109 protein-coding genes (1 of these 109 only partly in view) are annotated in these 113070 nt (G+C 62.4%); 75 read left to right on the plus strand and 34 right to left on the minus strand.

Annotated elements, in window-relative coordinates:
• Nucleotides 1–128 precede the first annotated feature (128 nt).
• From ACGYKA_RS07000 to ACGYKA_RS07015, 4 genes are all read left to right on the plus strand, one after another.
• Entirely contained in the window at nt 129–851 is a 723-nt protein-coding gene (locus ACGYKA_RS07000) for a TniB family NTP-binding protein (protein ID WP_394411176.1), read from the plus strand.
• Nucleotides 848–2398, plus strand: coding sequence for a TniQ family protein (locus ACGYKA_RS07005; RefSeq protein ID WP_394411173.1), 1551 nt, complete (start codon nt 848–850; stop codon nt 2396–2398). Before ACGYKA_RS07000 ends, ACGYKA_RS07005 begins: the two co-directional genes overlap by 4 nt.
• 547 nt (nt 2399–2945) lie before the next feature.
• Nucleotides 2946–3092 (plus strand): hypothetical protein, encoded by a 147-nt coding sequence (locus ACGYKA_RS07010; protein WP_394411170.1) that lies wholly within the window; start codon nt 2946–2948, stop codon nt 3090–3092.
• Nucleotides 3092–4126: a calcium-binding protein gene (locus tag ACGYKA_RS07015; RefSeq protein ID WP_394438346.1), complete on the plus strand. Its 1035-nt coding sequence runs from the start codon at nt 3092–3094 to the stop codon at nt 4124–4126. The genes ACGYKA_RS07010 and ACGYKA_RS07015 overlap by 1 nt, the downstream gene beginning before the upstream one ends.
• A 20-nt stretch (nt 4127–4146) precedes the next feature.
• On the opposite strand, the gene ACGYKA_RS07020 is transcribed toward ACGYKA_RS07015, so the two are convergent.
• Nucleotides 4147–4371, minus strand: coding sequence for a hypothetical protein (locus tag ACGYKA_RS07020; RefSeq protein ID WP_394418763.1), 225 nt, complete (start codon nt 4369–4371; stop codon nt 4147–4149).
• A gap of 270 nt (nt 4372–4641) precedes the next feature.
• Between ACGYKA_RS07020 and ACGYKA_RS07025 the strand changes: the two genes are divergently transcribed.
• Nucleotides 4642–5496, plus strand: a complete 855-nt coding sequence (locus tag ACGYKA_RS07025; protein WP_394411161.1) for an SDR family oxidoreductase — start codon at nt 4642–4644, stop codon at nt 5494–5496.
• 98 nt (nt 5497–5594) lie between these two features.
• On the opposite strand, the gene ACGYKA_RS07030 is transcribed toward ACGYKA_RS07025, so the two are convergent.
• A complete protein-coding gene (locus ACGYKA_RS07030) occupies nt 5595–6611 on the minus strand; it encodes a cation transporter (RefSeq protein ID WP_394411158.1) in 1017 nt (338 codons plus the stop codon).
• On the minus strand, nt 6608–7363 hold the full coding sequence (locus ACGYKA_RS07035; RefSeq protein WP_394438350.1) for a substrate-binding periplasmic protein: 756 nt from the start codon (nt 7361–7363) through the stop codon (nt 6608–6610). The genes ACGYKA_RS07030 and ACGYKA_RS07035 overlap by 4 nt, the downstream gene beginning before the upstream one ends.
• Nucleotides 7364–7569: 206 nt before the next feature.
• On the opposite strand from ACGYKA_RS07035, the gene ACGYKA_RS07040 reads away from it, so the two are divergent.
• The 11 genes from ACGYKA_RS07040 (at nt 7570) to ACGYKA_RS07090 (ending at nt 16449) form a co-directional block, all read left to right on the plus strand.
• Nucleotides 7570–8265: an SRPBCC family protein gene (locus tag ACGYKA_RS07040; RefSeq protein WP_394411152.1), complete on the plus strand. Its 696-nt coding sequence runs from the start codon at nt 7570–7572 to the stop codon at nt 8263–8265.
• 10 nt (nt 8266–8275) lie between these two features.
• Nucleotides 8276–9463, plus strand: a complete 1188-nt coding sequence (locus ACGYKA_RS07045; RefSeq protein ID WP_271689205.1) for a zinc-dependent alcohol dehydrogenase — start codon at nt 8276–8278, stop codon at nt 9461–9463.
• A gap of 17 nt (nt 9464–9480) precedes the next feature.
• Nucleotides 9481–9627, plus strand: a complete 147-nt coding sequence (locus ACGYKA_RS07050; RefSeq protein WP_156505615.1) for a hypothetical protein — start codon at nt 9481–9483, stop codon at nt 9625–9627.
• A 135-nt stretch (nt 9628–9762) separates the two neighbouring features.
• Nucleotides 9763–10185 carry a hypothetical protein gene (locus tag ACGYKA_RS07055; RefSeq protein WP_394438354.1) on the plus strand — a complete coding sequence of 141 codons (423 nt, stop codon included), beginning with the start codon at nt 9763–9765 and terminating at the stop codon, nt 10183–10185.
• Complete coding sequence (locus ACGYKA_RS07060) at nt 10182–10475, plus strand: hypothetical protein (RefSeq protein ID WP_394411147.1); 294 nt, start codon at nt 10182–10184, stop codon at nt 10473–10475. The genes ACGYKA_RS07055 and ACGYKA_RS07060 overlap by 4 nt, the downstream gene beginning before the upstream one ends.
• A 17-nt stretch (nt 10476–10492) precedes the next feature.
• Nucleotides 10493–11461: a Gfo/Idh/MocA family protein gene (locus ACGYKA_RS07065; RefSeq protein WP_394411144.1), complete on the plus strand. Its 969-nt coding sequence runs from the start codon at nt 10493–10495 to the stop codon at nt 11459–11461.
• A gap of 88 nt (nt 11462–11549) precedes the next feature.
• Nucleotides 11550–13154, plus strand: a complete 1605-nt coding sequence (locus ACGYKA_RS07070) for a flavin monoamine oxidase family protein (RefSeq protein WP_394411141.1) — start codon at nt 11550–11552, stop codon at nt 13152–13154.
• Between the two features lie 3 nt (nt 13155–13157).
• On the plus strand, nt 13158–13592 hold the full coding sequence (locus ACGYKA_RS07075; RefSeq protein ID WP_394417796.1) for a c-type cytochrome: 435 nt from the start codon (nt 13158–13160) through the stop codon (nt 13590–13592).
• Nucleotides 13593–13595: 3 nt separating this feature from the next.
• A complete protein-coding gene (locus tag ACGYKA_RS07080) occupies nt 13596–14291 on the plus strand; it encodes a c-type cytochrome (RefSeq protein WP_394411136.1) in 696 nt (231 codons plus the stop codon).
• Between the two features lie 36 nt (nt 14292–14327).
• Entirely contained in the window at nt 14328–15797 is a 1470-nt protein-coding gene (locus ACGYKA_RS07085; protein WP_394411134.1) for a TrkH family potassium uptake protein, read from the plus strand.
• Nucleotides 15798–15807: 10 nt separating this feature from the next.
• A complete protein-coding gene (locus ACGYKA_RS07090) occupies nt 15808–16449 on the plus strand; it encodes a potassium channel family protein (RefSeq protein WP_394411131.1) in 642 nt (213 codons plus the stop codon).
• A 5-nt stretch (nt 16450–16454) separates the two neighbouring features.
• Here ACGYKA_RS07090 and ACGYKA_RS07095 read toward each other — a convergent pair whose 3' ends face one another.
• The 8 genes from ACGYKA_RS07095 to ACGYKA_RS07130 are packed head-to-tail and all read right to left on the minus strand — an operon-like array spanning nt 16455 to nt 24733.
• Nucleotides 16455–17171 (minus strand): cytochrome c oxidase assembly protein, encoded by a 717-nt coding sequence (locus ACGYKA_RS07095; RefSeq protein ID WP_394411129.1) that lies wholly within the window; start codon nt 17169–17171, stop codon nt 16455–16457.
• 18 nt (nt 17172–17189) lie between these two features.
• Nucleotides 17190–17519, minus strand: coding sequence for a hypothetical protein (locus ACGYKA_RS07100; RefSeq protein WP_394411126.1), 330 nt, complete (start codon nt 17517–17519; stop codon nt 17190–17192).
• Nucleotides 17516–20053, minus strand: coding sequence for a cytochrome c oxidase subunit I (gene ctaD, locus ACGYKA_RS07105; protein WP_394411123.1), 2538 nt, complete (start codon nt 20051–20053; stop codon nt 17516–17518). Before ctaD ends, ACGYKA_RS07100 begins: the two co-directional genes overlap by 4 nt.
• Entirely contained in the window at nt 20050–20991 is a 942-nt protein-coding gene (gene coxB / locus ACGYKA_RS07110) for a cytochrome c oxidase subunit II (protein ID WP_394411120.1), read from the minus strand. Before coxB ends, ctaD begins: the two co-directional genes overlap by 4 nt.
• Complete coding sequence (locus ACGYKA_RS07115) at nt 20988–21488, minus strand: c-type cytochrome (RefSeq protein WP_394411117.1); 501 nt, start codon at nt 21486–21488, stop codon at nt 20988–20990. The genes coxB and ACGYKA_RS07115 overlap by 4 nt, the downstream gene beginning before the upstream one ends.
• Before the next feature lie 8 nt (nt 21489–21496).
• Entirely contained in the window at nt 21497–22315 is an 819-nt protein-coding gene (locus ACGYKA_RS07120; RefSeq protein ID WP_394411115.1) for a c-type cytochrome, read from the minus strand.
• A 22-nt stretch (nt 22316–22337) separates the two neighbouring features.
• Nucleotides 22338–24122, minus strand: coding sequence for a GMC family oxidoreductase (locus ACGYKA_RS07125; protein WP_394411112.1), 1785 nt, complete (start codon nt 24120–24122; stop codon nt 22338–22340).
• Nucleotides 24122–24733, minus strand: a complete 612-nt coding sequence (locus ACGYKA_RS07130; RefSeq protein WP_394411109.1) for a gluconate 2-dehydrogenase subunit 3 family protein — start codon at nt 24731–24733, stop codon at nt 24122–24124. The genes ACGYKA_RS07125 and ACGYKA_RS07130 overlap by 1 nt, the downstream gene beginning before the upstream one ends.
• 205 nt (nt 24734–24938) lie before the next feature.
• Between ACGYKA_RS07130 and ACGYKA_RS07135 the strand changes: the two genes are divergently transcribed.
• The 9 genes from ACGYKA_RS07135 (at nt 24939) to ACGYKA_RS07175 (ending at nt 36704) form a co-directional block, all read left to right on the plus strand.
• The gene (locus ACGYKA_RS07135; RefSeq protein ID WP_271689219.1) at nt 24939–25955 is read left to right on the plus strand and encodes a sodium:calcium antiporter; all 1017 of its coding nucleotides are present in this window, start codon (nt 24939–24941) and stop codon (nt 25953–25955) included.
• Nucleotides 25956–26047: 92 nt separating this feature from the next.
• Nucleotides 26048–26815, plus strand: coding sequence for a PRC-barrel domain-containing protein (locus tag ACGYKA_RS07140; protein WP_271689220.1), 768 nt, complete (start codon nt 26048–26050; stop codon nt 26813–26815).
• A 60-nt stretch (nt 26816–26875) separates the two neighbouring features.
• The gene (locus tag ACGYKA_RS07145; RefSeq protein WP_271689221.1) at nt 26876–28477 is read left to right on the plus strand and encodes a sodium:solute symporter; all 1602 of its coding nucleotides are present in this window, start codon (nt 26876–26878) and stop codon (nt 28475–28477) included.
• 3 nt (nt 28478–28480) lie between these two features.
• Nucleotides 28481–29608 (plus strand): mechanosensitive ion channel family protein, encoded by a 1128-nt coding sequence (locus tag ACGYKA_RS07150; protein ID WP_394411101.1) that lies wholly within the window; start codon nt 28481–28483, stop codon nt 29606–29608.
• Between the two features lie 46 nt (nt 29609–29654).
• Nucleotides 29655–31265 (plus strand): BCCT family transporter, encoded by a 1611-nt coding sequence (locus ACGYKA_RS07155; protein ID WP_209217566.1) that lies wholly within the window; start codon nt 29655–29657, stop codon nt 31263–31265.
• Between the two features lie 371 nt (nt 31266–31636).
• A complete protein-coding gene (locus ACGYKA_RS07160; protein WP_394411098.1) occupies nt 31637–33208 on the plus strand; it encodes an ABC transporter substrate-binding protein in 1572 nt (523 codons plus the stop codon).
• 82 nt (nt 33209–33290) lie between these two features.
• Nucleotides 33291–34247 (plus strand): ABC transporter permease, encoded by a 957-nt coding sequence (locus ACGYKA_RS07165; protein ID WP_394411095.1) that lies wholly within the window; start codon nt 33291–33293, stop codon nt 34245–34247.
• A gap of 2 nt (nt 34248–34249) precedes the next feature.
• Nucleotides 34250–35068 (plus strand): ABC transporter permease, encoded by an 819-nt coding sequence (locus ACGYKA_RS07170; protein ID WP_082852164.1) that lies wholly within the window; start codon nt 34250–34252, stop codon nt 35066–35068.
• A gap of 19 nt (nt 35069–35087) precedes the next feature.
• The gene (locus ACGYKA_RS07175; protein ID WP_394411092.1) at nt 35088–36704 is read left to right on the plus strand and encodes an ABC transporter ATP-binding protein; all 1617 of its coding nucleotides are present in this window, start codon (nt 35088–35090) and stop codon (nt 36702–36704) included.
• 10 nt (nt 36705–36714) lie between these two features.
• Here the strand turns inward: ACGYKA_RS07175 and ACGYKA_RS07180 are convergent, their stop codons facing one another.
• From ACGYKA_RS07180 to ACGYKA_RS07200, 5 genes are read right to left on the minus strand one after another with little or no spacing between them, the layout of a single operon-like run.
• Complete coding sequence (locus tag ACGYKA_RS07180) at nt 36715–38046, minus strand: aspartate aminotransferase family protein (RefSeq protein ID WP_394411090.1); 1332 nt, start codon at nt 38044–38046, stop codon at nt 36715–36717.
• A gap of 3 nt (nt 38047–38049) precedes the next feature.
• A complete protein-coding gene (locus ACGYKA_RS07185) occupies nt 38050–39162 on the minus strand; it encodes a phosphotransferase (protein WP_394411087.1) in 1113 nt (370 codons plus the stop codon).
• Nucleotides 39159–40448 carry an ArgE/DapE family deacylase gene (locus tag ACGYKA_RS07190; RefSeq protein ID WP_394411084.1) on the minus strand — a complete coding sequence of 430 codons (1290 nt, stop codon included), beginning with the start codon at nt 40446–40448 and terminating at the stop codon, nt 39159–39161. Before ACGYKA_RS07190 ends, ACGYKA_RS07185 begins: the two co-directional genes overlap by 4 nt.
• A 17-nt stretch (nt 40449–40465) precedes the next feature.
• Nucleotides 40466–42028, minus strand: a complete 1563-nt coding sequence (locus ACGYKA_RS07195) for an acetolactate synthase large subunit (RefSeq protein WP_394438375.1) — start codon at nt 42026–42028, stop codon at nt 40466–40468.
• Nucleotides 42025–43053, minus strand: coding sequence for a histone deacetylase family protein (locus ACGYKA_RS07200; protein WP_394411078.1), 1029 nt, complete (start codon nt 43051–43053; stop codon nt 42025–42027). Before ACGYKA_RS07200 ends, ACGYKA_RS07195 begins: the two co-directional genes overlap by 4 nt.
• Here ACGYKA_RS07200 and ACGYKA_RS07205 point away from each other — a divergent pair.
• The 16 genes from ACGYKA_RS07205 to ACGYKA_RS07280 all read left to right on the plus strand — a co-directional run bounded on the left by ACGYKA_RS07205 (nt 43018) and on the right by ACGYKA_RS07280 (nt 62647).
• Nucleotides 43018–43836, plus strand: coding sequence for a GntR family transcriptional regulator (locus ACGYKA_RS07205; protein ID WP_394411075.1), 819 nt, complete (start codon nt 43018–43020; stop codon nt 43834–43836). The two genes, ACGYKA_RS07200 and ACGYKA_RS07205, sit on opposite strands and share 36 nt — an antisense overlap.
• Nucleotides 43837–43935: 99 nt before the next feature.
• A complete protein-coding gene (locus ACGYKA_RS07210; protein ID WP_394411072.1) occupies nt 43936–45510 on the plus strand; it encodes an ABC transporter substrate-binding protein in 1575 nt (524 codons plus the stop codon).
• 75 nt (nt 45511–45585) lie between these two features.
• Nucleotides 45586–46557, plus strand: a complete 972-nt coding sequence (locus ACGYKA_RS07215) for an ABC transporter permease (RefSeq protein WP_271689234.1) — start codon at nt 45586–45588, stop codon at nt 46555–46557.
• Complete coding sequence (locus tag ACGYKA_RS07220) at nt 46554–47393, plus strand: ABC transporter permease (RefSeq protein ID WP_394438380.1); 840 nt, start codon at nt 46554–46556, stop codon at nt 47391–47393. The genes ACGYKA_RS07215 and ACGYKA_RS07220 overlap by 4 nt, the downstream gene beginning before the upstream one ends.
• A complete protein-coding gene (locus tag ACGYKA_RS07225) occupies nt 47390–49012 on the plus strand; it encodes an ABC transporter ATP-binding protein (protein WP_394411069.1) in 1623 nt (540 codons plus the stop codon). The genes ACGYKA_RS07220 and ACGYKA_RS07225 overlap by 4 nt, the downstream gene beginning before the upstream one ends.
• A gap of 39 nt (nt 49013–49051) precedes the next feature.
• Nucleotides 49052–49798 (plus strand): SDR family NAD(P)-dependent oxidoreductase, encoded by a 747-nt coding sequence (locus tag ACGYKA_RS07230; protein ID WP_394411065.1) that lies wholly within the window; start codon nt 49052–49054, stop codon nt 49796–49798.
• A gap of 149 nt (nt 49799–49947) precedes the next feature.
• The gene (locus ACGYKA_RS07235; RefSeq protein WP_394411062.1) at nt 49948–50418 is read left to right on the plus strand and encodes a (2Fe-2S)-binding protein; all 471 of its coding nucleotides are present in this window, start codon (nt 49948–49950) and stop codon (nt 50416–50418) included.
• A 4-nt stretch (nt 50419–50422) separates the two neighbouring features.
• Nucleotides 50423–52723 carry a molybdopterin cofactor-binding domain-containing protein gene (locus tag ACGYKA_RS07240; protein WP_394411059.1) on the plus strand — a complete coding sequence of 767 codons (2301 nt, stop codon included), beginning with the start codon at nt 50423–50425 and terminating at the stop codon, nt 52721–52723.
• A gap of 244 nt (nt 52724–52967) precedes the next feature.
• Nucleotides 52968–53303, plus strand: a complete 336-nt coding sequence (locus tag ACGYKA_RS07245; RefSeq protein WP_394411056.1) for an Hpt domain-containing protein — start codon at nt 52968–52970, stop codon at nt 53301–53303.
• Between the two features lie 12 nt (nt 53304–53315).
• Nucleotides 53316–55259 carry a hypothetical protein gene (locus tag ACGYKA_RS07250; RefSeq protein WP_394411053.1) on the plus strand — a complete coding sequence of 648 codons (1944 nt, stop codon included), beginning with the start codon at nt 53316–53318 and terminating at the stop codon, nt 55257–55259.
• Nucleotides 55260–55265: 6 nt separating this feature from the next.
• The gene (locus tag ACGYKA_RS07255) at nt 55266–57158 is read left to right on the plus strand and encodes a glycosyltransferase family 2 protein (protein WP_271689241.1); all 1893 of its coding nucleotides are present in this window, start codon (nt 55266–55268) and stop codon (nt 57156–57158) included.
• On the plus strand, nt 57155–58570 hold the full coding sequence (locus ACGYKA_RS07260) for a hypothetical protein (protein ID WP_394411050.1): 1416 nt from the start codon (nt 57155–57157) through the stop codon (nt 58568–58570). The genes ACGYKA_RS07255 and ACGYKA_RS07260 overlap by 4 nt, the downstream gene beginning before the upstream one ends.
• A gap of 4 nt (nt 58571–58574) precedes the next feature.
• Complete coding sequence (locus ACGYKA_RS07265; RefSeq protein ID WP_394411048.1) at nt 58575–59540, plus strand: PleD family two-component system response regulator; 966 nt, start codon at nt 58575–58577, stop codon at nt 59538–59540.
• Entirely contained in the window at nt 59527–61530 is a 2004-nt protein-coding gene (locus ACGYKA_RS07270; RefSeq protein WP_394411045.1) for an ATP-binding protein, read from the plus strand. Before ACGYKA_RS07265 ends, ACGYKA_RS07270 begins: the two co-directional genes overlap by 14 nt.
• A complete protein-coding gene (locus tag ACGYKA_RS07275) occupies nt 61527–61886 on the plus strand; it encodes a response regulator (protein ID WP_394438388.1) in 360 nt (119 codons plus the stop codon). The genes ACGYKA_RS07270 and ACGYKA_RS07275 overlap by 4 nt, the downstream gene beginning before the upstream one ends.
• Before the next feature lie 47 nt (nt 61887–61933).
• Nucleotides 61934–62647, plus strand: coding sequence for a hypothetical protein (locus tag ACGYKA_RS07280; RefSeq protein ID WP_394438391.1), 714 nt, complete (start codon nt 61934–61936; stop codon nt 62645–62647).
• 16 nt (nt 62648–62663) lie between these two features.
• Here the strand turns inward: ACGYKA_RS07280 and ACGYKA_RS07285 are convergent, their stop codons facing one another.
• Complete coding sequence (locus ACGYKA_RS07285) at nt 62664–63569, minus strand: LysR family transcriptional regulator (protein ID WP_271692085.1); 906 nt, start codon at nt 63567–63569, stop codon at nt 62664–62666.
• 157 nt (nt 63570–63726) lie between these two features.
• Between ACGYKA_RS07285 and ACGYKA_RS07290 the strand changes: the two genes are divergently transcribed.
• The 11 genes from ACGYKA_RS07290 (at nt 63727) to ACGYKA_RS07340 (ending at nt 78164) form a co-directional block, all read left to right on the plus strand.
• Nucleotides 63727–64713, plus strand: coding sequence for a zinc-dependent alcohol dehydrogenase family protein (locus ACGYKA_RS07290; RefSeq protein ID WP_394438394.1), 987 nt, complete (start codon nt 63727–63729; stop codon nt 64711–64713).
• A gap of 287 nt (nt 64714–65000) precedes the next feature.
• Nucleotides 65001–65981: a TAXI family TRAP transporter solute-binding subunit gene (locus ACGYKA_RS07295; RefSeq protein ID WP_394411033.1), complete on the plus strand. Its 981-nt coding sequence runs from the start codon at nt 65001–65003 to the stop codon at nt 65979–65981.
• A 111-nt stretch (nt 65982–66092) separates the two neighbouring features.
• On the plus strand, nt 66093–68336 hold the full coding sequence (locus ACGYKA_RS07300) for a TRAP transporter permease (protein ID WP_394411030.1): 2244 nt from the start codon (nt 66093–66095) through the stop codon (nt 68334–68336).
• A 120-nt stretch (nt 68337–68456) separates the two neighbouring features.
• On the plus strand, nt 68457–69368 hold the full coding sequence (locus ACGYKA_RS07305) for an AEC family transporter (RefSeq protein WP_067268057.1): 912 nt from the start codon (nt 68457–68459) through the stop codon (nt 69366–69368).
• A gap of 120 nt (nt 69369–69488) precedes the next feature.
• Nucleotides 69489–70079, plus strand: coding sequence for a TetR/AcrR family transcriptional regulator (locus ACGYKA_RS07310; protein ID WP_394411027.1), 591 nt, complete (start codon nt 69489–69491; stop codon nt 70077–70079).
• A 2-nt stretch (nt 70080–70081) separates the two neighbouring features.
• Nucleotides 70082–71161, plus strand: a complete 1080-nt coding sequence (locus ACGYKA_RS07315; RefSeq protein ID WP_394411025.1) for an efflux RND transporter periplasmic adaptor subunit — start codon at nt 70082–70084, stop codon at nt 71159–71161.
• A gap of 4 nt (nt 71162–71165) precedes the next feature.
• Nucleotides 71166–74216, plus strand: a complete 3051-nt coding sequence (locus ACGYKA_RS07320; RefSeq protein WP_394438399.1) for an efflux RND transporter permease subunit — start codon at nt 71166–71168, stop codon at nt 74214–74216.
• A 186-nt stretch (nt 74217–74402) separates the two neighbouring features.
• Nucleotides 74403–75317, plus strand: a complete 915-nt coding sequence (locus ACGYKA_RS07325) for an ABC transporter substrate-binding protein (RefSeq protein WP_394411019.1) — start codon at nt 74403–74405, stop codon at nt 75315–75317.
• Between the two features lie 98 nt (nt 75318–75415).
• The gene (locus ACGYKA_RS07330; RefSeq protein WP_394438618.1) at nt 75416–76501 is read left to right on the plus strand and encodes an ABC transporter permease; all 1086 of its coding nucleotides are present in this window, start codon (nt 75416–75418) and stop codon (nt 76499–76501) included.
• Entirely contained in the window at nt 76498–77433 is a 936-nt protein-coding gene (locus ACGYKA_RS07335) for an ABC transporter ATP-binding protein (RefSeq protein WP_394411016.1), read from the plus strand. The genes ACGYKA_RS07330 and ACGYKA_RS07335 overlap by 4 nt, the downstream gene beginning before the upstream one ends.
• Entirely contained in the window at nt 77430–78164 is a 735-nt protein-coding gene (locus ACGYKA_RS07340; protein ID WP_394411013.1) for an ABC transporter permease, read from the plus strand. Before ACGYKA_RS07335 ends, ACGYKA_RS07340 begins: the two co-directional genes overlap by 4 nt.
• A 3-nt stretch (nt 78165–78167) precedes the next feature.
• Here ACGYKA_RS07340 and ACGYKA_RS07345 read toward each other — a convergent pair whose 3' ends face one another.
• The 3 genes from ACGYKA_RS07345 to ACGYKA_RS07355 form a co-directional block, all read right to left on the minus strand.
• Nucleotides 78168–78863: a haloacid dehalogenase type II gene (locus tag ACGYKA_RS07345; protein WP_394411010.1), complete on the minus strand. Its 696-nt coding sequence runs from the start codon at nt 78861–78863 to the stop codon at nt 78168–78170.
• Between the two features lie 72 nt (nt 78864–78935).
• Nucleotides 78936–80240 carry an NAD(P)/FAD-dependent oxidoreductase gene (locus ACGYKA_RS07350; RefSeq protein ID WP_394411007.1) on the minus strand — a complete coding sequence of 435 codons (1305 nt, stop codon included), beginning with the start codon at nt 80238–80240 and terminating at the stop codon, nt 78936–78938.
• Nucleotides 80240–81589, minus strand: a complete 1350-nt coding sequence (locus ACGYKA_RS07355) for a glutamine synthetase family protein (protein ID WP_394411004.1) — start codon at nt 81587–81589, stop codon at nt 80240–80242. The genes ACGYKA_RS07350 and ACGYKA_RS07355 overlap by 1 nt, the downstream gene beginning before the upstream one ends.
• A gap of 124 nt (nt 81590–81713) precedes the next feature.
• On the opposite strand from ACGYKA_RS07355, the gene ACGYKA_RS07360 reads away from it, so the two are divergent.
• The 3 genes from ACGYKA_RS07360 (at nt 81714) to ACGYKA_RS07370 (ending at nt 84627) form a co-directional block, all read left to right on the plus strand.
• Complete coding sequence (locus tag ACGYKA_RS07360; protein WP_394411001.1) at nt 81714–82415, plus strand: GntR family transcriptional regulator; 702 nt, start codon at nt 81714–81716, stop codon at nt 82413–82415.
• 121 nt (nt 82416–82536) lie between these two features.
• Nucleotides 82537–83619, plus strand: a complete 1083-nt coding sequence (locus ACGYKA_RS07365) for an alpha/beta hydrolase (RefSeq protein ID WP_394410998.1) — start codon at nt 82537–82539, stop codon at nt 83617–83619.
• A 90-nt stretch (nt 83620–83709) separates the two neighbouring features.
• Nucleotides 83710–84627 (plus strand): MYG1 family protein, encoded by a 918-nt coding sequence (locus ACGYKA_RS07370; RefSeq protein ID WP_394410995.1) that lies wholly within the window; start codon nt 83710–83712, stop codon nt 84625–84627.
• 30 nt (nt 84628–84657) lie between these two features.
• Here ACGYKA_RS07370 and ACGYKA_RS07375 read toward each other — a convergent pair whose 3' ends face one another.
• The 4 genes from ACGYKA_RS07375 to motA all read right to left on the minus strand — a co-directional run bounded on the left by ACGYKA_RS07375 (nt 84658) and on the right by motA (nt 86721).
• A complete protein-coding gene (locus ACGYKA_RS07375) occupies nt 84658–84996 on the minus strand; it encodes a peptidoglycan-binding protein (RefSeq protein ID WP_067262423.1) in 339 nt (112 codons plus the stop codon).
• Between the two features lie 182 nt (nt 84997–85178).
• On the minus strand, nt 85179–85604 hold the full coding sequence (locus ACGYKA_RS07380) for a hypothetical protein (protein WP_394410992.1): 426 nt from the start codon (nt 85602–85604) through the stop codon (nt 85179–85181).
• The gene (locus ACGYKA_RS07385; protein ID WP_394417767.1) at nt 85601–85858 is read right to left on the minus strand and encodes a hypothetical protein; all 258 of its coding nucleotides are present in this window, start codon (nt 85856–85858) and stop codon (nt 85601–85603) included. The genes ACGYKA_RS07380 and ACGYKA_RS07385 overlap by 4 nt, the downstream gene beginning before the upstream one ends.
• Nucleotides 85855–86721, minus strand: coding sequence for a flagellar motor stator protein MotA (gene motA, locus ACGYKA_RS07390; protein WP_067262415.1), 867 nt, complete (start codon nt 86719–86721; stop codon nt 85855–85857). The genes ACGYKA_RS07385 and motA overlap by 4 nt, the downstream gene beginning before the upstream one ends.
• A 93-nt stretch (nt 86722–86814) precedes the next feature.
• On the opposite strand from motA, the gene ACGYKA_RS07395 reads away from it, so the two are divergent.
• The 6 genes from ACGYKA_RS07395 to ACGYKA_RS07420 all read left to right on the plus strand — a co-directional run bounded on the left by ACGYKA_RS07395 (nt 86815) and on the right by ACGYKA_RS07420 (nt 92528).
• Nucleotides 86815–87915 (plus strand): hypothetical protein, encoded by a 1101-nt coding sequence (locus ACGYKA_RS07395; protein WP_271692065.1) that lies wholly within the window; start codon nt 86815–86817, stop codon nt 87913–87915.
• A gap of 186 nt (nt 87916–88101) precedes the next feature.
• A complete protein-coding gene (locus ACGYKA_RS07400) occupies nt 88102–88572 on the plus strand; it encodes a MucR family transcriptional regulator (RefSeq protein ID WP_394410984.1) in 471 nt (156 codons plus the stop codon).
• Between the two features lie 43 nt (nt 88573–88615).
• Nucleotides 88616–89545: a flagellar motor protein MotB gene (locus ACGYKA_RS07405; RefSeq protein WP_394410981.1), complete on the plus strand. Its 930-nt coding sequence runs from the start codon at nt 88616–88618 to the stop codon at nt 89543–89545.
• A gap of 276 nt (nt 89546–89821) precedes the next feature.
• Complete coding sequence (locus ACGYKA_RS07410) at nt 89822–90451, plus strand: hypothetical protein (protein ID WP_394410978.1); 630 nt, start codon at nt 89822–89824, stop codon at nt 90449–90451.
• A gap of 53 nt (nt 90452–90504) precedes the next feature.
• The gene (locus tag ACGYKA_RS07415; protein ID WP_394417764.1) at nt 90505–91848 is read left to right on the plus strand and encodes a flagellar hook-length control protein FliK; all 1344 of its coding nucleotides are present in this window, start codon (nt 90505–90507) and stop codon (nt 91846–91848) included.
• 11 nt (nt 91849–91859) lie between these two features.
• Complete coding sequence (locus tag ACGYKA_RS07420; protein ID WP_394417762.1) at nt 91860–92528, plus strand: flagellar hook assembly protein FlgD; 669 nt, start codon at nt 91860–91862, stop codon at nt 92526–92528.
• Nucleotides 92529–92547: 19 nt separating this feature from the next.
• Here the strand turns inward: ACGYKA_RS07420 and ACGYKA_RS07425 are convergent, their stop codons facing one another.
• The 5 genes from ACGYKA_RS07425 to flgF form a co-directional block, all read right to left on the minus strand.
• Nucleotides 92548–93126 carry a hypothetical protein gene (locus tag ACGYKA_RS07425; RefSeq protein ID WP_394417759.1) on the minus strand — a complete coding sequence of 193 codons (579 nt, stop codon included), beginning with the start codon at nt 93124–93126 and terminating at the stop codon, nt 92548–92550.
• A gap of 80 nt (nt 93127–93206) precedes the next feature.
• Nucleotides 93207–93977: a flagellar basal body L-ring protein FlgH gene (locus ACGYKA_RS07430; protein ID WP_394417756.1), complete on the minus strand. Its 771-nt coding sequence runs from the start codon at nt 93975–93977 to the stop codon at nt 93207–93209.
• Complete coding sequence (gene flgA / locus ACGYKA_RS07435) at nt 93974–94633, minus strand: flagellar basal body P-ring formation chaperone FlgA (protein WP_394417753.1); 660 nt, start codon at nt 94631–94633, stop codon at nt 93974–93976. Before flgA ends, ACGYKA_RS07430 begins: the two co-directional genes overlap by 4 nt.
• On the minus strand, nt 94633–95418 hold the full coding sequence (gene flgG / locus ACGYKA_RS07440) for a flagellar basal-body rod protein FlgG (protein ID WP_067262392.1): 786 nt from the start codon (nt 95416–95418) through the stop codon (nt 94633–94635). Before flgG ends, flgA begins: the two co-directional genes overlap by 1 nt.
• Before the next feature lie 32 nt (nt 95419–95450).
• Complete coding sequence (gene flgF / locus ACGYKA_RS07445; RefSeq protein ID WP_394410973.1) at nt 95451–96194, minus strand: flagellar basal-body rod protein FlgF; 744 nt, start codon at nt 96192–96194, stop codon at nt 95451–95453.
• A gap of 98 nt (nt 96195–96292) precedes the next feature.
• Between flgF and ACGYKA_RS07450 the strand changes: the two genes are divergently transcribed.
• The 11 genes from ACGYKA_RS07450 to ACGYKA_RS07500 all read left to right on the plus strand — a co-directional run bounded on the left by ACGYKA_RS07450 (nt 96293) and on the right by ACGYKA_RS07500 (nt 106542).
• The gene (locus ACGYKA_RS07450) at nt 96293–98053 is read left to right on the plus strand and encodes a hypothetical protein (RefSeq protein WP_394438414.1); all 1761 of its coding nucleotides are present in this window, start codon (nt 96293–96295) and stop codon (nt 98051–98053) included.
• A 98-nt stretch (nt 98054–98151) separates the two neighbouring features.
• A complete protein-coding gene (locus tag ACGYKA_RS07455) occupies nt 98152–99420 on the plus strand; it encodes a flagellar hook protein FlgE (RefSeq protein ID WP_394410967.1) in 1269 nt (422 codons plus the stop codon).
• A gap of 12 nt (nt 99421–99432) precedes the next feature.
• Complete coding sequence (gene flgK / locus ACGYKA_RS07460) at nt 99433–100848, plus strand: flagellar hook-associated protein FlgK (RefSeq protein ID WP_394410964.1); 1416 nt, start codon at nt 99433–99435, stop codon at nt 100846–100848.
• 7 nt (nt 100849–100855) lie between these two features.
• Nucleotides 100856–101917, plus strand: a complete 1062-nt coding sequence (locus tag ACGYKA_RS07465; RefSeq protein ID WP_394410961.1) for a flagellin — start codon at nt 100856–100858, stop codon at nt 101915–101917.
• 13 nt (nt 101918–101930) lie between these two features.
• A complete protein-coding gene (locus ACGYKA_RS07470) occupies nt 101931–103031 on the plus strand; it encodes a flagellar basal body P-ring protein FlgI (protein ID WP_394410958.1) in 1101 nt (366 codons plus the stop codon).
• Nucleotides 103032–103040: 9 nt separating this feature from the next.
• Nucleotides 103041–103343: a rod-binding protein gene (locus ACGYKA_RS07475; RefSeq protein WP_271689281.1), complete on the plus strand. Its 303-nt coding sequence runs from the start codon at nt 103041–103043 to the stop codon at nt 103341–103343.
• Nucleotides 103340–103717, plus strand: coding sequence for a hypothetical protein (locus tag ACGYKA_RS07480; RefSeq protein ID WP_209217508.1), 378 nt, complete (start codon nt 103340–103342; stop codon nt 103715–103717). Before ACGYKA_RS07475 ends, ACGYKA_RS07480 begins: the two co-directional genes overlap by 4 nt.
• 107 nt (nt 103718–103824) lie before the next feature.
• Nucleotides 103825–104775 carry a flagellin gene (locus ACGYKA_RS07485; RefSeq protein ID WP_394410955.1) on the plus strand — a complete coding sequence of 317 codons (951 nt, stop codon included), beginning with the start codon at nt 103825–103827 and terminating at the stop codon, nt 104773–104775.
• A gap of 105 nt (nt 104776–104880) precedes the next feature.
• Complete coding sequence (gene flaF, locus ACGYKA_RS07490; RefSeq protein WP_067262368.1) at nt 104881–105285, plus strand: flagellar biosynthesis regulator FlaF; 405 nt, start codon at nt 104881–104883, stop codon at nt 105283–105285.
• 1 nt (nt 105286) lies between these two features.
• Nucleotides 105287–105712 (plus strand): flagellar biosynthesis repressor FlbT, encoded by a 426-nt coding sequence (locus ACGYKA_RS07495; protein ID WP_322329176.1) that lies wholly within the window; start codon nt 105287–105289, stop codon nt 105710–105712.
• A complete protein-coding gene (locus ACGYKA_RS07500) occupies nt 105709–106542 on the plus strand; it encodes a DUF1217 domain-containing protein (RefSeq protein WP_394410952.1) in 834 nt (277 codons plus the stop codon). The genes ACGYKA_RS07495 and ACGYKA_RS07500 overlap by 4 nt, the downstream gene beginning before the upstream one ends.
• 6 nt (nt 106543–106548) lie before the next feature.
• On the opposite strand, the gene ACGYKA_RS07505 is transcribed toward ACGYKA_RS07500, so the two are convergent.
• The 5 genes from ACGYKA_RS07505 to fliF are packed head-to-tail and all read right to left on the minus strand — an operon-like array spanning nt 106549 to nt 111242.
• Nucleotides 106549–107598 (minus strand): flagellar motor switch protein FliG, encoded by a 1050-nt coding sequence (locus tag ACGYKA_RS07505; protein ID WP_394410949.1) that lies wholly within the window; start codon nt 107596–107598, stop codon nt 106549–106551.
• A 22-nt stretch (nt 107599–107620) separates the two neighbouring features.
• Entirely contained in the window at nt 107621–108457 is an 837-nt protein-coding gene (gene fliP / locus ACGYKA_RS07510; protein WP_394410946.1) for a flagellar type III secretion system pore protein FliP, read from the minus strand.
• Nucleotides 108444–108893, minus strand: coding sequence for a FliM/FliN family flagellar motor switch protein (locus ACGYKA_RS07515; RefSeq protein ID WP_394410943.1), 450 nt, complete (start codon nt 108891–108893; stop codon nt 108444–108446). The genes fliP and ACGYKA_RS07515 overlap by 14 nt, the downstream gene beginning before the upstream one ends.
• Entirely contained in the window at nt 108880–109542 is a 663-nt protein-coding gene (locus tag ACGYKA_RS07520; protein ID WP_394410940.1) for a FliH/SctL family protein, read from the minus strand. Before ACGYKA_RS07520 ends, ACGYKA_RS07515 begins: the two co-directional genes overlap by 14 nt.
• Complete coding sequence (fliF, locus tag ACGYKA_RS07525; protein WP_394410937.1) at nt 109539–111242, minus strand: flagellar basal-body MS-ring/collar protein FliF; 1704 nt, start codon at nt 111240–111242, stop codon at nt 109539–109541. The genes ACGYKA_RS07520 and fliF overlap by 4 nt, the downstream gene beginning before the upstream one ends.
• 182 nt (nt 111243–111424) lie before the next feature.
• Here fliF and fliL point away from each other — a divergent pair, with 182 nt between their 5' ends.
• The 3 genes in view from fliL to ACGYKA_RS07540 are tightly spaced (each overlapping or abutting the next) and all read left to right on the plus strand, a layout consistent with a single transcriptional unit that may run on beyond the window.
• Nucleotides 111425–111958 carry a flagellar basal body-associated protein FliL gene (gene fliL / locus ACGYKA_RS07530; RefSeq protein WP_394410934.1) on the plus strand — a complete coding sequence of 178 codons (534 nt, stop codon included), beginning with the start codon at nt 111425–111427 and terminating at the stop codon, nt 111956–111958.
• On the plus strand, nt 111955–112902 hold the full coding sequence (locus ACGYKA_RS07535) for a FliM/FliN family flagellar motor switch protein (RefSeq protein WP_168612849.1): 948 nt from the start codon (nt 111955–111957) through the stop codon (nt 112900–112902). The genes fliL and ACGYKA_RS07535 overlap by 4 nt, the downstream gene beginning before the upstream one ends.
• Nucleotides 112883–113070: the beginning of a flagellar motor switch protein gene (locus ACGYKA_RS07540; protein WP_394422435.1), read on the plus strand. It continues 214 nt past the right edge of the window; the window shows 188 of its 402 coding nt (coding positions 1–188); its start codon is at nt 112883–112885; its stop codon lies beyond the right edge, outside the window. Before ACGYKA_RS07535 ends, ACGYKA_RS07540 begins: the two co-directional genes overlap by 20 nt.

Raw genomic sequence — 113070 nt, forward strand, 5'->3', positions numbered from 1 at the left:
GGGAAGTGTGTTCACATGGGTCAATTCTCAGTGACAATTTATGGGGCTACCGGGTCAGTTCTCAGTGACAATCAACACCCGGGAGCGGTAAATCCCATCTCGTCAATCGCACGCTCGATAAATTGCCGATGTTGCGGCCGCAAGAAGATGGCACTCCGCGGTACATTGGTTGCGTGGTGCCCAGTCCCGCGACCTTCAAGAGTATGATGGGCGAGTTGCTGAAGGTGTCTGGGTACCCTGTGCAGAGTAAACGGCAGGAGGCCTGGTCGCTGTTCCAGGATTTGCGCTATCGCTTGGCCGAGCTAGAGATCAGCGTGATCTGGATCGACGAGGCTCAGGACTTGTTCTGTGCTGATCGCAACCTGATCCTGCGGGCACTGAAATCGCTGATGCAGGGTGAACATGCCATCACGATCATCTTGTCCGGCACGAAAGACCTCGCGACCGTGATCCGAAGTGACCAGCAGGTAAAGCGTCGCTTTACGTCCATTGTCCTACCCGAACTCACCGAACAATCCGACGGCGAGAATTTTTGCCAGATCATGGAACATTATTGCCAGCGTGTCGAAGTTCACGCTCCGATGGAGACCGACTTGGTCGGACGGGTGTTCCACGGTGCCCGGTATTGTTTTGGGCGGGCGCTAGAGCTGCTGTTGCTGGCGCTCGAGTTCGCGATCGAGAACGAAGATAGTCATCTCGAAATCGGGCATTTCGCCTCGGCCTACGCGATGCAGGAATCCTGTTCGGCATCGGAGAACGTCTTCTTTGTCGAGCACTACTGGTTGATCGAGACGGACCCGGAAGAGGACGAGAAGCCGCGTCGAACCTCCCGCAACCGGAGAGCCACATGAGCAAGTTGTTTCCTCACATCCCCTTCATCGCTGATGAAACGCCGCTGTCTTGGGCAGCGCGCCAAGCGGCCTTCCATACGGGAGGCCGCTTGGTCCCGTTTCTAAATGACCTGCGGATCCCCGCCGTTGATTTTGCGCGTGGATTGCCTGAGGCCGTCATGCGCCTCTGTGAGATGGCAGGGCAGGACCCTGCACCGGTGTTTCACAATACCATCACGGCGATTGGCGCGCGTCGTTTTACGCTGCGCGGACATGAATTCTCGGCTGAGTTCACGACGGGCGTCGAAACCCGCATCTGTCCTTTCTGTTTGGCTGAGGATCAGGCGGGCCGTGACCGCACCGATGTCGCACTTCGTCATCGTCTGGCGTGGAGCTTGGCTGCGGTGCGGACCTGCGCCACTCATGGGGTGCCGCTTCGGGATATTCGACTGGGCAAATGGGATGACCAATTGCACGAGCTGCAAGGTATGGGTGCTGCGATCGAAGCGGAGCTGGTTTCCCCACCCGATACTGAGCCTAAGGCTCCTTCCGATTTGCAAGTTTATATTGAACGCCGTCTTGAGGGGCAGACGGGCCCGGAGTGGCTTGATGGCCAGGACATCGATCAAGCGTCGCGTGCGACAGAAATGCTCGGTGGTTTGCTGGCTTTTGGACCAAAACAGCAGGCCGCTACGATGACATTGCCCATGTGGGACGAAGCCGGACGGGCGGGGTGGAAACTGGTTTCAGAAGGTGAGGGGGCCGTGTCACAATTTCTCTTGGATACTCTGGATACCAGCACCCGTCAGGAGGCGCAGCCGCGGCCTAAGAAGGCCTTTGGGATGCTCTACAGCTGGTTGTCCGCAAGCCGTTTGTCAAAAGATCCGGGGCCGATCCGGCTGCTGTTGCGTAACGTAATCTTGGAGAACGTCCCACTGGTCGCCGGCCAGAACCTGCTGGGTGAACCTGTGACAGAGCCGCGCTTGAGCAGTATTAACGCCATCGCCAAAACCGAATTTATTCACCCGTCCACTTTACGCAACATCCTGCAGGTTGCGGGGCTGGTCGAGGACCGGAACGGTTCCCAAAATGCGGGCCATACTGTCGTTGATTATGCGCGGGCACGTGATCTTGTCAGTGAGGTAAAATATGCTGTTCCGGTCACGCAAGTGCCCAGCATTCTTACCACATCCCGGCCTGTCGTCGCCATTCTTATCGAACTCGGAATCCTGACCCGGATACAGGACCATGGAGAATTGAAGAGTAAAGTTGGAAAGGCAATCGACGGTCGCAGTATCAAGAAACTCTTGGCTGATTTACGAGAGCAATTCTTGGAAATTGAAGGCCCTCTTGAAGGCTGCGTACCCCTTGCGAAATCAGCGGAACGAACTCGGGTGAGCCTCAAGGTGATCTTGGAACTTTTGTTTGGCCGTCACCTTGACCGAGTGTTTCGACTTTCTGGCCATGAAGGGTTCGGTGCAATCGCTGTCGACGTTGCCGAGATCAAGCGCGTTCTCGAATCCCCGCCGCCGGGCTTGTCGGAGGACGCATATTTCAGGATCCCTTGATCGACGATCTGCCGGGTCTCCGACCAATATTTGAAATGCCGCCTTCGGGCGGCATTTTTTTCGAACTTTCGATGGTCATTTGAAATGGGTGGAATGGACAAAACGGCCGCCCCAGCGTGTTTTGCTCAAAAATTTGCTCAATAAAATCAATGATTAGATTATACTTGAAGTCAAATAGTGGACATTTATTGGTGGGTCCCACATGTGTGTTCTGAACACCAATAAATAGCCATTGGCCGGGTTGAAATGTCCATTTCGCAAGCAAAATAAGTCAATCGGGCGGAAACGCCCGATTTTTGCGTTCTGGGCCCCCTTATGTGAAAAATGGAGGGCCGCCCCTGTTGATTGTCACTGAGAACTGATGGGGTGGATACCCCCTCCCGACGGCATCGCAATGTGCCAAGGTGATGTGGGTCACATCACTGATAGGAGGAAGCATCCATGGATCAACTTGGACCTGCATATCACCGAATAGAACATACGCACGCGGGACTATGATGAGGTCGGCATAAGGTCCGCCTCGACCCTTCAGGAACAGCTTGAAAACATGCTGGAAACAGGGGTCGACCGCGCCTTTTTCTGGCCCGTTCAGCACAATACCGACAGCGACCTTGCGGGCGGCCCCAAGGAAAGCCCGGTTCTCGATCCCGATGGGCGGCTGACCAACTCGGTCAGGGGGGCATCTTTGATTTGATGAGCGAGAGCCTGCCCGGGCTTGAACTGGTCGCGACCGAGTTCGAGGGCGACGATGGCAGTTTCAAGATCAACGCCTATCAGTCCGAAGATAAGACCGTGATCTATGTCTCCTCCCGGTCGATGGAGGTTTTGAACCTTGATGTCGATTTCGCCGGATTGGTGCCCGAGGGGGCGACCGCAACCGGCATTCAAATCGGCATGGATCAATCCGCGCAAAGTTCCGACGGGTTCCATTGGCGCAGCGATAGCGGCCATACCCCTTCGGCCTCTGTTCAGGTGGATGGGCGGGCCTATTTCTACGATGAACATGACGTGCGCGCGCAATTCACCGACAGCCGCTTTGACAGCCCGCAGGTCGAGCTGCGGTTGAAACCTTTCGAAGTGATCGAGATCACCTTCGACGCCGGGCCGACAGCGGACGGGGAAAAGATCGACGGCAGCGGCGCGGCGGACGATCTGACCGGCACGGATGGAAATGACACGATCGGCGGCTTTGGTCAGGACGACACACTGCACGGCGGGGATGGCGACGACGTGATCAATGGCCTTGGCGGTGACGACAGTCTCACTGGCGGGCGCGGTGACGGCGACCTGCGCGGCGCACCGGGGGAGGACACGCTCCACGGCTGGGGCGGAGACGACACCCTGCGCGGCTTCGACGATGATGACCTATTGATCGGCCAGCAGGGGGATGACCATCTGCTGGGCAACCGGGGCGACGATCAGCTTTCCGGCAGGGAGGGGCTAGACCAGCTAAACGGCGGCATCGGGCATGACACGGTCGTCGGCGGGGCGGGGGACGTTTTCGGCTTTTCCGAGGGCGAGGTGGCAACGGGCGATATCATCACCGACTTCACCCCCGGCGTCGATGTGATCCAGCTCTCGCTCTCCGGCATCAGGGGGCTCGATGATCTTGAGATCACGGCGCGAGAGGGCGGTGTTGCAGTCGGCCTTGGCGCACATGGGGTGATCTTCTTGCAAGGCGACCTGACGGAAAGCGCGGTGGCTCAGGATCGGAACTTCGTATTCTAACCGGCCACGCGCAGCCGCCATCAATAGGTCGCGGGCGGATCGCTGGCGGGGAAGGACTCGTCGACCGCCTCATCCACGATATTCCATTTGCGGGGTGGGTCGATCATCTCGCGCGGGCCCGCGACGCGAACGTGGTCTTGCGCTCGGTCATACGCCACCGCCCTTTGGGCGCGGGACTGGCGGTTCATCAGATAGGCGAGGCTCGCGGCACCGGCGCCGAAAATCAGCAATGCGCTCATTCGCATGGGATATACTCCTTCTCAAGGTTAACTTAAAAACCATGGGGTTGATGGTTGGTTCCTTGGCCCGCCGGTGATTGGCGGGGGCTTGCCACCGCTGGAAGGGGGTGACCCTGGAAGCCGCCCGGGCCCTGAGCGCAACACTCGTAATGCGCGAAATTTCTCTCATCCCGCTGCCGCGCTGAAACCAGACCGGCAACGCGATCATTGCCCCTTTGTAACCCTAGTTTTTTGAACGCCCCGCCCGCGCGGGGCCACAACAGATAGGAATGCACCATGACAGGTCAGAATTTTGATGCCCTCGACAGCCCGCAAAGCCAGCCCGGGCGGGAGCATAAGATGGACCCCGCGCCCGATTACACCCCGCGCTACCCCGGTTCCGACCGGCTCAAGGATAAGGTGGCGCTGATCACCGGGGGCGACAGCGGGATCGGCCGCGCCACGGCGTTGCTCTATGCGCGTGAGGGGGCGGATGTCGCTATCGTCTATCGCAACGAAAGTCGCGACGCGGAAGAGACCAAGCGATTGGTCGAGGCCGAGGGCCGTCGGGCGCTGTTGCTGGAAGGCGATGTCGGTGAGAAAGCCTTTTGTAAAGATGCCGTAAGCCGCACGATGGAGAGCTTTGGCAAGATTGACATTCTTGTCAATGACGCGGGCGAACAGCACGCGCAGGAAAGCCTCGAAGACATTGAAGAAGCGCAGATCGAACGCACGTTCCGCACCAATATCATCGGCATGATCCTGATGACGCAGGCAACGCTGCCGCATTTGAAAAAGGGCGCGCGGATCATCTGTGTCACGTCCATCACCGCCTATAAGGGTCAGAACCTACTGCTTGACTATGCGTCGACCAAAGAGGCGATCCTGTCCTTCCTGCGGGCCATGGCGAGCAAGCTGGCACCCAAGGGGATTTTGGTGAACGGTGTGGCCCCGGGGCCGATCTGGACGCCGCTTATCCCGGCCTCCTTCCCGGCGGATAAGGTTGAGGAATTTGGCGAAAACACCCCCCTTGGCCGCCCCGGTCAGCCGAATGAGGTGGCCCCGTCGCTGCTGTTCCTCGCCTGCGAGGACTCATCTTACATGAGCGGGCAGGTGCTGCATCCGAACGGCGGCACGTTGGTCGGCGGATAAGCCAGATGAATGTTGCCCCGCGTGCGATGGCGCGGGGCAAAGTCGATGCGGGGGCGTGTCTGTAGGTCAGTTTTAAATTGGACGCGATGCGCCCCCAGTCACCCGACCGGACGCCGCCGGGCGCCGGACCGCAGTGGCAGAGTGCCGTCATCCGCCCCTTCAATCGTGACCGACTCTGCAATTTCGGTCCGTGGCATGATCGAGATGTCGTGAATGCGCCAATGCAGGTCGAGCAGTTCGGCCTCCGCCGCCTCGACCCTCTCTGGCGTAGCGCCGTTTTCATGCGCCACGACATAGATCGTGCCGGTCAAAAAACGCCCTTCTTCGCGCAGGCGCAGGCGGCTTTCGCAGACCCATGGCAGCGCGTTGAAAGTATTCTGCACCTCTTCGATCAGCGGGTCGAACTTTTTATCCTCTATCGTGCGCGGCATCTCATCGCTGAGGTCCCGGATCGCCGCGCCGGTGTGTTTGAAGCCGTCATGCAGCACGTCCAAGGCGATCACGATGGCCGCGACCGCATCGGCCCACCACCAGCCCATCCCGATCCCGACGATGCCCACGATACCGGCAAGCCCTGTCATCCAATCTGCCTTGTTCATCATGGCATCGGCATAGAGCGTCTTGTCATGGAGCATCTTGGCGGGTTTCATTTTCAGATGGCCGAAAATGACCGGCATCACGACGCTATAGGCCAGCGCCGCGATCATCACCCAGCCGAACCAAATGGTGCTGCCGAAAAGCTCGACACTGCCGATGGTGGGGTGCTCCTGTTTGATGAGCGCGATGGACGAGTCGACGATAAGAAAAATCCCGACCCCGCCGAGCGACACGGCGCTGATCAGATAAGCGATTGATGTGACACGGATATAGCCCAGTGGGAAACGGCGGTTGGGCTTCCACCCTTCGATCCACGAGCCAACGAGAAAGGCAATGGGCGGCACGAAGCTGAGCAGGTCTTCGATCCAAGCGGTTTTCATCGCTTGGCTGCTGCCCACTGCAAAATAGATCGCCGCCACGATCGACGCCAAGACCGCAATCCAAATGACCTCAAGCCAGCGCGCGCGGTGCAGCGCTTTTTTCTGCGCTTCGGGCATGGTGCGGATGGAGCGGGTCATGGGGCAGATGCGCGTAAACGCGCCCCTATGGTTCCGGCCTCATCTCGAAGAAAGCCTTCGATCTCCATCAGCCAAGCGTTTTCGCCCTGCTGCACGGCAACGACATGCTGCGCCCGCTGTAGCGTGGTTTCGGTGGCGGTAAGGTCTTTCTCATCAAGTTGCCAATGGGGGACGGCGGCGAGGTTGAGACCTTCCGCCCATTGATCCACCGGAATGCCACCTTCCTTTTCAACCAGCGCGGCAAGCGGCAGGTGGGGCGGTACGAAAACGCGTTGCCCTTCGATGCTATCGGGCAAGGCGTCTGGCCCCCGGCTGGCGATGACAAAGGACTCCTCGAAATAGGCGTAACTCGGCGCGGCACCTTTTACTGGGGTCACGTCCTTGCGGCTGAAACCCCCGATGGCGAGGTCGATGTCACCCTTCTCCAACCCCTCCAACGCTGCGAAGACGCCAAGGTGTTTCCACTCGATGGCCACCCCCAAGGCGTCGGCGAAGGCGCGGGTCAGTTCGGCTTCGACCCCCTGCGGCGGCTGGCCGTCTGCCAGCACGACCCATGGTGGGTTTTCCGATACCGCCACGGTCATTTTCTGGTCAGAAAGAACGGTTTCGAGGGTGTCTTCCACATCCCGAGGGAACCGCAGGTCATCGCAAGCGGCGAGCAAGCTCAGGGCCGCGAGGGGGATTAAAATTCTCAAACCAATTGAATTGTCCACGCCTTTGGCACCATGTGGCGTAGTTTCGCGGGGCGTCATTACATTATTCCTTTGGGCCGGATCGCAGGGGACCAACGGGCGGTTTCCCGAAAGGTTCCTGTTAGGGGCAGCCCGACCCCCGCGCGCGATCGGTCGATTTCCGCCGGAGCCGCGCTTTGGAGCCACTTCTTCGGAACACCTGCCGCGACCCTCGCGTTCCAGTTGAAACACTCGGTCTGCCATATTCAGCAACAGGAGGTTTCTTGATGACATCTTATCCTTACGACCAACGCAGTGCCGCTGAGGGCGCGCGGGACGCGCTGACAGAGCGGCAAAGCTCGCTGTTCTGGGGGCTTGGCGTCGGCGCGCTTGCCGGGGCCTCTGCCTATGCGCTATACGCCGCGCGGCGGGATCGTGACGGGCTGAGCCATCGGCCCGCAGATTCCGCGCCCGGGCGCAGTGCGAAACAGGCGCGTTTCGGGGATTATGCCGTTGTCGGACGCACGGTGACGATCGACCGTCCGCGTGACGAACTCTACCGCCACTGGCGCGACTTCACAAAGCTCTCAGAGTTCATGGAGAACGTGAAGGCGGTCGAGCCCATCGACGCCGCGAAGGGTCAGTTCTGTTGGATGATCGCAGGCCCGGCGGGGACAGACCTGCGGGTCGAGACCGAGGTGGTCAGTGACAAACCGGGAAAAGAGATCGCGTGGCGCGCCCTCGACAGTTCGCAGATCGATACCGAGGGCAAAGTCTCGTTCCGCGACGCGCCGGGCAACCGGGGCACCGAGGTGGAGGCGATCATCGCCTATAACCCGCCCGCCGGGGAGCTGGGGCGCTGGATCGCCAAGCTGTTTCAGGCCGAACCCGCGCTTCAGGGGCGGCGGGATTTGAAGCGGTTCAAAATGCTGATGGAGACCGGCGAGATCGCCACCTCCGCCAATCGCAAATCGGACAAGTGAGGAGAGAGACATGCGCGCATTGACATGGCAAGGCAAGCACGACGTGCGGGTCGATACGGTCCCCGACCCGGAAATCGTCAACCCCCGCGACGCCATTATCGAGGTCACCTCGACCGCGATCTGTGGCTCTGACCTGCACCTTTATGATGGCGTGATCCCCGGCGTCATGGCGGGCGATATTCTGGGCCATGAGTTCATGGGCCGGGTGGTCGAGACCGGCCCCAAGAGCACCCTTAAGAAAGACCAGCGGGTGGTGGTGCCTTTCACCATTTCCTGCGGCTCCTGTTTTCACTGTAAAAAGACCCAGTATTCGGCCTGCGACAACTCCAACCCGGCGGACAAACAGGATTTGACCGAAAAGCAATTCGGCCACGCGGTCGGCGGGTTGTTTGGCTATTCTCATCTGACCGGCGGCTATCCCGGCGGACAGGCAGAATATGTGCGGGTGCCCTTCTCTGACGTGGGCCCGATAGTCATTCCCGAAGGGTTCGACGATGACGATGTGCTATTCCTGTCGGATATTCTCCCGACCGGCTGGATGGCCGCCGAAAACGCCGACATCGAAGAGGGCGACACCGTCGCCGTTTGGGGCTGCGGCCCGGTGGGGCTTTTCGCCGTGCAAAGCGCGCTCAAGATGGGGGCCGCGCAGGTCATCGCGATCGACCACTACCCGAACCGGCTGAACCTCGCACGGCAGATGGGGGCCAAGGTCATCGACTACACCCAGACCCATGTGCTGGAGGCGCTGATGGAGATGTCAGGCGGTCACGGCCCTGATGCGGTGATTGATGCGGTCGGCATGGAAAGCCATGGTTTCGCGCCCGATACGATGATGGACAACGTCAAACAGGCGGTCGGCGTCGGTGCTGACGGAGGCCATGTGCTGCGCGAAGCGATCATGGCTTGCCGCAAGGGCGGTCGCGTCTCGGTCCCCGGTGTCTATGGCGGCTTCCTCGACAAGTTCCCCTTGGGGGCGATGATGGAGAAAGGTCTGCAAATCCGCACCGGCCAGACCCATGTGCAGCGCTACACCAAAGAGCTGTTGCACCGCATCGCCGAGGGCGAGATCGACACCCGCTTCATGATCAGCCACCGCCTGCCGCTGGAGCAGGCCGCCAAGGGCTATCACAACTTCCGCTTCGATCAGAACGACTGGACCAAAGTGGTCCTCAAACCCGGCATGCAGGCCGCTGCATAGCAAAAAAGGAGAGTGACATGCCAAACGAGCCAGATCACGCCAAAGAGAAACGCCCGCCCCATCGTGAGCGCCACAATGCGCAGGACGACCACGAGGGCGCGGCGCACCGCCCCGAGGAGTTCGACCCAAAGAACCCGCAAAAGGTGGTGAAGCAAGAGAAGTGAACGGCAAAGCAGCGCGAGAAAATTGCGCTGCTTTTTCGTATCGCCCGGGCATTTTCCGGGCGCCATCTCACGCACGCAGAAGGGGCAGATTAGACCCCGCGAATATTAACCGATTTCATAGAAAGGCAGAAAAGGATGCCACAGTTTCACAAAACCCTATCGCTCATATGCCTTCTGGCCCCCGCTGGGGCCTTGGCGCAAACGGTGGATCAGACAACCACCACAGCCCCGGAGATGGAGCGGAACACCTCCGCCTCGGATTGGAGCCTAGAGGTGGGCGTTACGCCGAAATTCTTTTACCGTCTCAACGATGGCCCCGGTGCCGCCGAAAGCGCGGAGATCGAGGCTTTTGCGGAGGTCGCCTATGGCCCGGCCTATTTCCACGCCCTCGTTCTATCGCTGGACGACCCAAGGGATGACGCGCAATTCGAACTGACGCTGGGCCACCGTGGCGATCTCACGGAGAAACTGGCCTATGACGCCTATTACACCCGCTTTCTGCGCGATGAGACGGGCGATGTGCGGGCGAGTTGCATGGCAAATTCGATTATAGCGTGAGCGAAGAGTGGCGGGCCACCGTTGATCTGGGGGTCGAGCCGGAGCGGGGCGATTGGGTCTATAAGCTTGAAGGCGGCTATACGTTCAACGACCGCGTTGATGCCTATGCCTTTGTCGAGCGGGACGATATTCTGGATTATACGGGCTATGAGGTCGGGGTGAACTACGATCTCGACGAGGGCAATGCGCCGCTCGATACGTCATTGCTCAGCTATGTGAACCACATCGAAGGCGGCGACACTGTTTTCGCGGTTCAGATCACGCTGTCACGTTTTCTGTTGGGCGATTGATGCGGGGGGAAACAGTTATGGCGACTGACAAGAATTTGGTTCTGCTCGGCGGGGCGCATGTGCATCTGTCCGACCATCTGGCGCATATCGAACAGCGCGGCTGGCGCGTCTCGCAGGTTTTCGACCGGGATGAGGCCCGCCAAGAGGCGCTTTGTGGCCAGCTCAAGGCCAGTCGGGTGGCCTTGTCTGACCTTGCCCGATTGGATGTGCGCGGCGCGATTGTGTGCAGCGAAACGGTGTTTCATGAGGAGGAAATCACCGCCGCCCTGAACGCCGGTCTGCCGGTTTTTGTCGAAAAGCCGTTGGCGGGCAGCGCCGAAGCGGCGCGCCGCTGCGCTGACTTGGCCTGCGAGAAGGGCTTGGTCTTAGCGACGGGGTATTTCCTGCGCAGATCCGCGGCGCTCAACCACCTGCGCGAGAGTATCGCGCGGGACGCGTTGGGCAGGGTGCTAGAGGCCCGCGGACGCTTTTCCCATGACGGCGGCTATGCCGATTGGCTCGACCTCGATTGCTGGATGACCGACCCGGCGCGTGCCTGCTATGGCGGGTTCGTGGATGAGGCGGTGCATGTCATCGACCTTTTGCAATGGCTCGTCGGCCCCATCGCCTCGGGCCATGCGGTCACGGGCAACGCGCTTGGCTGGCCGGTGGATGACCACGGCGCGGCCCTCATCGAATTCGCGGCCCCGCCCGCCACCGGCGTGGTCGAGGCGGGCTGGACGGATAGCGAAATGCGCCTTGAGTTGGACATCGTGGGCGAGGCCGGTTGGGCGCGCCTGCGGGCGGGTGTGCTGGACCTCGGTCTTAGAGGGCAACAGAAACCGGTCGAGAGCATAGAGCTTCCCCCGCTTGATGCGGGCGAGGGGGTGGAGCCGTTTTTGGACACCTTGGAAGGCAAGGATGCGACCGGCCTCGTGCCGCCGCAGGACGCCGCGCAGGTCAATGTCCTGCTTGATGCAATGAAACTCAAGCGCGGCGGATCGTGATTTTTCCGACCTTCTTGGAACAATGACCAACGGCGGGCGTTCTTTCGTTAATTGGTCAAAAAATTTACCTGAAATAGGAGCGGTCTTTATGTCCCACCCCTCCAACGTCCGGCCCCCATCACGGCGCGATCTTTTGAAAATGATCGGTCTGGCCGCTGGTTCCTCCACCATGCTGCACGCCATGTCCTCCCTCGGGCATGCTAGGCAAAGCCCTTACAAAGGCCCCATCGAACTTTCCGGCGCGCCTCAAGGGCGCAAGGTTGTGGTGCTGGGGGCGGGTCTTGCGGGAATGTGCGCCGCGCTGGAACTGCGCAACGTGGGCTACGAGGTCAGCATCCTAGAGTATCAAAAGCGTGCCGGGGGCCGCTGTTGGACCCTCAAAGGCGGCGACGAATTCGAAGAATTGGGCGGCTATAAGCAAAAGGTCGAATTCTCCAAAGGGCAATATATCAACATCGGCCCATGGCGCATTCCGCATCACCATCTGGCGCTCTTGGACTATTGCCACCGGTTGAACGTCCCGCTGGAAGTATTCGTTCAGGAAAACCAAAACGCCTATCTCCATTCGCAAACGGCATTCGACGGCAAACCAATTCGCTATGGCCATGCCTGGGCGGATTACGTGGGCCAGATCACGGAATTGCTGGCCAAATCGGTCGATAAAGGGCGGCTTGATAGCGCGCTGACCAAAGAGGACACAGAGATCCTTTTGGAGTCCCTGAAATCCTTCGGCATCCTGAACAATGATTACAGCTATGAGGCCAGTCTCGATACCGCTGAATACCGCGGCTATCCTGAGAATGGCGCGCCGGGCGGGGGGCTTTACAACGCCGCGCCCGAACCTTCCGAGCCGATTGCCTTGGAAGACCTGCTGAAATCCCGCTTTTGGGAAAAGATGCGCAACCACACGACCTACCGCCACCATGCGCCGATGTTCCAGCCCGTGGGCGGCATGGAAGAGATCGCCCACGCCTTTGCCCGCGAGGTGGAGGATACGATCACCTATAACGCCAAGGTTGACCGGATCCGGCAGACCGAAAGCGGGGTCGAGGTGGAGTATTCCAGCGCCGACGGCGAAGGCAGCGGCGGGGTTGAAACGGCGGATTACTGTATCTGCACCATCCCCTTTACCGTGCTCAGCCAGCTTGATGTCGATGTCTCTGCCGACATGCGCCGCGTCATGCGGGCGCTGCATTACCATGAGGCGGTGAAAGCCGGGCTTGAGATGAAACGCCGCTTTTGGGAACGGGATGAGCAGATTTACGGCGGCATCACCCTAACCGACCTGCCCATTGCCGAGATCAGCTATCCTTCGGCTGAGATGCATTCCGATGGTCCGGGTGTGCTGCTGGGCTGCTATGCCTATGGGCCGCATGCCTATGCCTTCAACTCGATGTCGCCCGAAGAGCGGCTCGAAACCGTGCTGGAACAAGGCGCGCGGATCCACCCGCAGTACCGCGATGAGTTTAGCAGCGGTGTGGTGCTGAGCTGGCACCGGGTGCCGTGGATGCTGGGCTGTTATTCCGATTGGGATGACCGGGGTCGCGATTATGAGATCGCCGCGACCATGGACAACCGTTTCGTCTGCGCGGGGGAGCATATCAGCTATCTGCCGGGCTGGCAGGAAGGCTCTCTGCTCTCGGCGCTGGATGCGGTGCGACAGGTCCATGACCGCGCGGTGAAGGAGGGTTGAACCATGCGTTATCTGATCTTTCCCCTGCTCATGGCGCTCGCCACGCCGAGCCTTGCGCAGGAGGACAATTCTCAGGTCGATGCCGGCCGGCGTGATCTGGGCTCCACCACCGAGAAATTCACCGATAGCGAGGGGTCCGATCTTTACCGCCGCGCCTGTTCGGGCTGTCACGGGCCAGAGGGCGAGGGGGCATATGGGGCCGGGAAATACCCCGCTTTGGCCGCCAACCCACGGCTGGGTCACAAGCGCTATCCGGTCAACCTGATCCTCGAAGGCAATGGCGCCATGCCGGCCTTTGCCGATTGGCTGGACGATGAACAGGTCGCCGCCATCGTGTCCTACATCCAGACCAACTTGGGCAATGACTACGAAGGCGATATCACCGCCGAAGAGGTCAAGCGTATGCGCGCCGAGTTCGCCGATCTGGAGGAGGGGTAGACCATGCGACTTCTAATTCTTGTTCCCTTTGCCACCTTCATCGCCTGTGCTGCCGCGGCGCAGTCTCCGCCACCGCTCTTCCACGACGCCGATGATGGCGGCGTGGAACGTGCCCCCGATACCGCTTTGGGCCGCACCGTCGCCTCGGGTGGCGCGCAGCAGGGCGGTGTCGGCATGAAATGCATGGCCTGCCACGGGCTGGATGACGCAGGCGCGGGCTTGGGCGAGATGCCCGGTCTCGCCGGGTTGCCCGCCGATTATATCGAAGCGCAGCTTCAGGCCTTCATGGCGGGTGAACGGTTTTCCCCGATCATGGTGCCCATCGCCACCCAGTTGACTGAAGAAGAGCGTTTGGCCGTGGCGGATTACTACGCCTCCGTCGCGCCGAAACTGTCCAAGTTCGATCACGGTGCCCCGACGGATGTGGTGCAACAGGGCGGCGCGCTTGCGGCCTCTGGCAGTGACAGCGTGCCAGCCTGCAACCAATGCCACGGTGGCAGCGACACAAGCGGCGCGGCGATCCCGCGTTTGGCAGGGCAATCGGCGCAGTATATCGCCGATCAACTGGTGGCTTGGCAGAACGGCGACCGGGCAAATGGGCCGCTCAACGTCATGGAAGACATCGCAAAATCGCTTAGCGATGAGGAAATCCGTGCGGTTGCCCTATACTACCAACAGACGCCGCCTGATGCGGAATAATGCTACACCACCACGGATACAGATGGCCCTAAGCTGATGGCAATTCGCCCGGCCTCTTTCTTCCGGTCGGGATCCTCGACCGTGATGACCGTCGCGCGGCCGCGTGTGATTGCTCTGACCCTCGGCAAACACGCGCCGATTTTTGGCGCGCTGTGCCTGCCGCCCGGCGCTTGGGCCTTGGCCGAGGGAGATTTACTGCTGGCACTGGTCCTGCTCGCCCCGGTGGCTCTCTCGGGCGCGGTGCATGTCGCGGTGCGGTCCCGCCCCTTGCCTGATGATCTGCGCGGGATGGAGGCGATGATGACCGTGGCCTTGGTCTTTCTCATCGCCGCGCTGTTGACCACACCCGCTTTCGTCATCCTTGGCATGCCCCCCATAGATGCTTTTTTCGAGGCGGTGAGCGGCATCACCACCACCGGCCTTACGGTCGCGCAAGAGGCGGAAAGCTGGCCTTTCGCGGGGCACGTCCTGCGCGGCTGGATGCAATGGTGCGGAGGTCTGGTGATCGCTACGGCGGTGCTGGCCCTACTGCTGCCGCGGGGGCGACCTGCGCGGCGTTTGGGGCGGGTCGATATCCAGCAGGGGGATCGAATTTCATCGACCCGAGAGCAGGCGCGGCAGCTTCTGACCGTCTATAGCGCGCTGACCTTGGTCATGGTGCTGCTGACCATGCTGGTGATCCCTGATTGGCGCGAGGCTCTGGTGCTGACCCTCGCCGCCATCTCGACCGCAGGATTTTCGCCGCGCGCCGACAGTCTGGCGAGCTATTCTCCGCTGGGGCAGGGTATGGTTATCCTGTCCTGCGTCTTGGGCGCGATATCGCTGCTGGTCTTTGTCTTTGTCGGCCAGGGGCGGCACCGTGAGGCTTGGAAGCTCGGCTCGGTCCAGCGGGTGCTGGTGGCGATTGCACTGGCGTTGGTCATTTACCTTGCTGCGGTGCTGACCACCTCCCAAGATCGCGAGCTCAGCCTCTACGCCCATGCGCTGAACCTGATTTCGGGGCTGACGACGGCGGGGTTTTCCACGGGGCCGGTCTATGATGCCGGTCCGGCCTTGCTTATCCTGTTGCTGGCGATGCTTTGGGGCGGCGATGCCGGATCGACGGCGGGGGGGCTCAAGCTCAGCCGTCTGCATGTCTGTATTGGCGCAGTGGTCCATGCGGTGCAGCATGTGCGGCTGACCGAACATGCCATCGCCCCCCTGCGCCACAGTGGCCGGCCCGTCTCGACCGAAGCGGTTGTGTCGCTTTTGGCGCTGGTGCTCATCTATTTTAGCTTTGCGGGGCTCTTGTGGTTTCACTTCGTGGCCCATGGCTACCCCCCGTTGCCCGCTTTGTTCGACACGATTTCAGCGCTTTCGACTGTGGGCCTCTCGACCGGGGCGGTGGGGGCGGACATGCCCGGCGATCTGAAACTCTCGGTCGCCTTTGCCATGTGGCTGGGCCGGTTGGAATTCATCGCGGTGCTGGCGCTTTTGCTGCCACGCAGTTGGACCCGCCCAAGTTAGGAGATCACCCATGCGTATCGTCATCATCGGCGCGTCGAGCTTTGGCCTCGCCATTGCGGAGGAGTTGATCGAAACCGACCGCGAGGTCGTGTTGATCGACAAGTCGCGCGAGTTGTTGGAGCAGGCGGCAGAGCGGATCGACTGCGGCATGATAGAGGGTGACGGCAGCAACCCAGACGTGCTGCGCGAAGCCTTTCGCGACGAAGACGACGTGTGCATCGCCGTAACCAACGCCTCCGAGATAAACATTCTGGCGGCGCTCATTGGCCGCTCTATCGGCTATGGCCGGGTGATCCCGCAGATCACCTCGAATGCGCTGCTGCGGGTCTGTTGCGAATTGGGTTTGGACGATGTGATCAACCCCCATGCCAAAGTCGCCGAAGACATCGTGGATATGCTGACCGGCGATGACGACGCGATGAAAGAGCCGCTGCTACAGGACGATCTGCTGCTGACCCGTGTCACCGTGCCCGAGCGTTTGGCCGGGGAGCGGTTGGACCTGCCGGGCCAAGGCCGGCTTGTCGCGCTGATCCGCGACGGGGAAGAGCAGTTGCCGGGGCGGGATGTCACCTTGCAAGAGGGCGACGTTCTGATCGTGGTGCTGCCGCGTGACAGGCAGGAAGACCTGACCGAAGCCTTCGCGGCAGGCTGACCCGCTCAGCCCGCGCTTTGGGCCAAGCTGTCATGCCGCAGCAGTTGCCGAACCTGAAGCGCCACCAGCACCATGAATAGCCCGCCGCCTGCGACCCACATCAGCGCGCCCGCGAGTTGTTGGTCAGCCAAGGCGGAAAGCCCATAGGGCAGGGCGGTCAGCTCGTGCCAGCCATGCCACACCGTGGGGGCAAGGGTGAGGGTCACCGCAAAAGCGGTCAACTGTGCTGCGGTAAAGACCGCAGGCACCGCCGCCTGCGCCCCGGCACCGCGAAACCCCATGAAGAGCGCAATCGCGCAGCCTGTCAGCGACAGATGCATCGCCCAATAGACAAGGTCGGACTGCAAGGTCGCCGCATAGGGCGTCGGGCTGTGCCACCCCCAAAACAGCAAGGCAAAGACCAAGGCGAGGGGCCAGAGCGGCAGCCGTACCTTCGGCAGCGCCGCCGCGATCATCGGTGCGGCAATCAGCGTGAGCAGAATATGCTGCCCCACCCGGGCCGAGAACAGCGCCATCGAGGCCGCGCAGAGCGGGGAGATGAACAAGAACGCCACCAGCGCCGCACCGCTCAGCGCTTGGCCCCGCCGCTCGGCCCGCGTCCAGAGCAGGGCCGCGAATGCCAGCAGCCCGACCAGCAGAAAGGGGTTGAGGGTCCAGCGGGTCAAAAGCTCTCCGGGGAGGGGCGGTGTGCCGCAGAATGGGGTATAGGCGTCCTGTTGCATGAGGGGTCTCCTCTCTCTCTATCCGTGGCAGCCGGGCAGGATCAGCACCGGGGTTAGATTGGCCAGCGTGGCGATGAGCGAGATCAGCCCGGTCCACCATCCCGCGCGCAGAAGGGCGGTCTCATCCCGGTTCAGGTCCGACCGCCGACCGCTATGTGCGCCCCGCCACATCCAAAAGATTTGCACCATCGCCATGGCAAGCGTCAGCACGACGGCGATGATCAGCAAGTGGTCCTGCCCCAGCAGTGCGCGCGGCGCGCAGGCGGCTGAGATCAGCGCGTAGATCAGCGTGAAGTGCAGCGCCCAGAGCAGGGCCGGTTTCGCGATACCTTTGGTCAGACCTTTCATATCGCGCCTCCTGCCAGCAGATAGGCCGCCGCCGTGACCCCGCCCATGATGGCCACCACCTTGGCGAATGTGGCGATGAGCAGGTTGGGCAGCATCTGCCCCGGCTGGACCGCGCCCACGGCTTTGCGCAGCGCATTGATCAGCGACCAGTAGAGCACCACGGCAAGGTATCCCGCCACGAAGGCGAAGAGCGCCCAGCCCACGGCGGCATAGGCTGACCCATAGGGATCGACCTCTTGGATCGACAGGAACAACAGCGCGCCCAAGGCGATGGCCCCCACGGCCAGTCCCAGATCGACGGCGATGACTGAATTGACCTTGGCCCCATAGGCCGCCCGGCGGCTGGCCCAGCTGAACAGCAGCAGGCCCAGAGCGGCGAGGGCTGCCAGACCCGCCATGAGCGGATCAGCGGCGGGTGTCGTCTCGGCCCAATGGGGCTGGGTGTTCCACAGGTAAAGCCCGGCAAAGAGCAAGGAGGCAAAGAGCGCGGCGGAGATCAGCATCGTGCCCACCACCGCCAAATGCAGGTGGCTGCGCGGATCGACGATATTCACCGGCAGGCGCAGTTTGCCCAAGCCGCTGTCGCGCAGCACGCCGCTGTCCGACGGCTCCCAAATCCACGCGGTGATCCCCGCCAGCGCGATGGCGAAACCAACCGCCACCAGCCAATAGGCCGAAGCCAGCGTCGCGCCAAAGCCAAGCGCCAGACCGAAGGCCGTGATCAGCGGCACCCATGTCGGATGCGGCAGGCGCACGATCTGCATCGGCGCGCCGGTCACGGGGTCATTGCCCATGGTCTCGCGCCGGTGGTCGGTGGTGGGGCGCAGCGCCCCTTCGACCTTATGCGCCGGGCGGTCAAGCAACTCGGGCTGATCCCAGAGCGGCTCACGCGAGCGGACGGTGGGAATGGCGTGGAAGTTGAACCCCGGCGGGATTGGCGGAGAGAGCCATTCGAGCGTGCCCGCGCCCCAGGGGTTGCGCCGCGCGCGCAGCCCGTGACGCTGGTGCCAAAAGAAGTCGAAGACAAAGAGCAACACGCCCGCGGCGAGAATGTAAGAGCCGATCGACGACAGCATGTTAAGCCGGTCCCAGCCCAGCCCCTCGGGGTAGCTGGCGATCCGCCGCGGCATGCCGCGCATGCCCGTGAGATGCATCATGAAGAAGGTTACGTTAAACCCGATGAACATCAGCCAAAAGACCCAGCGGCCCAGCGTGTCCGACATCATCCGCCCGGTGAAATGCGGCATCCAGTAGTAAAGCGCGCCGAACATCGGGAAGACGAAGCCGCCGATCAGCACGTAGTGCAGATGCGCCACCACGAAGTAGCTGTCATGGGCCTGAAGGTTGAAGGGCACGGCGGCCACCATCACGCCGGTGAGGCCCCCCAGCACGAAGATGAACAGGAACCCGAGGATGAAGAGCATCGGCACCTCCATCCGCGGCTTTCCCTGTGCCAGCGTGGCGAGGAAACAGAAGATCTGCACCCCCGTCGGGATCGCCACCATCGTAGAGGCGGCGGAGAACAGCGTCAGCGACATCACCGGCAGGCCCGTGGCGAACATGTGGTGCGCCCAGAGGCCGAAGCTGAGAAAGCCCATCGTCACCACCGCCGCCACGGCAAACCCGTAGCCGAAAAGCGGCTTGCCCACGAAGGTCGGCAGCATCGTCGCCACCATGCCCGCGGCGGGCAGGAAGATGATGTAGACCTCAGGGTGACCGAAAAGCCAGAACAGGTGCTGCCAGAGCAGGGGATCGCCGCCAAGCGCGATGTCGAAGAAGGGCAGACCCAAAAGGCGCTCGGCCTCCAGCAGGATCGAGCCGATGATCAGCGGCGGGAAGCCCACGGCAATCATGAAGGCGGTGATCAGCAGATACCACATCAGGATCGGCATCTTGGTGAGGCTCATCCCCGGCGCGCGGGTGCAGAGGATCGCGGCGATGATCTCCACCGCCGCGGTCACGCTGGCGATCTCAGCGAAGGTGATGCCGATGAGCCAGAAATCCGCCGAGAGGTCTTGCGTATAGGCGCTGGTCGAGAGCGGCACATACATGAACCAGCCCCCCGCGGGGGCGGCGTCGAAGACGAAGGACGACAGCACGATGATGCCGCCAAACAGGTAGCAGTAATAGCCAAATGCCCCGAGCCGCGGAAACACGAGGTCGCGCGCGCCCACCATGAGCGGGATGAGATGCACCGCGAACCCTTCAAGCATGGGGATCGCGAAGAGAAACATCATGATCGTGCCATGCATCGTGAAGACCTGATTGTAGGTCTCGGAATCGAGGAAGGTGTTGTCCGGCACGATGAGCTGGGTGCGTACCAGCAGGGCGAGGAAACCAGCGATCAGGAAAAAGACGAAGCCGGTGACGAGGAAGCGTTTGCCCACCACCCGGTGGCTGACCGAGGATAGATAGCGGATGCCCGGCGGGTAATCCCAAATCTGCTCGAACCCCTTGTCAGGCGCGCCCTTGGCGCTGCCGGAATAGGTCTGATCCTCGGGCAGATCCACGACATATGCTTTACGGTCCGTCATTTAAGGCTCGCCAGATAGGCCGAGAGCGCGCGCAGGTCGGGCCCCGGCAGATGGTTGTAAGAAGGCATTTTGGCCCCCGGTTTCATCGCGGTCGGGTCCGCGATCCAACCCGCGAGCGTGCCTTGGTTCATGCGGTACATCCCCGCGCCAAGACTGCCGCGCGCGCCCACGCGGGTCAGGTCGGGCCCAAGCGTTCCGGTCTCAGCCACGCCGCGGATGGTATGGCAGGCGGGGCATCCCGCCTCGACAAAGACATCGCGCCCGCGGGTCAACTCCGTGGTGGCCGCGTCTCGCGCCTCGCCACTGCTGCGCTGCATCCAAGCGTCGAAGTCTTCGGGCTCCATCACGACGACCTCAAAGGCCATCTTGGGGTGCGACAGCCCGCAAAACTCAGCGCATTGCCCGCGGAAACGCCCTGTTTCGGTCGCCATGACCGGCAAGCTGTTCACCCGGCCCGGAATCATATCCATCTTGCCGGTAAGCTTGGGCACCCAGAAGGAATGGATCACGTCGCTCGATTTCAGCCGAAGGGTTACCGGGCGGCCTTTGGGAATGACGATCTCATTGGCGCCGCGCATGGCCCAGCCTTCGGGGTCATAGACCACGTCCCACCAGAATTGCTTGCCGGTCACTTCAATGACCAGCGCTTCTGGGTCTTCCAAGGTGATGCGTTGCAGAATGACGGTGGAAAAGCCCATCAGGATCAGAACCGAGACGAGCGGCAGGGCAATGCCCCCCGCCCAGATCCACCATTTGCGCGGCGCGAGCTTACCGGCGAGGACGCCCCAGACGAAGAGCAGCAGCAGCACGAAGACCACGGCGAAAGCGACCGTCATGCCGATAGTCAGCCCGTTGATCGCCGTGGCGCCGACCCCCTCTGGCGCGAGGGCGGATTGCACGCCGTATTCGCCAAGCGTGGACTGTGCGGTCTCGCTCATTCGCGCACCTCCGATCCCAGAAGATAGGCGGCAATGTCGCGCGCTTCGTCACGTTTCAGGCCAAGGTTCGGCATGGCGGTCTCAGGGCTATGGGCGGGCGGGTTCATCAACCAACGGGTCAGATCGCCGGGGCGGTTCGGCAGAACGCCCGCGACATAGGATTGTCGGGCGAAATCATGCAGGTCGGGGCCAACGGTGCCTTGGGCATCGCGCAGCCCCGGCACGCGGTGGCAAGCGCCGCAGCCATGAAGCCGGATTAGGGCAACCCCGCGCTGCGGGTCGGCATCCAGAAACCGACGCGAGGCGGCTTCGTAATCCGGGGTCTTTTCCACCAGTTCTTGGCGAATGTTGATCCGGGCCCAGTCCGACACCTGCCGCGAGGCTTCTCGGATCGGTCCTGACACAGCGGCGGCAAGGCTGCTTTGCGGCGGCAGGGCCGACCAGACCATCGCGAGGCCGGTCAGCAGCAGAACCGATATGACGGTGAAGACGCGCATGCCTCAGCTCACTGCGTCGGCGCCGTTGAAGGCTCCAACAGAGGTGAGGTTTCGGGCGGCAGCGGCTGCGTCGGGCGGACACGGTTGTAATAGGCGCTGACGGCTTCGATGTCTTTCTGGGTCATCTTCTTGGCGATGGCGGACATCACGTTGTCCACGTCGTTGTCGCGCTTGCCCTCTTTCCACATCTGCAATTGATGCGCCATGTAGCTGGCATATTGCCCGGCAAGGTACGGGACCGAGGGCGGGTTGCCGAGGCCGCTTGGCCCGTGACAATTTACACAAGCGGGCACGCCCCGCTCAGCCGAGCCGACAGCGCCAAGCTGGCCGCCCCATTGCAGGGTCATGCCGTCCACATCGCCCAAAGGCGGGGTATAAGGGGCCGAGATCGTCGCGTAATAGGCCGAAACGGCCTCCATCTCTCCTTCGGTCAACTTCTTGGCGATGCCCGACATGACGCGGTTCTGCCGGTCGCCCGAGGCATAGTCCTTGAGCTGCTTATAGGTGTACCACCCGGCCTGACCGGCCAGCCGTGGAAAGGCGCCCGAACCGTCGCCTGCGCCATCGCCGCCGTGGCAGGTGATGCAGGCCATGCCGCTGTCGCCCGCCTCTGACCCGCCCATCGCGACCAGCCGCCCCAGCTCCAGCACATCGTCGTCGACCTCGGTGTTCACCGTCGCGTTGAAGCGCAGAACGTCGTCTTGCAAACGTTGCTCCATCGCCGAAATGCCGGGGGCGGCCTCGTAATTCTGGGCGCGGATGAAACCGGCGGAAATGCCGAGAACGGCGATCGCGCTACAGGTCGTCAGAACGGTACGGAATGTCATGGGGCGGTCCTTTCGATCTGTCTTAGGCATCCATCAAGGGGCCGGGGTTCGGCAGGTAGTCGCGTTTCATGTGTTCAAGCGTCCAATAGGCGAGGCCCATCAGCGGCCCTGTGGGGTTGTAGCCAAGGTTCTGCGGGAACAGGCAGGCACCGAAAACAAAGACGTTGTGATGGTCCCACATCTGGCCATAGCGGTTGACCACGCTGGTTTCGGGGTCGGTGCCGATCACCGCGCCGCCGACGTTATGGGTGGTCTGATAGGGGACGATGTCATAGTGGCTGTCGATCGCCGCGTTGTTGCTGCCGCTGACGGAAGTCACATTGTCCATCTCGCGGGCGACCTCCATCGCGCGCTGCATCACATAGTCCGACATCTTGCGGTCATTCTCGGGGAAATCGAAGGTCATGCGCAGCAGCGGGCGGCCGTAGGCATCGGTCCATGTCGGATCGAGGTCGAGGTAATTCTCGGGCGTCGAGACCGAAGAGCCATGCACCACCAAATCGGCGTGATGGTTGTAGTTTTCGCGCACCGCGCGTTTCCACTCCGCGCCCCATTTCGGCGTGCCCTCGGGCACCGGCTGATAGCCGATGGGCCGGCCATGGTATTGTTTGCAGGCGATATAGCCGCCGCCGACGAAGCCCAGATCGCTATGGTCGAAATTGTCGCCGTTGTAATCGTCGATCACCACGCCGAGCGCGCCCGCGCCCATATAGGGGTCGGTTTTCACGCTGTCGTCGAAGAAGGCATCGACCCCGGCCACGGTTTGATAGCTGTAGTTGCGCCCAACGACGCCGGTGCGGGTCTCAGGGTCATAGGGTTTGCCAAGGCCGGAGACGAGCATCAGATGCACGTTCCACAGGGCATAGGCATTCATGCAGATCGTATCGGCAGGCTGGAAGATCTCTTCGCCGTTCTCATCAAGATAGATCGCCCCGGTGGCGGTCTTGCCGTCTTCGCTTTTCTCGATCCGCAGCACCTGCGCGTTCAGGCGGATTTCGAAATTCTCGTGGTCCTTGATCCGGTCATAGACGCAGATGATCGGGTCGGCCTTGGCGTAGTAGCCGCAGCCGAAACGCTCGCAAAAGCCGCAATAGGTGCAAGGGTGCAGCTGCGCGCCATAGGGGTTCACATAGGCTTTGGTCACATTGGCCGAAGGCATGGGGAACGGGTTCAACCCCATCCGCTCAGCCGCCTTGCCAAAAAGCGTGTTGGAGATGGGCTGGCGCATTGGCGGGTTGGGGTAATCCGCGCTGCGCGGCCCCTCAAAAACGTTCCCCCCGGCAAGCGCCTCGCCGTTTAGATTGCCAGCCTGCCCGGCGGCTCCGCAAATCCGTTCGAAGAAATCGAGATGGGGTTCAAGCTCGTCATAGGTGACGCCCCAGTCCTGAATGCTAAGCTCGGGGCCGACGAAATCCTTGCCGTAGCGTTCCTCGTAGTGGCTGCGCATCTCAAGGTCAGAGGGCAGGGGCCGCCATAGCTGGCCGTTCCAATGGATGCCCGCGCCGCCAAGGCCCGATCCGGGCAGGAACGACCCCAGCCGCCGCATCGGCAGTGCCTGCTGGTCACGGTTATTGCGAAAGGTCAGCGTCTCTTTCTTGACGTCGACCATATGCTCGTAACGGTGGGCGTATTTAAGCTCGTCATGCTCCTCGGGCGCGCCGAAAGATGTGGCGGTATGGCGTTGTTTGCCGCGTTCCAGCACGACGCAGCGCTGTCCGGCATGGGCCAACTCGTAGGCGGCAGTCAGGCCGGTCCAGCCACCGCCGATGATCAACACATCTGTTTTGGGAAGTTTTCTGGGTGCCATTACTCAGAACCTCCGCCAATCGCACGCGGCGGGTAGGGGGAGCCGCCGCGATCATGGGCAATGCCACGCGGCGGCGGCGTGACCGAGCGTTCGTGTTCATCCACCCGCTCAGTGTAATAGGCATGCGCCCCCGGGAACCCGACCATGCGCCAGCCAGCGTAATCATGATTGCCCAGATAGATTGGATCGGCGAAATACCCCTGCCGTGTCAGCTTCCACAATTCGGCGATCAGAGTGCCTATAAAATCATCCCGGTTCGATAGTTGTTCGACATGATCGGCGCGGGCAGTGGCATCCATCGTGGCAAAATCCCCCAATTGGCGCGCCTGTTCTATCCCCTGGCGGAGAAGTTGGGCCGGTGTGAATTCAAGCTGATATCCCTGTTCGGCCACGGCCCCATCTGGAAAAGGTGGCTCAAGGTAGAGCCCTTTCCCCGCGCCATAGGCCGTGGCCATCTGGTAATCGATAAAGTCGACGACACCGGCTTGCGAGGCCGAGGGAAACTCATCTTGGGGAATGAAAACATCGACCACGGCGGCCATCCACCGCGCTTCGTCATTTGTGAAAAACGCCCAAGGCCGATCATCGCGGGCGGCAAAGGCGTGTTGCACCGGCAATCCGACTGTCGCGGCACCTGTACCAAGTGCGATTTGGGCTAAAATAGCTCGCCGTGAAAAGAGCTTTGCCATAAATTGCGGCTCCGCTTGAAATTTTGGTCTGCATCACATCAACGGTAAACTTCCCGTGGGGTTCCGGAACTTTGTGAACTTTTTCACTAATTCGCGAACGGATCGCCCCCTCGCGCGTTGACCGGGCATGTTTGCAAGCCTTTCCACCCCGATCCTCTTCGCTCTTGGCGGCCTCGCCGGGCTTATCATTCTCGTGACCGGCTACCGTATGACGGGGCTCAGCGACCAGATCGCGGACCGGACCGGCTGGGGGGAGGCGCTGGTTGGCGCGGCTTTGCTCGGCGCGGCCACTTCCATGTCTGGCACCGTCGTCTCACTGACCTCGGCGCTGGACGGGCGGGCCTCATTGGCCTTTTCGAACGGCATCGGGGGGATCGCGGCGCAGACGGCCTTTCTGGCCTTAGCGGATATGATTTACCGTAGGGCCAACCTCGAACATGCGGCAGCTGATCTGGCGAATGTCTTTCAAGCGGGGCTGCTGCTGCTTCTGCTGACGGTGCCGCTGATGGCCTTCACCGCGCCGGAGGTGGCGTTCTGGGGTGTCCATCCCGCCAGTGTCGCGCTGTTCGCGCTCTACGCCTATGGCATGCGGGCCACCGCCCGGCTGCGGGAAGAGCCGATGTGGCATCCGGTATCCACCTCGGACACCCGCGCGGATGAGCCGGAGGACGACGAAGAGGCCGAGAAACCCGTGGGCGCATTGGTCGTGCCCTTTCTGATTTTGCTGGTGCTCATGGGTCTTTCCGGCTTCGCCGTGGCGCGGATTGCGGCGGAAATCTCGGACCGGTTCGACCTGTCGGATACCGTGGTGGGGGCCACGATGACGGCGGTGCTCACCTCTCTGCCCGAGCTTGTCACCACCCTCGTCGCAGTGCGGCGCGGGGCGCTGCAATTGGCCGTGGGCGGGATCATCGGCGGCAATACGTTCGACACGCTGTTCCTGACCCTGTCGGACATCGGGTATCGGGACGGCTCGCTCTATCACGCGATCACGGCGGATGACCTGTTCTGGCTCACCGTGGCGATGATGATGACGGCGGTTCTGATCCTTGGCCTGATCTTTCGCCAGCGCAAGGGGATCGGTTGGGAGAGCATCGGCTTGTTGGTGATCTACGCAGGCGCGCTGGCGGTGCAGGTCTTGTAAATTCACGTAACAAGGGAACTATCTCATCAAGTTACCGTTATCCCCATGATGCTACCGGCCTCGCCCGCCCGAATTTTCAGCAGGAGATAGTCATGAGAAATGCGCCGCTTCTAGCAATTACGCTGATTGGCAGCCTCGCCGCGACGGCACTGCGATCCGAGACTGAGACACCGCAATTCATTCCCCAAGACACGATGATCGCCCTGTCGAGCCTGAATGGCCACAAGATGTTTCTGCCCGCCAAGGATGCGCCGCTGGCCGATATCGACCTCGAAGAATTGAAAGAGCCGATGGAAGGCTGGACCATGGCCGGGCAGGTGTCCGAAGTGGTCATCACCCGCGACGGAACACTGCGCGGCATCATCGTCGATGCGGGCGGATTTCTGGGCAAAGGGGCGACGCGGGTGTTGTCCCTTGATGATCTGCGTTTCCTGCCGGACGCGGATGAAGAGAACGAGTTCTTTCTGCTCTATACCGGCCAGAAAGAAGATCTGAAAGCCGCCCCTGAATACAACGAAGACGACGTGCGCCTGCGCGCTGCCGATATGCGTGAGGGCGGTGAGAAGATCGAGATCGTTAAATTGAGCGATCTGGATTCCGAAGAATTCCTCGGGCTCGCGGTCTTTGGCCAGAACGACAATTGGATCGGTGAAATTTCGCAGGTCACTTTTAGCGAAGATGGCCAGATCAAAATGGTGATCCTCGACATCGGCGGCTTCCTTGGCTTGGGCGAAACGCAGGTCGCTGTGCCGCTGGATATGATCGAGTTGCGCCGTTTGGGCGGGGACGATCTGCGGGCCTATGTCTCGGCGACCGAGAAGCAATTGCAGGAAATGGAGCCTTGGGAAGAGGACAACTGAGCCACTGGCCGCGCGGGCCAACCTCGGAATTAGGCGCAAAGAATATTTTAGGAGAGCATGATGGAGAGCGCGAAATTTGATCTACACCTGATCGACTATGCGATTGTGGTGGCTTATTTTATCGGTGTCGTCGCCCATGGCATTTACGTTTCGCGCAAACAATCCGGCGGGTCCGAGGATTATTTCCTCGCCGGTCGGTCGCTGCCTTGGTATCTGATCGGTTTCTCGCTTTTTGCCTCCAACATGTCCGGCTCCAGCTTTGTGGGGCTAATGGGCGGGGCCTATGCGAATGGCGTCGTGATCTTCAACTACGAATGGACTGCGGCGCTGGTCTTGATCCTATTCGCGATCTTCATTCTGCCGTCTTACCTGCGGGCCAAGATCTCGACCGTGCCGGGATTTCTGGAAGAGCGCTATGACGTCCGCTCACGTCGGGCGTTTTCGCTTTTCACCATCCTTGCCATCATGTTCATCGACACCGCCGGGGCGCTTTATGCGGGCGGCTTGGTCATCTCCAACGTCACCGGCTACCTGAACCTTTGGGCTGCCGTCGCGGTGCTGGCCTTGGTCGCAGGCATCTACACCATTCTGGGCGGGCTTTCCGCGGTGGTTGTCACTGACACGGTACAGGCGATCTTGCTCATCATCGGGGCCGCGGCCCTGTTCTGGATCGGCCTTGATGAGATCGGCGGCTGGGAGGAACTGTTCACCGGCACGCCCGAAGATATGACCCATATGATCCTGCCCGCGGACGATGATTTCCTGCCGTGGACGGGGCTTTTGGGCGTTATCTTGCTCGGCTTTTACTATTGGACGATCAACCAGTTCGTCGTTCAGCGGACATTGGGAGCAAAGGACCTAAAGGAAGGGCAGATCGGGGCCATTTTCGCCGGTTTCCTGAAACTGCCGAACATCTTTTTGATGGTGCTGCCGGGGGTGATTGCGCTCAAGCTCTACCCCGATCTTGAAACGCCTGACCTTGCTTTCCCCACGCTGGCGTTTGAGTTGATGCCGATTGGCGTGCGCGGGCTGATCATGGCGGCGCTGATTGCGGCGATCATGTCCTCGCTCGACTCCGCCTTGAACTCCGCCTCGACCTTGGTGGTAAAGGACTTTGCCGAGCCGATGTTCAACGTGAGCGAAGAACGTCAGGTCTGGATGGGCAAGCTGGTCACCGCGGGCGTCATGGTCTTTGGTGCGATCTATGCCCCGATGATTGCCGGGTTTGAAAGCCTGTTCAGCTATTTCCAATCCTCGCTGTCCTATATCGTGCCGACCATCGTGGTGGTCTATATCCTCGGCCTGATGTTCAAACGGTTGAACGGCAACGGCGCGTTTTGGACGATCATGTTTGGCCTCATCATCGGCATTCCGCTTTTCGTGTTGAAAGAGGTGACGAATTACTGGGCCTATATGGGGCTGCCGGAAATCCACTATACGGTGATGTCCTCGATCATGATGACCATCGGGATCATCCTGCATTTCGGTATTTCCTACGCCACCTCGCCGAAGGAAAAAGAGAATATCGAAGACCTTGTCTGGCAGGGGGAAGAGGCCAAGGAGATCTTTACCCAATGGGAGAAACCGCTGTGGCAGGATCGCACCCTCTGGGCCGGGCTGCTTGTTGTGGCCACGCTGGCGATGGTGGTTTGGTGGGCCTAAGCGATGGAGACGCTGGACCGCATAGCGACAGGTGTTGCGACGCAGCTTGAAGCCGCGCCCGATTTCGTTAGCCCCTTGCTTGCCGTGCTTCTGGCCTGCGCGGCGGGGCTGGCGGCGCATTGGATCGGATCCAGCATTCTCGACCGCGTAATCTCGGAAAAGAACATCACTGGGCGGTCCTTGCTGCGCCGGGCCCGCAGACCGCTGCGCCTTGCTGCCGTGGTCGCGGCGCTCGCTTGGGTGCTGCCGAATGTACGGCTCTATGGCTGGCAGGACGGTGCGGCGCATCTGTTTCTGGTCTTGCTGATCATCCTCGTGGGCTGGACGCTGATCCTGCTGACCAATCATTTCGCCGAACGCGCCGTGCGGCGGCATCGGTTGGATGTCGAAGACAATCTTTCGGCCCGCAAGTTCGTGACCCAAGCGCGGGTGCTGCGCCGGACCGTGACCATCATCTTGGGGATTTTCACCGCCGCTGGCGTTTTGCTGACCTTTGAAAGCGTGCAGAAATACGGGGCCGGGCTTTTCGCCTCGGCCGGGGCGGCGGGGCTGGTCGTGGGGCTGGCGGCCCGCCCGGTGTTGACCAATCTGATCGCGGGGCTTCAGATCGCCATCACCCAGCCGATCAGGCTCGAAGATGTGGTGATCGTCGAAGACGAATGGGGCTGGGTCGAAGAGATTTTCGCGACCTATGTCGTCGTGCGTCTGTGGGATTGGCGGCGCATGGTGGTGCCGCTGTCTTATTTCATCGAAAAGCCGTTTCAGAATTGGACCCGCGAAAGCGCGTCGATCATCGGCACGGTGTTTTGGTATCTCGATTACACGGTGCCGATTGGCGAAATGCGCGCCAAGCTTGAGGAACTGGCCAAAGCCTCGCCCCTATGGGACGGGCAGGTGGTCAACCTTCAGGTTTCCGAGACCGAGAAAGACAGTATCGCCGTGCGCGGTCTTGTCAGCGCACGGACCTCACCACAGGCATGGGATCTGCGCTGTGAAATCCGCGAGAAGATGATCGACTGGCTGCAAAAAGAGCATCCCCAAGCCCTGCCGCGTCTGCGCGGGAATATGGAGATCCGCAGCCGTGATGAGCCGGACATGTCATCGAAAGGTGAGGCTCCGGTGACGCCCTAAAGGGGCCCAGAGCCTACCAAGGAAACGAACAACAAAGGAAAAATAGGTGGAAAATCTCGCACGGCGTCTTGGTCTGAAAACGGACCCGGTCATCTTTTTCATTTCAGCCGGGCTCGCCGCGCTTTTCGTTCTACTGTTGATCGCGGTGCCCGAACCCATCGGAGACATCTTTGCCGTGGGTCGGGCTTGGGTCGTGACCAATCTTGGCTGGTTCTTCATTCTTGGCGTGAATGTCTGGCTGGGTTTTCTGATCTGGGCCGCCGCGTCGCGCCACGGCCATATCCGATTGGGGCCGAAAGGCTCTGAGCCGGAGTATTCGAACCTGTCGTGGTTCACCATGCTTTTCGCCGGGGGCATCGGCACCGTTCTCATGTTCTGGGGCGTGGCCGAGCCGATCAGCCATTTCCAAAAACCGCCCCTGCCGGGGGTGGAACCCTATTCGGAACAGGCGGCGAAAGATGCGATTTCAATCGCGATTTATCACCTTGGGCTGCACACTTGGGCGATTTTCACGCTGCCTGGTCTGGCCTTTGCCTATTTCATCAACCGCTATGATCTGCCGGTGCGCGTCAGCTCGGTTTTTTATCCCCTGCTGCGTGAGGGTATTCACGGGCCGGTGGGCAAAGCCATTGATATCGTGGCCATCTTGGGCACGATCTTCGGCGTGGCGGTGTCCCTCGGTCTCGGCTCTTCGCAGATCGCGGCGGGGCTGTCCGAGCTTTTTGGCTGGGATGCCTCGACCTTTCTGAAGATCATGATCCTCGCCGTGCTGACCATGGTCGCTGTTGGCTCGATCGTGGCGGGCCTCGACAGCGGGGTGAAGCTTTTGTCGAATATCAACATCGGCATGGCAGTTCTGCTGATGATCTTTGTGCTGGTGACCGGATCGACCCTGTTTCTTTTGCGCGGCATTGTCGAAACCGCGGGGCTTTATCTGCAAAACCTACCGCGGCTGGCCTTTTGGAACGATATGCTGGCCAATCGGAACCCGTCGAACGGGGATTGGGGCTGGCAAGGGGATTGGACGGTCTTTTACTGGGCGTGGACCGTGACTTGGTCGCCCTTCATCGGGCTGTTCGTGGCGCGGATTTCGCGCGGCAGGACCATTCGCGAATTCGTCTTCGGCGTTCTGCTTGCGCCGACGGCCTTCACGCTGATCTGGTTCTCGATCTTCGGCTGGCAGGCCATCGGCTTTGACGGTATCGGCACGGCGGCACGGGAAGCGATGGGCGAGCAGGCGGGCGAGATCAGCCGGGCGGTGGCAGAGAGCATCCCCCTCGCGCTTTTCGTCTTTCTTGAGCATTTCCCATTCACGCTCTTCGTCCAAGGCGTGGCGATCATTATTGTGGCGATTTTCTTTGCCACCTCGTCGGACTCCGCTTCACTGGTCGTCGATATGCTCTGCACCGGCCATGCCAAACCCGGCCCCGTGCGCCAGCGGGTCTTTTGGGGTCTTGCCGAAGGGCTGGTCGCGGCGATGCTGATCTTGCTGACGGGCGACACTGGGCTGACCGCTTTGCAGCAGGTGATCACCGTGGTGGGGCTGCCGATCTTCGTGCTGGTCTGCATGATGATACCGTCCTTGGTGCGTGGCTTTAAGCTTGAGGATATCGACAATGTTTCGGTCAACGGGCGGCCAAAGCTAAGGGATTTCTAGGACGGTTTGCAGCGGTCGCGGGAGGGGGCGGCGGGGGAGGTCTCCCACCGGCCGCCCCTTAACATCTTGATCTTCCCGTAAAACATCACTAGCCGTAACGTAACTTCGCGACAGGCGACCGGGGTATCTATACCCCGGTGTCGGAACCGGCTATGCCTATGGCCAAGATCGTTGCGGCGGGCGAAATGCCGCGACGGATCGCAGCGCAGAGGGGCGCGCGCCATCCTTTGGCCGCGTGTTTCGACCGCGCCTGCATCTGGGCAAAGCGCCCACGCCAGTGCGAGGGCGGCGGCCAATGACGCGGCACCGCAGCAAGACGCAGAGCGCTTTGTCAGAGCGTTCGAGCAAGAAAACAAACAAAGGGGGATACAATGACCAATTTCACAAACCGTCAAAACGGCCCGAGCCGTCGCAGCTTTCTAGCCGGGACCGCCGCCGCCGTGGGGGCAGGGCTGATCCTGCCACACGGGGCGCGGGCACAGGCGCAACCCAAAAAGGGCGGCACCCTGCGGGTGGGCTTTACCCAAGGCTCCACTTCCGACAGCCTTGATCCGGCGACCTTCAACAACGACTTCATGTTCGCCAGCGGCTATGCGGTCTTCAACACATTGACCGAGATCGCCCCCGATGGCACCGCCCAGCCCGACCTTGCCGAGAGCTTTGAGGCCAGCAGCGATGCGGCCACATGGACCTTCCGTCTGCGCGACAATGCGCAATTCTCGGACGGCAAGACGGCGACAGCGAATGACGTGATCGCCTCGATCCGCCACCACATGGGGCCCGAGTCCAAATCAGGTATCAAACCGCTGCTTGAGCAGATCACCGACATCCGCGCCGATGGCGACAAGGTCGTGGTGTTTGAACTGGCCGCCGGGAACGCGGATTTCCCGTTCATCTTCAATGATTACCACCTCGGCATTCGCCAAGACACCGGCGATGGCACGATTGACCCCAACAGCCGCATCGGCACCGGCGGCTATGTGATCGATGTCTTCGAGCCGGGCGTGCGGGTCGAACTGTCGCGCCGCGATGACTACTGGAAAGAAGGCCGCGCGCATTTCGACAAGGTCGTGATCCTGAAAGTCGGCGATCCGGCGGCCCGGATGAACGCGCTGATGACCGGTGAGGTCGACCTGATCGACCGGCCCGACCTCAAGACGATCAACCTGCTGGGCCGCGCGCCCAACGTGAAGATCCACACCCAAGACGGCACCCTGCATTACATCATGCCGATGCAGACCAACACGGCGCCCTTCGATGATCTGAACGTGCGCATGGCGCTGAAATACGGCATCAACCGCGAAGACATGATCGAAAAGGTTCTGCGTGGCTATGGCACCGTGGGCAACGACCAACCGATCTCGCGCTCCATGCCCTATTACAACGACGATCTGGAACAGATCACCTATGATCCGGAGCGGGCGAAGTACCATCTGAAACAGGCGGGGCTGGAAAGCCTCGACGTGACGCTTTCGACTTCGGATGCAGCGTTCAACGGGGCGGTGGATGCCTCTGTGCTCTTTGCTGAAAGCGCGCGGCCTGCTGGCTTGAACATCGAAGTGAAGCGCGAGCCGGATGACGGCTATTGGTCGAACGTCTGGCTGCAAAAGCCCTTCTGCTGTTCCTATTGGGGTGGCCGTCCGACGCCTGACCTCATGTTCTCGACCGGCTATGCCGCCGATGCGGAGTGGAACGAGACCAAATGGGACAACGAGCGCTTCAATGAGCTGCTGTTGCAGGCCCGGCCTGAGCTGGACCAGACCCGCCGGGCTGAGATGTACGGCGAGATGCAGAAGATCGTGAAAGAGCAGGGCGGCGCGCTGATCCCGGCCTTTGGTCAATATGTCTCGGCCATGAGCGAAAGCGTTCAGATGCCCGAGGAAGTGTCCGAGATGTGGGATCTCGACAGCCAGCGCTTCATCGAACGCTGGTGGATGTCCTAAGCCACAGCTTCACGCGGGCGGCCCCCAAGGGCCGTCCGTTTCCCGCACCAATGGCCCGCCCCGGGCCGGAGAAAACCTTAAAATGTCCCGGCTTCAGAAGCTTGTTATCGGCCGAGTGTCCCTCGGCATTCTGACCCTCTTTGTCGTATCCGCCCTCATGTTCGTTGGCATCGAACTCTTGCCCGGTGATCTGGCGCAGCAGATCCTTGGCCAATCGGCGACTGAATCGACCCTCGCGGCCTTTCGCGCCGAACTCGGCCTCGATCAACAAGCGCATCTTCGGTATTTCGATTGGCTTGGTGGCGTGCTGCGCGGTGATTTCGGCACCTCTCTGGCCTCGGGGCGCGAGGTGTCTGAGCTGTTGGGCCCGCGGCTTGCCAATACCATGTTTCTGGCCGTCTATGCCGCCGTCATCGCCGCCCCGCTGGCGGTGATCCTTGGGCTTCTGGCGGCCCTGTGGCGCAACACGCTGTTTGACCGCGGCGTCAACCTGACCGCGCTTTCCGCCATCTCCATGCCCGAGTTTTTCGTGGGCTATGTCCTGATCCTGTTTCTGTCGATCAAAGCAGGCGTCTTTCCGACGCTGGCACGGATCGACAGCGCCACGGGGCTTTGGGACGCGCTCTATCGCAGCTTTCTGCCCGCGCTGACGCTTATTCTGGTGGTCGTGGCGCATATGATGCGGATGACGCGGGCGGCCATCATCAACGTGCTGGCCTCGCCCTATATTGAGATGGCCCGCCTCAAGGGCGTGCCGCGCTGGCGCATCATCCTGCAACACGCGCTGCCCAACGCGCTGGCGCCGATCGTCAATGTCGTGGCGCTGAATCTTGCCTATCTGGTGGTCGGCGTGGTGGTGGTCGAGGTCGTCTTTTCCTACCCCGGTCTGGGCCAGTTACTGGTCGATGCGGTTTCCAGCCGGGATTTCCCGGTGGTGCAGGCCGTGGGGCTGTTCTTTGCCGCTGTCTATATCACGCTGAACGTCTTGGCCGACATCATCTCGATCATGTCGAACCCGCGTCTGCGGCACGGGAGATAACGATGAAATCTTTGCTGAAATCCGCGCCCCCTTCGGCGATCTTTGGCATGGTGGTGCTGGTCCTCGTGGCCATCACCGGGCTTTTCGCCCCGTGGATCGCGCCCTATGGCGAGACGGAGGTGGTGGGCGACGCCTATCTGCCGTGGAGTGGTGCGCATCCGCTCGGCACCGACAATCTGGGCCGCGATATGCTGTCACGCATGATCTTTGGCGCGCGCAATACGGTCGGGCTAGCGCTGCTGACCACGGCCATTTCCTTTTCGGTCGGGGCCACGCTGGGGATGCTGGCCGCGCTCAAAGGGGGCTGGCTGGATGAAGTCCTGTCGCGGCTCGTCGACGTGTTGATGGCCGTGCCGCCGCTGATCTTGGCGCTGATGCTTTTGGCCATTGTCGGCCCCTCGATCCCGAATATGGTCGGGGTGATCGCGGTGATCTATGTGGCGCCGGTCTACCGCCTTTCGCGCGCGGCGGCGATGAATGTTGTCGGTCTTGATTTCGTCGAGGCGGCCAAGCTGCGCGGAGAGCGCACGCCGTGGCTGCTGCGGCGCGAGATTCTGCCCAACATCTGGTCCACCCTGATCGCTGAATTCGGCGTGCGCTTTTGCTTTGTGTTTCTCTTTATCGCGGCGCTGTCCTTTCTTGGCATCGGGATTCAGCCGCCCACGGCGGATTGGGGATCGATGGTAAAGGAGAACGCCACCTTGATCAGCTTTGGCGATATCACGCCGCTGATCCCGGCGGCGGCCATCGCTTTGTTGACCGTTGCGATCAACCTGATCGTCGATTGGATGCTGCACCGCGCCAGCGGTCTGAAAAGTTAACTAAGCAGGGGCCAAACATATGGGAAACCTTCTGAACATTCGCGGTCTCCGGCTTGAGGCAGGCAGCCGCGCGCGGCCCAATGTGATCATCAAGGGGCTCGATCTGGAACTGGACCGGGGTGAGGTGCTGGGCCTCGTCGGCGAAAGCGGGGCGGGCAAAAGCTCCGCCGGCTTGGCAGCAATGGGCTATGTCCGCGACGGGGTGCGCTTTGCCGGGGGCAGCGTTGAATTCGACGGGACCGAGTTGATTGGCATGGGGCGCGGGCAATTGCGCCGGTTGCACGGCAAGCGCATCGCCTATGTCGCCCAGTCCGCGGCGGCAAGCTTTAACCCCGCCAAGACGCTGATTGACCAATATACCGAAGCGCCCCGTCTGCACGGTGTCTCGGGCCGCACGGCGGCAGAGCAGGACGCCGTCGCGCTCTACCGTCAGATGCAATTGCCCAACCCCGAAGAGATCGGCTTTCGCTACCCGCACCAAGTGTCGGGCGGCCAGTTGCAGCGGGCGATGACGGCGATGGCCATGGCCTGCCGCCCCGACCTGATCATCTTTGATGAGCCGACGACAGCCTTGGACGTGACCACCCAGATCGAAGTGCTGGGCGCGATCCGCGATATTGTCGAGCAATATGACACGGCGGCGATCTATATCACCCATGATCTGGCGGTGGTGAGCCAGATGGCCGACCGCATCTGCGTAATGAAGGATGGCGCGGCGGTGGAGACCGCGCCGACCAAGACCATGCTAGACGCCCCGCAAGAGGACTATACCCGCTCGCTCTGGGCCGTGCGCTCCTTCCGCCGCCCGGACGCTGAGGCGGGGGAGGCTCCGGCGCTGATCCGCTGCGAGGGGGTTTCGGCGGCCTATGGGCCGATGACCGTGCTGAATAATCTCAACTTCACCTTTCCGCGCGGCCAGACCACTGCCGTCGTTGGGGAAAGCGGGTCAGGTAAATCTACCCTCGCCCGGGTCATCGCGGGGCTGTTGCCCCCCGTCGCCGGGCAGTTTTTCTGGAACGACGCGCCGCTTGAGCCGCAACTGGCCAAACGCGAGGCCGAGACGCTGCGCAATATCCAGATGATCTATCAATCGGCGGATACCTCGCTGAACCCGCGCCACAGTATCCGCGAGATTTTGGCCCGACCGGTGCGCAAGTTCACGGGCCGCAGGGGGCAAGAGCTTCAGGCGCGGGTGGCGGAACTGATGGATTTGGTCGACCTCGACCGCGCTTTCCTTGACCGCAAACCCAGCGAACTTTCGGGCGGGCAGAAGCAGCGCGTGGGCATCGCGCGTGCGCTTGCCGCCGAGCCCGAGTTCATCATTTGCGACGAGGTGACCAGCGCGCTGGACCAACTGGTGGCCGAAGGGATCCTGCGGCTGTTGGTGCGTTTGCAGACGGAGCTGGACCTGACCTTCATGTTCATCACCCATGACTTGGCCACGGTTGAGGCGATTGCCCATAAGGTGATCGTGCTCAAGAATGGCCAGATCGTAGAGCAGGGCGGGCGTGATGAGATCTTTGGCGACCCAAAGCAGGCCTATACCAAGCGGCTGCTGACATCGGTCCCGCAGATGGACCCGGAATGGCTGACCGAGGCCCGCGCGCGGGAGCGGTCCCTGCGCGAGGCGCAGTAGGGCCGCAGGGTTAAACCCCCTCGGCCCGCGCGGCGGCGAAGGCGGCTTCGGTCGCCTCTAGAAACAGCGTCGCCTCGGCCTGCTGCAAGACAAGCGGCGGGCGGATTTTCAGCACGTTGGCCCCCGGCCCGGTGGCGCTGATCAAGACGCCATTCTGGCGCAGATGGTTGACCACGAATTTGGCGCGGGCGGCATCGGGGGCGTTGGTCTCGCGCGCGGTGACGCATTCGACCGCCAGAAACAGCCCCGCGCCGCGCACATGGCCGATCTCAGAGTAGCGGGTGGCGATGTCTTGCAAACCGCTCTTGAGAAAACCGCCGACGGCTGTGGCATTGTCCTGCAATCCTTCATCCGCGATCACGTCGAGCACCGCCATGCCTGCGGCGGCGGCCACGGGGTTGCCACCAAAGGTGTTGAAATAGCGTGCCCTTTCGCCAAATTCTTGCACCAGTTTTGGCCGCATCGCGGTGCCGGAAAGGGGGAAGCCATTGCCCATCGGCTTGCCCATCGTGACCATGTCAGGCACCAGACCGTGGCGCTGGAACCCCCAGAAGGCGTCGCCGGTGCGGGCAAAGCCGGGTTGCACTTCGTCAGCGATGAAAAGCCCCCCCTCGGCGCGGATCAGATCGACCGACGGTTGCAGGAACCCCGCCGGATCGGGGTGCAGCCCGTCGCTGGAAAAGATCGTATCGACGATGAAGGCCGCAGGCTCGATCCCATCGGCGCGCATCTCGGCAATCGCTTGGGCCAGATCGGCGGCGAGTTTTGCGCCTTGCAGGGCTGCCGGAATGCGCAGTGTGTCGGGGGCGTCGATCAGCCGGATGCGCGAACTGCGCGGGGTGAAGTCGCCCAAGGAGGGAGAAAGTTCGGCCACCGCCTCGGTCAGCCCGTGATAGGCAAGGCGGGTGACGATGACGCCCTCGCGCCGAGTATAGCTGCGGGCGATGCGCAGGGCGATGTCATTCGCCTCGGACCCGGTGCAGGTGAACATGACATGACCAAGCGCTTCGGGCATGGTGGCGAACAGCCGTTCGGCGTAAGTGACAACGTTTTCATGCAGATAGCGGGTGTGAGTGTTCAGCACGCCCAACTGCTGGGTGATCGCCTCGACCACGCGGGGGTGGCAATGGCCGACCGATGCGACGTTGTTATAAGCATCGAGATATCTGCGCCCGTCCTTATCCCAAAGCCAGACACCCTCGCTGCGCGTGATATGCAGCGGCTGGTCGTAGAACAGCCGATAGGCGGGGCCAAGCGCCTTGGCGCGGCGGTCGATCAGGGCGCGGTCTGCGGGGCTAAGGGCCTCGGCCTGAGCGCTGTCATAGGCGTTGATCATGGTCATCGGTCACTCCGTCCCCGCAGCATGGTGCAGGGCTTTGATCGCGGCGGCGTCGCCCACTTGGTCGAGTGCGGCCAGCCCGCGCTGCGAGGCGGCGGCGTTGCGCAGGATATAGGGGGCATTCTCGGGATAGCGCCGCGCGCGGGAGGCACCGATCGCCAAGGTGGTGGCATGGCGCAGGCGGATCAGACTGGGCAGAAGCGCGACCTCTTCGGCCTCCAGCGGCAGCCGTGCGGCGAAGCCCGCGACCATCTCGCAAATGGCGCCCAGCGGGTCTGTGCCTTGGCCGAGTTGATAGGAGCAGGCCACCGCCAGATCACAGGCCAGCGGCGTATGCACCATATCGCCGAAGTCGATCAGCCCGACGGGGCGCTGCGCCTGTGGCGCGTCGACCAGAATGTTATGGGGGTTGAAGTCATTATGCACGATCTGCGCCCGCAGATGCGGCAATCGCGGGGCGGTTTCCGCGTCAAACTGGTCAAGCCTATGCTGCAACTGCTGGCGCAGCGCGGCGTCCTGCACATCCGCCAGAAGGGGGCGCAGGTGGCCCGCTTGTTTGATGTCCCATTGCAGGAAATGCCCGCCCGCAGGGTGAAAGAACCCGCGCAGCCCAAGGGTGACCCGCGCGTGAAAATCGCCCAAGGCGCGGTAGAGGCCCGGCTGCGGGGTCGCATTGCTGAGCACGGTGCCGCTGAGGAAGGACATCAGGCGAACGACATGGGGCTGCCCATCGGCGGCGGTGGCGACCTCGGCAGCTTTGCCGTTCAGGCTGGCGCAGATGCGTTGCACGGGCAGTTCGGGATCGGCGGCGGCCAGATGCATCAGTGCCGCGGTCTGCATGTCGGTCACCGCCCGGTCTTCGGCGGCATTGGTGATCTTTAGCAGTGCCTTTTCGCCCGTGGTCAGGGTGATCAGGAAGTTCGCGTCTTTCTCAGCGGCAAGCGGTTCGATCTGACCGGAGATACCATAGAAACGCAGCGCAACCTCCGCCGCGCGGGCCGCGTCAAAGGCGGGCGGGTCTTGTGCCAGCAGGTCGGTCTGGGCCCCGGCCTCTTCGACCAGCACGCCGCTGAGGAAGGGGGGCAGGCCGCCATGGGGCGTGATCCCGGCCTCGGTCATGGGGCGGTGCCTTCGGTCCCGCACCATTCGGCGATGAAGAGCGCCATGGCTTGGGTGATCTTCTTGACCGAACTGAGGCTGACGGATTCGTTGATCCCGTGAATGTTGCGCGATTTCGGCCCGTAGCAGAGCGCGGGGATCTTGTTGTAAAGCGCATAGACCCGCGTATCGAGGTAGCCCGCCGTCATGAAAGATTGCAGTGGCGCGCCGATGGCCTCTTCATGGGCGCGTTCCAAGACGGCTTCGGCCTCGCTGCCCGGCTTCAGCACATAGCCTTCGGCGTGGAAACCGTTGAAGACCACCTGGGGCGGGTTGTTCGACAGGAAGTTGTCGCTTTGGGCGAAGGCCTTGACCCGCTCGGTGATCTCGCGCGCGGCATCCTCGGCGCTGCGGCCCGGATAGATGGAGACGCGGCAATCGATGTTGCACCATGACGGCACCGATGACGCCCAATCGCCGCCTTCGATCTTGCCGATGTTGAAGTTGATCGGATGGGCCTCGTCTTCGAAATGCGGATGCTGGCCCTTTTCCGCGTTCCAATCCTCCTCCATCTCGCGCAGGGCTGTGATGACGCGGGTGGCAGCATCAATGGCATTGGCCCCTTCGCCCATTTCGCGCACATGGACCGGCACGCCGCGCAGCTGCACCTGAAACCAGATGACGCCGGTATTGGCGCGGACCAGCATTTCCTCTTCGGGTTCGGGGATGAAAACCGCATCGGCGGTGTAGCCTTGCAGGAAAGTCTGCAAAGCGCCGTTGCCGGTGGATTCCTCCTCGACCACGGATTGCACATAGACGGTTGCCGCCGGTTGCAGCCCGATGCGGCGCAGCGCGTCGAGCGCAAAGATATTTGCAGCCGCGCCCGCCTTCATATCGCCCGCGCCCCGGCCATACATCCAACCGCCGTCGATCTTGGCCGAATAGGGCGGATCGTCCCACATGTCGTGCAGCCCCTCGGGCACCACATCGAGATGCGATTGCAGGATCAGCGAGCGGCCCCGCTCATCGCGCGGGCAGTGGATGCCCACGACGATGGGCGCGTCGGAATGATCGTCGGAGTATTTCGACCCGCCGGGATGCGCCTCGATCGCGGCGCGGTCCATCTTGAAGCGGTCCATCGCATAGCCACGGTTTTGCAAACTGCGAAACAGCAGGTCTTGGATCGCATGTTCATGGCCGCGCAGGGAGGGCATTTGCACGAGCTTTTGGGTAAAACTTACCTGTTCGGCAAATCCGTCTTCGACAGCCTGAAGGATGCGAGACTTGAGGTCTGGATCAAGGGGCATGGCGTGTCCTTTCGGGGTTACAGCATCGCTTCGATGAGGAAGGGGCCGGGCTCTTTCGCGGCCTCTTCGATGGTGCGCATCAACTCGGCAATGTCTTCGACCCGTTTGCCGGGCACGCCCATGCCCTTGGCCATGGCCACGAAATTCAATTGCGGGCGGTCGAGGTTCAGCATGCTCAGCGCGTCGGGGCCGGGTTGTGCGCCGACGTTGTGCAATTCACCCTTGAGGATCTCATAGGACTGGTTGGCCAGAATGATGGTGGTAACGTTGGAACTCTCGCGCGCTTGGGTCCAGAGCGCCTGAATGGTGTACATGGCCGAGCCATCGGCTTGCAGCGTGATCACCGGGCGGTCGGGGCAGGCGATGGCGGCCCCGGCGGAGAGGGGGATGCCAATGCCGATCGACCCGCCGGTCAGCGCGAGCCAAGTGTTCGGCGCGGCACTGTCGCCCGCCGGGAAAGTGGCCCCGCCGGAGGAGACCGCCTCATCCACCACGATTGCGTCTTCGGGCAGCGCATTGGCCAAGGCTGCGCCGAGGTTTTGCAGGCTGATGCCGCCCGCCTGTGGTGCCGCGGGCCGCGCGGGGTCGCGCGGGGTGGCGGGTTTCGCACCGATACGGTCCGCCAGAGCGGCCAATGCGGTGGCGCCATCGGCATCGACGGGAGCGAGCGTCACGTTGTGGCAATCGACCGGCAACAGCAGGCTCGGCTTGCCGGGGTAGGCGAAAAAGGCGACCGGCGGCGGCGTCTCAATCAGGATCGCGCGGCTGTAGGGAGAGAGGCATTCGAGCGCCGCGTTGATCGGATAGGGGATTTTGTTGACGGCAAACCGCCCCTGTCCGCGCTCCAACCGGCGGTTTGAGGTCGGGGCGAGGATATCGGCCCCGGTCTTTTCCGCGATACCATGCAGCAGGGCCATCGCCTCTTGGTTTTCCAAGACCCCGCTGCCGACCAAGAGCACGGTCTTCTCACCGCTTTCCAAGGCTTTGACCGCGGCATCAAGCGCGGCTTCGTCCAGCGGGGCAGGGGCCGCGGGGGGCACGACCTCGGCCATCTGGCCGCCCGCGTCCCAGCCGATGTCGGCGGGTGCGATCAGCGTGGCGACCTTCCCCGGCTTGCCTTGGGCGACCGCGAGGGCGGTCATCGCATCGGCGGCAAAGCTGCCCGCATCACGGCCCGAACGCACCCAATCGCTGAAGGGCGCACAGGCGCCTTCGACATCCGCCGACAGTGGGGCGTCGTATTTCTGGTGCCGCAGCGCGTGATCGCCCACAAGGTTGACCATCGGCACCCGCGCCTTGCGGGCGTTGTGCAGGTTGGCGGCGGCATTGGCGAAACCGGGCGCAAGGTGCAGCAGGGTCACCGCTGGTTTGCCCGCCATGCGCGCATAGCCATCGGCGGCGCCGGTCACCACCCCCTCGAACAGGCCCAGAACGCAGCGCATCAGTTTGGTGCGGTCCAGCGCGTCGACGAATTGCATCTCGGAGGTGCCGGGATTGGCGAAACAGACCTCCACCCCGCCCGCATGCAGGCTGCGCACAACGCTCTCCGCGCCATTCATTTCTTTAGGGGTCTTGCTCATGCTGTGGCCTCGCGGAATGTCGTGAGAAATGATTTTGCGTTATCGGCAAGGGAGGGGCCAAGGTAGCCGCCCTCTTGGATCAATGCAGTGGGAAGGTTCAGCGCCGCCAAGCGCCGCGCCATTTCGGCAAAGCCGTCGGGGTAGACCTTCACGGCGGCCAGCGGATCGTCGGCGGCCATGTCAAAGCCCAACGAGACGACCAGCGCCTCGGCCCCGAAATCACGGATCGCGGCGATGCCCTTGTCGAGCAGGGCCAGCACCTCATCTTGGCTCGCGCCCTGCTCCAGCAGCAGGTTCAGCGATTTGCCCGCCCCGTCGCCTTCGCCCGTCTCATCGGCATGGCCAAGGTAGAAGGTGGGGTAGGTGGCCGGATCGGGATGCAGCGAGCAAAAGAAGATGTCGCCGCGTTCATAGAGGATGTCGAGCGAGCCATTGCCGGTGTGCACGTCAATGTCGATCAGTGCGACCTTCTTATAGGTCTGGGCCAGATGCTCTGCCGCGATACAGGCGTTGTTGAAAAAGCAAAACCCGTTCGAGCAATCGCGCATCGCATGGTGGCCGGGCGGACGGCAGAGCGCATAGGCCGCGCGGGCACCCGTCGCCACCGTTTGGGCCGTCTCAATGGCGGTTTGGGCGGACCAATAGGCGGCGTCCCATGACCCTTCGGTCAGCGGGGTCGAGGTGTCGGTCATCCACCAGCCCAATTGACCGTGAATGTCCTTGGGCTCTTTCCCGCGCCGCACGCCGGGGTGCATGGTGGGGATGGCCAGCGCATCCGGCCCCGCGCTTTCGACGAAACGGGCATGGGCATCAGGCAGAAAGTCAACGTAATCGGGGTTGTGCACCGCTTTGATCGGCGCCAGCCCGTGGTCTTGGGGTTTGCTGATCTCAAACCCTTCGCCGATTAACATATCGCGTAGAATTTCAGCACGTTGTGGCTGTTCTTGATGCGGCATCGCCGCGCCGCGCCGAAAGTAATGTGTCGGCGCATGGCCAAGCTGGCGTTCGTCGAAAAAGACTTTCATCACATTCCCTGTGGTCTGATGTCGTTGCGGCGGAGCATTGCAGTTTTAATTTGCAGGCTCAATAGAAATGATGCATCATGCATCAAAACTGGCAGCAAGTCGGCCAGTAAGGATGAGGGCGCGATGGCCGAGATCAATCAAGTTTCATTGGGCGATGCGATCTATGATCGGGTCTGTCAGGACTTGGTGGAAGGCAGGCTTCGCCCGAATGAAAAGGTCACCATTCGCGGCTTGGCAGAGCGGTTGGGTACCAGTTCGACCCCGGTGCGCGACGCGGTGCAGCGGCTCTTGCGGGATGAGGCTTTGGTCCAGCGCAGCGTGCGCGATGTGCGCGTGCCGGTGCTGACAGAGGCGCAGTATCTTGAAATCGCGAGCATCCGGCGCGAGCTGGAGGGCTTTGCCGCCGGTCGCGCCGCTGAGATGGTTGGCCCCAAGGAAATCCGCCGCCTGAAAAAGATCGTGGAACGGAACGAGGCCGCAGCGGTGGCCGGGCGCTGGCCGCAGGCGGTGAAGTATAATCAAGAGTTCCATTTCGCGCTGGTAGAGGCGGCAGAGATGCCGATCCTGCTGGCCATCCTCAGCGGGCTATGGCTCCGCATGGGACCGCTAATCGCCGGGTACTATGCGCAAGAGCAGATGGGGCTGGTTCGACATCATCAGGCAATTATTGCAGCCTGTGAGAATCGCGATCCCGCAGCCGCAGCTGCGGAAATGCGCGCAGACATCGATGACGCAAAGGAGGGGATCATAAGATACATCCAATCATTCACCACAGGTGAATGAGCCACCAAGACGCCGCCTATCTCGCGGCGACCACCCAAGCGACTGCAAAAAGCCGACGTCAGATCGGACGCTGCCCTTGGGCGAGTTTCAGCAAAACCAATGGGGATTTACATGCTACAAACCACTAAATTAACCGCAGCCGTTCTGGCGCTGGCGATGGCCGGGCCTTTGGCCGCGCAGGATGGTGAGCCGAAGTCCGGCGGCACGCTTAACGTCGTGATCCAGCCCGAGCCGCCCAGCCTGATGATCGGCCTTGTGCAGAACGGCCCGACACAGATGGTCGGCGGCGATATCTACGAAAGCCTGCTGCGCTATGATTTCGACCTCCAGCCCGAAGGGCAGTTGGCTGAATCATGGGAGATTTCCGAAGACGGCAAGACCTATACCTTCAAGCTGCGCGAGGGCGTGGTGTTCCATGACGGTGAGCCCTTCACCTCGGAGGATGTCGAATTCTCCATGGATAAGTTCCTGCGCGAAAGCCACTCGCGGATGCGCACCTATATGGAACATGTCGAAAGCATCGAGACGCCCGATGATCACACGGTGGTCTTCAACCTCAAACAGCCCTTCGGCCCCTTCATCGGTATTTTCGAGCCGGGCACCGCGCCGATGATCCCAAAGCACATCTATGAAGGCACGGATTTCGCCAATAACGAGGCGAACAATACGCCCATCGGCACCGGCCCCTTCAAGTTCGACAAATGGGAAAAGGGCAGCTTCATCCATCTGGTGAAGAACGAAGACTACTATATGGAGGGGAAACCCTACGTTGACGAAGTCTATTACCATGTGATCCCCGATGCGGCCTCCCGCGCCGTGGCCTATGAGACCGGCAAGGTCGACGTGCTGCCCGGCGGCTCGGTCGAGAATTTTGACGTGGCGCGCATTCAGGCAATGGAAAACACCTGCATCACCGACAAGGGCTGGGAATACTTCGGCCCGCTGTCTTGGATGTGGGTGAACAACGACAACAAACCGCTCGACGATGTGAAGGTGCGCAAGGCGATCATGCATGGCGTCGACCGCCAGTTCGCCAAGGACGCGCTGTGGAACGGTCTGGGCAAGGTTTCGACCGGCCCGCTGTCGTCCTCCACGCGTTTCTATGACGGCGACACGCCGGATATCTCCTATGATCCGGAAAAGGCCAAAGCCCTGCTGGAAGAGAGCAGCTATGACGGCGAGACCATCCGCATCTTGGGCCTGCCTTACGGTGAGACGTGGCAGCGCTGGGCCGAGGCGGTCAAACAGAACCTGAGCGAGATCGGCATGAAGTCCGAGATCGTGCCCTCGGATGTGGCGGGCTGGAACCAGAAGGTTGCCGACCGCGACTTCGACCTCGCCTTTACCTATCTCTACCAATACGGCGATCCGGCGCTTGGCGTTTCGCGGACCTATATGGGCGACAATGCCGCCCCCGGTTCGCCTTGGAACAACGTAGCGAACTACCAAAACCCCGAGACCGACAAGCTCTTTGCCGAAGCGGCCCTGATGGCCAGCCCGGAAGAGCGCAAGGCCGCCTATAAGGAGATCCAAGACGCGATCGTCGAGGATGTGCCGAACATCTGGCTTTTGGAACTGGGCTTCCCCACCATCTACCGCTGCGACGTCAAGAACCCAGTCAACACCGCCTTTGGCGTGAACGACGGTTTCCGTGACGTGTGGCTTGATAAGTAACAAGAGCGACAACGCTCAAGGTCCGAGCCGCCGCGGCGGCTCGGGCATCTAACAGAACAACACGGGGCGGATAGCGTGATACGTTTCATATTGGGCAGGTTGGTCAAGGCGGTGTTTATCCTGCTGGCGATCCTTGTCTTCAATTTCCTGCTGATCCATGCGGCACCGGGTGACCCTGCGGCGGTCATGGCGGGCGAAGCCGGGGCGGCGGACGAGAAATTTCTTGCAGACCTGCGGGCGCGTTTCGGCTTGGATCAGCCGCTCTACATGCAGTTGTGGATTTACATCAAAGGCGCGGTGCAGCTCGACCTTGGCTATTCCTTCCGCCAGCAGATGCCAGTGGCCGAGATGATCGGCGACCGCCTGCCCGCGACGCTTTTGCTGACCGGCGTGGCCTTCGTGCTGTCGCTGGTGCTGGGCGTGACAGCCGGTGTTGCGGCCTCTGCCCGGCAGGGGCGGTGGGGTGACACGATCATCTCGACCTTCGCGCTGCTGTTCTATGCAACCCCGCTCTTTTGGGTGGCGCTGATGGCGACGCTGGTGTTCTCGGTCTGGCTCGAATGGTTGCCGGGCTTTGGCTATTCCACCATCGGCGCGGGTTATACGGGCCTCGCCCATGTGTTGGATGTGGCGAAACATCTGATCTTGCCGGCCTCGACGCTGGGGCTGTTTTTCACGGCGATCTACATGCGCATGACACGGGCCTCGATGCTCGAAGTCTCGCGGCTGGATTTCGTGAAAACCGCCCGTGCCAAGGGGCTGAACCGCGGTGTGATCCAGCGGCGGCACATCCTGCGCAATGCGCTTTTGCCGGTGATCACGCTGGCCGGGCTTCAGGCCGGGCAAATCTTTGGTGGGGCCATCCTGACCGAGACCGTCTTTGCATGGCCCGGCATCGGGCGGCTGATGTTCGAGGCGATCAACCAGCGGGATTACAACGTGATCCTTGGGGTCTTCTACATCTCGGCGGCCATGGTGCTGCTGTTCAACCTGATCACGGATGTCATCTATGTCATTGTTGATCCGCGGATAAGGCTGACGACATGATGAGTTTTTGGAAACGTTTCAGCTATAACCGTGGCGCGGTAATCGGCTTGGTCATCCTGACCTTCGTCATAGCCGCCGCCATCCTCGCGCCCATCCTCTTTCCGCAAAGCCCGTGGAAAATGGTGCAGCGCCCCTTCCTGCCGCCTTTCACCCAAGACGGGCTGCTTCTGGGCACCGATGCGCTTGGCCGCGATGTCATGGCGGGGCTTGCCCATGGCGCTTATGTGAGCCTGCTGGTCGGGCTGGTCTCGACCATTGTGGCGCTGGCCATCGGCGTGCCGGTGGGGGCCGCGGCGGGGTATTTCGCCGGCCGGATCGACGATGCGCTCATGCGTTTCACCGAATTCTTTCAGACCATCCCGAGCTTTGCGCTCGCCATCGTGCTCTTGGCGATCTTCCAGCCCAGCCTGACCTTTGTGATCATCGCGATTTCCACCGTGTCATGGCCCCCGGTCGCGCGTCTGGTGCGGGGCGAGGTGCTGTCGCTCAGAACCCGTGAGTTCGTCGAGGCGGCGAGCCTGTCGGGCCTCGGCAATCTTCAGATCATCACCCGCCACATCCTGCCCAACGCACTGCCGCCAATCATCGTGCTGGCCTCGCTCATGGTGGCGCAGGCGATCCTGCTGGAAAGCTCGCTGTCCTTTCTGGGGCTGGGCGATCCGAACATCATGTCTTGGGGCTATATGATCGGGGCTGCACGCACCGTGATCCGCACCGCATGGTGGCTGTCCTTCTTGCCGGGCATGGCGATCCTGTTGACCGTGCTGGCGCTGAACCTGATCGGCGAAGGTCTGAACGACGCGCTGAACCCGCGATTGACGAGGAAATCCGAATGACCCTGCTTAGCATCCGTGACCTGTCTATCGCTCTGCCGGTCGGGGCCGATAGGCTCTATGCCGCGAAGGACATTAATTTTGACCTCGCCCCGGGCGAAATCCTCTGCATCGTCGGTGAAAGCGGCTCGGGCAAATCCATGTCGGCCAATGCGGTGATGGGGCTGTTGCCGCAGGGGGTTCTGCCCGACAAGGGCAGCATCACCTTTGATGGGCGGTCGATCCTTGGCCTGTCTGAAAAAGAGATGTTGAAACTGCGCGGCAGCCGCATTTCGATGATCTTTCAAGAGCCCCTGAGCGCACTAAACCCGCTGATGCGGATCGGTGCGCAAATCGCCGAGGTGTTCGAGGCCCATGGCGCGCTCAACGGGGCCGAGCGTCGGGCGCGGGCGCTGAAACTGTTGGAGGAAGTCGGCATCCCCGACCCCGAAGCGGCGATCCGCGCCTATCCGTTCCAGCTCTCTGGCGGGCAGCGGCAACGGGTGATGATCGCCATGGCCTTGGCGTTGGAGCCGGACATTCTGATCGCGGATGAGCCGACCACCGCGCTCGATGTGACCACGCAGGCGCAGATCCTCACGCTGATCGAAGACCTGCGGCGCAAACGCGGCATGGCAGTAATCTTCATCACTCATGACTTTGGCGTGGTGGCCGATATCGCCGACCGGGTGATCGTCATGAAAAAGGGGGAGATCGTCGAGGCTGGCCCGGCCCAAGAGGTGCTGCTGAAGCCCCAACACCCCTATACCCGCGCCCTCATCGACGCGATCCCCCGGCTGACCAAAACCGAAGCCACGGCGGAGGTCGAACGCACGCCGCTTTTGAAGGTCGAGGGCTTGCAAAAGACCTTCTCCACCGGCTCTGGCACGCTCTTTGGCAAGCGCCGGGTGGTGAAGGCCGTCCAAGACGTGAGTTTCGAGCTTTTTGCAGGCGAAACCATCGGCATTGTGGGGGAGTCCGGCTCGGGCAAATCCACCGTCGGGCGCTGTCTGGTGCGGCTGCTTGACCCTGACGGTGGGCGCGTCCTGATGGACGGTGTCGACATCGCCGAGATGTCGGGGCCAGAACTGCGGGCGCAGCGGCGCGAGTTGCAGATGATCTTTCAAGACCCGTTCTCTTCACTCAACCCCCGCGCGCGAGTGTCGCGCATCCTGACCGAAGGGCTGGTTGCCTATGGCACGCCGGATAAGGAGGCCAAGGCCAAGGCGCGCGAGTTGCTGGAACTGGTCGGGCTGGACGACAGCGCGATGAAACGTTTCCCGCATGAGTTCTCGGGCGGGCAACGTCAGCGGATCGGCATCGCCCGCGCATTGGCGCTGGACCCGTCGATCATCATCGCGGATGAGGCCGTCTCGGCCCTCGACGTCTCCATTCAGGCGCAGGTGCTCGACCTGCTGGCCGAGTTGAAAACCCGGCTGCATCTGTCGATGCTTTTCATCACCCACGACCTGCGCGTCGCGGCGCGGATCTGCGACCGGATCATCGTGATGCAAAAGGGCCAGATCGTTGAGGCGGGGCCGGTTAGCAAAGTGCTGCACGACCCCGATACCGCCTATACGCGCAGCCTGCTCGACGCTATTCCGGGGCAGGAGTATGAACGCGCGCTGGCGGCGTCCGGTTAGGGCGCTACCTCAGCCGCTGCGCCCAAGATGGATCAGACGATGAAACCTGCGGATCACGACCAAAAGACACTGCTCCTGACCGGCGCCAGCCGGGGCATTGGCCATGCCACGGCCAAGGCTTTCGCCGACAAGGGCTGGCGGGTGATCGGCTGTTCGCGGCAGGCGTTCTCGCCCGAATGCCCTTGGCCGGGCGGGGCGCAGGACCATGTGCAGGTCGATCTGAGTGACCCGAACCAGACGATAGAGGCGGTCGCGCAGGTCAAAAGGCTGTTGGGCGGCAACCCTTTGCATGCTCTGGTCAACAACGCGGGCGTCTCGCCCAAGGGCGAGGATGGCGCGCGGCTCAGCACGCTCGACACCGATCTGCGGACATGGGGTGAGGTGTTTCATGTGAATTTCTTCGCCTCCGTAGTTCTGGCACGCGGGCTTCAGGATGAGCTTTCTGCCGGGCGCGGGTCGGTGGTGAATGTCACCTCCATCGCCGGGTCTCGGGTGCATCCCTTTGCCGGGGCGGCCTATGCGACCTCAAAGGCGGCGCTCGCCGCACTGACGCGCGAGATGGCTCATGATTTCGGCCCCCTCGGCGTGCGGGTCAACGCAATCGCCCCGGGCGAGGTTGAGACGGCGATCCTCAGCGAAGGCACCGATAAGATCGTGCGCGACATCCCCATGCGCCGTCTCGGCCAGCCTGATGAGGTCGCGCGGGCGATCTATTTCCTGTGTAGCGAAGAAAGCTCCTATGTCTCGGGGACCGAGATCGAGGTAAACGGCGGGCAGCACGTCTAAAGCCACCCGCGCGACCATTCTGACAATTGCGTGAGCAGCGCAGTCTTGCGCTGTCATCCCCGGCCATTAGACCTATGTACAGCCGCTCAATCAGGGCAGCTATACGCGCGCTCCCCTCAGGCAAAGCATACCCCAAGGGACACCACTTCATGATAAAATTCGAATTGAACGGGCGGTCGATTTCTGTCGATGCTGACCCGGACATGCCCCTGTTGTGGGCGATCCGCGATGAGATCGGCCTCACCGGCACCAAATTCGGCTGCGGCATCGGCGCATGCGGCGCTTGCACCGTGCATATCGACGGCACCGCCACACGGTCCTGCATCACCTATCTCGCGGATGTAGAGGGCCTGTCGGTCACCACGATTGAAGGGCTGGACGAAGAGGGCAAGCACCCGGTTCAAGAAGCATGGCGCAACCTGCGCGTGCCGCAATGCGGCTACTGCCAGTCGGGCCAGATCATGCAGGCGGCGTCTTTGTTGAAAGACACGCCCAACCCCAGTGACGAAGACATCGACGCGGTGATGACCGGCAACCTCTGCCGCTGCATGACCTATCCGCGCATCCGCCAAGCCGTGCGCGACGCCGCAACCGCAATGGGAGAGACCGACAATGGCTAATCTGATGTCCCGCCTGAAAGGCTCCGACGCGCAACCGCAGATGACCCGCCGCGGGTTTCTGGTGTCGATGACGGCCGCTGGCGTTGCCTTTGGCTTCCCGCAGGCGTCGAATGCCGCGATGAACCCTGCCGTGCCCGATGGCACGCCGATTGCGCCCAATGGCCAGCCCTTTGAGCCGTCGATGTGGTACTGGATCGACGCCGAAGGTCAGGTCAACGTCAACATCATCCGCGCCGAGATGGGCCAGCACGTCGGCACCGCCATCGCCCGCATTCTGGCCGATGAGTTGGAAGTCGCGTGGGAAAATGTGCATATCACCCATGTCGACACGGCTGAGAAATGGGGCCTGATGGTCACCGGCGGAAGCTGGTCGATCTGGCAAAGCTGGCCGGTCTACCGTCAGGCGGGTGCCGCCGGGCGCACCGCGCTGATCGAAGCGGCGGCGGCCAAATGGGGCGTCGATGCCGCGGGTCTGACCGCCCGCGACGGGGCCGTAACCGATGGCACGCAGAGCATCAGCTATGGCGATCTGGTGGCCGAAGGCCTTGACCGCGCCTTTACTGAAGACGAATTGGCGGCCCTGCCGCTGAAACCCCATGCCGATCTGCGGCTCGTGGGGCAGGACGTGCATCCGCTTGATCTGGATACGAAAACCACGGGGCAGGCGATCTATGGTCTGGATGCCAAGGTCGATGGCATGGTCTACGGCGTGCCGATGCTGCCGCCAACGCGCTATGGCGCCAAGGTGAATTCCGTCGATGACAGCGCCGCGAAAGAGGTCAAAGGCTACCTTGAGACCGTGGTGCTGGATGATCCCTCGGGCACCGTGCCGGGCTGGGTCGTGGTGTTGGGCAAAACGCTCCACGCCGCGCGGATGGCCACCTATGAGATCAGCGTCGATTGGACGGCTGGCGAGACGGCGGATGTCTCCGAAGACGATATCCAAGCCCGCTCTCGCGCGTTGATCGACAGCGATGCCGGGTCGATCCTGCACACCGAGCAGCCCGAGACCCGCGCCGCCTTCGATGCCGCCGCCGAGACGCTGGAGGCTGAATACACCACGCAATCCGTGCTGCACTTCCAGATGGAGCCGGTCAACGCGACCGTCTTCCAAAACGCCGATGGCGTTTGGGAGACCCATGCAGGCAACCAGTGGCAATCGCTGATCCTGCCGACGCTGGCCGCCGCGCTGGAGGTGCCCGCCGACAAGATCGTGATGCGCAGCTATATGTTGGGCGGGGGCTTTGGCCGCCGGTTGAACGGGGATTACATCGTGCCCGCCGCGCTGGCCTCCAAGGCGGTCGGTAAGCCGGTGAAACTGGTCTTCTCCCGCGAGGAAGACGCCCAGTTCGACAGCATCCGCTCGCCTTCGGTGCAAAAGCTGCGCATGGCATTCGATGAGGGCAAAGCCATCACCGGGATGGAGCATCACGCCGCCGCCGGTTGGCCGACGCAGGTGATGGCACCGGGCTTCATGCCCAAGGGCGTCAACGAAGAACCCTATGACCCCTTTGCCATCGACGGCGCGGATCACTGGTATTCGGTCGGGGCGCATCGCGTGCGGGCGATTTCGAACGATCTGGCCAATGCGACCTTCCGCCCCGGTTGGCTGCGCTCGGTCGGGCCGGGCTGGACCAACTTCGCCGTGGAAAGCTTCATGGATGAGGCGGCGCATAAAGTCGGCGCCGATCCGTTGCAGTTCCGTCTGGATCACCTGAAGGCCGAGGGTCTCAACGCAGGTTCCGCCCCCAATGCGGTGGGCGGGGCGTCGCGGCAAGCGGCTGTTTTGCAGCGCGTGGCCGAGATGTCAGGCTATGGCCAGACGGAGCTGCCCGAGGGCACGGCAATCGGGATCGCCACCACCTTTGGCCAATCGCGCACCATGCCGACTTGGACCGCCGCCGCCGTGAAACTGGCGGTGGACGCCGAAACCGGTGACGTCGCGGTCGAGAAGATGTGGCTGGCCTTCGATTGCGGCACTGTGGTCGACCCCGACGGCGCGCGCGCGCAATGCGAGGGCGCGGCGCTTTGGGGTCTGTCCATGGCTCTGCATGAGGGCACGCGGATCGAAGACGGCAATGTCGTCGACCTGAACCTTGGGTCTTACACGCCGCTGCGGATGGTCGATGTGCCTCAGATTGAGGTCGCTTTCGTCGAGAACACGGAAGTGCCCGTGGGTCTTGGAGAGCCGGGCACCACGGTCATCGCCCCGGCGATTGCCAATGCGATCTTCAACGCCACCGGGGCGCGGGTGCGTCATCTGCCGATCACCGGCGATGCGATTCTTGCGGCGCTGGAAAGCTGATAGGAGAAGGCGGGCGCGGCATGTCGCGCCCGTCTTCCATTTGGTCTGAGGGCGCCGGCTAGTGAGGCGGGCTGCGCATTCGCCGGGCAGCGCGGCGACTGCCTAAATTCAACGACTCAAATTTTGGGCATTCACGCTTAAAAACTTAGAGAATCGCCCTTTGCGCCATAATTCTGACAGGTTTCGAACAATAATCTAAACGAGCTATCTGGGCTCCTTTGCGGGCGGGTACGAAGGACGATCTGTGGCACCTACCGAGACATATGAACAACGCGTCGCCGCGACGCGAAAGCGCTTTATCGAAGGGATGCCGGAGCGGTTGCAGGCCGTAGCCGATGCGCTGCGCGAGACGGATGGCGCCGACCCGCGCGAGACCAAGGCGCGCAAGGTCCACCGCATGCTGCACGATCTGGCTGGCAATGCCGCGATGCTGGAATATGCCGAGATCGAAGATCGCCTGCGCAAGGGGTTGCGCGTGGCCGAAGATGCCGATGAATCCGCCGCGCCCTTGTCGACCGATGACATTCGTACAATTGAAGCGGCTCTGGCCGATGCCCGCAGTGTCACTGAAGAAATTTAAGAAAGCCTATCCATGAAGTATCCCGCAATCGGTTTGTTGGCGGCCCTGCTGCCGTTTCAAGTTCAGGCTCAAACGGCCCCGGGTGAGGATGTGGCGAATGCCCCCGCAGAGCAGGTCCAAGAGGGGTTGATCGCGCGGACCTTCGATCTGGCGGAGCTTGGCTTTCAAAATGGTCTGTCCTTCCGGCAGCTTTCGGGCAATGCGACGATCTATATCCCGCTGCCCAACCCGGATGCGCTGAGTTCGGGCAGCTTGCAGCTTGAGCTTGAACATGCCTCCACCACCGAGGTGGATCGCTATTTGCAGGTCTCGGTCGCGGGCCGTCCGGTCATCTCGCAGGCGCTGCCCGATGGGGCAGGGCCCCTGAGCGTTCCGGTCCCGCTTAGCCCTGAGGACGTGTCGGGCGGGTTCATCGCCGTGGGCCTGTCCTATTCCGGGGCTTTCAGCGATCGGGTCTGCGTGGACGAACGCGCCTCGGGGGATTTTCTTGAGATCACGGCGGCTTCTTCCGTGACCTTGCAATTGGACCCGTCTGAGATCGACACATCGGCGGCATTCGCCGGGCTGCGCCCTGCGGACACGCGTCTGGCCATCGGGGGCAACGACTCCCTCGCGGCCTTGGCGGCTGCGACCCGCGCCGCTGCGCTGTTTGACGCTGAGGCCGGGCGGCTGACCTTTGGCGGTGACGGGGTCAGCACATCGGGTGCATGGTCCGAAGGGGTCATCGAACTGGACGTATCCACCTCCGGCGTGGCGAGCGAGATGGCCGTGGACAATGAAGCCGGGCTGCCCGTCTTGAACCTGCGCGGCAGCGATCCGCAGGTGGGGCTGTGGCAACTGGTCTCGGAGTGGTCGCCCCTGTCGAACGAAGGCGCGACCGTGGTCGATGTGGCAGGGGGACCGGCCCGTTTTGACGACCGTTTGCCGCTGTCGGCGCTGGAGGGGGACCTCACCCCGCGTCCCGTGGTCTCGACCGAAGACTTCTTCGTGCCGTTCCAATCCTCCGACCTTCCGGCGGGCAAGGGCGTGTCTGGCGTGAACCTGCATGTCGCCGCAGCGCTTGATCCCGAAGGGCGGGGGGCGACGGCTTCGGTCTTTCTGAATGACACGCTGCTGGGCAACCGCCCGCTTGACAGTGGCCGTCCAGAGCAGTTGACCTTTTCAGTGCCGAGCGGCCTGCTGGGCCGCGACAACCTGCTGCGCGTGTCGATCCAGCGTCAGCCCTCGGGCGGCGAGTGCCGGTTCAAACCGCAGGGCTATCCGGCGCAAATTCTGCCCGATAGCGCCTTGCTGCTTTCGGATGCCGCGCCACAGGGTCAGGATTTCTTTACCCTGCGACAGGAATTCGCCGATGGCGTTCAGGTCGTGCTCGACCCCGCGCTTTCGCTTGATTTCGCGCAGACCCTGCCGTGGCTTGCAGGTGTCGCGGGCAGCGTGATCCCGGACCGCGCGCCTATCCTGCCGCGCGCCTCGGTCGACGCGCTTGAGGGGGATGAACCCTTCTTCGTGATCTCTGACCAGAACCCCGGCGATGCAGAGCCGCTGATCACCTTCGATCAGGGACGGATCGAGGTGCGCGACCGTCAAGACAACCTGATCTATTCGGGCGAAGACCTGTCGCGGCTTGGCGTGGTGCAGATCGTCACCCGGGGCGACACCCGTGGCCTGTGGCTGCGTCCTGGCAATGGCCCTGCACCAGAGCTGGCGCCCGAACGCCCCATGATGCTGGACCGCGGCGATCTGGCGCTGATCGGGCAGGAGGGGGTGATCCTTGCCACCGCCACCGACCGCAGCCCGCTCGTTGATGTCGTCTACCCCGACCGCACCAGCCTTGCACAGATGCTGGCCAAATACCGCCCCTGGATCGTGGGGGCCATCTGGGTGCTGGTAACGCTGCTTGTGCTGATCGTGTTCCAGCGCGTCTACCGCGCTCGCCGCGGCAAAGACGAGACGTAAGCCACCGTGCCGTTGGATGCCGAAAGCGAAGCCATTGGTTCGCTGCTGCTTGACCGTGGCGCGCTGACGGCGGAACAGCTCGACGCGGCAGAGGATTTGGCCGAGGAGTGGAATGTCTCTCTGGTCAAGGTTCTTCTATCGCGGCGCTGGCTGACCACGCAGACACTCTACCGCGAGATCGCCTTTTACCACGGGCTCGCGCTGGTCGATCTGATTGAGGACCGCGCCGATGACGATCTGATCCGCCAGTATGATCCGGTGGTGATGAACCAATTCATGACGGTGCCGATTGGCCGGGCAGAGGATGGCACGCTGACGGTGGCCACCTCGCGCCCTGGCCCGCGCACGCTGCTGCATATCCGCGAAGTCTACGGCTCCGGCGTGACCATCGTCGTGGCCTCGCATTTTGATGTGTCATGGCAGTTGCAGCGCGCCTTCCGCGAGAAACATTCCCACGAAGCGGTCTTTGCGCTGGCCGAGCTTGACCCCGACATGTCGGCGCAGAACGTCGTGACCCCGCCACAGATCTTGGTGATTTACCTCATGATCTCGGCGCTTCTGCTGGGGCTGGCTTTTGCCCCCGTGGTCACGCTGATCGTGCTGAACGTCCTGCTGACGGTGTTCTACACCGGCAACTTCCTGTTCAAAGCGCTGCTGGTCTGGCTCGGCGGTGCTGCACAAGAGACTTCATCGCGGGCCATCGCGGCCGAGGCATCGCTGCTGCGCGACGAAGACCTGCCGATCTATACCGTGCTGGTGCCGATGTTCCGCGAGCCCGAGGTGCTGCCGATCCTTGCCCAAGCGCTGCGCAACCTCGACTATCCGCTGGCCAAGCTCGATATCAAGATCGTGCTGGAAGAGGGCGATCACGAGACCATCGACGCGGCGCGCAAGCTTGACCTTGAAGGCGTGTTCGAGATCATCCGCGTCCCGGCCTCCCACCCGCAGACCAAACCCAAAGCCTGCAACTTTGCGCTGCGCTATGCGCAGGGCGATTTCCTCGTAATCTTCGACGCCGAGGATAAGCCCGAACCGGATCAGTTGAAAAAGGTCATCGCCGCCTTCAACCAATCCGCGCCCAATACCGCCTGCATTCAGTGCCGTCTGAACTACTACAACGCGCGGGAGAACTGGCTGACGCGGATGTTCACGCTGGACTATTCGCTGTGGTTTGACCTGATGCTGCCGGGGTTGGAGCGTTTGGGCGTGCCGATCCCGCTGGGGGGCACCTCGAACCACTTCCGCATGGATGTGCTGCGGGAGTTGAACGCATGGGATCCCTTCAACGTGACCGAGGACGCCGATCTGGGCATTCGTCTGACGCAGAAGGGCTACCGCGTGGGCGTCATCGATTCCACGACCTTTGAAGAGGCCAATGTCTCGATCCCGAACTGGGTGCGCCAGCGCTCGCGCTGGATCAAGGGCTATATGCAGACCTTTCTCGTCCACAGCCGCAGACCCATTCACCTGTGGCAATCGGTCGGGGCGGCGGGCGTCTTTGGCTTTGTCTTCTTCATCGGGGGCACGGTGCTCTCGGGCCTGTTGAACCCGGTCTTTTGGTCGATCTTTGCCATTTGGCTGATCTTCGGGACCGAGGTGATCACCCCCTATTTCCCGCTGCCGGTGCTCTATCTGTCGTTGGTGAACCTCTTGGCGGGCAATGGGCTGCTGATCTATCTCACGATGGTCGCGCCCTTCCGGCGCAGGTGGACCGATCTGGCGCCTTGGGGGATCACCGTGGTGGGCTATTGGGTGCTGATGACCGTGGCCTCTTACAAGGCGCTGTCGCAGTTGATCTTCAACCCGTTCTATTGGGAAAAGACCCAGCACGGCCTGTCCAAACACACCGCCAATGAGGTCGCCGAAGCCAGTGCCGAAGCGACGGAGGCCGCGCAATGATCCGCGCCGCCTCATGGTCCTTCGGCTTTGTCGCGCTGGGGTTGCTGCTTTTGCTCACCCTCGGCTGGACTGAGGCGCATGGCTTCCTGTCGATGGATGTGACCGACCTTTGGGCCAAGTCGATTGTGCAGATCGAGGGGCCGGCGCAGTTCAAGGCAAGCGATGCTTTCTACCCGCCCGTGCCCTATGCGCTGTCGCTTTTGGGGCAGGCGGTCTTGCCCGATACGCAGGTGCCGGTGCCCTTCGTGCTCTCCGCGCTGGTGGGGGCAGGGCTGCTGGTCCTGTGGTTCCTCAACCTGCGCGATACGGGCGGCTTTTCGGGCATGACCTCGGCGCTGGTGGTACTGCTTTTGGCGCTGAACCCGTTTTTCCTGCGGGCCTTGGCCGATGGGCCAGAGACGATGTTTTGCATCTTGGGCACATGGCTTTTCGCGCGCGGGATCGTCAATCTGCGCCTCACGGGCAACGCGCCGGATATGATGAAAGTGGCCGTGGGGCTTTTGGTGGTGGCCCTGTCGGACAGCTACGGCCTGATGCTCTGCCTCGGGGCGATGCCCTTCATGATCGTCGCGGCACGGCCCAGCATGATCGCGGTCTCCTCGACCGGCTATCTGGTGGCGATGTTCTATCCCGTGGCCGCCGCCGTGGGGGCGCTGATGTTCGTCAGCATGATCTTCGACAGCCGCCTGATCCCGCTTTTGTCGGAAAGTGCCACGCCGCTGACCTTGGGGGAGCATCTGCTCATTCTGGCCGGGCTGGGCCCGGCGGCCCTTATCGCGATCCTGCGCAATATCATGGTGCCGCGTCTGTTCATGCCGCTCTTGGCAGCGGTCGGGGCGGTGCTGGGTGGCTATACGCTCAACGTCTTTTTCCATGTCGAAGGCGACCCGGCCATGGCGCTGGCGCCCATGTTGGGGGTCTTGGTCGCCGCGATCCGCTTTTGGCCGAACCTGTCCCTGCGCGAGCCGATTGCCATCGCGCTGTTGGCGCTGTCGCTGCTGACCTCGGCGATTGTGATGCGCCATGTCGCCCATGACGAGACCCGCGCTTGGACCAACGCGATGCTCGGCGGGGAAAACGCAGCGTCCCGCCCCGCGCGAGAGGTCGTTTCATTCTTGCGCGACAAGTCTGATATAATGGTAGATGTTGAGAGAAACCCCGAGATCGTCGTCGGTCTGGGGAATATCGACCGGCTGGTGATCGCCGGAGAGCCTGCCTACGACTGGGCGCTTGAGGGGGGCGTGCCGCGCACAAGGTACATCGTGGTCCCGCAACAGGCGGAAGGGCAGGCCACAGCAGACAGAATTCTGCGCAGGTTCCCGCAGCTGAAGCAATCGCAGATGCCGGGGTATGAGGAGGTTTTTCAAAACAGCCGATGGCGTGTTTTTGAAAGAGTTAACGAGTGGAATTAAAATCATGAGCCCACGAATTATCGCAGTCGACGATTCGGATATCGCGCAGGATTTCATCAGCGCGACACTTTCGGAGCTTGGCTTTGACGATGTCGTCAGTTTCATCGATCCGCGCAGTGCACTCGACGCGATCGAAAGCGATGAGGCCACGGCGGACCTGATCCTGATGGACATAATGATGCCCGATATCGATGGTATCGAGCTTTGCGCCCGTATCCGTGCCTTGGACAGATGGAGCGATGTGCCGATCATTATGCTGACCAGCCGAACAGACATGGGATCTTTGTCCGAAGCCTTCATGGCGGGGGCCAATGACTATGTCACCAAGCCCTTCAACCGGATTGAGCTTCAGGCCCGTATGCGCAGTTGCCTGCGGCTGAAATCCGAGTTGGACCGCCGCCGTTCGGGCGAAAACCGCAGCGCGCGCCGCCGTGCCGCGCCGAGCGTGTCAGAGGCCACGGTGCCCAGCCTTTTGGGCAGTAAATCCGGGTTTCAAGGGCATCTGATGTCGCTGTCGCCCGCGATGCAAAAAGACCTTGGCCTGATCGTCTTCCGCATTGATGGCGACCGTGACCAATCCGATGCGGCGCGCGCGCAGCGGCAAGAGCTTCAGCGCCGCGTGGCCGGGCTTTTCGGCAAGGTCGAAATCCCCGCGCAAGACGGGTTCGCCCATTGGGAGGATGACCTTTTCGTCTATGGCGCGCTCCACGCGGATCGCGCCCAGCTTGAAGCGCGGGCGCAGCAGTTTATCTCAGCCGTGGCTGAGGCCTCGGCCACCGTGAAAGAAGGCTGGACCTCGCGGCCCTTGAGCGTCAGCGCTTGCGTCGTGCCGCCCTCGGATGCGGCTGTCGCCACCTCGCTTGCGCGGGGCATTCAAGGCGTCGAAAGTGCTGGAATAACAAGCGCGCCGGGCAGCATCTGCCTTGCCGCCAATGACATAGGACACCAGGCCGAGAATGGTCAGCACTGAGCCCACTAATAAAGCTGATGCGGAACCGTCTTCGCGCGCGCAGACCCTGTTCTGGGCGCTGATTTCGGCTGCCGTTCTTATCTATTTCGTGGGGCTCGCGGTCCTGACCTGGTCGGACTACAAACGCGCCACGACCCGGGCAGAGGTGGAGCTTGAGCATTTCGCGGAGCTTTACGAGCAGGCGGTCGATGCCTCTCTCTCGGTTGCGAATGTGCGGATGTGGGGGCTGATCGATGAGCTGTCGACCGCGCGTCTGAGCAACCCCGCGCAGTTCGAGGCGCAATACGGTGATCTGATGAATGCCGCCGTGCAGGAGACCGAGCAGGTCGATGCGCTTGTGCTGATCGGCGCCGATGGGGTTGTGCTTTGGGCCACGGTGAAGCCGCTTATGGGCCAGTACCTTGGGGACCGGGCCTATTTTCAGGCGGCGATTGGCCTTGATGTGAATGAATATACGGTCGGGGTGCCCATCGTGTCGCGGGCCACAGGGCGGCGGCTGACCCCGATTGCATGGCCCTTGATCGGCATGGATGGCCGGTCGCGCGGGGTCTTGGCGTCTTCGCTGGGCGAAGATTACTACTCGCAATTGCTGGCAATAGATGGGTTGCAACAGGACATGTATGTCGAGGTGGTGACCTCCAACGGAGAGCGGGCCTTTGTTTCGGGGCGGCCTCCACGCGACCCCGATACGCCCGTGTTCCGCGCCCGCAAGGAGATTCCGGCGCTGGACCTCTATATCGACGTGACGCGCAGCAAGCCGGCGGTGCTGCAAAATTACTGGCAGCGCACCTTGGTTTTCGTGGGGCTTGCCACGATCCTGTTCCTGACGGTGATCAACGCGGCGATCCGCGCGCGGCGGCAGTCGACCCAACTGGCGCAGGCCCTGCGCACTTCCGAACGGCACCGCGAACGGATCCGCGTGGCGCAGAGCGAATTTGACGCGATCTTTGAGAATGTCGGGGACGGGCTGATCGTCTATAACGACAACAACAAGCTGCACCGCTCCAACCGTAAGGCGCGTGAGTTGATGGGCGTGTCCTCAGATATCGAAGCCGTGCAAAAGCTGCGCGGCATGGTCCCGCCCTTTTCGCAGATGGACGAAGACGTCGCCGTTCACCGCATTCAGATCACCACCGCCGAGAACGAGAATGTGGCGGTGCAATGCCGGGTGATGAAGCTGCATCTGCATGGGGATTACATCGCCTATAACGTGCTTCAGGACATCTCTGCCGAAGAGCGGCTGGTGGCAGCGCGCACGGCCTTTGTCACCTCGGTCAATCACGAGCTGCGCACGCCGCTCACGTCCCTCGCCGGGTCGCTCGAAATCCTGCATGACCGCTTTGGCGACAGCATGCCAAAGAACGCGGGCAAGCTGTTGTCGATGGCCACCCGCAATGCCGACCGGCTGTTGGTACTGGTCAACGATATCTTGACCCTTCAGGCGATCGACCAGCGCCAGCTCAGCATCCAGACCGAGCGGGTCGCAGTGTCGGAAGTGCTGTCGGAAGCCATCGCGGCCAACACCGGCTATGGGGTGAACCGCGACGTGCAACTCGACATCCACACAGGCCCCGATGCGGCGCAGGAAGCCTATGTGCGGGTCGATACCGTGCGCATGCAGCAGATCTTCTCCAACCTCATTTCCAACGCGGTGAAATATACCCCGCGCGGCGGCACGGTAAAAATCGGTGCCGAGGTGGACGACCAGTGGGTCACGTTCTATGTCTGCGATGCGGGGCCGGGCATCCCAAGAGCCGCCCATGATCGTATGTTCAAAAGGTTCGCTGACCCCGTGCATTCCCGTGAAAATCAAGCGAATGGAACGGGGCTGGGGCTGGCCATCACGCGGGAGCTGGTGTTGCGACAAGATGGCGATGTGAGCTTTGAGACACGCTCGGAAGAAGACGGCGATGAGAACCCCGGCACCACGTTCTATGTGCGTTTTGCCCGGGATACCGGCGCCGCGCCCAAGCAGGGGGCATCGGCATGAGAGTGTTGTTCGTCGATGACGAGGATGACATCCGCGAGTTGATCGAGTTTGCGATCATGACTGAAGATGACATCGAAGCGACCTTCGCGGCGACTGGGCTCGACGCGATTGCTACGATGGAAACGCAGGCGTTCGACGTGATCATGCTGGATGTAATGATGCCACCCCCCGACGGCATGGAGGTGCTGCGCTGTGCGCGGGCCAATGCGGAGTTGGATGACACGAAGATCGTGATGTGCACCGCCAAAACCTCGCCCGAGTCAGAAAAGAAGTTTCGCGCCCTCGGGGCCGACTACATTCTGCACAAACCGTTCAAACCGCTAAAGCTGGCGGATTTCATTCGGTCGATCGTATAATACCTCATCGCTCAGCCTCTCGCGGCTCTGAACACGCGGAACTTACCATGCGCAAAACAGCGAAAATGCCTTCTGACCTCGCGCGGCGATTCTTGCCCCGCCTTGTTGTCCTCTCGGCCATCGGTACCATCGCCCTCCCGGCAAGTGAGGTGGCATCGGCGGCGTGGCCGCGGGGCGAAGACAAGAGCTTTGTCACCCTGTCCTATGAGACCACCGCAGATGGCCCCGACTTTGGCGATTTCGGTGCGTTTTACTACGAATACGGGGTGACCGAGAAACTGACTTTCGGCCTCGACATCGGCAAGAGCCAGAGTGGGGGGCAGGTCAGCGCCATCGCCTTTCTGCGCTATCCGCTTGAGCTCTCGAACGGGGACAATGTTTTCGCCGCCGAAGTCGGTCTTGGCTGGGCCGAACGGGATGGCAGCGCGGTGGCGGCTCTGCGGCCCGGCCTGTCTTGGGGGCGTCCGGTATCGGGGGCTTGGGGCAGCGGTTGGCTGGGGGTGGAAAGCACCTTTGCCATTTACGAGGACGGCGAAACACTGGGCAAGATCGACAGCACCTTCGGCATCAACCACGAGAATGGCAACCTGTCGATTTTCAAGCTGGAGTTCGCGGCCCCGTCAGACAGGGATGAGACACTGGCCTTTGCGCCGTCGCATGTGATCAAGGTCTCGGAAAACAGCTTTCTGGAACTGGGCCTGTCGCATGAATTCACCGACGCTGTGACCAAGGTCAAAGTCGGGGTCTGGCACAGCTTCTGACGCGCTTTGGGTCTGCTTAATCCCGCCAATCGGGGCGGTTGCCGAGGTGGGCAATCAGAAAGTCGATGAAATACCGCGTCTTGGGTGTCAGCACGTTGGAGCGCGGGTAGACCAGCCAAAGCACCGACCGGTCGTTCATCCGCCAGCCCGGCAACAGCCGCAGCAATCGGCCCGAGGCAAGCTCGTCCGACACGCTCCAAAGCGAGTTGATCGAGATACCAGCCCCCGCGAGGGTCGCTTCGCGTTGCGCATCGCCATCGTCCATGATCACGCGGCAGGTCATCTCATGCGGGTTGAGCGTGGCGGCTTCGCCCTCCGGCCCGATCAGCGCGCGGGGCTCAAGATCACCCCAAGCGATCAGGTGATGATCCCGCAGCGCGGCGGGGGTCTGGGGCAAACCGTGGGCCGCCACATAAGACGGCGCGGCGCAAAGAACGCGGGTGTCATCGGCCAGCTTGCGCCCCCGCAGGCTGCTGTCGGTCAAGGGCGCGCTGCGCAGGGCAAGGTCAAAACTGCCTTCGATCGCGTCGAACCGGGTATCGGAGAGGCGCAGATCGAGGGTCAGTTCCGGGTAGGTCTCGTGGAATTCCGGCAGCAGCGGCATGATGTGACGCTGGGCAAAGCTGCTGGGGGCGGCGAAGCGCAGGATGCCCTTGGGCCCCGCCTTGGTCCCGCCCAGAATGGCCCGCGCGGCATCGGCTTGGGCCAATATCTCGCGCGCATAGGGCAGAAAGTCCGACCCATCGAGCGATAGCGAGACCTTCCGCGTCGTGCGGCGCAAAAGCTCAACCCCGAGTTCTTGTTCCAGCTTGGCCAAACGCGCGCTGGCGACTGCCGGGGCCATCCCCAAAGCGCGCCCGGCGGCTGAGATGTTCAGCCGTTCGGCAGCCATGACGAAAAGGCGAAGGTTGTCGATATCCATGGGCCGCGGTCCTTGCTGCGGATCATCCGCTGGGTCAGCATATAGTGCTTGGTATTGTATTCAATAACGAGAAACTGAACTCAAGTTTCATCCGATTATCTGTCGCGCCATGTTGGCCTATCTCTGTCTCAATGCAATGTTAACGGGAGATAGACCGATGAAATCCATGACCCTCACCAGCTATGGCGCAGAGGCGCCTTTTGTCGAAGCCGATCTGCCACGCCCCTTGGCCACCCCCGGCCATGTGGTGCTGCGCGTCAAGGCGACCAGCGTGAACACCATCGACACGATGATCAAAAACGCGGGCAAAGACCTGCCTCTGTCGCCTGACCTGCCTGCCGTTCTGGGCATGGATTTCGCCGGGGTGATCGAAGAGATTGGCGAAGGTGTCACCGGGTTCGCCGTGGGCGACGAAGTCTACGGCTGCGCCGGTGGTCTGGCCGATTTGCAAGGGGCTTTGGCTGAATTCATGCGCGCCGACGCGCGGCTCATTGCCCATAAACCCAAGTCGCTGTCGATGCGCGAGGCGGCGGCCCTGCCGCTGGTAGGCATCACCGCTTGGGAAGGGCTGCACCGCGCAGGCGTCGCAGCCGGGCAGAAGGTGCTGGTCCAAGGCGGCGCGGGCGGGGTCGGCCATCTCGCGGTGCAACTGGCAAAGCATATGGGGGCCGAGGTCTCCTCGACCGGCACCGGGGATGACCAAATGGCGGTGATCGAAGGCTATGGCGCGCGGGCCATCGACTTCAAAGCCGAGAAGATCGAAGACTATGTGGCCGCCCATACCGCAGGCCGCGGCTTCGATGCGGTTTTCGACACCGTGGGCGGGGACAATCTGCCGAACTCTTTCGCCGCCGCCGCGCTGAACGGCCATGTGGTTACGACCGTGGCCCTGTCGGCGATCGACCTGACCCCGGCGCATTTCAGCGGGCTGTCCTTGCATGTGGTCTTCATGCTCTTGCCGATGCTGCATGACGTGAACCGCGCGGTGCATGGGGAAATCCTTAGCAATCTCGCCACGTTGGTCGATGAGGGGGCGGTGAAGCCGCTGCTCGACGAAAAGACCTTTGATCTGAGCGCGGTTGGCGATGCCTATGCGCGGCTGCAAAGCGGGCAGGCGATTGGCAAGGTTGTGGTCGACGTCTAAGTCAGGCCGAACACTGATTAATATCACGCCCCGCTGCGCCGCCCGCGCGGCGGGGCTTTTAGCGGCCTGCGCCTTCCCTCAATCACTGCCGCTGGCGCGCAACTGCCAAAGAATGCGCCATTGACCCAACGGTAGGCTGCCTCTTTCTCTCTCATCCCCGGTTTCACCGCAAATTCGGACTTGCCTCTGCCTGTCAGTGTACAGTTAATTGGCCGGACAAGCTGAATACAGCGGCGGCGCGGGCACCCTGTGCCGACGCCCGTTAAGAGCAATTAAGGGAGAGAGACATGAAATTCACCGCAATCCTCGCCGCAAGCACCATTCTGGCAGGCGCTGCCGTCGCTCAGGACATGGATAAATCCGACTGGCCGAGCAGCTTCACCGTGGGCACGGCCAGCCAAGGCGGCACCTACTTCGCCTATGGCTCGGGCTGGGCAAACCTTGTGGCCAAGGAACTGGGCCTGACCGGCGGTGGCGAAGTCACCGGCGGCCCGATGCAGAACATGGCGCTGGTCCACACCGGCGAGGCGGCCTTCGGCATGACCACAATGGGCCCGGCGGCGGAATCGCTGGCCGGCACCAACCCCATCGCCCCCGGTCTGGAAATGACCCAAGCCTGCGCGATGTTCCCGATGTATCAGACACCCTTCTCCGTGACCGCGCTGTCGTCCTCGGGCATCTCCTCGGTCGCCGACATTCCGGCGGGTGCCAAGATCGGCTTTGGTCCGGCGGGCTCAACCTCGGACACCTATTTCCCGCGCATGATGGACACGCTTGGCGTCGAGTATGAGCGCCGCAACGGCGGTTGGACCGATCTGGGCGGCCAGTTGCAGGACGGTCTGCTGGACGTGATCGCCTTTGCTGCCGGTGTGCCGGTGCCTGCGGTCAGCCAGCTTGAGGTGCAGACGGATGTGAATATCATCGAGTTCACCGAGGAAGAGCAGGCCAAACTGCTCGAAGAGTTCCCGGTGTCCGAGTTCACCATCGACGCTAGCACCTACACCACGCTGGAAGAGGGCGCGCGTTCGGTCTCCATGTGGAACTTCGCGATTGCCAACTGCGATCTGCCGGAATCCTTCGTCAAAGCGGCTGTGGATGTCGTCATGTCCGACAATGAGCGGATGAAGGGCATTCACAAGGCGGCGGCTTCGACCCTGCCTGAGAACTGGGAGAAGAACACCGTTCTGAAATGGCACCCCGGTGCAGCAGCTTGGTTCAAAGAGAACGCGGATGCCGATATTTCCGACGATATGATCTACGGCAACTAAGCGAACGCCTAGACAAACTTGCATGCCGTCCCTAATCGGGGCGGCATCTTGCCATCATCCCGCCTGATTGTCGGGACAGATCCCGCGCAGATATCGGGAAAGGAAGCCTCCATGACAGACCAGCATAGCGCCGCCGATCCGCAGGGCCCGATTGTCGCCGAAGGGGTCGATGACGAACCGGTAGAAAGCAATCGCCGCATATTCACCGGGCGCACCTATCTGGTCGTTGCGGCCATGTCGGCGATCTATGCCTTCTTTCACATGGCGGCACTCAACGGCATGTCGATCGGAGAGCTGACCGGGAGCCGCATCCCGCTTTTGCCGACCTTCCCGATGGAGACGTGGAATTTCCGCATCGTGCACATCGCGGGTGCGCTGATCCTTGGCTTTACCCTCTATTCTGCCCGCGCCTTTGTGGATGAGGGCAAGGAGCAGGGCCGTCATCCGCTGGATTTCGTGGCATGGGCTGCGATGATCCCGGCGCTTTATTCGATTTGGACCGCGTGGAGCATCGCCAGCCAGATCGCTGGCGGCACCCAGTGGAACGGCATGAGCCCCGAGTTCAAGACCCTCGAAATCTATCATTATGGCCTGCCGCTGGTGGCGGCGACGGCCATCGGCATCGTCGTGGGGTGGCTGCGCGGACGCGAGCGGGGGCAGGTTTCGCCTGCGGACCTGTTGCTGTCCATCTGCGGGGTGGCCGTGGCGATTTACCTGATCACAATGTACGGCACCTTGATGCGCAACTCGACGGGCACGCCCTTTGCGCCCATCGGCATCTCTATCGCCGCGGTCGCGGGCACCGCGCTGATCATGGAGCTGACGCGCCGCGTGGCGGGGCTTGCGCTCATCGTGATCTCGGGTGTCTTTCTGGTCTATGTCTTCGTCGGGGACATGCTGCCGGGCTTCCTGAACGCGCCCAACATCCAGTGGACCCGCTTCTTTAGCCAAGTCTACACCGATGCGGGTATTCTGGGGCCGACCACGGCGGTGTCATCGACCTATATCATCCTCTTCATCATCTTCGCAGCCTTCCTTCAGGCATCGAAGGTGGGGGACTATTTCGTCAACTTCGCCTTTGCCGCCGCGGGCCGCTCCCGCGGGGGCCCGGCCAAGGTCGCGATCTTTGCTTCGGGTCTTATGGGGATGATCAACGGCACCTCGGCGGGCAATGTGGTGGCGACAGGCTCGCTGACCATTCCGCTGATGAAAAAGGTGGGCTACCCGGCCCGGACCGCCGGCGCGGTCGAAGCCGCCGCCTCGACCGGGGGGCAGATCATGCCGCCGATCATGGGGGCGGGCGCCTTCATCATGGCCGAGATCACGGGCATCCCCTACACCGATATTGCCGTGGCGGCGATCATCCCGGCGGTGCTTTACTTCGTGTCGATCTACTTCATGGTGGATTTCGAAGCGGCCAAGCTGGGCATGCGCGGGATGCGTTCCGAGGAACTGCCCAAGCTCAAGGACATGCTGCGCCGGGTGTTTCTGTTCATCCCGATCATCATCCTGATCTATGCGCTGTTCATGGGCTATTCGATCATCCGCGCGGGCACGCTGGCGACGGCGGCGGCGGCGGTTGTGTCGTGGTTCACGCCCTTCCGGATGGGGCCGCGCAGCATTGTCAAAGCCTTTGACCTGGCCGGGATCATGTCGATCCAGATCATTGCGGTCTGCGCCTGTGCGGGCATCATCGTGGGTGTTATCAGCCTGACCGGTGTCGGCGCGCGTTTCTCTTCCGTGCTGTTGGGGCTGGCGGAGGCGAGCCAATTCCTCGCCCTGTTCTTTGCCATGTGTATCGCCATTCTGCTCGGCATGGGCATGCCTACCACGGCGGCCTATGCGGTGGCGGCTTCGGTCGTGGCACCCGGTCTGGTGCAACTGGGCATTCCGCTGCTGACGGCGCATTTCTTTGTCTTCTACTTCGCCGTCGTCTCGGCCATCACGCCCCCCGTGGCGCTGGCGAGCTATGCCGCGGCGGGGATATCGGGCGCCAACCCGATGGAGACGTCGGTCGCCTCCTTCAAGATCGGCATCTCGGCCTTCATCGTGCCCTTCATGTTCTTCTACAACGGCGCGATCCTGATGGACGGCACGTGGTTCGAGGTGATCCGCGCCGGTGTCACGGCGATCTTTGGGGTCTATCTGCTGTCTTCGGGCATGCAGGGCTGGTTCGCGGGCAGCGGTGCGGCTTGGTTCATCCGGCTGGGCCTGATCCTCGCGGCGCTTTGCATGATCGCGGGTGGTCTGATGACCGACCTCATCGGCATCGCAGTGACGGCGGTGATCTTTGCCGTACAGTGGAAGTTCCGCCCCGCACCCGACGCCCAAATCGCGGTACACGGCAGCGATTGATCCGTGATTGATCCATGTCCCGGCCCTTTGGGGCCGGGGCCGCCCGTTTAAGGCAACGCTCCCTGTTGCATCTGGGCCAAGCCGCGCCTAGGGTCCGCGCGATCCTTCCGGGCGGTTAATATGTTCACTATCTTTCTGGCCATCGCGCCGGTCTTCGCGCTGATCCTCATGGGCTATGGCCTGCGCCGGGGCGGTATCCCTTCGACCAAGTTCTGGAACCTGAATGACCGGCTGGTCTATTGGGTGCTGATGCCCGCGCTGTTCTTTGCCAAGATCTCGGCGGCGGACCTTAGTGGCGGCTTGGGCGACTATGCGCTGCTGCTCTACGCCGGGTTCTTTGCAGCGATCTTTTGCGGCTGGCTGTTCGGTCGCGCCTATGCCGCGCCACAGGGCAGTTCGCTGATGCAGGGCAGCGCGCGGTTCAATACATTCATCGGCCTCGCGATTGCCGAAGCCGTTTTTGGCACGGCAGGGCTACAGATTGCCGTGCTCGGTTCGGCCCTGCTGGTGCCCGTGGTGAATGTGACGGTGGTGACGCTGATGACCCGGCAGTTGGGCGGCGGCGGCAAATCCATCCTCAAAGGCTTGGTCAAGAACCCGCTGATCCTGGGCATCCTGGCAGGCGTGCTCTTTAACTTCGCGGGGCTTCACCATGTGCCCGTCTTGCATGAAAGCGCGCGCATCCTGGGTGATGCGGCGCTGCCGATCATGCTGCTTTGCGTCGGCGCCAACCTGCGGCTGCGCGGGTTGTCCGGCTCGGTCTCGGTCATCGGCCTGTCGATCATCGGCAAACATCTGGTGAACCCGCTGGCGGTGCTGCTGGCCGCGCTGGTGCTGAACCCCGCGCCGCTGACGCTGCAAATCGCGCTGATCTTTGCAGCTCTGCCGACCGGGGTGGCCAGCTATACACTCGCGCGTGAGATGCGCGGCGATGCGCCTTTGATGGCGGCGATCATCACCACCCAGACGCTGCTCAGCTTTTTCACCCTGCCGCTCACGCTCTATCTCGGCAGCCTGATTTCCGCGCCCTAGACCCCGTTCCATGTGCAAAACGCGATTGTGATCTGCGCAGGCCGCATGGCGGCGGATTTACAGGTTGACATATTTGGTTCGAATGTCCAATTGCGCCTTGACCAATGCCAAGGAGCCCGCATGACCGAACTTGAAAAGACCGTGCTGGACGCTGCGCTGCATGTCTTTTCCCGCTATGGGGTCAAGCGCACCAGCATGGGTGATCTGTGCGAAGAGGCGGGTGTCTCGCGCCAGACCCTCTACAATCGGTTTCGCAACAAGGACGACATTCTGCGCGGGCTGATCGGGCGCTACACCGAATTGGCGCTGGAAGAGATTGCCGAAGAGATGCCCAATGCGCCCGATCTGGCGGCGCAGCTTGATCTGATCTTTGATCGGATGGTGGTGCGCGGCTATGACACGATGCAGGCGATGCCCAATGCGCAGGATTTCATCGCCGGGGCCAATGCCGTCAGCCAAGAGGCGCTGCAATGTTCCGCCGGGCGCTTTCGCGACGTGATCGCTAAGGTGCTGATGCCCTATGAGGCGGCGATCACCCGCAATGGCTTGAGTGTCGAGGCGCTGGCCGATTTCATCCAACGTTCCGCCAAGGCCGCTGGCATGCATGCGCTGGACCGTGACCATTTTCTCGCGCAGCTGCGCACCCTCAAACAACTTAGTCTGACCGCCGCCCTTGGGCCCGTGCCGGATGCTATTCATAAGGAAGACTGACCATGGCCAAATGGCTTGTTGAGACGACGCGCGGGACCGGCGCGGGGCGGGTGTTGGGATTTGCGCTGGCCTTGGCCGCCGGCGTCGCCGCGCCGATGGTGGCTGCCGCCGAAATGCCGGTGGTAAAGCTGCAAACGGTCAAGGTCAGCGACGCCGAGGTTGAGCGCGTTTTCTTTGGCAAGGTGGTTGCACGTGAAACCGTGGACCTTGCCTTTCAAGTCGGCGGCCAGATCGAGGAATTCCCGGTCGAAGAGGGGGCCACGGTCAGTAAAGACACGGTCGTCGCCCGGATGGATCTGGAGCCGTTCCAACTGGCGCTAGAACAGGCGCAGGCCAATGACGCACAGGCGCGCCGGACGATGGAGCGTTATCAAAAGCTCGCCGGGTCCTCGGTGGCCGAGGTCAATCTGCAAGACGCCGAAACCGCCGTGACGGTCAACGATATCGCCGTGCGCAACGCCGAGCGTGACCTTGAGAACGCGACCCTCCATGCGCCCTTCGACGCGATCGTCGCCTCGCGGTTGGTGCCCAATTACTCGACCGTCAGCGCGGGCACGCCGGTGGTGCGCCTGCATGATATGTCCGAGTTGCGGGTCGAGATCGACGTGCCCGAAACCCTGTTTCTGCGCGCAGGGCGCGACCCCAGCGTGCGCTTCATGGCCAAGTTCCCGGCCAATGCAAACACCTACCCGATGCAAATCCGCGAATACAACGCCGAGACGGCGGATGTGGGCCAGACCTATAGCATCACCCTTGGGGCAGAATTGCCCGAGGATTTCGTGCCGCTGCCCGGCGCCTCGGTCGAGGTGCGCGCCACGCTGAACATCGGCGGGTCGAGCATCATCGTGCCAGACACCGCCATTGTGGTCGGCAATGACCGCGGCACCTATGTCATGGTCTTCGACCCTACAGGGGCGCGCAAAGGCACCGTGACCCGCACCGCGGTCGAGATCACCCCCACTGCGCGCGGCGATGTCAAAGTCGAAGCCGGGCTTTCCGATGGGCAAGAGATCGTGGTGAGTGGCGCAAGCCAGCTTGAAGACGGTACCGCCGTGCGCCGCTTCGTCGGTTTCGGAGACTGAGCGCATGGATATCGCACGTCTGTCGATCAACCGCCCGATCTATACTTGGATCATCATGCTGACCTGTCTTTTGGGCGGCATCTGGGGCTTCGCGACCCTTGGCCGTCTCGAAGACCCGGCCTTTACCATCAAAACGGCGGTGGTGGTGACCCAATACCCCGGTGCCTCTGCCGAAGAGGTCGCGCTTGAGGTCACCGAACCGCTGGAATCGCAAATTCAGAAGATGTCCGAGATCAAGGACATCGAATCCATGAACCAGCCCGGTCTGTCGTGGATCACGGTCAATATGCAGGACACCTTTGATGGGTCGGAACTGCCGGAAATCTGGACCAAACTGCGCAACCGCGTGAATGAGGCGGCCCTGCCGAGCGGGGCCACGCAGCCCTATGTGAACGACGGTTTTGGCGATGTTTACGGGCTTTACTACGCCGTGACGGCTGAGGGCTATTCCGATGCCGAGGTCAACGAACTCTCCAGCTATCTGCGTCGGGAATTGCTGCTGGTCGATGGTGTGTCGGATGTGGCGCTTTCGGGCGTGCCGAACGAGGTGATCTATGTCGAACCGCAGCTTGCGCTGAGCACCACGCTCGGCATTCCGCCCTCGGCCATCGTCGGCGCGGTATCGAGCGCGAATGAGATCGTCGACGGCGGCGCCATTCAGGACGCAGACGGGCGCACCCTCATCCAGCGGCCCGAAGGCTCTGACAGCGTGTCCGAAATTGCCGCCTTGTCGGTGGGGGTTGGCGGTCAGGTGATCAACCTTGCCGATGTGACCAACATCTACCGCACCCGCGAGGCGAACCCCGATCTGGTGATCCGCCACAACGGGCAGGGGGCCTTTACCCTCGGGGTGGCCGGGATCGCGACCGAGAATATCGTCGATATCGGCAAGCGGGTGGATGACAAGCTTGCGCAGCTGCGCGAAACGCTGCCCTTGGGCATCTCGATTGAATCCATCTACCGCCAGCACGCGGTGGTCGAAGAGGCGTCGAACGCCTTTTTGCTGAACCTCGCCATGTCCGTCGCCATCGTTGTGGCCGTGCTGGCCGTCTTCATGGGCTGGCGCGCGGCGGTGGTCGTGGGTTCCACCCTGTTGCTGACGGTGGTGGGGACGCTCTTTTTCATGGCGCTCGGCGCGATTGAGATGGAGCGTATCTCACTCGGGGCGTTGATCATCGCGATGGGGATGCTGGTCGATAACGCCATCGTTGTGGCCGAGGGGATGCAGATCTCCATGCAGCAGGGCAAAAGCTCGCGCGAAGCGGCGACCGAGGCGGCGAGCAAGACACAGATCCCGCTTTTGGGGGCGACCGTCATCGGCATCATGGCTTTCGCCGGGATCGGGCTGAGCCCCGATGCCACGGGTGAATTCCTCTTCTCGCTCTTTGCCGTGATCGCGATTTCGCTGCTGCTGTCTTGGGTGCTGGCCATCACCGCCACGCCGCTTTTGGGGCACTACTTTTTCAAACGCGGCGTCGAAGGTGGGGCTGGCGGCTATGACGGGGCGATCTTCAAGGGCTATGCCGCCGTGCTGCGTGCCTCGCTCAAGCTGCGCTGGCTGGTGATCGTGGCGCTGATTGCCGGGACGGCGGTGTGTTATGCCCTCTTTGGTCAGATCAAGCAGCAGTTCTTCCCCGACAGCAACACGCCGCTCTACTTCGTGCATTACAAGCTGCCCCAAGGGTCGTCGATCCATCAGACCTCCAACGATCTGGCTGTGCTCGAAGACTGGCTGGTGGCGCGGGACAATGTCGAAGACGTGACCTCCTACGCGGGGCAGGGCGCGGCGCGTTTCATGCTGACCTATCAGGCCGAAGACCCCAACCCCAGCTATGGGCATCTGATCGTCCGGGTGTCTTCGCTTGAGGTGATCCAAGACGAGATGAACGCGCTTGAGGCCTTCGCCGCCGATGCGGTTCCGCAAGGGGAGTTCCGGGCCAAGCGCTTGGCCTTTGGCCCCGGCGGCGGTGCCCCGATCGAGGTGCGCTTCTCGGGCCGCGATCCCAATGTGCTGCGCGATCTCGCGGATGAGGCGATGGACCGGATGCAGGCGGCGTCGGACAATATCATCACCCCGCGTCAGGACTGGCGCGAGCGTGAATTGGTGCTGCGTCCGATCTATGCCGAAGAACGCGCGCAGGACGCAGGCATCTCGCGGACCGAAATCACCGAGACCCTCAAATTCGCCACCGAAGGCACCAGCGGCGGCACCTTCCGCGAGCGGGATCGTCAGATTCCCATCGTGATCCGCGCCCCGCAGGATGCCGATTTGGCGCTGACGGACCATGTGATCTATGCGCAAAACACCAACGCGCTGGTCCCGATGGAGCAGGTGATCGACGGTTTCCGGTTCGAGCCGCAGGACACGCTGCTCTACCGTCGCGATCGGGCCGATGTGATCACCGTGGGCGCGGATATCCCGCGCGGCGTCACGGCGGCGCAGGTGCAGGCCGAGGTGCAGGAAACCATCGAGGCGATGGAAATTCCCGAAGGCTATGCCATGGAATGGGGGGGCGAGTTGGAAAGCGCGGGAGAGGCGCAGGCCGCCTTGGGCAAGCAGTTGCCCTTCAGCATCATCATCATGGTTCTGATCTCGGTCCTGCTGTTCAACGCGCTGAAACAGCCGATCATCATTTGGCTCTTGGTGCCGATGGCGGTGAACGGGGTCAGTCTGGCGCTTTTGGGGACGGGTCTGCCCTTCACCTTTACCGCGCTTCTGGGGCTCTTGTCGCTCTCGGGGATGTTGATCAAGAACGGCATCGTGCTGGTCGAAGAAATCGACCTCACCCGCGCCGCCGATCCGACGATGGATCTGAAAGAGGCCATCGTTACCGCTTCGACCTCGCGTCTGCGTCCGGTCTTCCTTGCCGCCGCGACGACCATTCTGGGGATGCTGCCGCTGTTGTCGGATGCCTTCTTCCAGTCGATGGCGGCGACGATCATGGGCGGGCTGGCCTTTGCCTCGGTCCTGACGCTGATCGCGGCACCAGTGCTCTACTTCCTCTTCTTCAAGCGCAGCGCTGCGCGTGAGGCGGAGGCTGCCCGCGCCGCTTGACCGCCGCGTGGCGGCAAGGCAAAGGGCGCGTCCGGCCACTCCGGGCGCGCCCTTTGTCGTACCCGGGCGGTAAAAATTCCGTGCCGCCGTGCGATCCCGCCTTGGTTTCGCGAAATTGCCAGCTACTTTACCGTTTTCAAACGGCATGTCGCCGTGTCAGGCCATTGTTTCAAGGAGTTCTCGTCCATGGGTCCCCGCATTCTTTCCACCGCTGCCGCCGCTGGCCTTGCCGCCACTCTGGCCTCTGCCGCCTCGGCGGAGATCACCGTTTCGTCGAAGATCGACACCGAAGGCGGCCTGTTGGGCAACGTCATCGCACTGGCGCTCGAAGATGCGGGTCTGCCGGTTGAACGCCGTCTGCAACTCGGCGGCACGCAGGTCGTGCGCGAAGCGATCCTGTCGGACCAGATCGACATTTACCCCGAATACACAGGCAACGCGGCCTTCTTCTTTAACGAAGCGGAAAGCGATGTCTGGAAAGATGCGGCCAAAGCCCATGCCCGCGCGAAGGAGTTGGACGGAGGCGAGAATAACGTCACATGGCTCGATTCCGCGCCTGCCAACAACACTTGGGCGATCGCAGTGACCGGCCCGGTGGCCGAGGAAAATGACCTCACCACCATGTCCGATTTCGGCGCATGGGTGGCCGAGGGCGGTGAGGTGAAGCTCGCGGCCTCGACCGAGTTCGTGTCCTCTCCGGCTGTCTTGCCCGCGATGCAGGAGACCTATGGTTTCGAGCTGACCCAAGATCAGACCGTGATCCTGTCGGGCGGCGACACGGCGGCGACCATTCAGGCGGCGGCACGGGGCACATCGGGCGTGAACGCGGCGATGGTTTACGGCACCGATGGCGGCGTGGGGGCCACGGGTCTGGTGGTGATGGAAGACGACAAGGGCGTGCAGCCGGTCTATGAACCCGCCCCCATCGTCCGCGCCGAGGTGTTGGAGGAATACCCCCAGATCGCCGAAGTGCTGAACCCGATCTTCTCCGGGCTCGACATGGCGACGCTGCAAAAGCTGAACGGTCGGATTCAAGTCGGCGGGGAGCCGGCGGAAGCCGTGGCACGCTCCTATCTGACCGAGACCGGGGTGCTGGACTGATCTCCGCCGCCCGCACAATAACTGGCCCCGGCGCAGGGATTTCTGCGCCGGGGCTTTTGTTCGCTGTGCTGGGCGCGGCGGCACTTTTCGTGCCTTTCATGACCCTTGCCGCCAACCGGATCGTGGCGGGCGAAGGGGTGATGGCATGGGGCGTGGCCAGCCTGCCGGTGGTGCTGCCGGGGCTTGCGGCGATCGGCACAGGGCTGCTGATGGGGCTGCCTGCGGGCCGCAATGGTCTGCGTATTGCCGGGGCGGCTTTGGGCTTGGGCGGGCTTTTGTGGCTGCTGACCCAAGGCGCCTCCGGCCTGCTGGCCGAGGCGGGTGACTACGCCCGTGTCTCGCCCTCGGTGGGCTTCTGGTGCTTGCTGGTCGTTTTCATGTTGCTCATGGCAGATGCGCTTGCCGCGATGGCGCCGGGGCCGCTGATGCGGGGGGGCGTGCTGGCGGGCGTGCTTGCGGTGCTTGGCGCGATCCTGTGGTCGGGGGCGCTGTCGGAGCTTTCGGTGATGCAGGAATACGCCAGCCGGGCCGATGCCTTTGGCCGGGAATTTCTGCGCCATCTTGGGTTGGCCTTCGGCTCTCTCGCCGCGGCGGCGGTGATCGGCTTCCCGCTTGGCGTGCTCTGTCACCGTCTTGCCGGGCTGCGCGGGGCCACCTTGCCGGTGCTGAGCTTTTTGCAAACCATCCCCTCGCTGGCCATGTTCGGGCTGATGATCCCGATCCTCGGCTGGGTGGGGGCCAATCTGCCGGGCGCGCGGGCGCTTGGCATCGCGGGCATCGGCTTTGCCCCCGCCTTTCTAGCGCTGGTGCTCTATTCGCTTCTGCCCGTCGTGGGCAATACGGTCGCGGGCCTCGCCTCGGCCCCGCCTGCGGCGCTCGAGGCGGCGCGCGGCATGGGCATGACGCCGCTGCAACGCCTGCTGCGGGTTGAACTGCCGCTGGGCCTGCCGATCATCCTTACCGGGCTGCGCATCGTCTTGGTGCAGAACATCGGGCTGGCGGTCATCGCCGGGTTAATCGGCGGCGGCGGGTTCGGGACCTTCGTCTTTCAAGGGCTGAACCAAACCGCGACAGACCTGATCCTGCTGGGCGCGTTGCCGACCGTGGTGCTGGCGCTCACGGCCGCCATCGTGATGGACATATTGGTCGAACTGACCCGCAAGACCCCAAAGGACAGCGCATGATCGAGATCGACCACATTACCAAGACCTATGGCGACATTCGTGCGGTGGATTCCGTGTCGATGACGGTTGAGACGGGCACGATCACGGTGATCGTCGGCACCTCAGGCTCAGGCAAGACCACGCTGTTGCGGATGATCAACCGGTTGGAGGAACCGACCTCGGGCGAGGTGCGGATCAACGGCGACTCCACCCTTTCGGTCAAGCCGCATATCCTGCGGCGGCGCATCGGCTATGCCATTCAGGGGCACGGGCTGTTCCCGCATCACAAGGTGGGGCGCAACATCGGCGCGGTGCCGCAATTGCTGGGCTGGCCGCGCGAAAAGATCGCGGCGCGGGTGGATGAGCTGCTTGCGCTTTTCTCGATGGACCCCGCGCAATTCCGCGACCGTTATCCGGCGGAACTGTCAGGCGGGCAGCAGCAGCGGGTCGGCGTGGCGCGGGCCTTGGCCTCGCGGCCCGATCTGTTGCTGATGGACGAACCCTTTGGCGCGCTCGACCCAATCATTCGCACCCGCGCGCAGGAAGACCTGCGGCACATCCAGCAGCGGCTGGGGTCGACCATCATGTTGGTGACACACGACATGGAAGAGGCGATCCGGTTGGGCGACCGGGTGGCGGTCATGGACGGGGGGCATCTGGTGCAACACGGCACCCCTGCCGAGATCATCGCCGCACCCGCGACCGATTTCGTGGCGGATATGGTCGGCGATGTGGAGCGGCCCTTGCGGCTTCTTTCACTGATCCCCGTCGCCGAATTGGTGGAAGAGGGCAGCGCCGAAGGCGAAGCGCTGCCCGCCGATGCCAGTCTGCGCGACGCGCTCTCGGCCTGCTTGTGGACGGGGCGCGCGGCGGTGCCCGTGGCGAAAGACGGGGTGCCGATGGGCCGGGTGACCCTCGACGCAATCCGCGCCCGGGCCGGGCAGCACGCATGAGGATCGGCTGGATCCTGCGGCCGCTTCTGGTGGCGGTGCTGCTGGCGTTGGTCCTGCGGCCTGAGTGGTTCATCCCGCTGCTTGCGCCCTTGGCCCCGGCAAATGGTCCGGTGATCTACGCCCGCGCCTCGCTCTTGTCGTTGTCGCTGAGCCATCTGGCGCTGGTGGCCATGGCCTCGGCTGCAGCGACGGTGGTGGCGGTGACGCTGGCGGTCCTCGTGACCCGCCCGGCGGGCGCGGCGTTCCGCCCGCTGTCGCGCACGATCACCAATATGGGCCAGACCTTTCCCCCCGTGGCGGTGCTGGCGCTGGCCGTTCCGGCCCTGGGCTTCGGGGCGGGGCCGACGCTGGTGGCGCTCTTTCTCTATGGCCTGCTGCCGATCTTCGAGAATGCGGTTACCGGGCTGACCAACCTGCCGCCCGCCACGATGGAGGCCGCCCGCGGCATTGGGCTGAGCCGTTGGCAAAGGCTCTGGCGGGTGGAGCTGCCGCTGGCCCTCCCGGTGACGCTGACGGGCATCCGGCTGTCGGTGGTCATTGCGCTTGGCACGGCGACCATCGGCTCAACCGTGGCGGCACGGACCTTGGGCGAGGTGATCATCGCGGGGCTTTTGACCAATAACACCGCCTTCGTGGTGCAGGGCGGGCTGGCGGTCGGCCTGTTTGCGGTGCTGATCTATGACGCCATGGTGCAGCTTGAAACGCGGCTGGCACGGCGCATGGGCGGCTGAGGATCAGCGCCCGTTCGCGGCGATGATCTGCTCGGCCAAATCCGCCAGATCGTCCGAGAGGTAATGCGGCTGCGGCACCTCTTGCACCTCGATCAGGTTGTTGTTGGGCCGGGTGAGGAAGGCCCCCTGACAGCCCGCCGCCTGCGCGCCGGTGGTGTCCCACAGGTGGCAAGCCACCATGCAGAGATCATCGGTTTCCAGATCAAGCGCCTCGGCCACCATTTGGTAAGTCGCGGGATGAGGTTTGAATTTTGCGACCGCGTCGATGCTAAAGCTCCGCTCGAAGAAATCGGCGATCCCGGCTTTCTCCAGCGGGGTCGGGGCCGGGGACGGGGGCGAATTGGTCAGCGTGACCAGCCGAAACCCCGCCTCTTGCAGCCTGCGCAGGGCAGGGGCGACATCCGGGTGGGCGGGCATGGAGCCGATGCGGGATTTCAACTCGGCCAGGTCCTCATCCGTGACCGCCACGCCTTTGTTCGCGCCGACCATCCGCAAGACGCCACCCGCCAGTGCGCCGAAGGGCGCGTAGCGGCCCGACAGGGTCATGGTGTGGGAACAGAGGATCAGCTCGGCAAACCATTCGCGCAGGACCGAGGCGTTGCCGAAGAGGCGCGCGAAGAGCGGCTCCAACGTGGTGATGTCGAGCAGGGTCTCGTTGACGTCGAAGACGATCACGGAGACGGGCTTTTGATCGGGCATGGGGGTCCTTCCGCTTATGACGGGCGATGCGCCGCGTCACTGTGAAGAAACCCCCAGCCCTGTCAAAAGGTTTCAGACACCCAAGCGGTCGCGCAGCCCATACCACCAAGAGCCCACCACCGAATAGGGCACGCGGAACATGCGCCCGCCGGGGAAGGGGAACCATGGCACATTGGCGAAAACGTCAAAGCGGGTGAGGTCGCCGTCGATCGCCTCAGAGAGGATGCGCCCGAAGGTATGCGATCCGGTCACGCCGTGGCCGCTGTAGCCATGGGCGAAATAGGTGTTGTCGCCGATCCGGCCCATCTGCGGCACGCGGCTGAAGGAGAGGGCGAAATTCCCGCTCCACGCATAGTCGATCTTCACGTCTTTCAGCTGGGGGAAGACCTTGTCCATGTTGCGCTTGAGCTTGGCTTTGATGTCGCGCGGGTCCGCGCCGCCATAGACAGTGCCGCCGCCAAAGAGCATGCGTTTGTCGCCCGACAGGCGGTAGTAATCAAGGATATAGCGGATGTCTTCGACGCAGGCATCGGTGGGTAGCAGCGTATGAGCCTGTGCCTCGCTCAGCGGTTCGGTGGCCATCACTTGGGTCGAGACGGGCATCACACGCGGGGCCAGCGTCGGCACCACGTGGCCGAGGTAGGCATTGCCGCAAAGCACCAGTGTCTTGCAGGTCATCGTCCCCTTGGCCGTGCGGACCACGGGGCGGGCGGCCTCGTGATCGACATCCGTGACTGGGGACATTTCATAGATCGTGCCGCCGTTCTTCTCAAAGGCCGCCGCTTCGCCGAGGGCGAGGTTCAGGGGGTGCATATGGCCACCCGAATGGTCGATCAGCCCGCCTTCGTAGAGGTCGGAATTGACATGGGCGCGCAACTGGTCCTTGTCCAGCATCTCTTGATTGTCGATGCCGTAACTTTGCCAGAGCTTTTGCCGCTCCTCCAACTCGCGCATATGCGCCGTGGTGAGGCCGGTGAAGATGTTCTTGTCCTTGAGGTCGCATTGAATGTCATAGGTGCGGACCCGCTCGCGGATGATCTCGCCACCCTCTTGCACCAGGCCGGCGACAAAGGTCGCGGTGTCCTGACCGTAGCGGCGCTTGATCGTTTGCAGGCTCGCGTTCAGACCGTTAACGATCTGCCCGCCATTGCGCCCCGAGGCCCCCCAGCCCACGCGTGCGCCTTCGATGATGGCGACCCTATAGCCCTTTTCGGCCAGATGCAGGCCGGTCGACAGCCCGCTGTAGCCCGCGCCGACGATGCAGACGTCGATCTCGTGATCGCCCTGCAATTCGGGGCGCGCGGGGGCAGGGTTGGCCGAGGCGGCGTAGTAGCTTGACGTATGGCTGCCGTCTCCGGCGTAGGGATGGCGCGACATCAGACGATCTCCAGATAGGTGTCATATTCGAAATGGGTCACTTGCCGCGCGAATTTGCGCAACTCCTGCGTCTTGCATTCGACCATCATCGTCTGCAACCGGGCAGAGAACAGGCCGGGCACATCCGGCCCCTTGCGGAAGGCGTCGATGGCCGTGGCCCAGTCGAGCGGCAAGTTGTCGAGCTTCATTGTATAGGCGTCGCCGGTGATCGGGGCGACGGGCTGCATGTCCTGCTCGATCCCCAACAGCGCGCCGCCTAGGATGCTGGTGAGCACCAGATAGGGGTTGGCGTCGGCCCCGGCGACGCGATGCTCGATGCGGCGGGCCTTGGGGTCGCCGCCCGGGATGCGGATCGCCGCGGTGCGGTTCTCATAGCCCCAAGCGACATTGGTTGGCGCATGGGCACCCGGCAGCAGGCGACGGTAGGAGTTTTCATGCGGCGCGAAGGTCAGCGTGTTTTGCTGCATTGTGGCCAGCAGACCGGCGACGGCGTTGAGCATCAGGGCCGTGCCTTCCTCCCCGCCGTTGTCGAAGACATTGACGCCGTTTTCATCCACCAAGGAGAAGTGAACGTGAAAGCCGCTGCCCGCCAGATCCCCATAGGGTTTGGCCATGAAGGTGGCGGCGAAGCCGTGTTTGCGGGCGATGCCGCGCACCAGACGTTTGAACAGCACCGCGTCATCGGCGGCGCGCAGCGGATCGTCTACATGGCGCATGTTGATCTCGAACTGCCCCGCCCCGTTTTCCGAAATGGCCGCATCTGCCGGGATGCCCTGCAATTCGCAGGCGTCATAGACCTCGTTCAGGAACTCATCGAAATGCTGCAACTCGTCCAGCGACAGCGCACCGTCGGAATCCAGCCGTTTGCCCGTGACCGGAGAGCAGGGGGCCTGCGGGTGATCCTCGGTCGGGTCGAAGAGGTAGAACTCCAATTCCGTGGCGACCACGGGGGTCAACCCGCGCGCCTTGAACCGCGCGGCCACCTCGGCCAGCGCGCGGCGCGGATCGCCGGGGAAGGGCTTGCCGTTTTCCTGACGCATCCAAAGCATCGCCAGCGCCGTGGGGCGCGTGGTCCATGTGATCGGCATCAGGGGGCGCCCGGTGAAATCGCAAAGCCCGTCGGAATCCCCGGTCTCGAACACCAACTCGCTGTTCTCGACATCCTCGCCCCAGATATCCATGCCGACGATGGACAGCGGCAGACGCAGCCCGCCTTCGACGACTTTGGACACCTGATCGGCGGGCACCCGTTTGCCGCGCATGGTGCCGTTGAGGTCACAAACGCAGGCAAAGATCGATTCGATCTCGGGATGTTGCGCCAGCCACGCGTCGGCTTTGCTCTCGGACATGGGGTTCCTTTCGATATCGAACCTGAAAATGTGATACCATTTGTTGGAATGTCATATCACTATCCGCTTGTCTGTCAATTGCCGCCGCGCGTATGGTCGGCGGCGAAAGACCAAAGGCGGCCAGATGATCGACACCGATAACGATGCGCTCAACATTCCCGAGATCCCCGAAATTCCGGGCGGGACGACGCAAGAATATGTTTACGAGCGGCTGCGCAATGCGATCATGCTGGGCGCGATCACGCCCGGCACCTCGCTGACGATGCGCGGCATTGCGGAGCGGCTCGGCCTCAGCCCGACCCCGGTGCGCGAGGCGGTGCGGCGGCTGAGTTCGGAACATGCCATCCAGATAAAGGACAACCGCCGCCTGACCGTGCCGCTGATTACCCCTGAGCGGTTCGAGGAGCTGGTCGCCCTGCGCATCGCGGTTGAGACCCACGCCGCCCTGCGCGCCTTGCCCTATATCTCGGACATCGTGATCGACCGCCTGACCGAGATCGACGGCAGCATGGACCGCTTTGTGGCCGAGAGGGACGCAGATCAACTGACGCTGCTGAACCAAGCCTTCCACCGGATGCTTTACTCCGTGAACCCCGCGCAGGCGTCCTTGCCGATGATCGAAAGCATCTGGCTGCAACTCGGCCCGTTCCAGCGGCAGGTCATTACCGAGGTGGCGGAATACTATCAGATCGACCGCCACAAAGAGGTGCTGGCCGCCCTCACTGCCCGCGATGGCGCGGCGCTAAGCGCGGCGATTGCCAATGACATCGTCGACGGGGTGCTCGACACGGGCCGCAGGCTGCTGGCGGCAGAGGCGGGCAGATAGAGGGGGCTGCCGTAGGTTAAAAGCGGGGCTGTTTCGTCGCAGTCGCAGGGGCCTTTCGTCTATGACTTTATGGGCCAATTGGGCTAGAACTGCGCCGAACGAAGGGCCGGGGGGGGGCGTTATGCAGGGACATGGGATTGGGGGCCGGGGGCTACAGACGCTCTGCGCGGTTGCGGTGGTCTTGCTGTCGGCCTGCGCACCGCGCCCGGGCGGGGAGACTTTGACGGTGGTGCCCGAGGCCGAAGCCGCGCAGAGTTTGGCGATCACCGTGGCCTCGACCCGCGGGCGCGATCCGCAAACCGGCACCTATACCGACGCCCGCGCGCGGGCGCTGAATTACGAGCGGTTCACCATCGCCATCCCGCCCGACCATGAGGCCAGCAAGATCGAATGGCCGGGTGAAACCCCCGATCCGAACCGAAGCTTTGCGGTGACGGCCCGCGATCCGCTGCCCGCGCTCGATATCCACCGCAGCGGGCGGGGGCGGCAGGATGTGATGGTCTTTGTCCACGGCTATAACCAGACCTTTCCGGAATCTCTGTTCCGTCTGGCGCAGGTGACGGCGGATGGGCATTTGCCCGAGCAGCCGATCCTGTTTGCTTGGCCCTCTGCCGGGACGGTGGTGGGCTATGTCGCGGATAAGGACGCGGCGCTCTATTCGCGCGATGAACTGACCGCCATGCTCAGTACCCTCGCCGCCGACCCCGACGTGGGCGAGATCACGCTTTTCGGCCACAGCATGGGCGGCTGGCTGGTGGTGGAGGCGCTGCGGCAGTTGCGCCTGTCGGGGCAGGATGCGGTGATCGCGCGGCTGAGCGATGTGGTCCTCGCGGCCCCCGACATCGACGTGGATGTCTTTCGCAAACAGGTCGAGGTGATTGGGCCGCTCGATCCGCCCATGGCCATCCTTGTGGCGCCGGACGACCGGGCGCTGCGCATTTCGGCGGGGCTTGCCGGGGCGCGGCCCCGGATCGGGCGCACAAGTGCCAGTTCCCCGGCGGTGCAGGCGTTGGCCAAACGCTATGGCGTTTTGCTGGTCGATATCTCGGCCATCGGCGCGGTGGACGGCACCCATCATAACCGCTTTGCCTCTCTCGTGCAGTTGATGCCGGAGCGGCGCGATGGGTTGGCGCAGGCCCGGGCGCAGGTGGGGGCCTTCATCCTCGACCCCGTCTCGGCCACGCTGGTCGCGCTGTCGCGCTAGGGCGGGCGGCTTGCACTTGGCCCGCGCCGCGCAGTATGGGAGCGCAAGCCACCATTGACCGATTTCCCCAGCCGCAGCGGAGCCAGCCCCATGACCATCACCCATCTTGTCACCCATTCGGGCGGCTTTCACGCGGATGAGCTTTTGTCCTCGGTCATCCTGACCCGGCTCTACCCGGAGGCGGTGCTGATGCGCAGCCGCGATGCCGCGTGGATCACCCCCGGCGCGGGGCGGATCATCTATGACGTGGGCCGCGACTATGACGCCGACGCGCTGATCTTTGACCATCACCAGCGCCCGGGACCGCTGCGCGAGGATGGTCAGCCCTACAGCTCTTTCGGGCTGATCTGGCAGCACTATGGCCGCGACTATCTGCGCAGCTTTGACGTGCCCGAGGCGGATGTGGAGGATATCCACCACAGTTTCGATCAGGGCTTCGTGCTGCCGGTCGACCTGATCGACAATGGCGCGCTTGAACCCTCGGTCGCGGGGCCGCTGGCGGGCATGACCCTGCCGGTGCTTTTGGAGACGCTAAAGCCCGTTTTCGACGAACGGGGTGAGGATGCCGACGACCGCGCCTTCATGGCCGCCCTTCCGGTCGCGCGGGCCTTTGTGGAGGCCGCGATCAAGGGCAAGGCCGCCAAACGCCGGGCCGAGGCGATGGTGATGCAGGCGATTGAGGCGGCAGGCAGCGGGCGCGTCTTGGAACTGCCCACGGGCATGCCCTTCAGCTCGGCGGTGGAAAAGGCCGGGGCCGATCACCTGCTCTTCGTCGTGCATCCGCGGGGGGACGATTGGGCCCTGACCACGATCCGCAAAAGCGGTGATAGCTTTGAGGCCCGCGCCGATCTGCCCGAGGCTTGGGCCGGGCTAACGGATGCCGAATTGGAGGCTGCAAGCGGCGTGCCGGGGGCGAAATTCTGTCACAACGCGCGGTTCATCGCCGTGGCGGCAAATCGCGACGCGGCGCTGCGCATGGCCGAGCTGGCGGTCGCGGAGGCGGGGTAAGGCCGAGGCCCGAAAGGGCCCCGGGCGCAGTCACATATAGGCGTCGGAGGTCAGGAAAAACATCGTTTCGCTGACCTGAACCTCATGGGCGAATGTCCATGTCGGCGCGTGGCGTTGGTAGCGGTCGGAGGCCATGAGCGCGCGAAAAGCGGCTTCGGTCCCCGGCCCCCATGCGCCGTCGATGGCCCCCTTATAATAGCCCTCGTGTTTCAGGCTGTCCTGCACCATCCGGCGCGCGCCAAGGTCGCGGCTTTGAAACAGGGCGCGCACCTCGGCAAGGGTCACCTCCGCCGATTGCGCGCAGAGCGGGCTAACGCTCAAAGACGCGGCACCGATCGCGGCGGCGGTGAAAAATCCTCTTCGCTTCATCGTAAATCCTCTCAAACTATTCCGAAGCCGGAATACAAACGCGTTGGCCTCGGCGCACCCCTCCCCAGGGCGCATTTTCAGTGGGGCTTTGATGGAATCGAATTGCGGTTTTTTCTTGTCCGGTATTCGCTATTTAGGGGAATTTTCGAAAATAGTTCCCGTAAATGGATATGGCTGTGTAATTATCGTTGATCGTCCAGCCAGATCGACAGAAAGCCTTCGGCTTGGGCGGCTGTTTCGGCCTCTTGCAGGGCTTGCCTGCGGACCTCGGCGCGGCGGTTGCGGATCAGATCGATGCGTTTGGCCTCGGCGAAAAGCCCGTTCAGCCTGTCGTGGATGCCCGCGCTGTCTGCGCGCAGGCGCTCGGCCTCGGCCTCTTTGCGATGGATGGTTTCCGAGACGTTGCGGATAAAGGCCGAGACCACCCGCGTCGATTCCACCGCATCGGGATCGCCCCGGTCATTGAGCTGTTCCATCAGGCTGTGGCGTTCGTTTTCGATCTGGGTCAGCGCGCGGTTCACCTCGGCCATCTCCAGCGCGACATTCTCCATCTCAAAGCGTTTCAGCCGTGAGAGCACGGCCAGCCCGTCGCCGCGCTTTGGCTTCACTGCTCTGCGCCCTGTGACAGAACGATGAGCCGCTCGCGCATCCGTTCCAGCATCTCGGCGTCGAGCAGCGGTAGCCCCTCCATCGGGGGGACATGGCCGATGACACCGTGGCGGCGCATGGAATTGGGCAGCCGGGCCTCTGCTTCGGCGGTCTTGTCGACCTCCTCCGCGTCCTTTTCCTTGGCCGGTCCCGCCGCCAGCCCCGGCCCGGCAAGAAGCGCGATCAGCGCGATCAGGGGCAGGGGGCGCATCATACCGCAGGCAGTTCGCGCTGCGAGGCCTCCACGGCGGAGAAGTTCGGCTGTTTCGTCGTGGGAATGTTGCCCCGGCCCAATTCAATGCAGATGCTGGGCGGATGGCCCGCCACGATGGCGACGATGACATCGCGGATCACCGTATACATCGCGCCGTCTTCTTCCTCAATCTGCTCCAACCGGCCTGCGATGGGCTGCACCATGCAATAGGCAAGGAAAACCCCAAGGAAAGTGCCGACCAATGCGCCGCCGATCATCGCGCCAAGGATCTCTGGCGGCTTGTCGATCGACGACATGGTTTTGATCACCCCCAGAACCGCCGCGACGATGCCGATGGCGGGCAGGCCGTCCGCCATGCTCTGGATCGCGCGGGCCGAAACGAGCGCCTCGTGGTGGTGCTTTTTGATCTTGCGGTTCAACACGTCTTCCATCTGGAAGCGGTCGTCGAACTGCATCGACATCATGCGAAAGCTATCGGCGATGAGGTCGGTCAGGAAATGGTCCTTCATCAGCTTGGGGTAGCGTTGAAAGATCGGGCTCGCTTCGGGGTTTTCGATATGCTCGTCCATCGCGACGATGCCCTTGGTCTTATAAAGACGTGCTAGTTCGAACATCAGCGCCAGCAGATCGTTGTAATCCGCCGCCTTCCAGCGCGGCCCCTTGATCACCCGCATCACCCCGGCCAGCGAAGACTTCACCACCGAAAAGGAGTTGGCGATCACGAAGGCCCCCAGAGAGGCGCCGCCGATCATCATGCCCTCGTAGGGGAGGGCGTGCAGGACGATGTCCATATTGCCCCCCGACAGCATGAAGCCGCCAAAGACCAGACCGAAGACCATTACAAGACCAAGCAAGAGTGTCATTGCTGCACACGCCTCCAAAAAGAAACTATTCTTACTTTATCCTTGAGCGAATAGGTCTATACAAGTATTATCTAGGAAAGAACTTGGGTTTCTATGATGAATAGTGGTTTTTCGGTCAAAGAAGAGTTGAAGGGTGATGTCGACGCTCTGCAAGAGCCCGATGCCTTCGCCTATTTCGTCGATCCCTCCGAGCTTTCGGTGCTCGTGCCGGGCTGGCCCGAAGAGATGCGGCTGCTGCTGTGCATGGATGCCGCCGGTCTTTGCGAGTTCGTGGTCTTTCACAATGACGAAGAACATGCAGTTTTCGACCGGGTGGCGGATATCCTCGACCGTCCCGTGGGCAGCTTTGCCGTCAGCCCCGAGGTTGAGGGCCACCCCTGCCGTAGGCTGCTGTTCTCTGAGGAAAATGCGCTGTTGAAGGCCATTCAGGACAGCAAAACGCTTGAGGAAACGGCGGCGGATTATCTGATCAACTACAATTTCGCCCGCGAAGAGGGGCTGGATTTCGACGAGCTGATGCGCCAGCGGCCCGAATTGGACCAGTTTCAGCGCGTCAGCACCAACAAGATCTTTCCCATCGGCAACCGCAAGCGCCGCAAGCTGCGCTCGGGCCCGCCCGAAGGCTATATGCCCTCTGCCGAGGTGCAGCCGGGGGAGTGTTTCTATGTCCGTCTTGAGATGTGGCTCGCCGGGGGGCGCATGCGAATCGCCTCCAACCCGGAGCAGCCGCTGCCCATGGTGCCGACCTTGGTGCGTGACATCGCCTTTCGGGATGATTTCGCATCGGTTTATATCCCCCGTGACACGCTGGCGGCTGAGTGGCGGCCCAAGGATGACATGGTGATCGATATCCCGGCTGAGCTCTTCCCCGCAGGCTTTAGCGACAGCTGCGCGCGCCGCGAAGTGAAGGTCGCGGTTATGCCGCGCGGCATCTTTGTCGAGTTCGGCGCGCCGATTGAGGTGCCCCCGGCGCCCGAGCCTGAGTTGCTCGACCCCGCCGCATTGGCGCCGCAGCCGCCCGCGCCCCGCAAGAGCCTGTGGAAGTCCCTGCATGTGCCGCTGATCGCGGTGGCAGGGCTGGGGGTGACCGGTCTGTTCAGCACGATCATCGCCCAGACCACCGGCAATGACGTAGCCCCCGATCCGGCCCCGAAAAGCGCGATCTTCAAAACCGTCGCGCAGATGGAGCCGTGATGCATTCCGCACGATATGGCGAAAAAGTGCTTGCCAATGCTTGCGCGGGTTCCAAATACAATTCGAATCGTGATAAGAATAAACGGCGAAGAATTATTTATCTTTGCTGCGTCCCTTGCGAAGCGCTCTTTGAATGCTTCGCGAACCTTGCAGAAGGCAAGATTAACTTAACAAGGAAGTTGCTTCATGCCTAATGTACCCCCCAAGCAGAATCTGAGCGATACCGCGATTGCGACCATCGTTTCGGGGTTCGCCAGCCGCAACGACGTGACCATCGACGATATCCTGACCTTGGTCGAGCGTCTGCGCGCGACCCCCGCTGAAGCCCCGGCCACCGCATTGGCCAATATCCCCGCCGCCGCCGTGGCCCCCGTCGCGCCCAAGGCGCGGGGGATGACCGCCGCGCCGGGCGAGCAGCCGATGACCGAAGACACGATCTTTTGCCTGTGCTGCGGCAAGGGGTTCAAGATGCTGAAACGTCACCTCGGGGCCGAACATGGGCTGACCGAAGCGGAATACCGCGTGATGTTCAACCTGCCTGCCGACACGCCGCTGGTCGCGCCGAGCTATTCCAAGCGCAAGGCCGAATACGCCAAACGCGCAGGTCTGGGCAAATACAGCCGCGACAAATCGGACAACAACGCAGAGCTTTCCTGATCTGGCCCCCGTGCCCGGTCTTGCGTAATCGGGAGGCCGCGTGATGGCTGACAAGAAGAACGCGATGATCATCATCAAGCGCTACGACGCGGAGGGCGGCCACGCCCACCACGGCGGCGGTTGGAAGGTGGCCTATGCGGACTTCATGACCGCGATGATGGCGTTTTTCCTGCTGCTGTGGATCCTTGCTGCCTCGGATGAGGAAAAGCTGCGCGGGCTCGCCAATTACTTTACCCCCACGGTGTCGGACGGCGGATCCTCTTCGGATGCGGCGGCGGACCTGCGCCCGTTGATGGCCGCAGGGGTGATGACCGGCGCGGTCGACAACACCGGCAATGTGCAAAAGCCGACCTTTGGCCGTGACAATCCGATGATGGTCTTCGACAGCCGCCTGCGTGACAAGCCCGCCGCCGTGGTCGTGGAATATGCCGAAGCGCCCGAACCCGCGGCGCCCGCCGATCCCGCCACGCTCGCCGCGATCGAGGAATCAGAGCGCCGGCAGTCCGAGATCGACCGCATGGCCGAGGACATCGCCGAGCGGATCACCTCGGACAGCGCTTTGAACGATCTGGCGCGCAATGTCCGGCTGGAGAAATCGAACGGGGCGCTGACGGTTCAGGTCCTGGACCAAGATGAACGGTCGCTCTTTGCGCGGGGCAGCGCCGAGGTAACCCCGAAGACCCGCGAGCTGCTGCTGGCCATCGGCGATGTGATCGCCGAACAGAACCAGCCGGTCGAGATTGTGGGCCATACCGATGCTGCCGCCTTTGGCGCGAACAATGGCTATACGAATTGGGAGCTTTCGGCAGACCGCGCCAATGCCACGCGCCGCACGTTGATGGCCGCGGGCATCGCAGGCGCGCGCTTTATGCGGGTGTCGGGTGTGGCCGACACGCAACCGATCAACACGGTCGATCTCTTGGCCCCGGAAAACCGGCGCATCTCGATTCGCTTGGTCTATCAAGCCGAGTAGACCTTGTTTTCAAGGCTCTATCGGCCCGGTTGTGCGAGATTTCCATCCTAAGCAAAAGTGCGACATCCCTGCCGCTGATTCCCCAAAAAATGGCACGGTCTTGTAAAATTGTTGACGGTCAAGGTCTTGCGATCTAGACCTTATGTAATAATCGAGCACCGGGCACCTAAAAAACCTTTAAAAATCGCCCGGATAAACCATGGACAGAACGTCCTGAACGAGGCGGAAATGCAGGTAAACTCACTTATAGGTGGCATCTGGAAGGGTGCCTGCCACATGGATTCATCGGCCGATGGCCGTCATTTCAACATGCTGATCCGGGCGCTGATTCCGGTTCAAGCTTCGGTCTTCGAGATGCAGGATTGGGCCGGTCATCCGGTGGCAATGCCAGATTGCATCGAACCGATCCCGGGCATTTGCCTTGGCGATATCCTTGCCGAAGAACTCGACGCCGATGTGCCTTATGGCTCGCTCGTCGTTATTCGCAAAAGCGACAATTTCACCAATATCTCCCAAGCCGCCGGTGCGCTGGTGGGCGAGGTGCTGATCGGGATCATCGGGCGCGGCCTGTTCCCGATGATGGACGAAGACAGCGTTCTGCACGCTTTGGGGCAGGCCTACCATCACGCCGCCGAGGCGGATGAGCTGCTCAAGCTGGGGCTTGAGCCCGCCGCCTTCCGCATGGGGCTGAGCACGGTTTTGGGGCAGTACTGGGGCCGTCCGGTCGACAGTCATTCAGTCTTTGCAGCCCCTGCCGAGGGCGCGCAGATCTCGCTGCGTGCGCTGACCGGGACAGAGACGCCCGTGACCCTTAACCAGTGGACCCTGCGGCTGAAAGCCCTCGTCGAGGCCCGCAGCGCACGCCGCGCCTTTGAAGATCAGCGCGGGAACGTGCGGATCTCCTGATCCTACAAGAGCCTTCGGAATCCCGCCGTGGATCCCAAGTTGGAGGACGTCAGATGATCGCTCAACTTCAGGCAGCACCTGCGGTGCCGAATACCGCAGGTCTCGGGCAGCCCTCGGAGAAGGGGGCTGCCGAAGGTTTTGCCGCCCTGATGCAGGGGTTGGCCGGGCAGGGGGGCGCGTCGGAGGCGCAGGGCCAAGACCTGCAAGCCGCCGCGCCAGAGGTGGAAGCCGCACCCGATACGCTGCCCGAGGACATCGACCTTGAGACGGCAGAGGGGCTGATGGCCCTGATGGATCACACCCTGGCGGGGTTGGAGGAGACCAGCCAGCAAATCACCCCGAAAGCCGCCCTCGCCGCATTTGCCGAAGCCTTGGGCGAAGCGCCGCCTGAAAACCTCGGCGCGCTGGAGGCGGTGGCGAATTTGGATGACCCCAGCCTTGAGGCCGCTTTGGAGGAGAGGATCGCCGGTGCCCTGCGCCTGCCCACCCCGGCCAGCCAATTGAGCATCGCCTCGGCGGCGCTGCCGGTTGTGGGGCGTATGGCCATGGGCCAGGCCCAGCAGGGGGCGCGCGTGATGGCCTCCGAAGGGGGCGCGCCGGTGTTGCAGGCCGAAGGCCCTGCCGAACAGAGCGGGTTTAAAACGGTCCTGCCGAGTGAGGGACCGGCCCCGAGAGCCGCCACCGTAGGGGCGACAGAACCGCCCCTCGCCGCGAAGGCCGAGGGCAGTACGACCGCCCCCAAGGTGGACTTGAGCATTGAAGCCGCAGACCCGCGCCTCACAGCCGCCGCCGAGCGTTTCAGCGCCGCTGTCGATGCCGCCAAGGTAGCCCAGCCCGGCACAAATGCCCCGGCGGCAGAGGCCGTCCTGCGCGAGGCCGCGGCTTTGACCGCGCCGCAGGCACCGCAGAGCGAGGGGCTACGCCTCAGCCCGCCGCAGCCCACGCCGGCCCCCGCGCCGAACCCTGCCGCCGCGCCGGAAGAACAGCTTCGCCAGCACGTCAGCCAACAGATCCGCAGCCTTGATACGGCGGACAACAAGCTGCGTTTCTCGCTCTCCCCCTACGGTATGGGCGAGATCGAGATCGAGGTTGTGCGCAGTGAGGCGGGGCGCATGCAGATCGCCATGACCACCGAAAGCGCCTCGGTCCTGAACATGCTGCGGCAAGACCGTGAGCAACTGTTGGACGCGCTGCAATCGCGCGGCATCAGCGCCGAGAATGCGGATCTCGATTTCCAGACCTTCGGCGACAGGGGCCGCAACGGCGGGCAGCAACAGGGCCCTGCGTTTACCCAGACCACAGCACAGGCCGATGACGCGCAGGGCGGTGACGCCGCGCCCTTGGCCCAGACCCCCAGCCCGCGCCTCGGCGCCGGGCAGCTAGATATCCTCACCTGAAAGGCGAGACCATGATCGACGCGACCACAGCAAGCACCCTGAGCACCGCCAACACTTCGGCGGCGGCGACCTCATCCGCTGAACTTCAGGAAAGCTACAACAGCTTTCTCACCCTGCTGACGGCGCAGATTTCGAACCAAGACCCTCTAAACCCGGTGGATTCGACGCAGTTCGTCTCGCAATTGGCGCAGTTGACCCAAGTGGAGCAGAGCATCGCCACCAACGCGAGCCTTGAGCAAATCTCAACCATGCTTTCCACCGTGGGCGCAATGTCGGACCTGCAATTGATCGGGCGCGATGTGCTGGTGCCCTCGACCCAAGTGCGCATGACCGAAGATGAATTCCCGCTGAGCTACCAGCTCAATGCCGGGGCGGAGGAGGTGACCGTTCGGATCTTCTCCGAAGACGGCACGCTGATCCGCGAGATGGCCGGCCCCTCCACCGCCGAAGGGGAGGTGATCGACGTGGAGTGGAACCGCCTCGATTCCGTGGGCCTGCCGGTGCCATCCGATACCTTCCGGGTTGAGATCACGGCGACGGATGCCGAGGGCAACGATGTGGGCGTCACCCCGCTGACCCGGTCCGAGGTGACGCGGGTGAACTTCACCGCCTACGGGCCGGAGTTGGAACTGGATAACGGCGAATCCGTGCTGTCGAACGTGGTGCGTTCGGTACTGTAAACCTGCGCTGTGGCGCGTGTCAGAGCCGCGCCACGTCTTGTTTGTAAAGCGATACGAACATCACATCATCGACGCCCTTATGCTCTTTGCTGATCAGATCCCGCAGCAGCCGCGACAGGGCTTCGCTGTCGATCGCCACGCCGCGCAGCACGGCGCTTTCGGCGGCTAGGTTCATCGCCTGCAAGAGCGAATCGCGCATCCGTGTCGCATCTTCCACCCGGCGGTAGCGTTCGGCCAATTCCAGTGACCCCATCTTGAGCGCGAAATCCGCGACCACATAAGAGACGCTGTTGGTCTTCTCCACCGGGATCGTCATCTGCCCAAGACGCACCACCGTGCGGTCCTTGGCCAGTTCATAACTGTCCATCGGCGCGTGATCATCGCCCTTGGCGGATTTCTCACCTTTCTCGCCATGGGCGTCTTTCTCGGGCGCATGGGCGGCGTCCTTTGCCGTCTCCTTTGCGTCATAAGCGGTCTTGTCATCACTCTTTGTCCCCGCCGCTTCGGCTGGGGCAGGGGCGAGGGCCAGACCGGCGCCATAGCCCGCACCCATGCAAAGCAAGGGGAGTGCTACGAATGCGATTGCTGCCTTTTTCATGTTCGACCTTTCCTGAGCTTTCGTCAGGTTTAACGGTCGATTGCGACGGCAATGGTCTCACTTTGTGACCAAGTCAGGAATTAATAGGGCAGGATCACATCCATCGCGTCTTCGCCGTAACTCCGCTCTTGCGCGCGGGAAAGCGTGCCACGGCCACCATAGGCGATGCGGGCCTCGGCGATCTTGTCGTAAGAAATGGTGTTGTCATCGCGGATGTCGGCAGGGCGCACGATCCCGGCCATGCGCAGCTCACGCAGCTCCTGATTAACCAGTATTTCTTGACGTCCGGCGACGACGAGCGTGCCGTTTGGCAGCTTGTCGATCACCAAAGCGGCGACTTTGAGCTCGATCCGTTCATTGCGCGAAATGGCACCTGACCCGCTGGCCTCCGAGGCCGATCCGACCTCGACGATATCGCCGCTCGGCAGATCGGCGGCGCTGATTCCGGGCAGAATTGCGGCAATTTTCGCGCCATAGCCAAAGAATGTCGGGAATCCGACCGAGCTTGCCCCCTCGCGCTCTCGGTCCGTCGAATTGCGCAGCTGTGCCCGGTCGTCGATGGAGATCACGACCGTAACGATATCGCCGATGTCGTCGGCGCGCTGGTCGGAAAACAGCGGCTGGCTGCGGGCGGTAAAGAGCGAGGCTTTCGCACTGCCGCGCCGGGGCGGCTCCATCGCGACGGCGGGCATCGGCACCTGCACGCGGGCGACCTCGGGGATGGCTTGGCCATCCACCACGATTGGGGAGGGCTGAGGATCGCGGTCGAAATGATCGGCGGTATCGCAGGCGGACAGGGCAAGGGCGGCGCCGAGAATCAAGACAGAGGGGCGCGCGAAAGCGGTGGTCATCGAATGATCTCCACGGTCCCTTCGCCGGTGGCGACGCCGGTGACCGTTTTGTTGCTGACAAGGTTCACGATACGGATTTCCTGCCCCTCATGCGCGTCATCAAGCGCGCGCCCGGGTGAGGAGAGGGCCAGAAGCCCGTCGCTGAAATAGATCTCCACCCGCTCGCCCCGGTTGATAACCAGCGGCTGAATGATGGACTGCGTCTGAATGGGCCGCCCCGGCGTCAGCACGCGGCGCACCTGTTTGCCGACGACCTCTTCCATATCCGTCATCACATAGGCGCCGATCCTGCCCACGGGCAGGCGCATGACGGTCAGGTCGTCTTCCATGATGATGTCATCGGGCAGCAGGCGGGTGATGGGCACAGGGACCGGCATGGTGACAAGGGCGTAGCCCGCGATGCGCTGCACCTCGCCCGTCTCAAGCACCGCATTGGCCAGAAACTTGCCGCTGCGCGGGTCCATCCAGAACTCGGCCAGCGTCAGTACCTCTTCGGCGGGGGCGTCCTTGACCGTGATCTCGAAGGCACCCTCTTGCGGCAGGCTGTCGGCGTAGTCCACCCGCGCGCGTTCCTCGACCAACACGCCGATGGGCGCCGACAGGGCAGGGCCCGTCAGCGCCATCAGGCCAAGGAAGAGGGCGGCGAGCGGTCGCATTAGCGGATTTGGTTCGCAGCCGAGAGCATCTGGTCTGCGGTCTCGATGGATTTTGAGTTCATCTCATAGGCGCGCTGCGCCGAGATCAGATCGGTGATCTGCTGGATAACGTTCACGTTGGACGCTTCAAGATAGCCCTGACGGATCATCCCCGCGCCCGGATCGCCGGGGTTCACCACCTGCGCCTCGCCCGAGGCTTCGGTCGCCAGCAGGAAGTTGTTGCCCACCGGACGCATCCCCGGCTCATTGACGAAGGTGGTCAGGTTGAACTGGCCCAGTTCCACCGGCACGGGATCATTCTCAACATAGGCCATGACGACGCCCTGTTCGTTGATCTCGACCGCCGTGGTGTTCTCGGGCACGACCATGCCGGGCTCGACGCGGTAGCCCTGCATCGTCACGATCTCACCCTCGGGGGAGAGTTGGAACGACCCGTCGCGCGTATAGGCGGTGCCGCCATCGGGCAGCGTGACCGAGAAATAGCCCCGCCCGTCAATGGCGACGTTAAGCTGGTTTTCCGTGGCCACCATGCCGCCTTGGGTGTTCAGCCGCACGGTGCCGGCGGTCTGCACGCCCATGCCGATGTCGATGCCCACGGGGCGGGTCGATCCGGCCTCAGAGGTGACGGCGCCTTCGCGCTGCATGGATTGGTAGATTAGATCTTGAAAGGCGGCGCGGCTGGCCTTGAACCCGGTGGTATTCGCGTTGGCGATGTTGTTCGAGATCACATCGACATTGGTCTGCTGTGCCATCATGCCGGTCGCGGCGATGCTGAGTGCCTTCATTGTCTCGTTCCTTCCGTTCTACGGATGCCGGGTCAGACCGCCTGCGCGATCCGTTTGAGCGAGTCGCGGCGCAGGTCGTCCGCATTGCCCATCATGGTATTGGTGCGCTCATAGGCGCGCTGCACGTCGATCAGCCGCGTCATCTCGCGCACCGAGTTCACGTTGCTAAGCTCCAGCGTGCCTTGGCGCACCTGCACGGCTTCGGCCACGCCCGGTTTGGCGGCCCCCTCAGGTGCGACAAGCATGCCGCCGCCAAGCCGTTTGTAGCTTTGAATTTCAGGGATATCGAAGACCCCGATCCGGCCCAGCGGGCCGGTCTCACTGCCCGAAATGGTGCCGTCCTCGGAAATGTTGATATCGCCCATGCCCGCAGGGGGCAGTTGGATCGGCGCACCGCCCGCGTCGAGCACTTTGGCCCCCGACAACAGGGTCAGATTGCCCTCAGGGTCGATCGCAAAGCTGCCATCGCGGCCAAAGGCCTGCTGACCGTCGGCGGTTTGATAGCTGAACCACCCCTCACCATGCAGCGCCACGTCCAGCGGGTTGCCGGTTTGCGACAGCGCGCCGGGGCGGGTGTCGATGTAGGAGCCGGTATCGCTGACGAAAGCCGCCTGATCGTCGCCAAGCGCAGTGTTGTCCTGCAACAGCGCCTCGAACACCACATGTTCGCCCTTGTAGCCCGCGGTGCTGGCATTGGCGATATTGTTGGCGGTGATGTCGAGTTGGCGCTGGAGGGAAGTCGCCAGCGACATGCTGATATGGCTGGTTTCCGTCATGGCGGGCCTCAGTTTGGGCAAGGATGGCGTGACATTATGAAGATCAGTGTGAAATAAAGAATGGATCTTTACAAGAATAAAGTGCATCTATTCATATAATGAAGCATCTGCACAACATTGTTCTTGGCCTGTCTTTGCTCCTGGCCCCGGCCGCGACGGCGGAGGAGGGTGCTGTCTTTGCGCCTCTATCCTTGGCCGAGCAGGGGGAGCAGGACTTTCTAACCGCGCGTGAAGGATTGATGACGCGGCTGGCAGAGGTCTCCGCGCCGGAGGATCCTGCGCGGGCCGAGGTGTTGCTGGGGCTGGCGGAATTGCACCTTGCTTGGATGATGCGCCCCGAGGCGGCGGGCTTTCTGGAAGCGCTCGACGCCGAAACCCTCACCGGCGACGCGGCGCGGCGGCATCGGACCCTAAGCCTCGCGCTCGCCCTGCTCGACGGGGGCGCAGATGGCGATCTGGGGCAGGCGGTGTCATGGTCCGTCGGCTGGGGGCAGGGGCAGGCTCTGCGCGCAGCGGCCTTTGCCCGGCTGGGCGCGGTGGAGGAGGCGGCGCGCTTGATGCCGCGCACCTTGGAAAGCCTCGCTGACCTGTCACCAGCCATCCAAGCCGCCGTCTTGCCCGATCTGCTCGAAGCGGCGCTGGAGGCCGAGGATTGGGAGGTGGCGCAGGCTTTGGCCGGGCAATTCCCCGACCATGCCGAGCTGCGCGATGGCCCTGCCTATCGCTACCTTCTGGCCCGCGCCTCAGAGGTGTCGGGCGATCTTTTGATGGCTTTCGATGGCTATGTCCAAGCCGCACAGGGCCGCGATGCCTATGCGCAACGGGCGCGGCTCGCGCTGGTCCGGATGGGGCGCGAGACTGACACTCTGCCGGGACAAGACGCGCTGTCGCTATTGAAAACCGCGCGCTGGATGTGGAGCGGGGATGCCCTCGGGCGCGAAGGCGCGCAGCTTTTGGCAGAGGTCGCCGCAGAGCAGGGCGACACCGATACCGCCATGTGGGCGCTGCATAATTTGCTGCGCACCGCCCCTGAAGAGGAGGCCGACGCGCTACGCGCACAGGCGCGGGCGATCTACGGTGCCTTCTATGCCGCGGGGGCGGCGGGGGAGATCGACCTCGGCCCTTTCCTTGAAGGGCACACCCGTATCAGCGCCCGTTGGCGTTTCGATCCGGGTTTTGTCGGCCATGCCATGGCCGTGCCGCAACGCCTGCTGGATACCGGGATGACCGCCCTTGCCGCGCGGAAGTATCGCGCCCTGCGCGAAATGGCCCAGACTTTGGAGCGGGGCGGGGCGACTGCCCCTGATGCAACCCTTATGGCCCGCTTGCGGCGCGGCGAGGCGCGCGCGCTTTTGGCGGGCGGGCAGGCGGATGCGGCGGTGGACCTGCTCAGCGGCTATGCCGACGATCAGGGCGCTGAGGCCGAAGCGCTTTTGGTCGAGGCTTTGGCGCAGGCGAGCCGGTCGGATGAACTCGCCGCCCTGCGCCTGCGCGCCCAAGACATGGACCTGCGCCGCAGCCGCGCGGTGGCCCTCTACGAGACGGGCAAATGGGGCGCTGCACGGCAGGCCTATCTTGAGATGTGGGAGGCGCACCCCCAGCAATTTGCCTTTGCCGATGCCACGCGCCTGACCCTCACCGCCTATCAGGCGGGCGACAGTGCCACGGTCGCAAGGGCCGCCACGGCCTTTCCCGCGCTGGCCGACCTGCCCGGCTGGGCCGAGATCGCCACAGGGCTGGGCGCGCGCCCTGCCGAAGAGGGGCCGCTGGGGTCAGACGTGATGCGGCTGAGCATGGAGAGCGCGGACCGTATCCTAGATGCCGTGACCAAGGTCACGGACGTCAAGGAAAGTCAGTGACATAAATATCAAATACAAATTTTATTCTTGCTTTAGTCATGAAGAATCGGATTTCTCATGTATAAGTCAAGAATAACAAGAACGAGCAGGATCAAGTCATGAGCATTACAAGCGCCCTTCAGATCGGGGTCAGCGGGTTGCAGGCCAACTCCTCCCGCGTCCAGAATATCTCTAGCAATATCGCCAACGCCAATACCGTGGGCTACCGGCGGACCTTCTCGGAATTCGTGACACAGAACACCGGGTCGACGCAGGCGGGGGTGCTGACGGATGTGCGCGCCGATATCTCGGCCAATGGCAATATCATGGGCACGGGGCGCTCGACCGACTTGGCGGTGCAGGGCGACGGCTTCTTCGTCGTCTCGCGCAACCCCAACGATCCTGTCGAATCAAACTACTACCTGACCCGCGCCGGTTCCTTTACCCCGGATCAGGACGGCAACCTGCGCAACTCGGCGGGCTATTTCCTCTCGGGCTTTCCGACGGATGCCAGCGGCGCCACGGGCAGCGTCAGCAGCACCAGCTACAACGACCTCAGTACCGTCAATGTGGCGAGCTATCAGGTCCAAGGCACGCCCAGCACCCGCGTTGGCGTTTCGGGCAATGTCCCCGCGCAGGAAACCGGCGCTGGCACCACCGGCACGGCCTTTGAATCCACCCTGCGCTATGTGAACCAATTGGGCGGCAGCGATGCGCTGAACCTGTCTTGGACACCGGGGGCCACGGCCAATGAATGGACCGTCAGCATCAGCGATGAGGCAGGCAACAGCTACGGCGATGCGACGGTGAATTTCACCGACAGCGGCGTCAATGCAGGCAGCCCGGCGAGCTACACACCCGGCACCCTGCCGATTGATCCCGCGACCGGCGTGGTGACCCTGCAAATCAACAACGGCGGCACCCCACAACCGCTTGAGATCGACTTCGGCGCGCCCGGCACCTTTGAGGGGATGACCCAATTCTCGGGCGATTACACACCCCCGGCCTTTTCGGATGACGGCACCGAGACCGGCAGCCTTGAACGGGCCGAGATGAGCGACAGCGGTATCCTTTACGGCGTCTTCGACAACGGCCAGCGCCGCGCGCTGTTCCAAGTGCCGCTTGCCAATGTCGCCAACCCTGACCAGATGCGCTCGGTCGACGGCAACGCCTATGTGGCGACCCGGGATTCCGGCGCGGTGAGCATCGGCAACCCGATGTTGAACGGTCTCGGCAGCATCAACAGCGGGGCGCTCGAAGGCTCCAACGTGGATATCGCGGAAGAGTTGACCGACCTGATCCAGACACAGCGGGCCTATTCCTCCAGCGCCAAGATCATCACCACCAGCGATGAGATGCTGAGTGAAACGCTAAGCATCAAACGCTAACCCGGTGCATGAATGAGCATCTCATCTGCCTTTAGCATTGCCCGCAGCGGGCTGAGCACGACAGAGGGTCGCGCCAACCTCGTTGCGGGCAATATCGCCAATGCGCAAACCGAAGGCTACGTCCGGCGCGAGGCCGCGCAGGTCACGACCAACGGACAAAGTGGCACGGTGGAGCTGCGCATCGCGCGGCAGGTGGATGAACGCCTTGCAGGCATGTCGCGGAATGCTTCGGCCGAATTGGGCCGCGCCTCTGCCACCAGTGAGATACTCAGCAGCTATCTGATCACTCTGGGCGAGCCGGGCGATGAAGTCTCCCCCGCCGCTCGTTTGGCGGAGTTTCAGGCGGGCCTCGACCTTCTGGCCAACAACCCCTCCGACCCCGCCGCGCAGAACGACCTTTTGTCGCGCAGCGAGACCTTGGTGCACAGCATCAACGAGGCCGCCATCGGGCTTGAGGCCAGCCGCGCACAGGCCGGTGACAGTCTGGTGGCGAGCGTGGCCGAGGTAAACGCGGCGCTCTCGGATATCGCTGCGTTGAACGAACGTCTGGCCCTTGCCGGAACCGACCCCACCGGCACCAGCGGGCTGATGGATGAGATGAACCGCCGCCTTGATGCTTTGGGCAGTCAGATGGATTTCCAAAGCCGTTGGGAAGCGGATGGAACGCTGACACTGCACACCACCGGCGGCACGGAATTGGTCCATGGCGAAACCGCCGTGCCGCTCAGCGCTAATCCCGAGACGGGGCGGCTGATGGCAGGGGACATCGACATCACGCCAAACAGTGCTACCGCGCGGGGGTCCGACAGTGGCCGCCTTGCGGGGCTGAGCTGGCTGATCGCCAATGACCTGCCGCAGATGAAGCTGCAATTGGATGAACTCGCCCGCGGGCTGGTGCAGAGTTTCGAGGCCGCAGATGCATCCGTCGGGGCCGGGCAGCCGGGGCTTTTCACCGATGCAGGCGGGGCTTTCGATCCGGCGCAGTTGGACGGGCTGGCCGGACGGCTTGCGCTTAATGACAGCGTGCAGCCCGACAAGGGCGGCGCGCTTTGGCGGCTGCGCGACGGTGCCGGTGCCACATTCCCCGGCGAGCCGGGCGACACCACGCAATTGAACGCCTTTGTCGACGTGCTTGAAACGGGCATGGCTTTTGACGCGGCCACGGGCCTCAGCACCAATGCGCGTTTGGGGGATTACGCCGCCGATCTGGTCAGTCAGCAGAACGTTCTGCGGGTCGGCGCTGACGCGCAGGCTGAAACGGCGCGCGTGCGCCTGATCACCTTTGAAGACAACCGCAGCAGCATCGAAGGCGTGAACGTCGACACCGAACTGCAAAAGCTGCTGGAGATCGAACAGGCCTACGGCGCGAATTCGCAGGTGCTTACCAGCCTGAGCGATATGCTCGACACCCTTTTGGCCAGCGTGTGAGGATAGGATGACCGAGATTTCCCGCACCGTCTCCACCGCTTTGCAAAGCCTGCGCCAGCGCGAACAGACCAGCCGCCTCGCCGCCGAGATCTCGGACGTGTCGAAAGAGGTGACGACCGGGCTGAAGGCCAACCCCTATGACGATCTGGGCCACCGCTCTGCCGATGCCATCGCCATTCGCATGCAGATCACCCGCAACGATGGTTTCCTGACCTCCAATGCGCTTTTGGACCGCCGTTTCCTCGCCGTGGAAACCTCGCTCGGGGCCATGCGTGACGTGGGCCAAGAGGTGCTTGAGCAAGCCTTCACCGCCGACAGCGCGGGCGGGCTTTCGACGACCTACCTGTCGCAGGCGGCACGCACGGCGCTTGACCGGGTGTTGGAGCGTGCGGCGGTCAGCGACAGTTCCGGTTTCCTGATGTCGGGCACCCGCAGCGACACCAACCCGCTGCAAGCTTGGGACGAGGTCAACCCGCGCACCGGCGAATCCCCGGCGATTGCGGTCGATCACATGATCGGCGGCCCTCTGACCGATGTGGCGGATGTGCAGCGCGCCATCGATGACCTTAAGGCGGGCTTTGGCGACAGTTCGGTGTTCCCCAACCATAATTTCGAGAACACTTTTTACAACGGCGCGCCGTCGGGCAATCCGCCGCTGACCTCGCGCACGTCTGAGACGCAAACCCTGACCCAAACCGCCCAAGCCAATGATCCGGCAATCCGCGATCTGGTCCGTGGGCTGGCGATGCTGAGCGCGGTGAACCCCAGCGACATCCCCGATGAGGCCGCCCGCGATGCGTGGCTGAGCGAGGCGCGCAGCGCCATCGGGGCGGGGCTTGAAGGGCTGACCGATCTGGAAACCCAGACCGGTCTGAAACGCGCACAGCTGGCCGATACGATCGCGGCTCAAGAAAGCCGGGCGCTGTTTCTGGATGGGGAGGTGATGAACCTCGAAGGGGTCGACCAATATGACGCGGCCACCCGTCTGACCCAATTGCAGAACCAACTCGACTCCAGCTTTGCCATCACCGCGCGGCTCTCGCGCCTGTCCTTCCTGAACTACCTTTAACCGGAACCGCCCCATGAACGCCTTGTTTAAACTCTTGCTGATCGGCCTCACCTTCGCGCTTGCCGCGCCGGCGACAGCACAGGTGCGGATCAAGGATATCGTCACCGTCGAGGGCGTGCGGTCGAACCAATTGGTCGGCTACGGGCTGGTCGTGGGGCTGAACGGCACGGGCGACAGCCTGCGCAACGCGCCCTTCACCGAACGCGCCATCGAAGGCATGTTGGAGCGGCTCGGCATCGGCAACCTGACCGAAGACCAGATGCGCACGGCCAATACCGCTGCCGTCATGGTCACCGCCTCCCTGCCGCCCTTCGCGCGGGCCGGTAGCACCATCGACGTGGTGGTCTCTTCGCTGGGCGATGCCTCATCGCTGCGCGGCGGCACGCTGATCGTCACTCCGCTGACCGCGGCCGATGGTGAGATCTACGCCGTGGCCCAAGGCCCGATTGCCGTCGCCGGTTTCGCGGCACAGGGGCTGAACGCCTCCATCGTCGAAGGCGTGCCGACAGGCGCGCGGATCGACAATGGCGCCATCGTCGAGCGTGAGGTCGATTTCGACTTTAGCGAGATGAACAGCATCAAACTGGCCCTGCGCAACGCCGATTTCGTCACCGCACAGCGGGTCGAGGCGGCGATCAACCAAGCCATGGGACCGGTCGCCAAGGCCATCGATTCGCGCACCATCACCGTATCGGCCTACGGCAAAGGATCGTTGATGGAGACGATGGCCCTGATCGAGCCGCTGCAAGTCCAGCCCGATCAGGTCGCCAAAGTGGTGATCGACGCGCGCTCCGGCACCATCGTCATCGGGGCCAATGTTCGCATCGACCGTGTCGCGGTCAGCCAAGGCGGGCTGACCGTCACCGTCCGCGATGATTTCAACGTGAGCCAGCCCGAATCGCTGTCCATCGGCGGGACGACCGTGGTGGTCCCGAACTCCTCGGTCGGCGTGGAAGAGAAAGACGCGAAATTCGCCGTCATTGACGGGTCGGTCAGCCTGCAACGGCTGGTCGATGGGCTGAACGCCATCGGCGTCGGCGCGACCGAGACGATTTCAATCCTTCAAGCCATCAAGGCGGCGGGCGCTCTGCATGCCGACCTTGAGATCATCTAGGGGCAGGTCATGGAATTCGCATCTTTCCCAATCCCCGCGCCGACCCCGGCGGCCAAACCGGCAGCCCCGCAGGCGGATGCCGTCACCGCCGAAAAAGCGCAGGAGTTCGAGGCGATGTTCCTCGGCCAGATGGTCGATGAAATGCTCTCGACCGTGGACGTCGGCAGCTTCGGCGGGGGGCATGCCGAAGAGACTTGGCGCAGCTTTCTGTCCAACGCGATTGGCGAAAGCATCGCCGAGCAGAACAGCACCGGAATCGCCCGTACAATTGAAACCGCCATGCAGCGCTATCAAACGGGGGCCGACCGATGAGTGATCCGCGCAAAGCACTCGCCGCCGTGGATGCCTTGGGCAATCTGCTGCGCCGCGAAATCGCCGCGGTGGAGGGCGGGGCGTTCAACCAATTGGTCGAATTCGCCAGCGAAAAGGCCCGACTCACCGCCGTGCTGGAAGAGCAACTCAGCCATGATCCCGAGGCGGTCAGCAAAGATAAATTGCGCGATCTGAAAGATCTGATCGCGCGCGATCATCACCACCTGCAATTGGCCCGCCAAGCCACGTCTGAGATGATCTCACAGGTTTCCCAAATCCGGGAAAAGCACAGCATTGCAGGCATTTACGGCCGAAGCGGTGCGAAACGTGACAACCGCGCAACACTGATGACAACCGTGGACAAAAGTTTCTGAATTGCCTCAATGTTGCCAGTTTTTCGCGTAAAAACGTAATCAAGCGGGTTCGCCCCGCAGTTGTCAGAAAGACAACATAACGAACTAGAATAGTCTGGAATAAGAATATGTCTTCGATCAACACAAACACCTCCGCAATGAACGCTCTGTCGACTTTGCGGAACGTCAACTCGACCCTCAACCAAACTCAGGACCGTATCTCGACCGGTCTCAAAGTCTCCTCCGGCAAGGATAACGCGGCTTACTTCGCGATTTCCGAAACCATGAAGGGCGACAGCGGCATGACCAAAGCCGTGAATGAAAGCCTGACCCTGACCAAGAATTCGGTTGCGACCGCGCGCCTCGGCGCGGAGCAATTTTCGGATCTGGCGAACGAATTTCGTGACAAAGTGGCCTTTGCGCAAGAGAATAAAGGCGGTTTGGACGAAATCGAAGCCGATTTGACACGTCTTGTAGCGGACATGTCTGCGATTATGGAGCAATCGACCTTTAACGGTGATGACCTTGTCAATGCCGGAGGCATCGGTGCCGATGGGATTAACGCTGCAGGAGGAGATAGCTCGTTCGATGCAGCGGGTGTCTATACAGCCGAAACAAACGCTAGCGCCGTCGCCGCCAACCGTGAGGTGATCACTGGTATTAGTCGTACTTCGGGCGGCACGTTGAAGACCACCAAGATTACGGTCGAGCCGGTGGATCTTAATCAACAACGCGAAATGTTCCGTGCGATCGCCGATGGTTTTGCAACCAAGGCAGCAACAGCTGCAACCGGAGACGACTTTCTCGCGGCGGTACTTACTGCAGCCGACACTGCGACCCAAGCCACCGTCGACGCAGCCACCTCGCTGGGTCAGTCCGAAAAGTCGATTGAGCGTCAGCAGGAATTCCTGACCAAGCTGACCGACAACCTCGACACAGGCGTAGGCGCGATGGTTGACGCCAACATGGAAGAAGAAGCCGCCCGTCTTCAGGCGCTTCAGGTTCAGCAGCAGCTGGCATCGCAGTCCCTGTCGATCGCCAACCAGGCGCCGCAGAACATCCTGAGCCTGTTCCGTTAAGGATTAGGGTTTTCGGGGCCAAGGCCTAGCGCTCTGGCCCCGATCCAACCGCCTCAGAATTTGCGGTTGGCAGGCAGCAAACGATAAAAACAAGGAAGAATTCCTATGGGGCTGGCAGCATACAAACGAACAATTCGCGAAAGCGAAACCCCGCGGCAGATCGAGCGCCGCATTCTGAGCCGCGTCACACATGACCTTGCCGAAAAGGGCCAAGGCTTTGATGCGACAGACGATAAAAGCGAACGGTTGAACATCCTCGCCTCCGGTCTGCGCGACGCGATCTACGAAAATCAACGGTTCTGGTCGGCCCTGCGCTTTGACCTTTCGGAGCCGGAAAACAAGATGCCTGACGGGCTGAAAGCCTCGCTCATTTCCATCGCGCTTTGGGTGGACCGTCATAGCACCGCGCTGATGGCAGGCGAAGGCCGTCTGGCGGGTCTTGTCGAGATCAACGGCAATATCGCCGCCGGTTTGGCCGGGCAGGCCGCGCCGCAGATGCAGGAGGTGTAAGATGCTGAAACTCACTCTCCGCCCCCGCGAACGTGTGGTCGTGAACGGCTGCGTCATCCGCAACGGCGACCGCCGTCAGGCGCTGACGGTCGAGAACCGCGCCGATATCGTGCGCGAATCCGATCTGCTGAAGCCGGACGCGGAATCCACGCCCGTCTCCAAGGTCTACTTCTTGGTGCAAACCGCGCTGATCCGTCCCGATACACGCGATCAAATCCTCCCGATGATCCAGCAGGGCTTGGCCGATCTGGCCTGTTGCTTTGGCGCAGACATGCGCGCCCGGATCATGGAAGCGGCGAATTTCGTCTCCATGGCCGATTTCTACAAGGCGATGAGCGAATTGCGCGCGGTGCTCAAATACGAGACCGAACTCATGCAGCTTCGCCCGGTGCCGCCCGCCTCCAGCCATGAGGCCGCGCACGCATGATTTCGCTGGGCGGCATGGGCACGCAGGTGGCGGTCAAACTGTTTGACGCAACGCGCGACAAACAGCTCGACCTTGCCGCCAGCAACGCCCTGAACGCCCGGCAGATCGAAGCCTTTGAAGAGCGTATCGGCAGCATCTCTTCCCCGCAGGAACTGATTGCCGATACGGAAGTCTATACTTTCGTCATGCGGGCCTTCGACCTTGAAGATCAGATCTTTGGCAAGGCGATGATCCGCAAGACGTTGGAGAGCGATATCACCGACAGTTCCGCGCTGGTGAACCGCCTCAGCGACCCCAAAATTCGCGACATGTATCTGACTTTGGGCTTTACGCCCGGAGGGGGGAGCAGCGAAAACCTTGATAAGGTCGATTGGCAGGCCGAGATGATCGAGCGTTTCAAGGAACGTTTCGTGCTGAACGAGGCCGGAGAGGACAACGAAGGCGCGCGCATCGCCTTGGAGTTCAAATCCAAAGCCGCTGAGATCGACTCCTGGCTCGACGTGCTGAAGGACGAAGACCTCGGCAAATTCATGCGCCGGGCGCTTGGTGTGCCGGATGAGGCGATTCAAGTCGATCTCGACCGTCAGATCGCGCTCTTTGAGCAGAAGTTCGACATCGAAAAGCTGCAAGACCCGGCGGAGGTCGACAAGCTCGTCTCGCGGTTCTCGGCGATTTACGATGCGGTCGAAGGTGTCTCTTCGTCGTCGAGCACGGTGCTTTCGCTGATGCAGGGGGCTGTCTCGATCGGGCAGGGCGGCAGCTTTACGGCCGCGACCATCGACATCCCCACGATCACCGGCGGCTATAGCGCGTCAAGCGTCTACCGCTGATCCCTTTTATTCGATGAATTCGTCGTCATCGGCTGCCGAGGGCAGTTCGATCACCCCTTGATCGGCAAGGCTCTTGGCATATTCCACCATGGCGGCCTGTGCCGCGCGGACGTCGCGGCCCCGGACTGGGCCGGTGGCGGCCATCTCGTCCATCAGCATCTGACGCGAGCGTTGCGGCAGGCATTCCATCAGGTGATCGCGCTGCTCTTTCTTGGCGCCGCGCATCGCCATCGGCAGGGTCGCCCCATCGAGCCCGCGCATGACCTGCGCCAAGTCCTGCATCGGCAGTTTGAACAGGTCGTCAAAGACGAACATGCGCTGTTTGATGGCTTGGAAAGCGTCCGGAATACGCGCGTCCAGCGCGCCGGAAAGCTCCTCAAAGGCCTGCACATCCAACTGGTTAAACAGATCCGCCATGCGCTGATGCGTCTCGACTGAATTGGTATGCATCGCATTCGACAGGATGTCTTGTTTCAATGTCTCTTCGATCTGCTGCATCATATGCAGCGGTACGGCCTCCATCGCGATCATGCGCTCGGCGATGTCCTGCATCCGCTCAGGGCCCAGCAGCGGCAGCACCTTAGCGGCCACGCCGGTGTCCACGTTGTTGAGGATCGCCGCGGCGGTCTGGTCATGCTCGCCCTTGAGGTAATTGGCGATCACCGTCTCATCCAGCGCCCCAAAGCCGCGCCACATGGCGCTTTCGCGCTCGCTGTTCTTGAGCCCCTCCATGATGTTGCTCACCTGCTCTTCGGGCATGAATTTGCGCAGCATGGACTCTGCCGTCGACAGCGACCCCACGACCGATCCGGTGCCGCTGACGACCTTTTGGGTGAACTCTTTGAGCACATGTTCCACCACCTCTGCAGGGATCGGGCCGAGGCGGCTCATGGCGCTGGTGATACGCTCGATCTCGGCGGTGCCGAGCTTTTGCATGAGTTCCGATCCGGTCTGCTCGCCGAGGCAGAGAAAGGTGATGGCGGCCTTGGTCGGACCGTTCAGATCCTCCACCGTGATGGGCTTTCTGCGGGATTTGGAAAGGGCATTGGTCGACATGGAGAGATCCTTTCAGAGCAGGTCAGCCACCGGCAAGCGGCACATAGCTTTCGATCAGAGACCCGGCCAGCATGTACCAACCGTCGATCAGCACGAAGAAGATCACCTTGAACGGCAAGGAGATCAGCACCGGGGGCAGCATCATCATCCCCGCGCTCATCAAGACCGAGGCGACGATAAGGTCGATGGCGACGAAGGGCAGGTAGATCAGAAAACCGATGGTAAAGGCGCGGCGCAGTTCTGAGATCATGAAGGCGGGCACCAGATGGCGGAAGGTGGCCTCTTCCGCCGAGGCGGGCAGGGGGCTCTCTTCGGCCTCCTCATCCGCAGGCGCGATGCGCAGGAACAGGGCGTAGTCTTCGGGCCGCGTGTTGACGTACATGAAGGTCTTGAAGGGCGCGGCGATCCGCTCCAGCGCCTGTTCCTCGGCGATGGCGTTTTCCAACAGCGGCTCGACCCCGGCCTCATAGGCGTCCTCAAACACCGGCTGCATGACGAAGAAGGTCATGAAGAGCGCCAGCGAGGTCAGCACGATATTGGGGGGGGTCTGGTTCAGGCCAAGGGCCGAGCGCAGCATCGACAGGACGATGACAAAGCGGGTGAAGCTGGTCATCACCACCAAAAGCCCCGGCGCGATGCTGAGCACGGTGACCAGCGCGATAAACTGGACGATCCGCCCTGAAAGGTTGGCGTTCTCATCACTGCCCGGCGCGGTGTCGCCAATCACATCCGAAAGCGTGCTGAGAAATCCGCCATCTTGGGCCATGGCCATGCCGCTGCTGGCGAGAAGCACCAGCAGGGCAAGGCCCATCCGGCCCGACGCATAGCTGCGCAGAGAGGGGCGGTCAGTCAGGGACATAGTCCTTGACGATCTGGGTCAGGGACACGCCAAGCCGGTCTTCACCGACCTTCACGAGATCACCGCGCGCTACCAAACGGTCAGAGACCATAAGGTCCACCGGTGCACCGATCTTGCGGTTCAACTCCACGATGGAGCCGCGGGTGAGTTCCAGCAGGCGCGAAATCGGCATACGGGCTTGGCCCAGCACGATCTGCACGTCGAGGCCGACGTTCAGCATCGCGTTGATGCCTGCGCCGCCCGCCTCGGGGCGGGGGGCCAGCGCATTGCGCGAATCTTCGGTGTCGAGCTGCGGGAAGACGCCCGCATCATCGCCGCCCGTGCTGGCGGCGTTGCCAAAGGCATCGGCGCGCGACTGCTCTGGCGTGGCGTCAGGCGCTTTGCCGTCTGTAGCGTTGTTGTCATCTTGGGGGGATTGCAGGTCAGGCTTGTCCATTTCCGTCCTTCTCCTTTTGTGCTTTCAGCGCCCGCGCATGGGTGTCGCGCAATTCGGCGAGCAGGCGGTCGCAAATCTTTTTGAACCCGTAATCAAGGCTGCCGTGGTCCCATTCCATGCGCGCATCGCCATCGGGCAGTTCGGGATCGGCCCGCAGGTCCAGCACTCTGTCGCATTTGTAATAGACCGCCCGTTGCCGCAGCTCGGGGCCGATCTGATCCAGCGTGGCGGGCGACAGGCGCACTTTGATATGGCTCGACCCGATGGCCATTTTCAGCGATTGGGTCACGGTCTTTTTCACCCGCGCGGTCGAGAGCCGTTCGATCACCTCGGGCAGGACGATCTCGCAGGTTTGCAGGGTAAAGCCCACGATCTGCGCCATCAGCGCGTCTTGGTGGGCCTGCATCGCCTGTGCCAGCCGCGCCAGTTCCTGCGCGAGCTTTTCGGCCATGGCGGCATGTTCGGCCTGCATGGTCTGATGCATCTCGGCGCGGCCCGCATCGGCCCCGGCCAGATAGCCTTCGATATGGCCCTGCTTATGGGCCTTCTTGATTTTCGCTTCGATCTCTTCGGGGGTGGGCAGCGCCGGGTCTTGCGGCTTGCTCTTGCCGTCCTCGTCGAAGTTCTGAAGCTTGAGGCTCGTGATCACAGATCATCCCCTTCCGACAGCCATTCGCCCAGAACGCGCAGGGCGTCATCGGTGTTGTCCTCGGCCAGTTCGGCCACGGCGCGCAATTGGCTGTGCTGAACCGCCCCCTCGACGGAGGCAAGGTGCACCATGTCGCGGGGCATTTCATCCATCGGGCCAAGCACCGCCCCGGTCTGCGCCCCCGCCGGGGTGGGCAGGCGGTTTTGCGGCGTCTCTTTCTGGGTGCCGCCGATCAGCGCCTTGGGCGCGTTGTCTTCCTCAGGGCCGTCCAGCAGCGCCGCATCGGCTCCGGCACCGGCCAGCGCGGGCTGGGGCAGGGTGGCGTCCAGCACCATGCGCAGGGGGCGCGCGCCCAGCACCATGATGATTGCCACCAGCGCCAAGGCAAAGAGCGAACGCAGGATGGTCATGGCGTTATCGGCCAGCACCGCACCCAAGCCACGGCTGGCGGGGTTGCTGAACTCGGAATCGAAATCGAGGAATTGCAGACTGTCGACCTGCACCTGATCGCCCCGGGCCTGATCAAAGCCGATGGCCGTGCTGACCAGCTGCGTCAGGCGCGCCATCTCCTCGGGGCTGCGCTCGATATAGCCTTCGGAGCCATCGGGCAGGGTGCCGTAGCTGCCGTTGACCAGTACCGCGACCGAGATACGCTCGATATCGCCCGGCTCGCGCACCAGTTCGCTCTGGACCGAGCCGATTTCGTAGTTGATGATCTCGTCATTCTCAGAGCGGGTGGATTGGCCTGCGCCGCCGCCTGCATCGTCGCGCAGCTCATCGGGGATGTTGTTGGCCACATCCACCGTGGCCGCCGCCGGATCGGTTTCATTGGAGTTGCGCACGCGCGTCTCGATCGACCGCGCGACCTGCTGGGCGGGGTCGAATGTGCGCGACACACGCACTTCGCGCTCGGTCGTCAGATCGACGCTGACCCGCACGCGGGCATTGCCCGGCCCAACCCGGGCGTTGAGGATCGATTCAACCTTTTGCGCCAATTGCTCTTCGATCATGCTGCGCTGCCCTTGCAGCGAGAAGTCGGAGCTGCCGCCCTCATCCTTGGCCAGGATCGTCTCGCCGGAGGCCGACAGGACGGTCACGTTCTGCGCTTCCAAATCCGCCACGGCGGAGGCGACCAGCGCTTGGATCGCCTGCGCCTGACGGCGCGTCATGCTGGTATTGGCCTGCGAGCGCACGATGACCGATCCGCTGGCCTCAGCCCGGCTGCGCGAAAAGGCGGCGCGTTCGGGCAGCACCAGATGCACCCGCGCGGCCTTGATTCCGCTGATCGTCTGGATCGACCGGGCCAACTCACCTTCCAGCGCGCGCAGCCGGTTCACCTTTTGCATGAAGGAGTTCATCCCCATGCCGGACATATTGTCGAAAATCTCCCACCCCGGCACGCCTTCGCCCGGCAGCCCTGCATCGGCCAACGCCATGCGGGCGCGGGCGATGTCGGTCTCGGCGACCGAGATGGTATCGCCGTTACGCGACAGATCGACCGTCAGCCCCGCCTGTTCCAGCGTCTGCATCATTTGTGACGCCGTGCCGGGGCTTAACTGGCTGTAAACCGGGACATAGGTGGGGGCGAGGATGGTCCGCGCGCCGATGAAGATGGCCGCGGTGATCGCCAGACCGATGCCGCCGAGAAGAGCCAGCCGCTTTGGACCCAAATCCTTAAGGTTTTCAACGATCTGATTCACGGCCCCTCACTCGGTTGTATGGCCCGAGCATTCTCCACTCGGCCCTCACTATGCAAGCATATATCGATTTATACTTGGTCGATCCGAAAAATAAACAGGTTTCTGTTGCAATAAAGCTTGTTTGAAGATGTATTTGTTCTTGTATGTGGCGCTTCGCGCGGGATCCGATTAAGAGTGAAAGAATGAAAAAGCCTCTCGCTATCCTTGCTGTCGTCTTGCTCTGCCTTCTTGCGGGTCTGGGTGGGGTCACGCTGGCCATCGGGCCTTCGGGGTTGCTTGAAATGGCCGGGCTGGGGGGGGAGGAAGCCGCCGAAGAGACCGTGGAGACGGCCGAGAACGATCACGGCGAGACGGGCGGCGAAGACGGCCACGGCGCAAAGCCCAAGACCGAAGTGAAAATGCCGGTCATGCCTTTTCCTGAGATCATCGTGAACGTCACCGACACCGGCCCGCAGGGCGGGCAGACCAGCCGCTTTCTCAAGCTTAACATGCTGATGGTCTATGATGAAACCGCCGAGGGCGCGGACCGCCTGGTCGCGCGTGAGATTTACCTGCGCGACAGCTTCCAAGATTTCCTGCGCCAGTTGCATGTCAGCGATCTGTCGGGCAGCTATGGGCTGGCGATGCTAAAGACCGAACTGCTGCGCCGGGCGCGGGCGGTGGGGCACACCGACGCGCCGCATGAAATCCTGATTGCCGATATGGTGGTGCAATGACGATAGCGGCCTCCCCCGATGCGCTGAGCCTCGAAGAGACGATGATCCGTCAGGCGCGGGAAAGCTTCCAGCGCCTGCCCACGCTTGAGATCATCATCGACCGTCTGCTGCTGGCGCTGGTGCCCGACCTCAAATCCTATTGCACCGTCGCCCCCGAGATCGAGCTGAGCTCGCTTGAATACATGCCCTATGAGGACGCGATGGAGAGCATCCAGTCGCCCTCGCTCATCGCCATCGCCAATGCGGAAAGCTGGGGCAGCCAGATCGCCTGTGTGGTCGAGCCTGACCTGCTGTTCTCGGTGCTTGAGATCATGCTGGGTGGCCGTCGCGCCACCAGTCAGCAGTGGAAACCCCGCGGTTTGACCGCGATTGAGCAGAAACTGGGCCGCAGGCTGGCGGAATTGTCGCTCAAAGGTTTGGCGCATTGCCTGCATGATGTCAGCCCGGTGCAATTCGACATTCAATCGCTCGAATCCAACCCCCGGTCGGTCATGCTGGCCGCGCCGCGCACGGCGACGGTGCTGGTCCGGCTGCATATGCAATTCGAAGACCGCAGCGGCCATATGGCGCTGGTCTTGCCCTATGGCACGCTGGACGAGGTCAGCGCCCAGCTTGCGCAGCCGTTCCTTGGCGGGCGTTCGCCAACCGACAGCAACGCGCGCAAGGATATGAACAGCCAGATCTCCAGCACCACGGTCACCATCACCGGGGTGCTGCAGCAGGTGACGATCCCGCTGCATGAGGTGCTGGAATGGAAGCCCGGTCAGGTGATTGATCTGGGCATGACCGTCGATACCCCCGTGGTCGGCATGGTGAACGCCCAGCCGATGTTCCAAGCGGCCTTTGGCCAGCGCAGCAATGGCGCTTTGGCGCTGCGGGTGATCCAATCCCTGCTCCCTAAGGAAAATCAGGAGGACAGCGACGATGATGCCGGCCTTGATTGATATCCTCATCATCGTGCTGCTGGTCGGCACGCTGGTCTATGCCTTTATCCTCGACCGCCGCGTTCGCGCCTTGATGGCGACCCTGAAAGAGATGGAGCCGATGGTCGGGGCCTTTTCCAACGCAGTCGATCAATCGGCGAAATCGGTCGAAGACCTGCGCGACCTCAG

Source organism: Sulfitobacter sp. 1A15106 (assembly GCF_043556995.1).
GTDB classification, from domain to species: Bacteria; Pseudomonadota; Alphaproteobacteria; order Rhodobacterales; family Rhodobacteraceae; genus Sulfitobacter; species Sulfitobacter faviae.

Bases quoted from the DNA above. Each gene is read 5' to 3' on its own strand.
- ACGYKA_RS07000 (WP_394411176.1), top strand. From the start codon at position 129: ATGTTGCGGCCGCAAGAAGATGGCACTCCGCGGTACATTGGTTGCGTG.
- ACGYKA_RS07005 (WP_394411173.1), top strand. From the start codon at position 848: ATGAGCAAGTTGTTTCCTCACATCCCCTTCATCGCTGATGAAACGCCG.
- ACGYKA_RS07010 (WP_394411170.1), top strand. From the start codon at position 2,946: ATGCTGGAAACAGGGGTCGACCGCGCCTTTTTCTGGCCCGTTCAGCAC.
- ACGYKA_RS07015 (WP_394438346.1), top strand. From the start codon at position 3,092: ATGAGCGAGAGCCTGCCCGGGCTTGAACTGGTCGCGACCGAGTTCGAG.
- ACGYKA_RS07020 (WP_394418763.1), bottom strand. From the start codon at position 4,371: ATGCGAATGAGCGCATTGCTGATTTTCGGCGCCGGTGCCGCGAGCCTC.
- ACGYKA_RS07025 (WP_394411161.1), top strand. From the start codon at position 4,642: ATGACAGGTCAGAATTTTGATGCCCTCGACAGCCCGCAAAGCCAGCCC.
- ACGYKA_RS07030 (WP_394411158.1), bottom strand. From the start codon at position 6,611: ATGACCCGCTCCATCCGCACCATGCCCGAAGCGCAGAAAAAAGCGCTG.
- ACGYKA_RS07035 (WP_394438350.1), bottom strand. From the start codon at position 7,363: ATGACGCCCCGCGAAACTACGCCACATGGTGCCAAAGGCGTGGACAAT.
- ACGYKA_RS07040 (WP_394411152.1), top strand. From the start codon at position 7,570: ATGACATCTTATCCTTACGACCAACGCAGTGCCGCTGAGGGCGCGCGG.
- ACGYKA_RS07045 (WP_271689205.1), top strand. From the start codon at position 8,276: ATGCGCGCATTGACATGGCAAGGCAAGCACGACGTGCGGGTCGATACG.
- ACGYKA_RS07050 (WP_156505615.1), top strand. From the start codon at position 9,481: ATGCCAAACGAGCCAGATCACGCCAAAGAGAAACGCCCGCCCCATCGT.
- ACGYKA_RS07055 (WP_394438354.1), top strand. From the start codon at position 9,763: ATGCCACAGTTTCACAAAACCCTATCGCTCATATGCCTTCTGGCCCCC.
- ACGYKA_RS07065 (WP_394411144.1), top strand. From the start codon at position 10,493: ATGGCGACTGACAAGAATTTGGTTCTGCTCGGCGGGGCGCATGTGCAT.
- ACGYKA_RS07070 (WP_394411141.1), top strand. From the start codon at position 11,550: ATGTCCCACCCCTCCAACGTCCGGCCCCCATCACGGCGCGATCTTTTG.
- ACGYKA_RS07075 (WP_394417796.1), top strand. From the start codon at position 13,158: ATGCGTTATCTGATCTTTCCCCTGCTCATGGCGCTCGCCACGCCGAGC.
- ACGYKA_RS07080 (WP_394411136.1), top strand. From the start codon at position 13,596: ATGCGACTTCTAATTCTTGTTCCCTTTGCCACCTTCATCGCCTGTGCT.
- ACGYKA_RS07085 (WP_394411134.1), top strand. From the start codon at position 14,328: ATGGCAATTCGCCCGGCCTCTTTCTTCCGGTCGGGATCCTCGACCGTG.
- ACGYKA_RS07090 (WP_394411131.1), top strand. From the start codon at position 15,808: ATGCGTATCGTCATCATCGGCGCGTCGAGCTTTGGCCTCGCCATTGCG.
- ACGYKA_RS07095 (WP_394411129.1), bottom strand. From the start codon at position 17,171: ATGCAACAGGACGCCTATACCCCATTCTGCGGCACACCGCCCCTCCCC.
- ACGYKA_RS07100 (WP_394411126.1), bottom strand. From the start codon at position 17,519: ATGAAAGGTCTGACCAAAGGTATCGCGAAACCGGCCCTGCTCTGGGCG.
- ctaD (WP_394411123.1), bottom strand. From the start codon at position 20,053: ATGACGGACCGTAAAGCATATGTCGTGGATCTGCCCGAGGATCAGACC.
- coxB (WP_394411120.1), bottom strand. From the start codon at position 20,991: ATGAGCGAGACCGCACAGTCCACGCTTGGCGAATACGGCGTGCAATCC.
- ACGYKA_RS07115 (WP_394411117.1), bottom strand. From the start codon at position 21,488: ATGCGCGTCTTCACCGTCATATCGGTTCTGCTGCTGACCGGCCTCGCG.
- ACGYKA_RS07120 (WP_394411115.1), bottom strand. From the start codon at position 22,315: ATGACATTCCGTACCGTTCTGACGACCTGTAGCGCGATCGCCGTTCTC.
- ACGYKA_RS07125 (WP_394411112.1), bottom strand. From the start codon at position 24,122: ATGGCACCCAGAAAACTTCCCAAAACAGATGTGTTGATCATCGGCGGT.
- ACGYKA_RS07135 (WP_271689219.1), top strand. From the start codon at position 24,939: ATGTTTGCAAGCCTTTCCACCCCGATCCTCTTCGCTCTTGGCGGCCTC.
- ACGYKA_RS07140 (WP_271689220.1), top strand. From the start codon at position 26,048: ATGAGAAATGCGCCGCTTCTAGCAATTACGCTGATTGGCAGCCTCGCC.
- ACGYKA_RS07145 (WP_271689221.1), top strand. From the start codon at position 26,876: ATGGAGAGCGCGAAATTTGATCTACACCTGATCGACTATGCGATTGTG.
- ACGYKA_RS07150 (WP_394411101.1), top strand. From the start codon at position 28,481: ATGGAGACGCTGGACCGCATAGCGACAGGTGTTGCGACGCAGCTTGAA.
- ACGYKA_RS07160 (WP_394411098.1), top strand. From the start codon at position 31,637: ATGACCAATTTCACAAACCGTCAAAACGGCCCGAGCCGTCGCAGCTTT.
- ACGYKA_RS07165 (WP_394411095.1), top strand. From the start codon at position 33,291: ATGTCCCGGCTTCAGAAGCTTGTTATCGGCCGAGTGTCCCTCGGCATT.
- ACGYKA_RS07170 (WP_082852164.1), top strand. From the start codon at position 34,250: ATGAAATCTTTGCTGAAATCCGCGCCCCCTTCGGCGATCTTTGGCATG.
- ACGYKA_RS07175 (WP_394411092.1), top strand. From the start codon at position 35,088: ATGGGAAACCTTCTGAACATTCGCGGTCTCCGGCTTGAGGCAGGCAGC.
- ACGYKA_RS07180 (WP_394411090.1), bottom strand. From the start codon at position 38,046: ATGACCATGATCAACGCCTATGACAGCGCTCAGGCCGAGGCCCTTAGC.
- ACGYKA_RS07185 (WP_394411087.1), bottom strand. From the start codon at position 39,162: ATGACCGAGGCCGGGATCACGCCCCATGGCGGCCTGCCCCCCTTCCTC.
- ACGYKA_RS07190 (WP_394411084.1), bottom strand. From the start codon at position 40,448: ATGCCCCTTGATCCAGACCTCAAGTCTCGCATCCTTCAGGCTGTCGAA.
- ACGYKA_RS07195 (WP_394438375.1), bottom strand. From the start codon at position 42,028: ATGAGCAAGACCCCTAAAGAAATGAATGGCGCGGAGAGCGTTGTGCGC.
- ACGYKA_RS07205 (WP_394411075.1), top strand. From the start codon at position 43,018: ATGGCCAAGCTGGCGTTCGTCGAAAAAGACTTTCATCACATTCCCTGT.
- ACGYKA_RS07200 (WP_394411078.1), bottom strand. From the start codon at position 43,053: ATGAAAGTCTTTTTCGACGAACGCCAGCTTGGCCATGCGCCGACACAT.
- ACGYKA_RS07210 (WP_394411072.1), top strand. From the start codon at position 43,936: ATGGGGATTTACATGCTACAAACCACTAAATTAACCGCAGCCGTTCTG.
- ACGYKA_RS07220 (WP_394438380.1), top strand. From the start codon at position 46,554: ATGATGAGTTTTTGGAAACGTTTCAGCTATAACCGTGGCGCGGTAATC.
- ACGYKA_RS07225 (WP_394411069.1), top strand. From the start codon at position 47,390: ATGACCCTGCTTAGCATCCGTGACCTGTCTATCGCTCTGCCGGTCGGG.
- ACGYKA_RS07230 (WP_394411065.1), top strand. From the start codon at position 49,052: ATGAAACCTGCGGATCACGACCAAAAGACACTGCTCCTGACCGGCGCC.
- ACGYKA_RS07235 (WP_394411062.1), top strand. From the start codon at position 49,948: ATGATAAAATTCGAATTGAACGGGCGGTCGATTTCTGTCGATGCTGAC.
- ACGYKA_RS07240 (WP_394411059.1), top strand. From the start codon at position 50,423: ATGTCCCGCCTGAAAGGCTCCGACGCGCAACCGCAGATGACCCGCCGC.
- ACGYKA_RS07250 (WP_394411053.1), top strand. From the start codon at position 53,316: ATGAAGTATCCCGCAATCGGTTTGTTGGCGGCCCTGCTGCCGTTTCAA.
- ACGYKA_RS07260 (WP_394411050.1), top strand. From the start codon at position 57,155: ATGATCCGCGCCGCCTCATGGTCCTTCGGCTTTGTCGCGCTGGGGTTG.
- ACGYKA_RS07265 (WP_394411048.1), top strand. From the start codon at position 58,575: ATGAGCCCACGAATTATCGCAGTCGACGATTCGGATATCGCGCAGGAT.
- ACGYKA_RS07270 (WP_394411045.1), top strand. From the start codon at position 59,527: ATGGTCAGCACTGAGCCCACTAATAAAGCTGATGCGGAACCGTCTTCG.
- ACGYKA_RS07275 (WP_394438388.1), top strand. From the start codon at position 61,527: ATGAGAGTGTTGTTCGTCGATGACGAGGATGACATCCGCGAGTTGATC.
- ACGYKA_RS07280 (WP_394438391.1), top strand. From the start codon at position 61,934: ATGCGCAAAACAGCGAAAATGCCTTCTGACCTCGCGCGGCGATTCTTG.
- ACGYKA_RS07285 (WP_271692085.1), bottom strand. From the start codon at position 63,569: ATGGATATCGACAACCTTCGCCTTTTCGTCATGGCTGCCGAACGGCTG.
- ACGYKA_RS07290 (WP_394438394.1), top strand. From the start codon at position 63,727: ATGAAATCCATGACCCTCACCAGCTATGGCGCAGAGGCGCCTTTTGTC.
- ACGYKA_RS07295 (WP_394411033.1), top strand. From the start codon at position 65,001: ATGAAATTCACCGCAATCCTCGCCGCAAGCACCATTCTGGCAGGCGCT.
- ACGYKA_RS07300 (WP_394411030.1), top strand. From the start codon at position 66,093: ATGACAGACCAGCATAGCGCCGCCGATCCGCAGGGCCCGATTGTCGCC.
- ACGYKA_RS07305 (WP_067268057.1), top strand. From the start codon at position 68,457: ATGTTCACTATCTTTCTGGCCATCGCGCCGGTCTTCGCGCTGATCCTC.
- ACGYKA_RS07310 (WP_394411027.1), top strand. From the start codon at position 69,489: ATGACCGAACTTGAAAAGACCGTGCTGGACGCTGCGCTGCATGTCTTT.
- ACGYKA_RS07315 (WP_394411025.1), top strand. From the start codon at position 70,082: ATGGCCAAATGGCTTGTTGAGACGACGCGCGGGACCGGCGCGGGGCGG.
- ACGYKA_RS07320 (WP_394438399.1), top strand. From the start codon at position 71,166: ATGGATATCGCACGTCTGTCGATCAACCGCCCGATCTATACTTGGATC.
- ACGYKA_RS07325 (WP_394411019.1), top strand. From the start codon at position 74,403: ATGGGTCCCCGCATTCTTTCCACCGCTGCCGCCGCTGGCCTTGCCGCC.
- ACGYKA_RS07330 (WP_394438618.1), top strand. From the start codon at position 75,416: ATGACCCTTGCCGCCAACCGGATCGTGGCGGGCGAAGGGGTGATGGCA.
- ACGYKA_RS07335 (WP_394411016.1), top strand. From the start codon at position 76,498: ATGATCGAGATCGACCACATTACCAAGACCTATGGCGACATTCGTGCG.
- ACGYKA_RS07340 (WP_394411013.1), top strand. From the start codon at position 77,430: ATGAGGATCGGCTGGATCCTGCGGCCGCTTCTGGTGGCGGTGCTGCTG.
- ACGYKA_RS07345 (WP_394411010.1), bottom strand. From the start codon at position 78,863: ATGCCCGATCAAAAGCCCGTCTCCGTGATCGTCTTCGACGTCAACGAG.
- ACGYKA_RS07350 (WP_394411007.1), bottom strand. From the start codon at position 80,240: ATGTCGCGCCATCCCTACGCCGGAGACGGCAGCCATACGTCAAGCTAC.
- ACGYKA_RS07355 (WP_394411004.1), bottom strand. From the start codon at position 81,589: ATGTCCGAGAGCAAAGCCGACGCGTGGCTGGCGCAACATCCCGAGATC.
- ACGYKA_RS07360 (WP_394411001.1), top strand. From the start codon at position 81,714: ATGATCGACACCGATAACGATGCGCTCAACATTCCCGAGATCCCCGAA.
- ACGYKA_RS07365 (WP_394410998.1), top strand. From the start codon at position 82,537: ATGCAGGGACATGGGATTGGGGGCCGGGGGCTACAGACGCTCTGCGCG.
- ACGYKA_RS07370 (WP_394410995.1), top strand. From the start codon at position 83,710: ATGACCATCACCCATCTTGTCACCCATTCGGGCGGCTTTCACGCGGAT.
- ACGYKA_RS07375 (WP_067262423.1), bottom strand. From the start codon at position 84,996: ATGAAGCGAAGAGGATTTTTCACCGCCGCCGCGATCGGTGCCGCGTCT.
- ACGYKA_RS07385 (WP_394417767.1), bottom strand. From the start codon at position 85,858: ATGATGCGCCCCCTGCCCCTGATCGCGCTGATCGCGCTTCTTGCCGGG.
- motA (WP_067262415.1), bottom strand. From the start codon at position 86,721: ATGACACTCTTGCTTGGTCTTGTAATGGTCTTCGGTCTGGTCTTTGGC.
- ACGYKA_RS07395 (WP_271692065.1), top strand. From the start codon at position 86,815: ATGATGAATAGTGGTTTTTCGGTCAAAGAAGAGTTGAAGGGTGATGTC.
- ACGYKA_RS07400 (WP_394410984.1), top strand. From the start codon at position 88,102: ATGCCTAATGTACCCCCCAAGCAGAATCTGAGCGATACCGCGATTGCG.
- ACGYKA_RS07405 (WP_394410981.1), top strand. From the start codon at position 88,616: ATGGCTGACAAGAAGAACGCGATGATCATCATCAAGCGCTACGACGCG.
- ACGYKA_RS07410 (WP_394410978.1), top strand. From the start codon at position 89,822: ATGGATTCATCGGCCGATGGCCGTCATTTCAACATGCTGATCCGGGCG.
- ACGYKA_RS07415 (WP_394417764.1), top strand. From the start codon at position 90,505: ATGATCGCTCAACTTCAGGCAGCACCTGCGGTGCCGAATACCGCAGGT.
- ACGYKA_RS07420 (WP_394417762.1), top strand. From the start codon at position 91,860: ATGATCGACGCGACCACAGCAAGCACCCTGAGCACCGCCAACACTTCG.
- ACGYKA_RS07425 (WP_394417759.1), bottom strand. From the start codon at position 93,126: ATGAAAAAGGCAGCAATCGCATTCGTAGCACTCCCCTTGCTTTGCATG.
- ACGYKA_RS07430 (WP_394417756.1), bottom strand. From the start codon at position 93,977: ATGACCACCGCTTTCGCGCGCCCCTCTGTCTTGATTCTCGGCGCCGCC.
- flgA (WP_394417753.1), bottom strand. From the start codon at position 94,633: ATGCGACCGCTCGCCGCCCTCTTCCTTGGCCTGATGGCGCTGACGGGC.
- flgG (WP_067262392.1), bottom strand. From the start codon at position 95,418: ATGAAGGCACTCAGCATCGCCGCGACCGGCATGATGGCACAGCAGACC.
- flgF (WP_394410973.1), bottom strand. From the start codon at position 96,194: ATGACGGAAACCAGCCATATCAGCATGTCGCTGGCGACTTCCCTCCAG.
- ACGYKA_RS07450 (WP_394438414.1), top strand. From the start codon at position 96,293: ATGAAGCATCTGCACAACATTGTTCTTGGCCTGTCTTTGCTCCTGGCC.
- ACGYKA_RS07455 (WP_394410967.1), top strand. From the start codon at position 98,152: ATGAGCATTACAAGCGCCCTTCAGATCGGGGTCAGCGGGTTGCAGGCC.
- flgK (WP_394410964.1), top strand. From the start codon at position 99,433: ATGAGCATCTCATCTGCCTTTAGCATTGCCCGCAGCGGGCTGAGCACG.
- ACGYKA_RS07465 (WP_394410961.1), top strand. From the start codon at position 100,856: ATGACCGAGATTTCCCGCACCGTCTCCACCGCTTTGCAAAGCCTGCGC.
- ACGYKA_RS07470 (WP_394410958.1), top strand. From the start codon at position 101,931: ATGAACGCCTTGTTTAAACTCTTGCTGATCGGCCTCACCTTCGCGCTT.
- ACGYKA_RS07475 (WP_271689281.1), top strand. From the start codon at position 103,041: ATGGAATTCGCATCTTTCCCAATCCCCGCGCCGACCCCGGCGGCCAAA.
- ACGYKA_RS07480 (WP_209217508.1), top strand. From the start codon at position 103,340: ATGAGTGATCCGCGCAAAGCACTCGCCGCCGTGGATGCCTTGGGCAAT.
- ACGYKA_RS07485 (WP_394410955.1), top strand. From the start codon at position 103,825: ATGTCTTCGATCAACACAAACACCTCCGCAATGAACGCTCTGTCGACT.
- flaF (WP_067262368.1), top strand. From the start codon at position 104,881: ATGGGGCTGGCAGCATACAAACGAACAATTCGCGAAAGCGAAACCCCG.
- ACGYKA_RS07495 (WP_322329176.1), top strand. From the start codon at position 105,287: ATGCTGAAACTCACTCTCCGCCCCCGCGAACGTGTGGTCGTGAACGGC.
- ACGYKA_RS07500 (WP_394410952.1), top strand. From the start codon at position 105,709: ATGATTTCGCTGGGCGGCATGGGCACGCAGGTGGCGGTCAAACTGTTT.
- ACGYKA_RS07505 (WP_394410949.1), bottom strand. From the start codon at position 107,598: ATGTCGACCAATGCCCTTTCCAAATCCCGCAGAAAGCCCATCACGGTG.
- fliP (WP_394410946.1), bottom strand. From the start codon at position 108,457: ATGTCCCTGACTGACCGCCCCTCTCTGCGCAGCTATGCGTCGGGCCGG.
- ACGYKA_RS07515 (WP_394410943.1), bottom strand. From the start codon at position 108,893: ATGGACAAGCCTGACCTGCAATCCCCCCAAGATGACAACAACGCTACA.
- fliL (WP_394410934.1), top strand. From the start codon at position 111,425: ATGAAAAAGCCTCTCGCTATCCTTGCTGTCGTCTTGCTCTGCCTTCTT.
- ACGYKA_RS07535 (WP_168612849.1), top strand. From the start codon at position 111,955: ATGACGATAGCGGCCTCCCCCGATGCGCTGAGCCTCGAAGAGACGATG.